The sequence below is a fragment of the Pseudomonas sp. R37(2017) genome (genome assembly GCF_002113375.1).
GTDB lineage: Bacteria > Pseudomonadota > Gammaproteobacteria > Pseudomonadales > Pseudomonadaceae > Aquipseudomonas.
In genome coordinates this window covers 397230-510295 of the sequence record NZ_NEHO01000002.1, presented here as the reverse complement: position 1 = coordinate 510295, position 113066 = coordinate 397230, and the positions used below count along the sequence as shown (strand labels likewise).

Below are 113066 nucleotides of genomic sequence, written 5' to 3'. Positions count from 1 at the left end.
TCGTACTCGGAAAAATAACCGGCTCGCGGGAAGTGCTTCACGCTGTAGATCCAGTCGCCGGACTGCTTTATTACCTTGCCCTTGCTATCAATCGACGCAGTTAAAACAGAGTCAGTGGCATTGACGGCGTTAACCGCAAACAGGAAAAACGGTAAAGCGAGAGCACTGAGTTTTTTTCGAGAATTCATAAACAAACCCCTCTTCCATGAGAATTGAATCAATGGCAATCCGGCCAAAGATCAATTCATTTAGCGTAATGAAAGGCTCGCTGTCAAAGACACACATAACAAACGGAAGAGTACCTCCTGTTTCAGTAATCATTCCTACATCCATAAAAAAACCCGTCTCTCGACGGGTTTTTCATATGACCAGAACGCTGAAGACTTAGTTGACCTTGGCGTTCAACTCACCCTTCAGATAACGCTGATACATCCCTTCCAGGGAGATCGGCTTGATCTTCGAAGCGTTGCCGGCAGTACCGAAGGCTTCGTAGCGAGCGATACATACGTCGCGCATGGCCGTCACGGTCGCGCCGAAGAATTTGCGTGGGTCGAACTCGCTCGGGTTGGTGGCCATCAGGCGACGCATTGCGCCAGTGGATGCCAGGCGCAGGTCGGTGTCGATGTTGACCTTGCGCACGCCGTGCTTGATGCCTTCGACGATTTCTTCAACCGGTACGCCGTAGGTTTCCTTGATGTCGCCGCCGTACTGGTTGATGATCGCCAGCCACTCTTGCGGAACCGAAGACGAACCGTGCATCACCAGGTGAGTGTTCGGAATGCGCTTGTGGATTTCCTTGATGCGGTCGATCGCCAGCACGTCGCCGGTTGGTGGCTTGGTGAACTTGTAGGCGCCGTGGCTGGTGCCGATGGCGATGGCCAGGGCATCGACCTGAGTGCGTTTTACGAAGTCAGCGGCTTCTTCCGGGTCGGTCAGCATCTGGCTGTGATCCAGAACGCCTTCGGCGCCGATGCCGTCTTCTTCACCGGCCATGCCGGTTTCCAGTGAACCCAGGCAGCCCAGCTCGCCTTCTACCGAAACGCCGCAGGCGTGGGCCATGGCCACTGTCTGCTGGGTGACGCGCACGTTGTAGTCGTAGTCGGTCGGGGTCTTGCCGTCTTCGCCCAGGGAACCGTCCATCATCACCGAGCTGAAACCCAGCTGGATGGAGCGCTGGCAGACGTCAGGGCTGGTGCCGTGGTCCTGGTGCATGCACACCGGGATGTGCGGGAATTCTTCGATGGCGGCCAGGATCAGGTGACGCAGGAACGGTGCACCGGCGTATTTGCGAGCACCGGCCGAAGCCTGGACGATCACCGGGGAGTCAGTCTTGTCAGCGGCTTCCATGATGGCGCGCATCTGCTCAAGGTTGTTGACGTTGAAAGCTGGAACGCCGTAGCCGAACTCGGCTGCGTGGTCCAGCATCTGGCGCATGCTGATAAGTGCCATTGTGTGTATCTCTCCCGGTTGAGGGTCGTTAATCGTGCCAGCCTGCCGTAGCTGCGGCGGCTATTCAAGTTATTGCAGATCGGGGGTTGAGCCCGGGCTGCGGATTCGGTGTTGCTTCGGGTGGCTACCGTCCTGTAGGAGCGAGCATGCTCGCGATGGTGGCCCAGACACCGCGGGCATTCAGGCATCCCGCGTTTTCGTTAACGACCATCGCGAGCATGCTCGCTCCTACAGGTGACAACCACGCCCAATCAAATCATTGGTGGCGACCCAGTAAACCAGGCCTTCCTCACCTTTTATGTGAAACGCCAGCATGTCATTGCTGTACAGCGAACCCGATGCACCCGGTTCCTGCTTCAGACGGTAGACCTGATCGGCACCACCCAGGCGCACGTCGACTTCCTTGCGACTGTCGTCGGTGTAGCGCCACAGCACCTTGGCCTGGCTGTCGCAGGTCCAGGTGGTCCAGTTATCCACAGGTGCGGACGACTGGAACAGGTCCAACTGAGCACAACCCGCCAACAGCGCCAGCGCCGTCACGGCGATAAAACCTTTCATCCGTGTCCCTCGGCCGACGGCCCACGCCGCCAGCCCTGAGTAAAGAGTCAGACCCTTCAAGGGCAACCATGTTCCTTGGCGGGTGTTCGGGTCTCGTATTTGTCCAGGCCCTCAGGCCCGGAACGCTTGTTGAGTACCGGGTTGGTCTCGGCCTGCCAGTCAGCCTGGTAGCAGCCTTTTTCCGACTCGGACGGCGCAGGTTCCGGTATGGCCTTCGGGTTACTCCCGCACGCCAGCAGCGAACCCGCGACGATCAACAGCGCTAACGCCTTGACCATTTCAACACTCCCTTGCCTGGTCAAACGGGCGACCCTCAGGCCTTGGCCCGGCTTTCCAGGACTTCAACAGCCGGCAGCACCTTGCCTTCGACGAATTCGAGGAACGCGCCACCACCGGTAGAAATGTAGGAGATCTGCTCGGCCACGCCATACTTGTCGATGGCGGCCAAGGTGTCGCCACCACCGGCAATGGAGAACGCCGCGCTATCGGCGATGGCCTGGGCCAGCACTTTGGTGCCATTACCGAACTGATCGAATTCGAACACGCCGACCGGACCGTTCCACAGGATGGTCTTGGACGACTTCAGCAGCTCGGCGAATTTCTCCGCGGTTTGTGGACCGATATCCAGAATCATATCGTCGGCCGCAACGTCAGCGATCAGCTTGACGGTCGCCGCGGCGCTTTCAGCGAACTCCTTGGCAACCACGACGTCCACCGGCAGCGGTACGCTGACTTTGGCGGCGATGGCGCGAGCAGTGTCAAGCAGGTCCGGCTCGTACAGCGACTTGCCGACCGGGTGACCGGCAGCGGCCAGGAAGGTGTTGGCAATGCCGCCACCGACGATCAACTGGTCGCAGATCTGGCTCAGGCTGTTCAGTACGTCGAGTTTGGTCGACACCTTGGAGCCGGCGACAATGGCAGCCATTGGCTTGGCCGGAGCGCCCAGGGCCTTGCCCAGAGCATCCAGCTCAGCGGCCAGCAGCGGGCCGGCGGCCGCGACTTTGGCGAACTTGGCCACGCCATGGGTAGAACCCTCGGCACGGTGAGCGGTGCCGAAAGCGTCCATCACGAAAACGTCGCACAGGGCGGCGTATTGCCGGGCCAATTCGTCGGCGTTCTTTTTCTCGCCTTTGTTGAAGCGCACGTTTTCGAACAGCACGATGTCGCCGGCCTTGACGTCGACGCCGCCCAGGTAGTCGGCCACCAGCGGCACTTCACGGCCCAGGGCGCGGCTCAGGTAGTCGGCGACTGGCTTGAGGCTGTTCTCGGCCGAGAACTCACCTTCGGTCGGACGGCCAAGGTGCGAGCAGACCATCACGGCCGCGCCTTTTTCCAGGGCCAGCTTGATGGTCGGCAGCGAGGCCAGGATACGCGCATCGCTGGTGACAACACCGTCCTTGACTGGGACGTTGAGGTCTTCGCGGATCAATACGCGCTTACCTTGCAGATCGAGGTCGGACATCTTCAACACGGTCATGGGTCGCATTTCCTGAGTAGCTGATCTTAGAGAGCAGGTTTTTTTGAAGTCGCTGTTTGCAGATAGTGTTCCGCAACGTCCAGCATTCGGTTGGCAAAACCCCATTCGTTGTCGAACCAGGCCAGGATGTTCACCAGCCGTGGGCCGGAAACGCGGGTCTGGCTTGCATCGACGATCGCCGAATGTGGGTCATGGTTGAAATCACAGCTTGCGTGAGGCAACTCGGTGTAGGCCAGCAAGCCTTTGAGCGGGCCGCTGGTGGCGGCTTCGCGCAGGATCCGGTTGACCTCGGTGGCGTCGGTCGCGGTGGAGGTCTGCATCGTGATATCGAGGCAGGACACGTTAACCGTCGGCACCCGCACGGCTTTGGCCTGAATTCGTCCGGCAAGTTCCGGCAACAGGCGTTCGATACCACGCGCCAGACCGGTGGACACCGGAATCACCGACTGGAACGCCGAACGGGTGCGGCGCAGATCTTCATGGTGATAGGCATCGATGACCGGCTGATCGTTCATCGCGGAGTGAATGGTGGTGATCGACACGTAATCCAGGCCAATCGCCTGATTCAGCAGGCGCAGCAGCGGCACGCCGCAGTTGGTGGTGCAGGATGCGTTGGACACCAGCAGTTCGTCGCCGGTCAGGCAATCCTGGTTCACACCGTAGACGATGGTGGCGTCGACATCGGTCTCGCTGGCCATCGGCTGGGAAAACAGCACGCGCGGGGCACCGGCGTCGAGGAAACGCTGGCCGTCTTCGCGAGTGTGGTAAGCGCCGGAGCACTCCAGCACCAGATCGACGCCCAGGGACGCCCAATCGATGCCTTCGGGGGTGGCACTGCGCAGGACCTTCACGCAGTCGCCATTGATATGCAGACAATCGCCGTCGACTTTCACTTCGCCGGGAAAACGCCCGTGGGTGGAGTCGAAGCGTGTCAGGTATTCGATGCTGGCCATGTCGGCCAGATCGTTGATCGCGACAATCTCGAACCCGGCCTTTTCGCCTCGCTCGAACAACGCACGCAAGACGCAACGACCAATCCGGCCGTAGCCGTTGAGTGCAACTTTGTAGGGACGCGGTTGAGGCATGGGGTTCTCGACTCTCGTTAACAACACAATCCCCCTGTAGGAGCGAGCAGGCTCGCGATGGTCGTTAACGATAACGCTGGCTGTCTGATGCCCAGCGGTGTTCTGTCGTCCATCGCGAGCATGCTCGCTCCTACAGAGGATCGCGGCGCGCCGCTTCGTGCTTAGTCTTCCAGCAGTTCTTCAGCCTGACCCAGGATGTTTTCCAGGGTGAAGCCGAACGCTTCGAACAAGGCCGACGCAGGCGCCGACTCGCCGTAGGTGGTCATGCCGATCACGCGGCCTTCCAGGCCCACGTACTTGTACCAGAAGTCGGCATGGGCAGCTTCGATGGCGATACGGGCACCGACCTGCAACGGCAGGACCGATTGCTTGTAGCCGGCGTCCTGGGCATCGAAGACGCTGGTGCACGGCATGGAAACCACACGCACCTTGCGGCCCTGCTCGGTCAGCTTGTCGAAGGCCTGAACGGCCAGACCGACTTCCGAACCGGTAGCGATCAGGATCAGTTCCGGCTCGCCCGCGCAGTCTTTGAGCACATAACCACCGCGGCTGATGTCGGCGATCTGGCCGGCGTCGCGGGTTTGGTGCTGCAGGTTCTGACGGGAGAAGATCAGGGCCGAAGGACCGTCCTTGCGTTCCAGTGCGTACTTCCAGCTCACGGCCGATTCAACGGCATCGGCTGGACGCCAGGTGTCGAGGTTCGGCGTGCTGCGCAGCGCGGTCAATTGCTCGATCGGCTGGTGCGTCGGGCCGTCTTCGCCCAGACCGATGGAGTCGTGGGTGTAGACGTGGATCACACGCTGCTTCATCAGGGCCGACATGCGTACCGCGTTGCGCGCGTATTCCATGAACATCAGGAAGGTCGCGCCGTAAGGTACCAGGCCGCCGTGCAGGGCGACGCCGTTCATGATGGCGGTCATGCCGAACTCGCGCACGCCGTAGTACATGTAGTTGCCGCTGGCATCTTCGGCAGTGACGCCCTTGCAACCTTTCCACAGGGTCAGGTTGGAACCGGCCAGGTCAGCCGAACCGCCGAGGAACTCAGGCAGCAGCGGGCCAAAGGCATTCAGCGCATTCTGGCTGGCTTTACGGCTGGCGATGGTTTCGCCCTTGGCGGCCACTTCGGCGATATAGGCATCGGCTTTTTCGCTGAAGTCAGCCGGCAACTCGCCGCTCAGGCGACGGATCAGTTCGTTGGCTTCAGTCGGGAACGCGGCGGAGTAAGCGGCGAAACGCTGGTCCCACTCCGCCTCGACCGCAGCACCGGCTTCCTTGGCGTCCCACTCGGCGTAGATATCGGCCGGGATTTCGAACGGGCCGTGGTTCCACTTCAGTGCAGCGCGAGTCAGGGCGATTTCCGCGTCACCCAACGGGGCACCGTGGCAATCTTCCTTGCCTTGCTTGTTCGGCGAACCAAAGCCGATGGTGGTCTTGCAGCAGATCAGGGTCGGCTGCGCGCTCTTGCGGGCAGTCTCGATGGCAGTCTTGATCTCTTCCGGGTCGTGACCGTCGACATTGCGGATCACTTGCCAGTTGTAGGACTCGAAACGCTTCGGCGTGTCATCGGTGAACCAGCCTTCGACTTCGCCGTCGATGGAGATGCCGTTGTCATCGTAGAAGGCGATCAGCTTGCCCAGGCCCAGGGTACCGGCCAGGGAAGCGACTTCGTGGGAAATGCCTTCCATCATGCAGCCATCACCCAGGAACACATAGGTGTGGTGATCGACAATGTTGTGGCCGGGACGGTTGAACTGCGCCGCCATGACTTTTTCCGCCAGGGCAAAGCCCACGGCGTTGGCCAGGCCCTGGCCCAACGGACCGGTGGTGGTTTCCACGCCCGGGGTGTAGCCGAATTCCGGGTGGCCCGGGGTGCGGCTGTGCAGTTGACGGAACTGCTTCAGGTCATCGATCGACAGGTCATAGCCGGTCAGGTGCAGCAGCGAGTAGATCAGCATCGAGCCGTGGCCGTTGGACAGCACGAAGCGGTCGCGGTCGGCGAACGATGGATTGCTCGGGTTGTGCTTGAGGTAGTCGCGCCAAAGTACCTCGGCGATATCCGCCATACCCATTGGGGCACCGGGATGGCCGCTGTTGGCTTTTTGCACGGCATCCATGCTGAGGGCACGAATGGCGTTGGCACGCTCACGACGGCTAGGCATCGCTGTTCTCCTGGGGACTTGAATAAAACGAAACGGAAAAAAGGCGAGCATTTTCCCTCACCCGGACGCCTCGGGGCAATGACAGATAGTCATCTGGAGACGTTTTTCCAATTGATAACGGCGGTTTCGCCTGGTGAAACCTTTCCGCCATCCGTTTGTTGACTGAAGCTAACGCCGAGAAGTGCCATCTATCGAGCAATATCAAAACTTTTTGATATTGCTCTTGCGATGCCTTCGACCCGTGACTAGACTGCCGGCCTTATGAATTTACGCGTGCCTTCCATTCAACATGACGATTGCGATGAGCTGGCGGCCTTGTGCAAGGCTGGCGGCGACCCCTTGCGGTTGAATGTTTTGCGCGCACTGGCCAACGATTCCTTCGGCGTGCTGGAACTGGCGCAGATCTTCGGCATCGGCCAGTCAGGCATGAGCCATCACCTCAAGGTGCTGGCCCAGGCCGGCCTGGTGGCAACGCGTCGCGAAGGCAACGCGATCTTCTATCGCCGTGCCCTGCCCCACACCGAACTGTTGGGCGGCAAACTGCACGCGGCCCTGCTCGAAGAAGTGGACAACCTGACGCTGCCGGCTGACGTACAGTCGCGCATCGCCCAGGTCCACGGGCAACGCGCGGCGGCCAGCCAGGACTTTTTCTCACGGGTGGCGGAGAAGTTTCGCGCCCAGCAAGACTTGATCGCCGGCCTGCCGCAGTACCGCGAAAGCGTGGTGGCCCTGCTCGACAAGTTGAGTTTCGACAAAGACGCCACGGCCATTGAAGTCGGCCCCGGCGATGGCGCATTCCTGCCGGAGCTGGCGCGCCGCTTCTTGCAAGTCACGGCACTGGATAACAGTTGCGCGATGCTCGAACTGGCGCGCCAGGTCTGCGAACGCGACCAGCTGACTAACGTTAGCCTGCAACTGGCCGATGCATTGAACGGCGTCAGCCTCAAGGCCGATTGCGTGGTGCTGAACATGGTACTGCACCATTTTGCTGCGCCGGCCGATGCGCTCAAGCACATGGCCAACTTGCTGCAACCAGGCGGTAGCCTGTTGGTGACAGAGTTATGCAGCCACAACCAGAGTTGGGCCAAGGAGGCCTGCGGTGATCTCTGGCTGGGGTTTGAACAGGACGATCTGGCCCGTTGGGCCACCGCTGCGGGACTCGTTCCCGGGGAAAGCCTCTATGTAGGCTTACGTAATGGTTTCCAGATCCAGGTCCGCCATTTTCAGCGGCCGGCTGGCGACACTCACCATCGGTAATTTCAGGAAAAAATCGAGATGAGCGAATACTCCCTTTTCACCTCCGAGTCCGTGTCTGAAGGGCATCCGGACAAAATCGCCGACCAGATTTCTGATGCGGTGCTGGACGCCATCATTGCTGAAGACAAGTTCGCCCGTGTGGCGTGCGAGACTCTGGTGAAAACGGGCGTGGCCATCATCGCCGGCGAAGTCACCACTTCGGCCTGGGTAGACCTGGAGCAGATCGTTCGTGACGTGATCACCAACATCGGCTACACCAGCTCCGACGTCGGTTTCGACGGCGCCACCTGCGGCGTGATGAACATCATCGGCAAGCAGTCCCCTGACATCAACCAGGGTGTCGACCGTGCCAAGCCTGAAGATCAGGGCGCCGGCGACCAGGGCCTGATGTTCGGCTACGCCAGCAATGAAACCGACGTGCTGATGCCTGCACCTATCACCTTCTCGCACCAGCTTGTACAAAGGCAAGCCGAAGCCCGCAAATCCGGCCTGCTGCCTTGGCTGCGTCCGGACGCCAAGTCGCAAGTGACCTGCCGCTACGAAAACGGCAAGGTTGTCGGGATCGACGCGGTTGTCCTGTCGACCCAGCACAACCCGGAAGTGTCGTACAACGACCTGCGCGAAGGCGTGATGGAGTTGATCGTCAAGCACGTGCTGCCTGCCGAACTGCTGAGCAAAGACACCCAGTTCCACATCAACCCGACCGGCCAGTTCATCATTGGCGGCCCGGTGGGTGACTGCGGCCTGACCGGTCGCAAGATCATCGTCGACAGCTACGGCGGCATGGCTCGTCACGGCGGTGGCGCGTTCTCCGGCAAGGATCCATCGAAGGTTGACCGTTCGGCGGCCTACGCCGGTCGTTACGTGGCCAAGAACATCGTTGCCGCCGGCCTGGCCGAACGCTGCGAGATTCAGGTGTCCTACGCCATCGGCGTTGCCCAGCCAACCTCGATCTCGTTGAACACCTTCGGCACTGGCAAGATCAGCGATGACAAGATCATCAAGCTGGTCCGCGAAGTGTTCGACCTGCGCCCATACGCGATCACCACCATGCTCGACCTGTTGCACCCGATGTATCAGGAAACCGCTGCGTACGGCCACTTCGGTCGCACCCCGGCAACCAAGACCGTTGGCGACGACACCTTCACCACCTTCACCTGGGAAAAAACCGACCGCGCCGACGCCCTGCGCTCTGCTGCCGGCCTGTAAGACATCCCTGCAACACCCGAAGCCCCGCATGGCTCGCGCCTTGCGGGGCTTTTTGTTGTCTTGCGCTTGAGACCGCGTGGCCGCCTTCGCGAGCAGGCTCGCTCCCACAGTTGATCTTTGATGTGACAAATACCCATGGGCAAACACAAATCCCTGTGGGAGCGAGCCTGCTCGCGAAGAGGCTCGCCCAGTCACCAGAAACACTCGGTAAAGCGCCCGCCCGCCATGCCAACCGATACTGACCTAGCCTTCAAGCACCTCACCGAGCAAGGACGCTCAAGATGCTTGCCAACCTGCGCCTGTTTTTCGCCTTTCTACTGACGTTTGCCTGCCTGACCGCCAATGCCGCCAAGTGCCCCGACTGGCCCCCGGAACGCGCCCTGAATGAAGTCGGCAAACTACAACGGCAAATCGACCTCTGGGACGACAGCTACCATCGCCAGGGACACTCGCTGGTCGCCGATGAACTCTATGACCAGTCCCGTGCGCGACTCACCCAATGGCGTCACTGCTTCAACCTGAGCCCGCCCGCAGACCCCTTGCGCACTGCACGCGGAACGCTACCCCACCCCATCCCCCACACTGGCCTGGACAAACTGCACGATCGCCCCGCCGTGGAAAAATGGCTGCGTGATCGGGTGGAAGTCTGGGCCCAACCTAAGATCGATGGCGTGGCAGTGACCCTGGTTTACCGCAACGGCCTGTTGGCCCAGGCAATCAGCCGAGGCGACGGCAAGAGCGGTCAGGACTGGACGATTCCTGCGCGACAGATTCCGGCCATCCCGCAACGACTCTCGCAGGCCCGGGACTTGATCGTGCAAGGCGAACTGTATTGGCGCCTGCCAGGACATATGCAGGCCCGGGCTGGCAGCCTCAATGCTCGCGCTTCGGTGGCAGGCCTGATGGCGCGCAAGGTCTTGAGCGCCGAACAGGCCGCCGGTATCGACCTGTTTGTCTGGGACTGGCCCCAAGGGCCGGCGAGCGTGCCCGAGCGTGCCGCGGCACTGACTACCCTGGGCTTCCCGAGCACCACGACCTACAGTCAGCCAATCGCCTCAGTTACCGATGCCGAGCGCTGGCGCGACCACTGGTATCGCTCCCCCCTGCCCTTTGCCAGCGACGGCATCGTCCTGCGCCAGAACCAGCGCCCGGTCGCTGAGCGCTGGCAGGCCAGGTCTCCCTACTGGGCGATCGCCTGGAAGTACCCCTTCGCCCAGACACTGGCCGAAGTCCGCAAGGTTCACTTCAAAATCGGCCGGACCGGGCGGATCACTCCGGTACTTGAACTGATCCCGGTGCAACTCGATGACCGACAGGTAAAACGCGTCAGCGTCAGCTCGTTGCAACGCTGGCAGGCACTGGACATTCGTCCGGGCGATCATGTCGCCATCAGCCTGGCCGGGCTGACCATTCCCAGGCTCGATAGCGTTGTACTGCGCAGCAGCGAGCGCGTCGAATTGACCCCGCCGCAGGCAGCGGACTTTCATTCATTGAGTTGCTGGCAACCGACTCCGGGCTGTGAGAGCCAGTTTCTCGCGCGCCTGGCCTGGCTCGGCAGCAAACAGGGCCTGGCACTGCCCAGCGTAGGCCCGGGCACTTGGGAAAAACTTCTTGCAACAGGTCGCCTGAACGGCTTGCTCGATTGGTTGACACTCGATACCCAAGAGCTTGCTACCATTGACGGTTTCGGTGAGCGTAGCGCGGCTCGTCTTGCGGACAGCTTCAACCAGGCCCGGCAACGTCCGTTCGTACTCTGGCTGAAAGCCTTGGGAATGCCGCCGACAGGTCAGGCGCAGCTCGGCGATTCATGGCAGGCGCTGGCGCAGCGAGACATCGAACAATGGCAGATCGAGGCCGGTATCGGGCCAGGGCGCGCGGGGCAACTGATCGCCTTTTTCCGCGATCCGCAAGTCATGGCCTTGAGTGAAACGTTACGTGATGCGGGGATTGACGGCTTTTAGCGATCGGCCTTGCACCCAACGGGAACCCCAGGAGGACCGCCGGGCTCCAACAAGCCGTTGCCACACCGTCCGCTTGCCTTCTTACATGGAGCTTTTATGAAATTTCTTTCACCGCTCGCCCTGTTGACCCTTTGCAGCGTGCTGGCCACCCCGTTGATGGCGGACGAGGAAGCTCCGGGGCTGACCGGTTGCGCCGCCAAGAAGCAAGGCATCGTCAACCAGATCGAACTGGCCAAGGTCCACGGCAACGCCGACCAGCAGGCCGGCCTGGAAAAAGCCCTGGGCGAAGTCGAAGCGAACTGCACCGATGCCTCGCTGAAGAAGGAACGGGAAAACAAGGTGCTCGATGCCAGGCACGAAGTCAGCAAGCGTCAGGCCGACCTCGACAAGGCCATGAGCAAAGGCGACTCCGAGAAGATCAACAAGCGCAAAGACAAACTCGCCGATGCCCGCAAGGAATTGCAGGACGCGCTGGATGAGCTGGACAAATAGAAAAGGTAATGGACAAAGATCCCTGGCGTTGCCGAAGCAGTCTTCGCGAGCAGGCTCGCTCCCACAGGGTCATGTGCCCACCTGTGGGAGCGAGCCTGCTCGCGAAGGCGCCATTCCGGGCACCGCTGGGTCAATGATCCCGAAACGCCTTATGACATGCACTGCAAGCATCTTCGACCTTCTGCACCGCCGGCCCCAGGTTGCTGGCCTTGTAGGGTTGAACCTGGCTGGCGATCACCAATTCACCGGTGGCGGATTCAAGATCACGGGCCATGGCCTGGAAACGTGCCTGCTGCTCCCACACATCGCTCTTGGCGCTGGTGTGATCTTCCTCGCGGACCTGCGGAAAATGTTGCCACGGCTCACGGGACAGCGCATCGAGCTTCAGCGAGCCCTCGGCGAACTTCGGGCCATCGAACGGAATGCGCCCACGCAGCATGCCGCCCAGGTCTTCACCGGTCTTGAGCATCTGCTTGAAAATGGCCTTGCGCTGGCCGAGCGGCGAGTTGGGGTCGACTCCGCCACAAGCGGACAACGTCAGGCAGGCCAGCAATACAACAGAAAGTCTTTTAAGAGTCATGGTGGCTTCAGGTCACGGGAAACGGCGGCCAGTATCCTCGCGTCATCGACAAAGACCAATAGCCCTATTATCAATATGGGTTGCATGAGCGCATGGAGCACTCAGGCAACCGACAAAGGAATCACTCCATGAACAGCCGTTTCAAGGCATGGCGTCACAGCCTGGCCTGGACCCTGCCGATGGTTGCCCTGCTCGCGGGCTGCACCGGTGGCGACAATCAACAACCGAAAACCCATGCCCTGGCTACCTACTCCAGCGCCACATGGGAAGCGCTGCCAGCAGTGTCCGACACTGATCTGGTCGCCGGTTTCGGTTCGTGGCGCAGCGCCTGCACCCGACTCAAGGCCGACCCGGTCTGGGGCGGCACCTGTGCAGCGGCGACCAACGTGCCGCAGACTGCCAGCGACATTCGTGGCTTCCTCAAGCAGAACCTCGATGTCTATGGCCTGCGCGCCGCCAACGACAACCCCAATGGCTTGATCACCGGCTACTACGAGCCGGTCTATCCCGGGAGCCTGACCCAGACCAGCGCTGCCAATGTCCCGGTCTATGGCGTTCCCGAGGACATGATCATCGTCGCCCTCGACAGCATCTACCCGGAACTCAAGGGCAAACGCCTGCGCGGTCGACTTGAAGGTCGCGTGCTCAAGCCGTACGACGATGCGGCAACCATCGAAAGCAAAGGGGTCAAGGCACCGGTCGTGGCCTGGCTCACCGATCCAATGAACCTGCAGTTCCTGCAAATCCAGGGTTCGGGTCGCATCCAACTCGACAATGGCCGCCAGCTGCGCATTGCTTACGCCGACCAGAACGGCCATCCGTATCGGCCGATCGGTCGCTGGCTGGTGGAACAGGGCGAGCTGAAAAAAGAAGACGTGACCATGGGCGCCATCAGTACCTGGGCCAAGGCCAATCCGTCGCGGATTCCCGAACTGCTCGGCAGCAACCCCAGCTATGTGTTCTTCACCCGCAACCCGGACAGCAACGAAGGCCCGCGCGGCTCGCTGAACGTACCGTTGACCGCTGGTTACAGTGCGGCGGTGGATCGCAAGGTGATCCCGCTGGGCAGCCTGTTGTGGCTGTCCACGACCAGGCCGGACGGTACCGCGCTGGTTCGACCGGTGGCGGCTCAAGACACCGGCGGTGCAATTGCCGGCGAGGTGCGGGCAGACCTGTTCTGGGGTACCGGAGATGCGGCCGGGCAACTGGCCGGGGACATGAAACAGCAGGGCCAGATCTGGATGCTCTGGCCCAAAGGTGCGACGTTGCCGCAAGTACCGCAGGTGGCGGATGCCGAGAAGACCAAGCCTTGAAACCAATGTTGACCGTTGGATAGCTATCGCGAGCAAGTCGAATCGTTGCTCCCACAGGGATTGTGCAAAACCTGTGGGAGCGACGATTCGACCTGCTCCGGGCGGCGTTCCGACGAAGAGGCCAGCGAAAACCCCGGTGATCTGTCAGGCCGACACCACAAAGAAACTCACAATCAGCCCCATCCCCACGAACCACATCAACGAGCGAAGCACCGCCAGGTCCGTCAGATAGAAAATGATGTAAAGCAAACGGCTGGTAATGAACAACACCGACAACACATTGATGGTCACCAATTCGGCGTTGCCCGCCAGGTGCGCTACGATCACCGCGGCCGCAAAGGCCGGCGTCACCTCAAAACTGTTCAGCTGCGCCGCGTTCGCGCGCTTGCCCAAACCTTCCAGGGAATCGAGAAACCCTCGCGGATCATGATTGTCTTTCAGTCGGTACCCGCCACTGATCTTCGCAACGCCCGTGCACAGGTACGGCAGGAAGATCGCAATCAAAATGCACCACAGAGCAACCGTCATTACGCAGTCCCTTTTTCAAGTTAAAGAAAATCGAATCCATCAACGGCGATCAAAGCTTCATCACCAAAATGCCAATCAGCACCAGCCCACAGGCCAGGAGGCGCGGCCCGCCAAAAGGTTCTTTGAGGTAACGCATGCCAAACAGTACCACCAGAATTACGCTGATCTCGCGCAACGCTGCCGCTTCTGCAATCGAGCCCAATTGCATCGCCCACAGCACCAGAGCGTAGCTGAACAACACACAAAACCCGACCGCCAGGCCCAACCGCCACTGCTCGCGCCAGAACAGCATGAACGCGGGTCGCTTGCGTACCCATGCCAACAACGGAAACGGCCAGGCACTGAGCAGGGTGACCCAGACCAGGTAATCCAGAGGATGGGACCAGCGCCGCAATGCCTGCCCGTCGATGTAGGTGTAGCAACCGATGCACAGGCCGATCAATGCCACCACCGGCAGCATCGACCATGGCAAACGCGCACCGCCGCCGCCCTGCCAGAGCAGGCACAGCATGCCGAACGGAATCAGCAGGATGCCGAAAATCTGTTGATGGGTCAGCACTTCCCCGGCAAAGATCAGTGTCAGCGCCAGCACCACCAAGGGTGACAGCCCGCGCATCAAGGGATAGACCAACCCGAGGTCGCCGACCCGATAGGCCTGGATCAGTAAATAGCGATAGAGCAACTCGAACGCCGCCGATGCGAGGATCCACGGCCAGATTTCCAGTGGCGGCACACTCAAGAATGGCAACATCAGCGCGACAAACAGCAACGCCACACTGTCCATGCAGGCCACCACCAACAGACGCTCCGCACTGAACTTGATCAGGGTATTCCACGCCGCGTGCAACAGCGCCGCCACCAACACCAACGCCGTCGCAAGCACGGCACACTCCTTTGGTTGTCTACACGATTCCCGTAGGAGCGAGCATGCTCGCGATGGTGGCCCAGACAACACGGGCATTCAGGCACCCCGCGTTATCGTTAACGACCATCGCGAGCATGCTCGCTCCTACAGGTCTTGCTTCATTCGACGCCGGCGTCATCCTTGAACTGATCCTTGACGTACTTGATCTCGGTCCGGCCATGAGGCGCCGGCAAGCCGTCTTCGCCGAGGTTGACGAACACCATTTTTTCAACGGTGAGGATGCTCTTGCGGGTGATTTTGTTGCGCACTTCGCACGTCAGTGTGATCGAGGTGCGGCCAAACTCGGTAGCCGTGATACCCAGTTCGATGATGTCGCCCTGGCGCGAGGCGCTGACGAAATTGATTTCGGAAATGTACTTGGTGACCACGCGCTGATTGCCCAACTGGACGATGGCGTAGATCGCCGCCTCTTCGTCGATCCAGCGCAGCAGGCTGCCACCGAACAACGTGCCGTTAGGGTTGAGGTCTTCGGGTTTTACCCATTTGCGGGTGTGGAAATTCATAGGGGGCTCCGGTGAATTTAGGCGCTGTTGGAGTGAGGTTTGCCCCCAGCTTCAAGGTTCGAGCTGCAAGCTGCAAGTAAAAAGCCGATCTGCGCTTGCTTGCCGCTTGTAGCTTGTCACTTGCCACTAGCCGGATAAAGAAAGCTATAATCGCCCCCGATTTAGAACGGCTCCTACCGTTTTCCCGCCACCTGTCCGAGGGGCGCTGCAGCAGGCTGGACCTGTCAGGCTCGGATGGGGCGTTGCCTGGCCTTGAGCCAGACACTAAACGCACAACGGCGCCCATTCGCATACATTACGAATGGAGGCTCTTCATGAGCGCTGTTATCACGCCTGCAGATTTTAACGATTACAAAGTCGCCGACATGTCCCTGGCTGCCTGGGGCCGTCGCGAAACCATCATCGCCGAATCCGAAATGCCAGCCCTGATGGGCCTGCGTCGCAAGTACTCCGAAGAGCAACCGCTCAAGGGCGCGAAGATCCTCGGCTGCATCCACATGACCATTCAGACTGCCGTGCTGATCGAAACCCTGGTTGCCCTGGGTGCCGAAGTGCGCTGGTCGTCCTGCAACATTTTCTCGACTCAGGACCAGGCCGCCGCTTCCATCGCCGCCGCCGGCATCCCGGTTTTCGCCTGGAAAGGCGAGACCGAACAAGAGTACGAGTGGTGCCTGGAGCAAACCATCCTCAAGGATGGCGCGCCTTGGGACGCCAACATGATCCTCGACGACGGCGGCGACCTGACCGAGCTGCTGCACAAGAAGTACCCACAGGTTCTGGATCGCGTCCACGGCGTGACCGAAGAAACCACCACCGGCGTGCACCGCCTGCTGGACATGCTGGCCAAGGGCGAGCTGAAAATCCCGGCCATCAACGTCAATGACTCGGTGACCAAGAGCAAGAACGACAACAAGTACGGCTGCCGTCACAGCCTGAACGATGCGATCAAGCGCGGCACCGACCACCTGCTGTCCGGCAAGCAAGCGCTGGTGATCGGCTACGGTGACGTGGGCAAGGGTTCCGCTCAGTCCCTGCGTCAGGAAGGCATGATCGTCAAGGTCTCCGAAGTCGACCCGATCTGCGCCATGCAAGCCTGCATGGACGGTTTCGAAGTGGTTTCGCCGTTCATCGGCGGTATCAACAACGGTACTGAAGCAAGCATCGACAAAGCACTGCTGGGCAAGATCGACCTGATCGTGACCACCACCGGCAACGTCAATGTTTGCGATGCGAACATGCTCAAAGCCCTGAAGAAGCGTGCTGTTGTCTGCAACATCGGCCACTTCGACAACGAAATCGACACCGCTTACATGCGCAAGAACTGGGCGTGGGAAGAAGTGAAGCCACAGGTTCACAAGATCCACCGTACCGGCGCTGGCGATTTCGACCCTCAGAACGACGACTACCTGATCCTGCTGGCCGAAGGCCGCCTGGTTAACCTGGGCAACGCAACCGGCCACCCGAGCCGCATCATGGACGGTTCGTTCGCCAACCAGGTTCTGGCGCAAATCTTCCTGTTCGGCCAGAAGTACGCCGACCTGTCGCCAGCCCAGAAAGCCGAGCGCCTGACCGTTGAAGTACTGCCGAAGAAACTCGACGAAGAAGTGGCCCTGGAAATGGTCCGTGGTTTCGGCGGCGTTGTGACTCAACTGACCAAGACCCAGGCCGACTACATCGGCGTGACCGTCGAAGGTCCGTTCAAGCCGCACGCTTACCGCTACTGATCGGCCAGCTGCTCTCCCTGTAGGAGCGAGCAAGCTCGCGATGGAAGAACAGGCGACACGGGCAATCAGACAGCCCGCGTCATCGTTGACCTCCATCGCGAGCATGCTCGCTCCTACAGGGGAGCGACATCCGCCTTACGCGCTTCCAAGGGTATTCCCATGTCCCAAGATCGTCGCTACAGCTTCGAGTTCTTCCCTACGAAGACCGATGCTGGGCATGAAAAGCTGCTCGCCACTGCTCGCCAGCTGGCCACCTACAACCCCGACTTCTTCTCCTGCACCTACGGCGCCGGCGGTTCGACCCGTGACCGCACGCTCAACACCGTGTTGCAGCTCGAAAGCGAAGTCAAAATCCCTGCTGCTCCGCACCTGTCCTGCGTGGGTGACAGCAAGGACGACTTGCGCGGCCTGCTGGCCCAGTACAAGGCCGCCGGCATCAAGCGCATTGTCGCCTTGCGCGGTGACCTGCCTTCGGGCATGGGCATGGCCAGTGGCGAATTGCGCCACGCCAATGACCTGGTGGAATTCATTCGTGAAGAAACCGGCGATCATTTCCACATCGAAGTCGCCGCTTACCCGGAAATGCATCCGCAAGCGCGCAACTTCGAATACGATGTCGCCAACTTCGTGCGCAAGGCCAATGCCGGCGCCGACAGTGCGATCACCCAGTATTTCTTCAACGCCGACTGCTATTTCTACTTCGTGGAACGCGTACGGGCGCTGGGCGTGAACATCCCGATCGTGCCGGGCATCATGCCGATCACCAACTACAGCAAACTGGCGCGCTTCTCCGATGCCTGCGGCGCGGAAATCCCACGCTGGATCCGCAAGCAACTGGAAGCCTACGGCGACGACACCCAGAGCATTCAGCGCTTTGGCGAACAGGTCATCACCGAAATGTGCGAACAACTGCTGCAGGGCGGTGCTCCAGGGCTGCACTTCTACACACTGAACCAGGCTGAAGCGAGCCTGGCGGTGTGGAATAACCTGAAGTTGCCGCGCTGAAGCAGCTACAAGCTTCAAGCTTCAAGCTTCAAGCTTCAAGCTGAAAGCTGCCAGGCCAAAAAAAGATCGCATCCTTCGACAGCTCCTGCGGGAGCTTTCCCGGGCTGCGATCTTTTTGCTTTCAATGCACTGTTAATGTGCGGCAATCCACGGACTTAGAGCATCTGCGGTCAGTTTCTGGCTCTTTCCGGTTTCTCGTCGTAATCTCAGCCCATGCCTTTGATCACGCAGTTAATCGCCTTGCTTGTCTTCGCTTGCCTGAGCTTCGCCGCCCGGGGCGAGAAGTTGCGCATTGTCACAGAACCGTGGGCGCCTTATGTGTACGAAGACAACGGCAAATCACTGGGCCTGGACTACGAAACCACCGCCATTGTCTTCAAGCGCCTGGGCATTGACGTGGAGTGGCAGTTCCTGCCTTGGAAACGCTGCCTGTCGATGCTCGAGTCGGGCCAGGCCGACGGTGCACTGGACATTTTTCACAGCGACGAGCGTGATGCGACCCTGCTCTACCCCAGCGAACCCCTGTCTGAAGTCCAGTTCGTGATGTTCTACGCCAATGAACGGCCCCATCCGTTTCGCACCCTCGAAGACTTGCGCGGCCTGACCATCGGCACCTCGCCGGGTTACCTGTACAGCAAGGACTTCAGTGATTCGACGCTGTTCGCCCGGGAGCCAGCCCCCACCCATGAAGCGAACTTCGGCAAACTGGTCCGCGGGCGCATTGACCTGCTGATCACCGACCGCCGGGTCGGCCAGCATTTGCTCGATGAACTGGGCATCCGCGACAAGATCACTGAAAACCCCACGGTCATCAGCCAGCAAAGCCAGTTTCTCGCGGTGCGGCGCAATGCAGGCATGGATCTGCTGGTGCAGCGTTTCGGCGCCGAACTCAAACGTTTCAAGCGCGAACCTGCCTATGCTGAACTGAGTGCTCGCTATGGCGCGGAACCGAGCGTCAGCATGAAGGCTGAAAAGACCACGGCCGCCACGGAAAAAACCGTTGAGCAGCAGGAAAGCGGCGCGCAGTGATTGCTCTGTTATACTCCGGCCTTCCCGCCAGGCTCACGCCCGAACGCTCGGAATCGCTAAAGGCATCTCAACCCCGTTACTGCGCAGCTTTCAGCCCGCGCGAACGCTTGCAGACGAGCCTTCGAGACCCAGCAGGACCGGACGGGATAGCGTCCTCTTGAACGCCATTCGCGCCAGGCAAGACTCCCAATGGGCCAAGCCCTAACTAAAACAGGATTTCTCATGTCCTTTGCTTCCCTCGGTCTCTCCGAGGCTTTGGTCCGCGCCATCGAGGCGGCGGGCTATACCGAGCCTACTCCGGTGCAACAGCGGGCCATTCCCGCCGTGTTGCAAGGTCGCGACCTGATGGTTGCGGCGCAGACAGGTACTGGTAAAACCGGCGGTTTCGCCCTTCCGATCCTGGAGCGGTTGTTCCCCAATGGTCACCCGGACAAGTCCCAGCGTCACGGCCCGCGCCAGCCGCGCGTACTGGTCCTGACCCCGACTCGCGAACTCGCCGCGCAAGTGCATGACAGCTTCAAGGTCTATGCCCGCGACCTGAAGTTCGTCAGCGCCTGCATCTTTGGCGGTGTCGGCATGAACCCGCAGGTCCAGGCCATGGCCCGAGGCGTAGACGTGCTGGTGGCCTGCCCCGGTCGCCTGCTCGACCTGGCCGGCCAAGGCAGCGTCGATCTGTCCCACGTGGAAATCCTCGTACTGGACGAAGCCGACCGCATGCTCGACATGGGCTTCGTCCATGACGTGAAGAAAGTGCTGGCGCGACTGCCGGCCAAACGCCAGAACCTGTTGTTCTCGGCGACCTTCTCCAAGGACATCACCGACCTCGCCGGCAAGCTGCTGCACAACCCGGAACGCATCGAAGTCACGCCGCCGAACACCACGGTCGAGCGCATCGAACAGCGCGTATTCCGTCTGCCCGCCAGCCACAAGCGTGCCTTGCTGGCCCACCTGATCACGGCCGGCGCCTGGGAACAAGTGCTGGTGTTCACCCGCACCAAGCATGGCGCCAACCGCCTGGCCGAGTACCTGGACAAACACGGCCTGAGCGCCGTCGCGATCCACGGCAACAAGAGCCAGAACGCCCGCACCAAAGCCCTGGCCGACTTCAAGGCCGGTACCGTGCGCATCCTCGTGGCCACCGATATCGCCGCCCGCGGCCTGGACATCGACCAGTTGCCCCACGTGGTCAACTTCGAACTGCCGAACGTCGATGAAGACTACGTGCACCGTATCGGCCGTACTGGCCGTGCCGGTCGTACGGGCGAGGCGATCTCGCTGGTGGCCCCGGATGAAGAAAAGCTGCTGAAAAGCATCGAACGCATGACCAAGCAGAAAATCGCCGACGGCGACCTGATGGGCTTCGATGCCAGCGCCGTGGAAGCCGAGAAACCTGAAGCGCGCGAACGTCCGGACATGCGCAACCCGCGCAATGCCCGTGGCCCGCGCGGCGAGGGTGCGAACGGCAGCGGTGGCGGCCGCAAGGACAAAGGCAAAGACAAGGGCAAGGAAAAACCGGCAGGTGAACGCGGCGAACGTCCTGCCCGCCAGCAGAAACCACGCGAAGGTACTCCGGCTCGCGAACAGCGTCCGTCGCAGCCTCCTCGTGCCGCCGCTGACCGCGCCCCGGACGAGTTCCTGGACGACGATATCGATAACTTCGGTAACCGCGTCGACTACGTGCCGCTGCAGAAACCGGCGCAAGGCCGTGGTCGCCGTCCAGGTGCCCCGGCTCAAGGCAACGTTGCCGGTTCCGGCGCGCCACGCTCCGGCAAGCCACAAGGTCGCCAGAACGGTCCGCGCAACAGCGATGGCACCAACACTGGCAATCCGGGCAAGCGCAATGGCTCTCGCAGCGGTGCACCACGTGACGGCCAGGGCCGTCGCGACGACTCGCGCAATCGCCGCCCGGCCCGTGATGACCAGTCGCGCTCCGAGCCGGCCGTGCAGAACCCGCGCAGCCCGGCACCGAAGATCATGCACAAGGAGTCGAAGGCTGATCGCTTCCCGACACCTGAGCAACTGGATCAATTGCCAAGCCGTCCTCGCGGCGAAAAACCAGCGCTTCTGACTCGCAATCGCTGAGTTATCGCCGAAATGAAAAATGCCCCGGCTCGAAAGAGCCGGGGCATTTTTCATGCACCACCATGTCCCTGTAGGAGCGGGTGCCCGCTTGCGGCATGCTCGCTCCTACAGGGTTCAGGCGCAAAAATTACTTCGCTTTGACACCTTCAAACGAAACGTACATGTCGACCGCGTCGGACTGTGGGCCCAGGTCCATCATCTTGCCGAAATCAGAGCGCTTGAGGCTGAAAGTACCCTCGAAGCCGGCACGGTAGCCGCCCCATGGATCCTTGCCTTCACCCAGGAAAGTGGCCTTGACCACGATTGGCTTGGTTACGCCCAGAATGGTCAGGTCACCGGCTACGTCAGCGGTGTCCTTGCCAGCAGCGTTCTTGCCGGTTGGCTTGACGCTGGTGGACACGAAGGTCGCCTTGGTGCCGTTCAGGAAGTCTTTGCTGGAGATGTGCTTGTCACGTTCAGCGTTGTTGGTGAAGACGCTGGCAGTGTTCACGTTGAACTCGATCTTGCTGTCTTCAGGCTTGGCAGCGTCGAAGCTGAACTTGCCGTCGATGTCCTTGAAAGTACCGGTGATGAAGCTGTAGCCCAGGTGGCTGATCTTGAAGTCGACGAAGGCGTGCTGGCCTTGTTTGTCGACGGTGTAGTCAGCCGCCATCACATTGGCAGACAGGACAGCAGAACCGATTGCCAGAGCGGCGAGAGTCTTTTTCAACATGCTTTGTTTTCCTTGGGAGTCGAGGTTGAATTTCAGGCTTTGCGACCCAGCATTCGCTTGAGGGTCGCATCACGGTCGATAAAGTGGTGCTTCAATGCTGCCAACGCATGGAGGCCGGAAAAAATGACCAGCGCCCACGCCAGGTAGAGGTGAATGACACCGGCGTTATCTGCCTGGTCCGGTAGTCCGGAAATCAGGGCAGGCACTTCAAACCAGTCAAACACCGGAATCCCGGCACCTTCTGCGGTGGAAATCAGGTAACCGGCAATCATCACGGCGAACAGGCAGAGATACAGGAAGGCATGGCCGAACATGGCGCCCAGACGCGTCATGCGGCTGTAGCTGGCCAGCGTTGGCGGCGGCGGGCTGATGAAGCGCCACAACACGCGCAAGACCATGACCCCCAACAGGATCAAACCGATGCTTTTGTGCAGATCCGGCCCGGACTTGCGCCATGGATCGTAATAACCGAGGTCGACCATCCACAGCCCCAGGGCGAACAGACCGAACACGGCCAGTGCCACGCCCCAGTGCATGAAGATGCTGACCCAGCCGTAGCGGGAGGTAGAGTTACGTAGCTGCATTGCCTGGTTCCCTGTAAGTGCTGGCCCAAGACTATCGAGTTATCTATCGAATTAAAGCGGAAAATTTTGCTTTGAAATATCGAAAAATACGATAAAGAGTCTGAAGCCGCCGGGTTAAGGAAAGATTAAAAACGAAATTGTGAGAAAAAGTGAATACAAACCTGCGAACACCTGTATCAAAAGGTTTATTCGATGGCTACCACCGATTTTTCTCCAGGCAAAGCGCGGCTTTGGGACCGCGCTTTACGTCTGAACGTCACTTAGCCTTGGTCTCAGTGCTAGCCACCATCGGGGTCGCTGGTAGCTCAGTCGAATCAGTTTTTCGCCTGAGCGGCGACCGGGTGCCATCATGGTTCGGGCTAATACGCATTTTTAGCTATGCAATACATATGTATCGCCATTTCCATATCTGGACTTGATTCAATGGGATCTCAACAACTCATTAGACAAGGAATAAAAATGGCTATTAAATACACACCCTTTCAAGCAAGTGGCTCGCCAGTGCTGCCACCCAATCAAACGATGTCGCCGGGACAGTATTTGATGTCGCAGAACGGTCGTTTTCGATTGGTATTGCAAGTTGATGGAAATCTGGTCATTACGGATAACGGCGCTATAGTCTGGAATGCGGATGGGAGCCAGCCTTATAGCCGAACCACGTATCCGAAAAAAATGCGCGAGCCGCTGAAATTTGTGATCAGCAATAACGGTTTTCTATACGATCCATTCAGAGGGCGGATATGGGTTGCTGAAAGTACTCATACCACTGATAAATCGCTTTGGTACAACACTAGTTTGATTATTCAAGATGATGGAAATCTGGTCATCTTCGATATGCGGACAGGAGACTCACGCTGGGCGCGCTTCGGATTTGCTCCCGGTCGTTTTCCCAAAAGAAAGCCGCTCAATGTAATAGTCCAAGGTATTCCAATTTTTATATGGGAATGGTAAGCGACACCTATATTAAGCCTCGGGTACCAAGCAGCTCCTGATTATTGGAAACAACTAATTAACCGAGCATTCAGGTTTATCAGGATCCATTCGGCATTTGTGAGCCAGTTCAGCGTCGATTTTGGGAAGCATAGGTATCTTTAGAGGATCTCTATGTTCACCAATAACACAGCCAGAAAGTGTTATAAAAATAATAACCACCGATAAAGATTTCATATGCTCCTCCAAATTTTTCAAGAGCATAAATTCCTGACTCCTGCACAATCGATCACTCGCTTCTGATTGTTTTGTGGGAAGTATCTGACACATCAATTAAACGTGTAGGACCGAAATTTTATTGGCAAAAAAAAGCGCGACCTTCGGGCCGCGCTTTTTTTACGTCTGAGCGTTACTGAGCCTTGGTCTCAGCAGTCGCCACCGGTTTGGCTGCCGGCTTCTTCGCCGACTCGGCTTTCTTCACGGGTGCCTTGGCCGGGGCTTTTTTCGCCTCTGTCTTGGCTGCCGGTTTGGCTGGAGCTTTCTTGGCTGGCTCGGCTTTTACCGGGGTTGCCGGCTTCGGTGCTTCGACCGGAGCCGGTGCAACGACCGGGGCTGGGGCCGGTGCTGGCGCGGGAGCAGGCGCTACCGGTTCAGGTGCCTTGACCGGCTCTGGCTTCTTCTCGTCATCCGAGCCGCCAAACAGGTTGCTGAAGAAATTGCCTTTCTTCGCCACCACCGCACCAGCGCCCGCCGCTGCAGCGGCCGGAACCAACTTCGCCGGATCGAAGGACTTGCCCGCCGCCAGGTCTTCAACCTGGCTGGCGGCACGCTGACCGCTGCGCAGCGCGCCTTCCAGGGTGCCTGGGTAGAGGGTGTCGGTGTGTTCGCCAGCGAAGGCTACGCGCTGAATCGGGCGCTCCCACAGGCGCCAGAACTTGCTGATCTGGCCCGGCCCAAAGGCCAGGTAAGCGCCGCCCATCGACGGGTCGACGCTGTAGCGACGGATTTCATAACCGGTGAACGAGCCACGGGCCTGTGGGTAGAACGTGTGCAGGCGGATCAGCACCTGATCGACCATCTGCTTGTCGCCGAACGCCTGCATCACCCGCGCATTGTCGCCGGACAGGTTGATCACCACGTTGGCGCCGCCCTTCAGGGCAGGCTCGATCCACAACATGCCCAGGCCGGTGTTGCTGTAGATTTCGCCGGACATGCGCGCCTTGCTTTCCCACACCGGCGTCTTGAACTTGAGCATGATCTGGTCGCGCCAACCGTAATTGGTGCCCTTGATCGCCGCCAGGTGCTGGGCGTCCAGCGCCGGGGTCATCTGGATCTTGTTCAACGCGCGCAGTGGCACGGCCAGCACGGCGTAGTCAGCCTTGTAACTGACGTTGTCGACCTTGACGGTCACACCATCCGTGTCCTGAATGATCGCCGAGACCGGGGAGTTGGTCTTGATGGTTTTCAGCTGTTTGACCAGGGCCTGGGCCAGCACCGGGCTGCCACCGACCAGACGCGAAGCGCGCAGGTCACGATCGGAGACGCCACGGTAGACGCGGCTTTGCTGCGCGAAGTACAGCAGCGACAAGCGCGATGGTTCGTCGTAGCGGGTACGGATCTGCTGGTTGATCAACTGGCGCGCGGTGGCCGGCAGGTTCTGCTTGTCGAGCCAGCTCGACACGTTGATCTGATCCAGCGCGTGCAGCGTGTTGTTGGCAGCCGGGTTCTGTGGGTCGTCGATCGAGCGCGCCAGGTCGTCCACGGCCTTGTCGAAGCGCTTGAGCGCCTCGGCGGTGGCCGGCTGTTTGCTCGCCAGGTCGGTGGCGGAGAAATACTCGCCATCGATCAGGTAGCCTGGGGTCCGCACGAATTCAGGGGCTGGCGTGGTGCTCAGCTTGAAGTTCGATACGTACTTGTTCAGCACCGGTTGGACCTTGTCATTGCCGATCCACTCGCTGCTCGCCATGCCGGAACGGCCGCCCAGGCTCGACTTGGCTTCCAGCAGCGTGACCTGCCAGCCTTTGTTCTGCAGCTCGTACGCGGCAGTCAGGCCCGACAGGCCGCCGCCGATCACGATCGCGGTTTTATCCTTGGCCAGCGCAGACACGCTGAACAGCCCCAACATCACCAGCGCACAGGCGCGCAGCCAACCGACAGACATTCAGCGAACTCCGGAATTAAACGAGGAAAGCAGCAGTATTTGCGAGCCAGACGGCTCAAGAACCGCGAAGGATACGTCAGCCTTCAAGCACCTGCCAGCAACGTCTATCAGTGCGTACAAAGTAGCTCATTCGACACAATGGGTTGTCCCCGTGGCACGCATTGCATAGGCTTGCGCGATTGTTTGTCCGCGCTGGTCACGGACCGCCTCCAGGAGAGTGAAAATGGGCCTGAATAATCAGTGGATGCAACGCGATCTCGCCGTGTTGTGGCATCCCTGCACCCAGATGAAAGATCACGAGCAACTGCCGCTGATCCCGATCAAGCGCGGGGAAGGCGTGTGGCTGGAAGACTTCGAAGGCAAACGCTACCTCGATGCGGTCAGCTCCTGGTGGGTGAACGTGTTCGGGCACGCCAACCCGCGGATCAACCAGCGCATCAAGGACCAGGTCGACCAGCTCGAACATGTGATCCTTGCCGGTTTCAGTCATCAACCGGTGATCGAATTGTCCGAGCGCCTGGTGAAGTTGACCCCGGAAGGTCTGACACGGTGCTTCTACGCCGATAACGGTTCGTCCTGCATCGAAGTCGCGCTGAAAATGAGCTTTCACTACTGGCTCAACCGCGGTCAGCCGAACAAGAAGCGCTTCGTCACCCTGACCAACAGCTACCACGGCGAAACCATGGCGGCGATGTCGGTGGGCGACGTACCGCTGTTCACCGAGACCTACAAGGCGCTGCTGATGGACACCCTCAAGGTGCCGAGCCCGGATTGCTACCTGCGCCCCGAAGGCATGAGCTGGGAGGAGCACTCGCGCAACATGTTCGCGGCCATGGAACAGACGCTGGCCGAGCACCACGACACAGTCGCGGCGGTGATCGTCGAGCCGCTGATCCAGGGCGCCGGTGGCATGCGCATGTATCACCCGGTGTACCTCAAGCTGCTGCGCGAAGCCTGCGACCGCTACGGCGTGCACCTGATCCACGACGAAATCGCCGTCGGCTTCGGCCGCACCGGGACGATGTTCGCCTGCGAACAGGCCGGCATCCGCCCGGACTTCCTGTGCCTGTCCAAAGCATTGACCGGCGGCTATCTGCCGCTGGCAGCGTGCATGACCACCGACGAAATCTACAACGCCTTCTACGACGACTACCCGACCCTGCGCGCCTTCCTGCACTCCCACAGCTACACCGGCAACCCGCTGGCGTGCGCGGCGGCCCTGGCGACCCTGGACATCTTCGAAGAAGACAAGGTCATCGAGAACAACAAGGTCCTGGCGCAGCGCATGGCTTCGTCCACTGCGCATCTGGTCGATCACCCGAATGTCTCGGAAGTGCGCCAGACCGGCATGGTGCTGGCCATCGAGATGGTCAAGGACAAGGCCAGCAAGGAAGCGTACCCGTGGCAGGAACGTCGCGGCCTGAAGGTGTTCCAGCACGCCCTGGAGCGTGGTGCCTTACTGCGGCCACTGGGTAGCGTGGTGTATTTCCTGCCGCCGTATGTGATCACCCCGGAGCAGATCGACTTCCTCGCCGAAGTGGCCAGCGAAGGGATCGACATTGCGACCCGTGACAGCGTCAGCGTGACGGTGCCGAAGGATTTCCATCCGGGGTTCCGTGATCCGGGTTGATTGATTTCACCTAAGCTTCAGCGCTGACCGGACTACCGTCATCGTCGGATCGCCGCCCGGGGCAAGCCCGCTCCCACAGGATTGCGCTGTACCTGTGGGAGCGGGCTTGCCCGCGATGGGGCCGCCAGATATTCACACATTCTACTGAGACCCAGCATGAGACTGTCCCGCTTCTTCATCGACGCCCCCCTGAGCACTGGCGAGCATGAGCTACCCGAAGCCCAGGCCCATTACATCAGCCGTGTGCTGCGCATGGCCGAGGGTGATGCGTTGCAACTGTTCGACGGCTCGGGCCAGGAGTTTCGCGCCAGACTGGTCGAAGTCGGCAAAAAAAACGTGGTCGTGCAGATCGATGAAAGCTTCGCCGGGCAGATCGAGTCGCCGCTGCAAATTCATCTCGGCCAGGGCCTGTCCCGGGGTGAGCGCATGGACTGGGCGATTCAGAAAGCCACGGAACTGGGTGCCACCGAAATCACCCCGATCTTCACCGAGCGCTGTGAAGTCCGGCTCAAAGACGAACGCGCCGACAAACGCCTGCTGCACTGGCGCCAGGTAGCGATCAGCGCTTGCGAACAGTGCGGCCGCTCGCGAGTACCGGTGATTCATCCGCCACTGTTGCTGGCCGACTGGTTGAAGCAAACAGAAGCCGAGTTGAAGCTCGTGCTGCACCCGGTAGCCGAACCGTTGGTGAGCCATGCCAAGCCCGCAAGCCTGGCATTCCTGATCGGTCCGGAGGGTGGTTTGTCCGATGCCGAAGTCGATCAGGCCAAGGCCAGCGACTTCCACGCCGCCCGCCTCGGCCCACGGGTGCTGCGCACCGAAACCGCGCCTGTCGTTGCCCTGGCTGTGGCCCAGCAGTTGTGGGGCGACTTCTAAGACCCCATCGCGAGCAGGCTCGCTCCCACAGTAGATCTCCAGTGATCACAAAATCTGTGAGCACCACAGATCCAATGTGGGAGCGAGCCTGCTCGCGAATGGCCTCGACACGGTCTGGATGACTACTGCACCGGATCACTCACCGGCTTGGCAATGATCGCCTTGAGTTCGCTGGTCATCGGGAACTCAAGGTTCAAACCCTTCGGCGGGATCGGCTGCTCGAACCAGCGCGTGTAAATGCCATTGATCTCGCCCGAGCTGTACAGATCCGCCAACGCGCCGTTGACCAGCGCCAGGAACTGCGGATCGTCCTTGCGCACCATGCAGCTGTAGATCTCCCGCGATTGCTCCTCCCCGACCACCACCCACTTGTGCGGATCGCGGGCCTTGGCGCGCTCGCCATAGAGCAGCGCGTCATCCATGTAGAACGCCGCCGCGCGGCCCGACTGCAGCATCTGGAACGCTTCGCCGTGGTCCTTGGCACTGATCACGAACATGTCGATCTTGTGATCGACGTTGTAGCTTTTCAGGAAGCGCTCGTTGGTGGTGCCGGCAGTCGTCACCACGTTCTTGCCGCGCAGGTCGGCGAAGCTCTTGATCCCGCTGTCCTTCGCGGTCAGCAACTGGCCTTTGACGTAGATGAAGCCATAGGAGAACGCCACCTGCTTCTGCCGTTCGGCGGTCACGCCGGTGGAGCCACATTCCAGGTCCACGGTGCCGTTCTGCACCAGTGGAATTCGGGTCTGCGAGGTCACCAGGTTGTACTTCACCTGCAAGTCTGGCAGCGCCAGTTGCTGCCGGATGCGCTCGACAATCTTGCCCGCCAGATCCACCGAATAGCCCATCGGCTGACCGGTGTGATCCCCCACGTAAGAGAACGGCACCGACGCATCGCGATAACCCAGGGTGATGCTGTTGGTGCTGGCGATCTTGCTCAGGGTGCCGGTCAGCGGCGCTTCATTGGCCTGAACCTGACTGCCGAGCAACAGGCCTAGCGTACAAGCGAGCAACGTGATTTTTTGCATTGTTATTCTCCGTTGTGGGTGTTGGTTCATCAGACGCGCGCAGCGATGACGGCGATTTCCACCAGTACCTGCGGGCGGGCCAGTTGGGCCTGCACGGTGGTTCGAGTCGGCGCTTGATTCGGGGACAGCCAGGCGGACCAGACCTCGTTCATCGCGGCAAAATCCGTGGTGATGTCCTTGAGATAAATGGTCGCGCTCAGCAGATGGTCCTTGTCGCTGCCGGCCTCGGCCAGCAAGGCGTCGATTTTCGCCAGCACTTCACGAGTCTGACCACTGACGTCGATGGCCTCGCCCGGCACTTGGCCGGAGAGAAACACCAGATCGCCGAACGTCACGATGCCGGACAGACGCGGGTTGCTGTGGAGACGTTGAATGGTCATGCAGTGTCCTCTTCAGAAACGGAAATTCAGGCAGCCCGGTGATTGAAACCGCGCAGGTCGATGGAAGGCCGGCGCTCGCCGATCAGCTCACTGAGCAAGCGCCCGCTGCCGCAAGCCAGGGTAAAGCCCAGAGCACCATGGCCGAGATTCAGCCACAGGTTGCGATACACCGTAGCGCCCAATAACGGCACGCCACTCGGTGTGGCCGGGCGCATGCCGGCCCACTCGACGGCTTCGTCATAGGCACCGGCATTTGGAAAGGTGTCACGGGCCTGACGCTTGATCAGGGCCAGTCGCTGGGGGTCGATCGCGGGGTCAAAGCCGACAATGTCGACCATCGCCGCAATGCGCAATTGCTCGCCGATGCGGGCATAAACGATCTTGCGGTCGTAGTCGGTGATGCTCACGTCAGGCGCCCGGTGTTCGGAGCGGATCGGTACGGTCAGGCTGTAGCCCTTGAGCGGGTACAACGGCCATTGCAGACCGGGCAGCGCCAGCGCCGGGCTGCGATGGCCGGCGGCGATCACCAGTTGCTCCACCGTCAGCACCTCATCGCCCAGCTCGATGGCGTTGACCGCGCCATTGGCATGACGAATCCCGGTCACTGCTTGCCCCAATCGAAACTCGCAACGATCGGATGCTTTCAATCGCGCGGCCAGTTGCTGGCAAAAACCGTGGCAGTCGCCGACTTCTTCGTCCGGGGTATGAATCGCCCCGACAAAAGGGGCATCCGCCAATGCCGGTTCCAGCTGTGCGCACTCGGCAGGCGACAACACTTGCTGTTGCTGCGGGTCGGCCAGACCTTTGCGGGCATGGTCAAAGCTGCCAGCGTTGCGGAAGGTCACCAGCTTGCCGTTGCGCCGCCAGTGGAATCCGGCGATTCCATCTTCTTCTCGCCAAGTCTTCAGGGTGCTCTGACTCAACAGCGCCAGGCGCAACAGGTGCGCGGCATTTTCCCGGTTGACCGAGCGGCGGCAGGCGTTGAGGAACGATGCCATCCAGCGCCACTGCGCCGGATCCAAACGCGGTCGCAGTTTCAATGGGGAATCACCACGCAGCATCCAGCCGATGGCTTGCATCGGCACGCCGGCATCGGCCAGCGGCGCCACGTAGCGATAGGACAACTGGCCGCCGTTGGCGAAGCTGGTTTCAACACCCAGCGAATCCCGGGCTTCGACCACCGTCACCTCGAAGCCGTCGCGCACCAGCGCATAGGCCGTTGCCAGGCCAATCACACCGCCGCCGATGATGCACACGCGCTGAGTCATGTTCGTCCTTAAAACCGTTGTGTAGACAAGGCCGAGGTTAGAGCCAGGTGACAGGCACTGAACAATGCATAAAGATGCCTAACCCATAGACAAAGGTTATGGACTTGCCATGCGACTGCGACACATCGAGATTTTCCAGGCGATCCGCCAGACGGGTTCGATCAGCGCGGCCGCGCAATTGCTGCACGTGTCGCAACCGGCAGTGAGCAAAGTTCTGCAACACGCCGAGCAGCAACTGGGGTTCCCGTTGTTCCTGCGGGTTCGCGGTAAATTGCAGGCTACGCCCGAAGCACTGGAGCTTGAGCGCGAAGTCGACAAGGTCACCGAAAGCCTGCAAGGCGTCAGGCGCCTGGCCCAAAGTCTACGCCGCGAGCCCGGGCATAGCGTGCGGATCGGTGCGATCCCTGCACTGGCCCTGTCGCTGCTGCCGCCGGCCATCAGCGAATGGACGCAACGTTACCCGGACATCGCCTGCGAACTGTCCAGCGCCCACAGCCGTGAGCTGATGCAGAACCTGTTGATGCGTGAAGTGGATGTCGCACTGACGCTGCAACTTCCGGATCATCCCGGACTGAAAGCACGACCTCTGGCGCGCGGGATACTGGTCGCGCTGGCACCGGCCGGGTATTGGGCCGCCGAAACACTGGGCCAACCGTTGCCGTTGATCGAGCTGGCCGGTGCGCCGCTGATCGGACTGTCCAGCGCCGACCCACTGGCAGCCAGGCTCGACAGCTACCTTGAGGCCGTCGAGCCGCCACCCCGCGTGCGCATTGCCGTGCAGACTTATTCGTTGGCGCGGGCGATGGTCGAGTCCGGCGCGGGACTGGCGGTGATCGATCCGTTTACCGCACTCGGCGCCTCCCCTGCCGCCACCGCGACCCGACCTCTGGCGCCGACACTTCCGATCACCCTGTATGCCGTCACCCGCGCCGACGAACCGCCGCCCCACACGTTGAACGACCTGTTGCAGGTGTTCAGTCGGCGGGCCCAGGAACAACTCGATCGCCTGATCCCTGAACCAGTCTGATGTGGGATAGCGGCGAGTCGGGTCTACAAGACATAAAACAGAATCGCCACAAAGTGCAGCAGGCTTCCGGCGATCACGAACAAATGCCAGATGCCGTGCGCATGGCGCAGACGATTGTCCAAGGCAAAAAAGATGATGCCCGCGGTGTACAGGATCCCTCCCGACGCCAGCCACGCCAACCCGGCGGCGCCCAGTGCCGCGAGCAGCGGCTTGATCGCCACCAGCACGATCCAGCCCATCACCGCGTAAATCACGATCGACAGAATCCGCGCTTCCGAACGCGGCTTGATCTCTTGCAGGATGCCGATCAGCGCCAGCCCCCAGACAATCCCGAACAACGTCCAGCCCCACGGTCCGCGCAGGGTCACCAGGCAGAACGGCGTGTAGCTGCCGGCGATCAACAGATAGATCGAAAAGTGATCGACCTTCTGCATGATCGCTTTCTTGCGCCCACGCACGCTGTGGTACACGGTCGATACGCTGTAAAGCACCAGCAAGGTAAAGGCGTAGATCGCCATGCTGACGATCTTCCACGGGCTGCCGTCGAGACAGGCCAGCACAATCAACCACATCCCGCCGACAAACGCCGCCACGGCCCCGACCAGATGCGTCCAGGCGTTCAGTCTTTCCCCGTGATACATGCGTTGCTCACCTCGAATTTCACTGCCACAGAGCGCAAGGCTCGGACCTTGAGCGTAAAAGCGCAATGTTTCTGTACGACGAGCCCGGCGTAATTGGGCACAATCGGATCATTCAAAAAAGAGTCCGCCCCATGCTGATCGATGAAGAGTTGACCCTGAAAAAACTCGAGGTGTTCCTGGCTTTCATGCGCACCGGCAACCTGGCACGGGCCGCTGCCGAGTTGCAAACCAGCAACGTCAGCGTGCATCGGGCGATCCATTCCCTGGAAAGCGCCCTGCGCTGCCCGCTGTTCAAGCACGAAGGCCGCAGCCTGACGCCGCTGGAAAGCGCGTACGTGCTGGAAGAGCGGGCGCAGAAGCTGATTCAGGATGTCGTCGAAAGCGTGCGCCTGACCCGCGAAGCCGCCGGGTTTTCCGCCGAGCGCTTCAAACTGGGCTCGCTGTATTCGCTGACGGTGAAGACCGTGCCGCAGCTGATCATGGGTCTGAAGATCCGCCGCAGCGAACTCAACATCGACCTGATTCTGGGCTCCAATATCGACCTGCTCTACAAGCTCAAGAACATGGAAGTCGATGCGATCCTGGTGTCGCTGGATGACAGCGTCAATGACCCGGATTGCGAACAGATCCCGCTGTTTTCCGACGATATCTTCCTCGCCACCCCCGCCGACTCCAGGTTTGCCCAGCGAACCGAAGTCGACCTGGCCGAAGTCCGCGACGAAACCTTCATCACCCTGACCCAGGGCTTCGCCACCCATCAGGATGGCAAGCGGGTATTCGAGCAGGCAGGGTTCGAGCCGAAGGTGGCGATGCAGGTCAACGACATTTTCACCCTGCTGAGCATGGTCAGTTCGGGCGTGGGCTATGCGTTGCTGCCAGGACGGATTGCGGCGGTGTACGAGAACCGGGTGAAGCTGATCCCGTTGCAGGAAAAGTACCGCTTGCAGCAGCACATTGGCGTGGTGTTCCTGAAGGCCAAGGAGCGTGATCCGAATCTGCTGGCGTTGCTGGCGGAGTGTCGGATGTATGCCAATCGGCAAGTCTGAAACCGTGGCGCGCCCTTCGCGAGCAGGCTCGCTCCCACAGGGGAATGCATTCCATTGTGGGAGCGAGCCTGCTCGCGAAGGCGTCGGAACATTCAATGACGATGTTGCGGATTAGCCAACAATCCCGCGAACGATAAAGAACAACAACGAAGGCCCGAGCAAGCAGCCAAGCCCGGTGTGGAAGGTCGCGGTCAACGCGCCATAAGGCACCAGGCGCCGGTCCGTCGCCGCCAAACCGGCGGTCACGCCACTGACCGTCCCGGCCAGTCCGCCGAACACCATCGCCGAGCGCGGGTTGTCCAGGCCCATCCAGCGCGCCGCCATCGGCGTGCCGACCATCACCAGAATCGCCTTGATCAGGCCAGTGGCAATCGACAGCGCAACCACATCGGAACTGGCGCCAATCGCGGCGCCGGTCACTGGGCCGACGATGTAAGTCACCGCACCTGCACCAATGGTGGTCATGCTCACCGCATCGCGATAACCGAATGCCCAGGCCATGCACGCACCGACAATGAACGGCAGCACCGTGCCCAACAGCAGCGCGATCACGCCGATCAGACCGGCCTTTCTCGCTTCCGTGGCCTGCACTTCGAATGCCGTGGCAACGATGGCGAAGTCCCGCAGCATGGCGCCGCCCATCAGACCGATGCCGGAAAACAGCGTCAGGTCCGCCAGGCCTTTTTGCCCGCCGGTCATCGTACCGCCGACCCAGGCCAGCACCAGGCCGATGACGATGGCGATGGCCGAACCGTGAATGCGTCCGAAGGTCAGGCGTTTGGAGAGAATGACCGACACCCACATGATGATGCCGACGAAAGCGAATGCTGTGACCAGGCTGTTGGTTGCCAGGCCTTTCTCGATGATTTCCCACATATCAGCGACCTCCTGCCGAAGCGCCAACCGGTGTTACATCCGCCGGCTCAGCGGGCAAGGGTTCGCCTTTGTGGGTCCGGCTGATCAGGGCAATGGTGCAACCGCAGACCACCACCGAACCGATCGCCGCCAGCACCGCCACCGGGCCGCCGTGCAAGGCCGTGACCACGTTCTGCTGTGCCGCCATCGCCACCACCACCGGGATGTACATGGCGCCCCAGAAGCCGACACCCATCTCGCAGTCCTTGGTCATGCCGCCACGGTTGTGCATCCACAACCGTGCGCAGATCAGCAGGATCATCGCGATCCCGACACCACCGACGTTTGACTTCACCCCCAGCAACACACCGAGCATGTCACCCATGATCACCCCTGCCAACGTACAGATCGCCAACAGCGCCACACCGTAAATAATCATTGTTGTAGTCCTCAAAGTGCATTTCGAATGTTGTTTTTGTTGTTCGAAGCCTGAGTTCAGGAGTGGCGGCTGCCCTCCTCTCGCATCAGCGCCTGCAAGGTATCGAGCCGCGCACCGTCGAAGGCAATCACGGTGCCCTGCTCGAACACCCGGCGCGCCAGCCCGGTGAGCACCGCGCCGGGCGGCAGTTCGATCTGCAGGCGTACGCCGCGCTCGTAGGCGCTTTGTACCGTGCCGCGCCAATCGACGATGCGGCACATGTTGAAGGCCAGGTCGTCACGCAAGGCTTCAGGCTTGATCATCGGACGCGCGCGACTGCCACTGAGGTAACCGATCGCCGGTGTTTGCATCGGCACACTGGCGAAAGCTTCGGCCAGGCGTTGTGCGGGCGCCTCAAGCAATGGGCAATGGGACGGCACGCTCACGGCCAGACGCTTGGCCAGGCCAGCCCCGCGCCCTTTCGCCAACTGCGCCACCGCGCTCATCGCCGCATCGCTACCGGCAATCACCACCTGGTTATCGGCGTTGATATTGGCCAGATAAACCGGCGTTTGCGCGCTGTGCACCTGGGCCAGAAGCCCCTCCACCGTGGCCAGGTCCAGACCGATGATCGCCGTCATGCCATAGCCTTGTGGATAAGCCTGCTGCATCAGTTCACCGCGCAGGCTGACCAGATGCAACGCATCGCTGAAACTCAGGGCACCGGCCACCACCGCTGCCGGGTAGGCGCCGATCGACAAGCCGGCCACGTAGTCTGGCGTCATGTCCAACTGGCGTGAAGCAGCGACACCGGCGATCAGCAGGCAAAGCTGCACAGCCCTGGTTGACTGCAACGCTTCGGCAGAATCCAGCTGCGTCACATCCTCCCCCAGCAGGTCGCTTGCCTCGTTCAACATTTCCCGAGGCAAACGCGCCAGCATGCCGGGTTGTTGCGCGCCCTGACCGGGAAACACCAGCAAGCTGCTCACGCTGCTTGCTCCTGTGGATTCCACGGATCAGTGACCAGGCTGGCCTGGGTGGCACTTTTCAACAGGACCCGCGACGAAGTGCCGGCCCATTCGCGCAAGGCTACGGCGCCCGAAGGTGTCTGCAACTGCAGGTCCACACGGCACACGGACGTGTCGAGAACGGCCACCAGCGCCTGCGCGTCGACACGACTCAACGGACATGACGTACGCAGAATCAGATCGAGGTCGCTGCCCTCGTGCAAAGCGGCAAATCCACTGGCCAACTCGAACCCGGCGCTGCCGCTGACACCCCAGACCCAACCACTGTCATCGAGGTGCCCGCGAAGTTGCGCCAAGGCTCGCAGCGCCGGGAAATCACGCCTGCCTTGCACATGACAGAGTTCCTCCGGCCGCACCCGCCGTGTGATGGCGGCGACTTCCATCAGCGTCGCAAATCGCTGTTCACGCAACGGCCCGCGCACGCCCACCGCCACCTGCCCCGCCGCGCTCAAGGCGCGTCGGACCACCACCGGCTGACCGGCACCGATCGACTCGATCACCCACGCAGGCGCATCCGCAGGCAATTGCTGCGGGGTCATCCCCCACAGCAGGTCGTGAGCCAGAAGCGCCTTCACCACTGCGCTCTCAGCAATTGGCGCACCTTGCTCGATGCCGCACGGTTACTCGCACCGAGGCGACCGCTCAGATCACGGCCACCGGCGGCCACGTCGCCAATCGCCTGATGCAGGCAATCGGTCACCCGTGCCAGATCCGCCGCAGTCGGCTGCTCGATCTGCTCCACCGACAAGGTTTCCCACAGCAGTCCGAGGCTGGCATAGCTGTCGATGTCGTACGCCATGGGCGGCACGCTGGCAGCCAGGGCTTCGAGTTCCTCGACGCTGCGCAAGGTCACCCGCGCCGCCGACGCCTTGCCCATGGCGTGCACCATCACGCCCGGATCGCGCAGGGCGATCAAGCGGTTGGCCTGATAGCCGTGGGCCAGAAACGCGCCCGACATCGCCTTGCCCACCAGCAAACCGATCACCGCATGACCCGCCAGACGGGCACGGGCATAACTGTCCGCCGCCGCGGCCAGCGCCTGATGAATGCCCAGGGCCTCTTCGCGTCGACCGTAAGCCTGGCTAGGCACGTCGACGATGGCGATCAAGGCGCGCTTGTGTGCCTTGTTCTGATCAGCGGCGATGACGTCATCCACGGCCTTGGCCAGGCCCCAGCCTTCGAGCAGACCCACTTCGCCGCTGCGTGCGCGGACGAAGCGGTTTGCCGGGTCGGCCACCACCGCGATGAAACGCACAGGCTGATCGCCCAGCACGGCGTCCGCGACCTTCAGCGAAGCCGGCAATCCCTCGACCGCTTTCGCCCCGGCGCTCAAGGCGTCGAACCAGTTCAAGCCACGCAGGGAATACGAACTCATGGGCATTCTCCTTGGTACAGATCGCGAACCACTGACGGTTCGATTTGCGGTTCGGCGTCCAGGCGCGCCAGGCGTTGCAGGAACAACTCGGCCTGACGACTGCGCGGTTGCGCCGGCAAACCTTGCTGGAGCAACTCACCCACCTGTTGGCGGATCTGCGCCACGTCGTCGGCAACATAGCGATCCACCAGGCCACTGGCGAAGCGCTGCTCGCCACCGGTCAGGCTCCAGATGAAGGGCCGGTCGCGGGAGTCGTACTCTTCAAGCCCCGCTTCCTGCTCGATCACCTGCGGACCGTTCAGGCCGAGTCGCGCTTCCTGTGTGACCAACAGGTAGCTGCACAAGCCGGCGGCAATCGACATGCCACCAAAGCACCCGACACTGCCCGCCACCACACCGACCACGGGCTGGTACTGCTGCAAGTCGACAATGGCTGCGTGTATGTCCGCAATCGCCGCCAGGCCGAGGTTGGCTTCCTGCAAGCGCACGCCGCCGGTTTCCAGCAGCAGCACCGCGCGGGTGGCAATGCCGTTGCGATTGTCTTCGGCGGCCAGTTCCAGTGCGCCGGCAATCTTGGCCCCACCGACTTCACCGAGGCTGCCGCCCTGGAACGCACCTTCGATGGCCGCAATCACCACCGGCAAACCATCGAGGTTGCCCTTGGCGATCACTACACCGTCATCGGCTTGCGGCACTACGCCCTGGCGCGACAGCCACGGCGACATGATGCGCTGGAACGGATCGAGCAATTCGCGGAAGGTGCCGACGTCGAGCAAGGCTTTCGCCCGCTGCCGCGCACCGAGTTCGACAAAGCTGTGCTTGTTCAGCAGGGATGCGCTGTCAGTCATGGCCGATCTCCTCGAAACCCTGTTCCAGGCGTAGGCGCACCACGCCCGGTGTCGCACCGAAGTCGTGGATTTCGATGGCCATCGCCGGTGGCGTCTGGCCGTCGAACATCCGTGCGAACAGATGCTGCCAGCGCTGTTCGCTGCCATTGACCGAGGTCTGCACGTTGATCGTCAGCTTGCCGGCCTGACCCGGCTCGATCAGCACTTCCAGGTCGCCAGAGCCGACACAACCCACCAGGGTGCGGCCGCGTGACGGCTGCCCGGCGGGGAATTCAAAGGATAAGGTTTCCATCAAAGCACTTCCCTACTTGAATGGCTGAGGATGAAGCCATCGTCCGACTCGACACGGTCGATGAACAGGCAGGCGGCGAGCAGGTCCGCGGCACCACCAGGCGAGGCATTCAACGCGATGAGTTGTTGGTCCAGCTCATGCAGGCGGCGACGTCCGGCGAGGCTGGCGCTGCCACCCGCTTCGAGCACCGCCAGGGCGCCCGTTTGCATGGTGTTCAAGCCTTCTTCCCCCGCGCGATAGAGCACGCAGGTGTCGGCAAGATTCGTCATGATCGCCAGCAGCGCATCGAGCCGAGCGTTCTGCTCGCCATGTCCGGCGCTGCGGCTGCGTTTGAGTTGCGGCAACGCGCGTTGCATAACCGCCGGGAAGCCCAACTGTGCTTCTTCACGGGCACCGCGAACGCCGTAGCGTTGGGCGACTTGCGCACCGTGACTGAGCGGGCGCGGTGCAAAACGGTCGTCGAGCAAGGCCAACCGCGCAGCCCGTAACGCCACGCTGTTTGCACTGCAGGATTGCGGCTCCAGCGCTACGGCTGTGACCAACAGGCCCAAGGCCCAGATCGCCCCACGATGGGTGTTTACGCCACCGGTGGTGTCGAGCATCGCCTGCTCGCCTTCGCGACCGATGCGGCCTACGGCTTCGCGCAGGGGCAAGCCGACTTCGCCGAACTCGGTGGCGGCTTCCGCCATTTCCTTGAACGCCGGCCACAAGGACAACGCCGAAGCGTGCATCAGCCCCAGGTGCAGATCGGTGTGGGCGCCATTACCGCGACGATCGACCAGTGCCGGTTTCGGCGACAAGTCAGCCTCGTCGATCAGCACGTCCACCGCCAGGTCCGCCAGCCGTTCGGCCAGGCTCAGTTGTTTCGGTTGCAGGTCAAGTGCGTGCATTACCAGCTCCTGAACTTGGCGGGCGGGTTGTAGAGGCCACCGGACCACTCCACCAGATCGGCCACGCTTTTCGCCGCGAGCAGTTCGCGGGTGGCGTCGGTGCGGCGGATGCCGAGGTCTTCGGGCAAGGCGATCAGGCCTTCGCGGCGCATGCGCGCGGTGTCCTTGGGGTTGTGACGCAAACCGATGGCGGTCACCCCGGCGACGGCGGCGATCATCGCCTGGCGCTCTTCCAGCGAGCGCGCCTTGTACAGGTAGGCGATGCCTTCTTCGGTCAACAAGTGGGTGACGTCGTCGCCGTAGATCATGATTGGCGCCAACGGCATGCCGCTTTTCTTCGCCACATCCACCGCGTCGAGGGTTTCGACGAAGGTCGGTTTGCCGCCCTCCTGGAACGTCTCGACCATCTGCACCACGAGCTTCTTGCCGCGTTCGAGCATCGGTTCGGCCACGTCGGTGTTGCGCATGTCGAGCCAGGCCGGCGTGCCGTGGCGACGACCGCGCGGGTCATGGCCCATGTTCGGCGCGCCACCGAAACCGGCCAGGCGCCCACGGGTCACGGTGGACGAATGGCCGTCGCCATCGACTTGCAACGTCGCGCCGATGAACAGGTCCACGGCGTATTGCCCGGCCAGTTGGCTGAACATCCGGTTGGATCGCAGAGAACCGTCGCGCCCGGTGAAGAACACATCCGGCCGCGCCGCAATGTAGTTCTCCATGCCCAACTCGGTGCCGAAGCAATGCACGCTTTCGACCCAGCCACTTTCAATCGCCGGGATCAGGGTCGGGTGCGGGTTCAGCGTCCAATTGCGGCAGATCTTGCCTTTGAGGCCGAGGGACTCGCCGTAGGTCGGCAGGATCAGTTCGATGGCAGCGGTGTTGAAGCCGATACCGTGGTTGAGCGACTGCACATTGTGTTTTTCGTAGATCCCGCGAATCGCCATCATCGCCATCAGCACGTGCACGGGCTTGATGTGCCGAGGATCGCGAGTGAACAGCGGTTCGATGTAGAACGGCTTGTCGGCCACCACCACGAAGTCGACCCAGGACGCCGGGATGTCGACGCGCGGCAGGTCGCTGACGTCGTCCACCAACTGGTTGACCTGGACGATGACGATGCCGTCGCTGAAGGCCGCCGGTTCGATCAGTGCCGGGGTGTCTTCGGTGCTCGGTCCGGTGTAGATGTTGCCGGCGCGGTCGGCCATGAACCCGGCCGAGAGCACGACGTTGGGAATCAGGTCCACCACCAGCCGTGCATAGAGTTCGATGTAGGTGTGGATCGCACCGATTTCCAGCAGGCCATCTTCGAGCAACTGGCTGATACGCAGGCTTTGGGTGCCGGCAAAAGAGAAGTCGAGCTTGCGGGCGATGCCGCGTTCGAACAGGTCCAGGTGCTCGGCGCGACCGACACTGGGCATGATCATGTGCAGGTCATGCAGCTTCGCGGGGTTGGCCTTGGCCAGGGAACGCGAAAGAAAATCCGCCTGCTTCTGGTTGTTGCCTTCGAGCACCACGCGGTCGCCGGGCAGGATCAATGCCTCCAGCGCCGCGACGATGTTGTCGGTGGGCAACACCACACCGTCGGCAAGACCTCGCACCAGCTCGAGACGCCGCTGCTTTTCGCTGCGCCGCCGCGTCCATCGCGAGTCGGGGGATATTGTTGTTGTCATGACCACTCCACGGGTTCGCTGTCGTGGGGGACACCTTAGGAGTGTTGGGTGGGTGCATCAATCAAGCGGAGTGGTGGATCATTACGCTCAGGGTAATGGTTGTCTGGACTGGCGCCTTCGCGAGCAGGCTCGCTCCCACAATGGGCCCGTGTCGCACACAAGCCCTCTGTGGGAGCGAGCCTGCTCGCGAAGACACCAGTGCAGTCACAGCAAAACCAGAGTCAGTCGATCAATCCGGCATCCACCAACAACGCCTCCAGCGCCAGCAAATCCGGCACCTTGGCCACCTGCTCCCCCACCTGCACCGCCGCCCGCTCCAGCGCACACAACGGCACATCCACATAACTCAACTGGCTGTCGAGCTTGCAGGAGCGCGGAATGCCCTGTACCAGCAGCGCAATGAATTTCAGCTCGGGACGCCCGCCCAGGGTATTGAGGATGACAATCCGCGCACGTTCGCCGATGACGATTTTCTGCCCGCAGGCCGACTCGAAACTCAGCAACGGAATCTGTCGATCGCGCCACGTCACCAGGCCCAGATACCACGGCGGCGTATCGAGGTCGAAAGTCCCCGGTGGCTGGTAATCGATCAGCTCGGCAACGGCGACGTTGGGCAGGATCAGATGGCGGTCGGCCAACGGCAACAGCAGGCCGGTGAGGTTGCTGGTGCGGTGCTCAAGCATGGGTCTTGCTCCACAAGGCGATGCTTTCGAGCAGCACCGATTCCTGGTACGGCTTGCCAAGGTAGTCGTTGACGCCAATGGCCATGGCCCGATCGCGGTGTTTCTGTCCGGTACGTGAAGTGATCATGATGATCGGCAGGTTGCGCAGGCGTTCGTCGTTGCGCACCCGGGTCGCGACTTCGAAGCCGTCCATGCGTGGCATCTCGATGTCCAGCAACATCAGGTCGGGCATGTGCTCTTCCAGCAGCAGCATGGCGTCGACCCCGTCCTTGGCGGTCAGCACGGTCATGCCATGGCGTTCGAGCAAACGGCTGGTGACCTTGCGCACGGTGACCGAGTCGTCGACCACCATCACCAGCAGCGGCCGATGCGATTCGACCTCGACTTCTTGCCCCGCCGGACGTTGGGGTACACGGACCTGCATGGCGCGGATCGGCGCCAGCAAATCCAGAATCAGCACCACTCGGCCATCACCGAGAATTGTCGCCCCGGATACCCCTTTCACCGCCGCGAATTGCGGCCCCAGACTCTTGACCACGATCTCGCGGGTGCCGGCCATGGCATCCACCTGCACTGCGATGTGCCTTTCATTGCACTGCACCAGCAGCACCGGCAACGGCATGCTCTGGCCCAACAGTTTCGGGCGCGGGCTGGTTTTCAGCAGCTCACCCAGATAGCACAGTTCGTAACGTTGCCCGGCGTATTCGTAGGTTGGTGAATCGAAACGGAAATACCCTTCGAGCTCGATGGGCAGGACGCGCACGATGCCTTCGATGGTATTGAGCGGAATCGCGTACAGGTCTTCACCGCACTGCACCATCAGCGCCCGGTTGACCGATACCGTGAACGGCAGGCGAATGCGAAAATGCACGCCCTGTCCGGGCACCGAGTCGATGCTCATGGTGCCGCCCAGTTGCCGCACCTCTTCGTGCACCACGTCCATTCCGACCCCACGCCCGGAGATCTGGGTGATTTTCTCGGCGGTGGAAAACCCCGGCTGCAGGATGAACTGCAATACGTCGTGATCACTGATGACGCTGTCCGGGGCGAGCAGGCCGCGCTTGATCGCCTTGCGCCGCACGGCGTCCAGCGGCACACCGGCACCGTCGTCGCGGATGTCGAAAATGATGTCGCCACCTTCGCGCAGCAGATCGAGGGTGACCTTGCCCTTGGCCGGTTTCCCCGCCGCCAGTCGCGCTTCGACGGACTCAAGGCCGTGGTCGACGGCGTTGCGCAGCATGTGCTCCAGCGGCGCGGCCATGCGCTCAAGGACATTGCGATCCATCTCGCCTTCGGCGTTATCAACGATAAAGTCCACGTCCTTGCCCAGTTCGTCGGCCACTTGCCGGACGATGCGCTGCAAACGCGGGAGCATGCGTTCGAACGGCACCATGCGCGTGCGCATCAGGCCTTCCTGCAATTCAGTGTTGATGCGGCCCTGCTGTTGCAGCAGGTTTTCCGCATCCTGATTGCGTCGTTCGAGTGTTTCCTTGAGGTCGAGCAAGTCAGAGGCCGATTCGAACAGCGCCCGAGACAACTGCTGCAACTGCGAGTGGCGGTCCATTTCCAGCGGATCGAATTCTTCGTAACCCAGGCGTTCGGCATCGACTTGCTGACGGCTGAGGATCCGCCCCTGGGTTTCCGTGTCGAGGCGGCGCAACTGGTCGCGCATGCGCTCGATGGTGGTTTCCATCTCATTCAGGGCGATGTGCGCATCGTTGACCTGCTGTTCGATCCGGCCACGGAAGATCGAGGTTTCGCCGGCCAGATTGACCAGATCGTCGAGCAGTTCCGCCGAGACCTTGACCATGTCCGCCCCGGCATCGGACGGCGGCGCCAGCGGCTCGGCCTTGGGCGTGGCCGGCATCACAACCGGCATGGGCGCGCCAGGCACGGTCGGGTGGCTGAAGTTCTTGATCGCATCGATCAACCGGTCGGCCGGCGGCATCGGCTCACCCGCTCGGGCCGCATCGAGCATCTGCGCCAGGCGGTCATGGCTGCGCTGCAACAGCGCAAACAACGGTTCCGTCGGTTGCAGCGCGCCAGTGGACAGGCCTTCGTAGAGGAACTCCAACTCATGGGCCAGATCGCCAATCGCGGTGATTTCCACCATGCGCGCGCCGCCCTTGAGGGTATGCAGGTCGCGCAGCAGGGTTTCCACTTCCTGACGATTCGAAGGCTGGGCCTGCCAACGCTCCAGCGCCGCTCCGGAGCTTTCGATGATATCGAAACCTTCCTCGAGGAAGATCTCCAGCAATTCCGGGTCGTGTCCCGCCGAGTCGTTATCGGTAGCTTGCCGGGCCGCCTCGGCGACACCTGCATGACCTTGACGGTAGGCACGAATGGCTTCGATCAGCTCTAGAGAGTCGTCCAGTGGCTGGTTGAGCTGCAACTGTTCGAGATGCAGCGTCAGTCGCTCATGGCTCTGTCGCAACAGCAGCGCCAGCGAATCGCTGAAGGCGTAGCGACGGTCCAGCAGGCCTTGGTAAAGGCTTTCCAGTTCTTGGGCCAGGTCGCCAACCGGCCCGACCTCGGCCATGCGCGCGCCGCCCTTGAGGGTGTGCAAATCCCGTTGCAGGGAGGACAGCGGCGCGGCGTTGTCCGAATCGCGCAACCAGCGCTGCAAGGCTTGACCGGCGCTTTCGAGGATATCCACCGCTTCTTCAAGGAAGATCGCCACGATTTCCCCATCCGGCTCGCGCCCCTCTCCTGTAGGAGCGAGCACGCTCGCGATGGGCTCACCGGCGCCGCGTTCATCCAATGACAACGCGTCATCGTTAACGTCCATCGCGAGCTTGCTCGCTCCTACAGGGGCAGGGGGTAGCGTGCGCTCAAGCTCTGCGGTGGCGTTGCCCAGCTCGCGGATGCTCAGGCTGCGGCTGCCATCGCTGCGGATCAGGCCCATGGCCGACGGGTCGAGGCTCTCGTCGAGCAGCTCGCGCAAGGCCCTGATCCGTTGCGGCTGCGGGCTGACTTCCTGACCCGCGGCCAGTTCGTCGAGCATGTTGATCAGCGCTTCGTGGGCGCCCTGTGCCTCATGGAAAAACCGCTCGCTGACGGCGAGGCTGCTTTCTTCCACGGCGCCGTAGAGATCGAGCAACGCTTCGCACAACTCATCCACCGGATGCAGGTCGGCCAGATGGGCGCCTTCGCCGAGGGTGGTCAATTCGTCCAGCAGCGCGCTGAGTTCCTGACGTTCGCCGGGGTGTTGCTGCCAACGCTGCAACAGGCTTTCGGCATCCAGCAGGATGTCCATGCCCTGGGCGAGGAAGTTGTTGATCAGCTGCGGATCGCGCTTGATCCGCAGCCCGGTGTTCGGTGTGCTCGGGAGGTTTTCCAGGCGTTCGGCCAGCAGTGCCCTGGCTCGCTCGGTCAAACCCCGGGCGCCGGGAATTTCCGCCAGCGGATCTGTCTTGAGCTGGCGCAAGCCCAGGCGGAACAGTCCTTCCGCTTCCAGCAGCAATTCGACTTCATCCAGATCCAGCGCGATCAGGTGCGCCTTGTATTCCCGGGCCAGTTGATCCAGCGGTGCGGCCAGCTCGGCAATCGGCAAGACACCCGCCATGGAGGCACTGCCCTTGAGGGTATGCAAGGCACGCTGCAATTCGTCGCTGGCCTGCAGCGGCACATGTTCGGCGGCCTGATCGAGGAAACGATTGAGACTGCTCAAATGGGCTTCGGCTTCTTTGCGGAAGATCTCCAGCAACAGCGGGTCGAGGGCCGCGACATCTTGCGTATCTTCATCGGACACCGGCTCACTGCCCTTGGCCAGGGCATGGGCACGGGCGGCCAATTGATCGACATCGTTGCGCTGACGCTGGGCATTGGCAGCGTATTCGGCCACCAGTTCCGGCAGCAGATGCAGCACATCGCCGATCAGTTGCTGCACCGTAGCGCCTGGCTCCACGCTGTTTTCCAGTACGCGGTTGAGCAGGTTTTCCACGGCCCAGGCCAGCTCGCCCAGCACCAGCGCGCGCACCATGCGGCCACTGCCCTTGAGGGTATGAAAGGCGCGGCGCAGCTCGCTCAGGGCCGAGTGGTTGTCAGGGTTGAGCGACCAGCGCGGCAAGTACTCGCGCAGGATCTCCAGGACTTCGTCGGTTTCTTCGAGGAACACCTCGCGCAACTCCTCGTCCACCGGCGCTTCGCCTGGGGGTGGTGGCAGCAGGCTGCCCGGAGTATTCAGCGCGGGCGGGTTCAGGCTCGAAACCGGGCTGGCGAGCACATCGGCCAGGGTCTGGACGATCTGCGGATCATCCAGCTCCTGCATCATCTGCATGACCTGCGCGTCGCTCGGGTTGAGCACCTCATCCAGCACCGGCACATGCTGCTCGCTGGGGAAAAAACCGAGGTTCACCAGGCTTTGTTCCGCGACATCGAGCAGGTTTTCGCCCTGCGCCTGCGGGTCATCGCCGAGGCGCTCGAGGTAGTACTCGATGCTGGTGATCACGTCGGCCAGGCTGTCCAACTCCTGCCAGCCGGGTTGACCCGGCTCGAGCAACAGGTGCTCGCGAATAAAGTGATTACAGGTTTCGACCAGGCTGGCCGCGCGACTCAACGGAATCATCGCCAGCGCACCGCGCACCTGGGTCAGCAAGGCCGGCAGCGCCTGCAAATGCTGGCGGTCCCAATCGGCGTCGATGTAGTCGACGATCATGTCCTTGGCCTGCTGCAAACAAATGCGCGCCTCCTTGATCACGATCTGATGGATCTGCGTCAGATCGGTGGTTGGCAGGCGATTGTCGTCCTGGCTCTCCGGCTCCACGGTCCCGACCATGCCGGCCAGCGTCGCTTCGACGTACAACAGGGCCCCGGCAACGTCCATGAGGATCGCATCGTTGGGTTCGCGCTGGCCCTGAACAAGGCTGAGCACCACCGCCAATTGGTCGATGATCACCTTGCGCGGCTGACCGAAGCCCAGGACCGCCAGGGTGTCGGCGATTTGCCGCAGCGGCGCCAGCAGGCTGTCGAGGTCGGAGGTGTGCTGGCGGTCACTGCGCACGAACAGGTCCAGGCGCTCCTTGACCCGCACCAGTTCTTCGCACAGCGCGGCCAGCACCGAGCGCATGGCGTCACGGTCGGGACCGGCCAGCCGCGCACGTTCTTCATCGACCATCGCGCTGTCGGGCAGCGCGTCGTCCAGTGAGTAGCGTTCTTTCATGGTCAGCATCTGCCCGGTGGGATGTTCGGCCTTGGCAATGTAGAAGAGCAAACTCTTGAGCAGCTCAGGCGGGGCCGGTTGATTGATGCCGTGCATGCCTTGTTCGAGCAGGCGCTTGAGTTCCTTGTCGGCATCCTTGAACAGGCTGCGCAAGGCCGGGCTGTTGGCAATCGCGCCGCCCTGCATGCCTTCGACCAGCGCCGATGCCACCTGCCATAACGGGCTCAGGGGAGCGTTGCCGCACAATGCTTCGAGGCGGGCGAAGACCTTGGTCAGGTAATCGAGGTTGGTGTCGTCGTCCTGTTCACGCAGGAATCCGACCAGCGCCATTTGCAGCATCTGCCGTAACTTGCGCAGTACATTGGGCAATTCGGCCGGTTCCAGCTGCGCCAGCGTTTGTGCGTCCAATGCTGGCAACTCGGGCAATTGCGGGCTGAACAGACTGGTCTCCGACAGCAGGCTTTCACCACGGGCGCTGCGCAGATCGTTGAGCAGGGGCAACACCACCAGTGGCAAGTCACGGCGCGCGCCTTGCACCCGATCGAGGTAGATCGGCAACTGCCCGAGGGCCTGCATCAACAGGTGCAACGCCTCGTCGCGATGGCTGACACGATTGCCCTGCAAGGCCATGGCCAGTTGTTCCATTTCTTCGGCGAGCAACGCCGCACCGTAGAACTCGACCATCTGCAAGCTGCCGTGGACCTGATGGATGCACGCCAGGCAATCATCCAGCGCATGCGTCGCCTGCGGGTCATCGAGCAAGGTTTCGATCGCGTGATGAGCCTGTTTCAGCGTTTCGGCAATCTCGCCCTTGACCCACTCGAGGGCCACATAGTCGTGCCGATCACCCATAACCACTCCAGTCACAATAGTTCTACCTGCGGGCGGTTCACGCCTTGTCTACAGCTTGCGCCTTGGCCGCCGGCAAGGTGAAGCCGGACACCGAGCGACGCAACTGGCTGGCCATTTTCGCCAGGTTGCCGATGCTGTCGGCCGTGGCGGTGGAGCCTGACGAGGTCTGCGAAGTGATCTGTTGGATCACGTTCATCGTCAGGGAAATCTGGCCGGCCGACGACGTCTGCTGTTGCGCCGCATTGGAAATGCTCTGGATCAACGCCGCGAGCGTCTTGGACACGCCTTCGATTTCCTCCAGGGCCACACCGGCATCCTGCGCCAGACGGGCGCCGCGCACCACTTCGGTCGTCGTCTGCTCCATGGAGATGACCGCTTCGTTGGTATCGGCCTGGATCGCCCGCACCAGGGTTTCGATCTGCCGGGTGGCGGCGGACGAACGCTCGGCCAGGCGCTGCACTTCATCGGCGACCACGGCGAAACCGCGCCCGGCGTCACCGGCCATGGACGCCTGGATGGCCGCGTTGAGGGCAAGGATGTTGGTCTGGTCGGCAATATCATCGATCAGGCTGACAATGTCGCCGATTTCCTGTGAGGACTCGCCCAGGCGCTTGATGCGCTTGGCGGTGTCCTGAATCTGCTCGCGAATGTTGTCCATGCCGTGGATGGTGTTGTGCACCACCTCGTTGCCCTTGTTGGCGATTTCCACCGAACGCTCGGCAACCGCCGACGACTCAGCCGCGTTGGCCGATACCTGGTCGATGGACTCGGCCATGTCGTTGATCGCCATGGACGCCTCGGAAATCTGTTGGGCCTGATGTTCCGAAGCCTGGGCCAGGTGCATGGCGGTGGCCTGGGTTTCCTGCACGGCGGCGGCAACCTGGCCGGCGGTGAGGTTGATGGTCGCGACCAGGTCGCGCAACTGGTCGACGGAGTAATTGATCGAGTCGGCGATGGTGCCGGTAAAGTCTTCGGTCACCGAGGCGGTCACCGTGAGGTCGCCGTCGGCCAGGTCTTCGATCTCGTCGAGCAAGCGCATGATCGCGTTCTGGTTACGCTCGTTTTTCTCGGCGGTTTCGCGCAACTGACGATTCGTCTCACGCACCATTACCAGGCCGATCAGGATGATCGAAGCCAACGCCAGCAAGCCCAGCACATAACCGCCAATGGTATCTGTGGTGCGCCCGCCCACCATGTTTTCAAAACCGCTGGCCAGGTGAGAGGCTTCGTCGAGCAGGGTTTGCGACAGGCTGAAAATGTTCGAGGCCGATTCACGGACCTTGAACAGCTCCGGCGAGGTTTCGAGGATCTCGTCCACCGAGCCCGAGACGAATTCGAACAGTTCGGCAATCTCCGCCAGTCGCGCACGGGCGTCGCGGTCTTCGACCTGACTGACCTTGAGCGCCGGGTCGCCCTGCAGCATGCCGTTGAGCACCTTGCCGAACTGCGTGGCGTCGCGTCCGAACACATCGGCGGCCTGCTGTGAATTTTCGTCGCCGGCCAATACCGTATTGACCGCGCCGAGGATTCGCTCGGCCAGCAGCGATTGGCGCTGGGCCATCGCCACTTGGGCAGCCGGGGCGCCTCTTTGCAGGAGAATCTCGACGACTTTCTCGTATTCGACCTGCAACTGCGGCACGGTTTCGGCCAGGGTGGCGGCAACCTGATGCAGCGACAGTACGGTTTGCTCGCTGGAAAGGATCGCATCGGTGTTTTTCAGCAGGCGCTCCCAGTCCTGCTGCACCGCACGCATCTCAGGACGCACGGTGGTGGGGGCCGGCGGCAGGCCGGTGGCCGGGTCGCCCTTTTTCAGATAGCCCCAACGCCGGGCAAAGTCGTTGCGCGCATCGCTGAGCAACTTGAACGCGGCAGCCTTGCCGGCGGCGGCTTCGGTGGCGTTCTTGGCGATGCGCTGGGACAGCACGCGCAGCTCGCCGGCGTGGCCGATGTACTGTTTGTCGTAGGTAGCCTGGGTGTTGAGGTACGCGAAATTGGCGAACAGCAGCATGATGAAGATGATCAGCGCGATGAACAGCACGATAATCTGCGACCGGCTGCGCGACCCTTCCATTGGCTTGCCTGCTTTTGCTTTTATCATCGGTCCTCGCCTGTTTACCCATTTCCGGGTTCGCCCGGGACTCTGTGGGAGCGAGCCCGCTCGCGAAAGCGGTAGATCAGCCAATATCAATGTTGAACGGACTGCCGCCTTCGCGAGCAGGCTCGCTCCCACAAGGTGCTCTGTTGTTCCGGTTACACCGCGACGTTCATGAACCCCTGGGACTGCGTCAACGCAAACAGGCTGAACACCTGCCAACTCTGCTCGCGCTGAAACCGGCCTTTGACGAACGTCGCCATCGGTCCCTTCGACTCGTCTGCCGGCACCGGCTCCAGGCTGTCCTGGGCAAAGTGCTGGAGGCCGAAGACTTCATCGACCAGCAGCCCGGCAAACACCTCTTCGTGCTCCACTACCAACACTCGCCGCTGTCGGCGCACCGCCGAAAGCTCATGTCCGAAAAAGCCGCACAAATCCATGATCGGCAGCAATCGCCCACGCAAGTTGGCAACGCCCTTGACCCAGGGCTTGACCCCCGGCAACTGAGTGGAGCGAGGTTCGTGCAAGACTTCACTGACTTCGCTCATGGGCGCGACGTACCAGTGCTCGCCCAGGCGAAAACCGATGCCGCTCCAACTGTCCCGTCGGGGCGGCTGGGACGGCAAGTCCGCCGCCAGCAAACGACAGCGCCGGTCGATTTGCAGCAGCAGTTCGAATGCCGTCAGCGACTCGTTCATGAGCTGACGATCAACCGGCCAGCACGTTGTTCAGGGTTTTGACCAGGGTGTCTTCGTCGACCGGTTTGGTCAGGTAATCCCTGGCGCCCTGGCGCGTGCCCCAGACTTTGTCGGTGTCCTGATCCTTGGTGGTGATGATGATCACCGGGATGTGCCCGGTTTCCGGGTCCTTGGTCAGTTGGCGGGTTGCCTGGAAGCCGTTGAGACCGGGCATGACGATGTCCATCAGGACCGCATCGGGCTTTTCCTGGCGGGCCAGGGCCACGCCGTCGGCACCGTTTTCGGCTTTCAACACTTCATGACCGTGCTTTTCCAGCATACCGGTCAGTTTGTACATTTCGGTCGGCGAATCATCGACGATCAGAATACGTGCCATGGTCTTCCCCATTCTTGTCGACGCCGGGCCCGATGGCCGAGCGTCACTGTGCGTGTCCTACTGCGGCAAAACGGCGGCGAAACCAGGAACGTGGGCCTGGATCGCATCAAGCAATTCTTCCCTGCTGAACGGCTTGGTCAGAAACTGGTCAGAGCCGACGATGCGCCCCTTGGCCTTGTCGAACAGCCCGTCCTTGGATGACAGCATAATCACCGGCGTGGACTTGAACGCGCTGTTGTTCTTGATCAGGGCGCAGGTCTGGTAGCCATCCAGGCGCGGCATCATGATGTCGACAAAGATGATGCCGGGGTGATTGTCGGCAATCTTGGCCAGGGCATCAAAACCGTCGATGGCGGTGATGACCTCACAACCCACGTTCTTGAGCAGCGTTTCGGCGGTGCGACGAATCGTCTTCGAATCATCGATCACCATGACCTTCAAGGCGTTGGGGTGCTGTTCCATAAAATGCTCTACCGTCGCCTTTGTGAAACAATTTGTCCGTTTGCCGGTTAACGTGGCTCGAAACCCTTGATGTTCAAGGGCCGGCACGACATGGCAGCCTTTTTAGCACAGTCTCCGGAACCAATCTATCGGCCGACCCGCAAGGTGGTTTTTCCTTGACCGGGAACACACTCAGCGCCACTCTGACGCCACTTTTATACGGTCCTTTGGACTGATCTCCTGTAGGAGCGAGCCTGCTCGCGATGGTCGCCAACGATGACGCGTGTCCGCAGGCTGAATGCGGAGTTCTGAAGTCCATCGCGAGCAGGCTCGCTCCCACAGGGATCGGCATAGGCCTCACCCACTTCAGAGGAAAACCCAATGAGCGTTCGCGTCGGGATTGTCATGGACCCTATCGCCAGCATTTCCTATAAAAAGGATAGCTCGCTGGCCATGCTGCTGGCCGCGCAGAAGCGTGGCTGGGAGCTGTTCTACATGGAGCAGCGCGACCTGTATCAGGGCGAGGGCCAGGCCCGGGCGCGGATGCGACCGCTGCAAGTGTTCGCCAACCCGGAAAAATGGTTCGAACTGGGCGCCGAAAGCGATGCGTTGCTGAGCGATCTCGACGTGATCCTGATGCGCAAGGATCCGCCGTTCGACATGGAGTTCGTCTACTCCACCTACCTGCTGGAACAGGCCGAGCGCGCCGGCGTGCTGGTGGTCAACAAGCCGCAAAGCCTGCGCGACTGCAACGAAAAGCTGTTCGCCACGCTGTTCCCGCAGTGCACGCCGCCGACCATCGTCAGCCGCCGTCCGGACGTACTGCGCGAGTTCGCCGACCACCATGGCGATGTAATTCTCAAGCCGCTGGACGGCATGGGCGGTTCCTCGATTTTCCGCCACACCGCCGGCCACCCGAACCTTTCGGTGATTCTTGAAACCCTGACCTTGCATGGCCAGCAGCAAATCATGATCCAGGGCTACTTGCCGGCCATCGTCGATGGCGACAAGCGCATCCTGATGATCGATGGCGAGCCTGTGGATTACTGCCTGGCACGGATTCCGGCCCAGGGCGAGACCCGTGGCAACCTCGCCGCCGGTGGTCGTGGCGAAGCCCGTCCGCTGACCGACAAGGACCGCTGGATCGCCGCGCAAGTCGGCCCGGCCCTGCGTGAAAAAGGCCTGTTGTTCGTTGGCCTGGACGTGATCGGCGAGCACCTGACCGAGATCAACGTCACCAGCCCGACCTGCATTCGCGAGATTGATAACGCGTTTGGCACCGATATTGGCGGCATGCTGATGGATGCCATAGAGAAGCAGCTGCAAGCTGCAAGCCTCAAGCGGCAAGCTTGAAGCGTGCGGAATACAGCTTGTCGCTTGAAGCTTAGAGCTTGAAGCTAAAAACCAACATTGCGTTATCATGCCGGGCTCGTAAAAACGCGATGTTGGTTTTTTTGCCATGACCCTCCCGTCCGATCTGCCTGCCGAACTCGCCCAGCGTGGCGTGCGCCCGGCCGATCGCCTCGGTTTTACCCTGTTCCTGGCAGCGTTGATCCACCTGGCCTTGCTGCTGGGCGTCGGGTTTGCAGTGGTCGAGCCCAGGCAGATCAGCAAAACCCTGGAAATCACCCTCGCCACCTTCAAGAGCGAAAAGAAGCCCGAGAAAGCCGATTTCCTGGCCCAGGAGAATCAGCAAGGCAGTGGCACCCTGGATAAAAAGGCGATTCCCAAGACCACCGAAGTCGCGCCATTCCAGGACAACAAGGTACAGAAAGTCACACCTCCGCCGGCTGCCAAACCTGAAGTCCAGGAAGCCCCGCCCAAGGCTGCCGTGACCACCGTGGCGCCGAAGCCGAAGAAAGCTCCGGCCAAGACAGAGGAACCCAAGGCCGAGGTCAAGCCCCAGGTCCAGGCACCGACGTTCGACAGCGAGCAACTGTCCAGCGACATCGCCAGCCTCGAAGCGGAACTGGCCGCCGAACAGCAGCTGTATGCCAAACGCCCGCGCATTCACCGCTTGAGCGCGGCCTCGACCATGCGCGACAAGGGCGCCTGGTACAAAGACGAATGGCGCAAGAAAGTCGAGCGCATCGGCAACCTCAACTACCCCGACGAAGCGCGGCGCAAACAGATCTACGGCAACTTGCGCTTGATGGTATCGATCAACCGCGACGGTTCGCTGTATGAAGTGTTGGTGCTGGAGTCGTCCGGCCAGCCGCTGCTGGACCAGGCGGCGCAACGGATCGTCCGGCTGGCGGCGCCGTTTGCACCCTTTACCGGCGATCTGTCGGATGTTGACCGGCTGGAGATCATCCGGACCTGGAAATTTGCCCGCGGGGACAGACTTTCAAGTAACTGACCGCCACAAATCCCCTGTGGGAGCGGTGTCGACCACCAAATTGCGCCATCCCCAGCTTGTCAGTTCGTCCCCCGAACGCCACACTAGCGCACATGAAAAACGTCAGCCCCAGCTACCTCAAGCATCAATTCCTGATCGCCATGCCACACATGGCCGACCCGAACTTTGCGCACACCTTGACCTACATCGTCGAGCACACGGCCAATGGGGCCATGGGACTGGTGGTCAACCGTCCGCAAGAGCTGAATCTGGCCGATATCCTTGAGCAATTGCGCCCGGATATCGAACCGCCAGCGCTCTGCCAGCACGTGCCGATCTTTATCGGCGGTCCGGTGCAGACCGATCGCGGCTTCGTCCTGCACCCCAAAGGGCTGAGCTTCCAGGCAACCGTTGATCTGGAAGACGACTTATCCCTGTCGACCACCCAGGACATACTGTTCGCCATCGCTGACGGCGTCGGTCCGGAAAAAAGCCTGATCGCCCTCGGCTATGCCGGTTGGGAAGCCGGGCAACTGGAAGCCGAACTGGCGCAGAACGCCTGGCTGACCTGCCCGTTTGACGCAGACATCCTGTTCAACACCAGCAGCGAACATCGCCTGGAAGCGGCCGCCAAGCACCTGGGCATCAACCTCAGCCTGCTGACCAGCCAGGCGGGGCACGCCTGATGGCCCTGCGGCTGATTCTCGGATTCGACTACGGCACCAAACAGATCGGCGTTGCGGTCGGCCAGGTAGTGACCGGCCAGGCCCGCGAGCTGTGCACCCTGAAAGCGCAGAACGGCATCCCCGACTGGAACCAGCTCGAAGCCCTCATCAAGGAGTGGAAACCCGATGCCGTGGTGGTCGGCCTGCCGTTGAACATGGATGGCACGCCCAGCGACATGTGCGCCCGAGCGGAAAAGTTCGCGCGGCGCCTGAACGGCCGCTTCAACCTGCCCTTTTATACCCACGATGAACGCCTGACCACCTTCGAGGCCAAGGGCGAACGCCTGGCTCGTGGCGGCCAGAAAGGCAGTTACCGCGACAACCCGGTCGACGCCATCGCCGCCGCCCTGCTACTGCAAGGCTGGCTGGACGAAAACACCGCACTGTTTGAATCCTGAAGAGCCGCTGCGCGTCTCTCTTAGCTACAACCCGAGCCACTCCCGCACAAGCCGGCTCGGGCCAAAGAAGGAGCAACCATGAGCCTGCCCAATCCCGCCGAACTGATCAGCCAGATGGCCAAGCGCCTGAAGGCTCACCTGGAACACCGCGGCATCAGCGACCCGCGCTTCATCGGCATCCGTACCGGCGGCGTCTGGGTGGCCCAGGCCCTGCTCAAGGAGCTGGGCAGCGATGAGCCCCTCGGCACCCTGGACGTATCCTTCTACCGCGACGATTTCAGCCAGAACGGCCTGCACCCACAGGTTCGCCCCTCGGCGCTGCCGTTCGAGATCGAAGGCCAGCACCTGGTGCTGATCGACGACGTGCTGATGAGCGGCCGAACCATCCGCGCCGCCATGAACGAACTGTTCGACTACGGTCGCCCGGCCAGCGTGACGCTGGTGTGCATGCTGGACCTGGACGCCGGCGAACTGCCGATCCGTCCGAACGTGGTTGGCGCGACCCTGTCGCTGGCCGCCCACGAACGGGTGAAGCTGTCCGGTCCGGAACTCGCACTCGAACTGCAAGACCTCGCCCTTTAATTCGCCCTATTGAGAGTCCCCCTTGCGATGACGCCTCTAGAAACCAAGCGCCCGCTGCAGCTCAATGATCAGGGCCAGCTGCGCCACTTCCTCTCGCTCGACGGTTTGCGCCGCGAGCTGCTGACGGAAATCCTCGACACCGCCGACTCCTTCCTCGAAGTCGGCGCCCGGGCCGTGAAAAAAGTCCCGTTGCTGCGCGGCAAGACCGTGTGCAACGTGTTCTTCGAGAACTCGACCCGCACCCGCACCACCTTCGAACTGGCGGCCCAGCGGCTCTCGGCGGACGTGATCACCCTGAACGTGTCGACATCGTCGGCAAGCAAAGGCGAAACCCTGCTCGACACCCTGCGCAACCTCGAAGCCATGGCCGCCGACATGTTCGTCGTGCGTCACGGTGACTCCGGTGCCGCGCACTTCATCGCCGAGCATGTCTGCCCGCAGGTAGCGATCATCAACGGCGGCGATGGTCGGCACGCGCACCCGACCCAGGGCATGCTCGACATGCTGACCATCCGTCGGCACAAGGGCGGTTTCGAAAACCTTTCGGTGGCCATCGTCGGCGACATCCTGCATTCGCGGGTCGCGCGCTCGAACATGCTGGCCCTGAAAACCCTCGGCTGCCCGGACATCCGCGTCATCGCGCCGAAAACCCTGTTGCCGATCGGCATCGAGCAATACGGCGTGAAGGTCTACACCGACATGACCGAAGGCCTGAAAGACGTCGACGTGGTCATCATGCTGCGCCTGCAGCGTGAACGCATGACCGGCGGCCTGCTGCCGAGCGAAGGCGAGTTCTACCGCCTGTTCGGCCTGACCACCGCGCGCCTGGCCGGCGCCAAGCCCGATGCCATCGTGATGCACCCGGGGCCGATCAACCGCGGCGTGGAAATCGAGTCGGCGGTGGCTGACGGTCCGCACTCGGTGATTCTCAACCAGGTGACCTACGGGATCGCCATTCGTATGGCGGTACTGTCCATGGCCATGAGCGGGCAGACCGCGCAACGCCAATTCGAGCAGGAGAACGCCCAGTGAAGCTCAGCATTCTCGGCGCCCGCGTGATCGATCCAGCCAGTGGCCTGGATCAAGTAACCGATATCCACATTGAAGCCTGCAAAGTCGTCGCCCTTGGCGCGGCGCCAGCCGGCTTTGTCGCCGTCGACACGATCGACGCCAAAGGCCTGGTGGCCGCTCCCGGCTTGGTCGACCTCAACGTTGCCTTGCGCGAGCCGGGCTACAGCCGCAAAGGCTCGATTGTCAGCGAAACCCGCGCAGCGGCGGCTGGCGGCGTGACCAGCCTGTGCTGCCCGCCAAAAACCAAACCGGTGCTGGACACCTCGGCGGTAGCCGAACTGATCCTCGACCGCGCCCGAGAGGCCGGCAACACCAAAGTCTTCCCGATCGGCGCCCTGAGCAAAGGCCTGGACGGTGAACAGCTTGCCGAGCTCGTGGCACTGCGCGATGCCGGTTGCGTGGCCTTCGGCAATGGCCTGGAGAGCTTCCGCAACAACCGCACCCTGTGCCGTGCACTGGACTACGCAGCGACCTTCGACCTGACGGTGATTTTCAATTCCCAGGATCACGACCTGGCCGAGGGCGGCCTGGCTCACGAAGGTCCGACCGCCAGCTTCCTTGGCTTGCCGGGCATTCCGGAAAGTGCCGAGACCGTCGCCCTGGCCCGGGATCTGCTGCTGGTTGAACAGACCGGCGTACGCGCACACTTCAGCCAGCTCACCAGCGCCCGCGGCGTGGAGCTGATCGCCCAGGCCCAGGCGCGGGGCCTGAAGGTCACCGCGGATGTCGCCCTGTACCAGTTGATCCTGACCGATGAAGCCCTGATCGACTTCAGCAGCCTGTATCACGTCCAGCCGCCGCTACGCACCCGCGCCGACCGCGAAGGCCTGCGCGCAGCGGTAAAATCGGGGGTAATCTCGGCGATCTCCAGCCACCACCAACCCCATGAGCGTGATGCCAAGCTGGCACCGTTCGGCGCGACCGAGCCAGGCATCAGCAGCGTTGAACTGCTGTTGCCGCTGGCGATGACCCTGGTCGAGGATGGCCTGCTGGACCTGCCGACGTTGCTGAAACGCCTGAGCGCCGGACCGGCCGAGGCCTTGCGCCTGCCGGCAGGCAGACTGGCGGTGGGTGGTGCGGCGGATATCGTGCTGTTCGACCCGGCGGCCTCGACAGTCGCCGGTGAAACCTGGTTGTCCAAGGGCGAAAACTGCCCATTCATCGGCCACAGCCTGCCGGGTGTAGTGCGTTATACCCTGGTGGATGGGCGGATCAGCCACCAGGCTTAAGACCGCGTCGCCTGCATTCGCGAGCAGGCTCGCTCCCACAGTGGATTTGTGGCTACACGCCAACCCTGTGGGAGCGAGCCTGCTCGCGAAGGCGCACTAGAAGGCGCCTCTGTTCTGCGCATTACGCACGGAAACCTGGTCATTCAACGTCCAGAAGTCATACAGCACCCCCAGAAAGAACAGCCCTCCCGTCAGCAGGTACAGCAGCCCGCTGATCCATTTCCCCTGATACATCCGGTGTACGCCAAACACCCCGAGAAACGTCAGCAGGATCCACGCCACGTTGTATTCGATGGGACCGGCGGTAAACCGCAGGTCGGCCTCGCGATCCATCGCCGGGATCAGGAACAGGTCGATCAGCCAGCCGATCCCCAGCAAGCCAAAGGTGAAGAACCAGATCGTCCCGGTCACCGGCTTGCCGTAATAGAAGCGGTGAGCACCGGTAAAACCGAAAATCCATAGCAGGTAACCGATCACCTTGCTGTGGGTGTCTTGTTGCGGAACAGTCTGTTGATAGGGGTTCATGAATGACCTCGATTCACGCAATAGATAAATATTCTTCATTTCTTTGTGACTTTTTTACAGGCAGCCGACGTATGGCAAGTGCTACCTTGGCACCCGTCAAAGCCTTGTAACACCGGACTTCTGTCCGACAATTACGCCATTTTGCCGCTTTTTTGCCACCATTGCCCCCCAGGTTGAATCGACCAACGGCCTCGGAAGCGGCAAAAAAGCTGTTATAAAGTTGCGCGCTAACCTATTCAGAGCCTTGCCTATGCGTTCATTTTTCAAGACATGGCTAACCATTTGCCTTTTGATGCCACTGGCCGCCCACGCCACCAATCGTGAGCAACGTCTTCCTAACGTTAATGGTTACACCCCAAAATCCCATGCTTCTGCTCCTTCGAGCAAAGACAACAAATCCGCTAAACATGCTCCAACCCTGGCCGGCAACAAAAGCGGCCTGGTTCCACCGATGGGCACCAAGGAAAGCAGTGACGTGCTCAGCCGTGCCGTGAACGTCCTTGGCACACCCTATCGCTGGGGTGGCAGCAGCCCAAGCAAAGGCTTCGATTGCAGCGGCCTGGTGAAATACGCGTTCAACGACGCCACGTTCGACCTGCCACGCACCTCCAACGCCATGGCCAGCGGTCATGGGGAGAAAGTCGATCGCGACGACCTGAAGCCGGGCGACCTGATTTTCTTCAACATCAAGAGCCGTCGGGTCAATCACGTTGCCATCTACCTGGGCAACGACCGTTTCATCCACGCGCCACGTCGCGGCAAGTCGGTGAGCATCGACACGTTGAAGAAACCTTACTGGGAAAACCACTACGTGGTTGCCAAGCGGGTTCTGCCGAAAGAACCGAATCAGTTGCGGGTTGTTCAGCGCTGAGTTTAGCGCCCAGAACCTGCGTTGTGCTTGATGACCCCATCGCGAGCAGGCTCGCTCCTACAGGATTGATGCAGTCCATGTGGGAGCGAGCCTGCTCGCGATGAGGCCCTTGAAAGCACCGCAAACCCTTCTCAAAAACCATCCGGCGACCGCGCCATCTCCCGTGCATGATCACGACTGATCAACCCCCTGGCCGCCAGGTCCTTCAAGCTCATATCCAGCGTCTGCATTCCCAGCGCCCCTCCCGACTGAATCGCCGAATACATCTGCGCCACCTTGTCCTCGCGGATCAGGTTCCGGATCGCCGACGTCCCCAGCATGATCTCGCGGGCTGCGATGCGCCCGCCACCGACCTTCTTCACCAGAGTCTGGGATACCACCGCCAGCAGCGACTCGGAGAGCATCGAGCGCACCATCGACTTCTCGCCCCCCGGAAACACATCGACAATGCGGTCGATGGTTTTCGCCGCCGACGTGGTGTGCAGCGTGCCGAATACCAGATGGCCGGTTTCGGCGGCGGTCAACGCCAGGCGAATGGTCTCCAGATCGCGCATCTCCCCTACCAGGATCACGTCCGGGTCCTCCCGCAGTGCCGAACGCAAAGCGCTGGCGAAGCTACGGCTATCGCGATGGACTTCGCGCTGGTTGATCAGGCACTTGCGCGGCTCGTGGACGAACTCGATAGGATCCTCGATGGTGAGGATGTGGTGATGGCGATGGGTGTTCAGGTAATCGATCATCGCCGCCAGCGTAGTGGACTTGCCAGAACCGGTGGGACCGGTCACCAGCACCAGGCCACGGGGCGCATCGGTCATTTTGCGAAACACATCCCCCATGCCCAGTTCGTCCATGCTCTGCACTTTCGACGGAATGGTGCGAAACACGGCGCCCGCGCCACGGTTCTGATTGAATGCATTGACCCGAAACCGCGCCACACCGGGCACGTCAAAGGAAAAGTCGGTTTCCAGATGCTTCTCGAAGTCCAGTCGCTGGGCGTCATTCATGATGGCGTAGACCAGCGTCTGCACCTGCGCATGATCGAGAGCCGGAAGATTGATGCGCCGCACATCGCCATCCACCCGAATCATCGGCGGCAGGCCGGCGGACAAGTGCAGGTCGGATGCACCCTGTCGAGCGCTGAATGCCAGCAGTTCGGTGATATCCATTGCGCCTCTCAATTCCAGTAGAATGCCGCGAACCTTCAGACCGCTGGCGCCTCTTGATGTCCACCATAGCAGACAACATTCTCGAAGTTAGTTCGCGCATTCATGCCGCAACGCTCGCCGCCAATCGCAGCGAAAACAGCGTCCATCTGCTGGCCGTGAGCAAGACCAAACCCGCGCAAGACCTGCGTGAAGCCTACGCCGCCGGACTGCGCGACTTTGGCGAGAACTACCTGCAGGAAGCGCTGGGCAAACAACTGGAACTGGCCGACCTGCCCTTGATCTGGCACTTCATCGGCCCCATTCAATCGAACAAGACTCGCGCTATCGCCGAGCACTTCGAGTGGGTGCATTCCGTGGATCGCCTGAAAATCGCACAACGCCTGTCCGAACAACGCCCCGCCGACTTGCCGCCCCTGAACATTTGCATTCAGGTCAATGTCAGCGGTGAAGCCAGCAAATCCGGCTGTACTCCAGCCGATCTGCCTGCCCTGGCCAATGCCATCAACGCTCTGCCGCGCTTGAAGTTGCGCGGGCTGATGGCCATCCCTGAGCCGACTGAAGATCGCGCCGCCCAGGATGCCGCGTTCGCTGCCGTACAGAGCCTGCAAGCGAGCCTGAATCTGCCACTCGACACACTTTCCATGGGCATGAGCCACGACCTGGAGTCGGCCATTGCCCAGGGTGCCACTTGGGTCCGTATTGGTACGGCCCTGTTCGGCGCTCGCAGTTACGATCGGCCATAACCCATGGCTGACCCTCTTCTTTATAAGGACCTGACATGAGCAAGACGCGTATTGCCTTTATCGGTGCCGGCAACATGGCCGCCAGCCTGATCGGCGGCCTGCGGGCCAAGGGTCTGGAAGCGGCGCAGATCCGCGCCAGCGATCCGGGTGAAGAAACCCGCGCCCGCGTGACTGCCGAACACGGCATCGAAACCTTCGCCGACAACGCCCAGGCCATCGACGGCGCCGACGTCGTCGTCCTCGCGGTCAAGCCACAGGCGATGAAAGCCGTGTGCGAGGCCCTGCGCCCAAGCCTCAAGCCCGATCAACTGGTGGTTTCGATTGCCGCGGGCATCACCTGCGCCAGCATGAACAACTGGCTCGGCGCCCAGCCGATCGTGCGCTGCATGCCCAATACGCCGGCGCTGCTGCGTCAGGGCGTGAGCGGTTTGTTCGCCACCGCCCAAGTGACCGCCGAACAGCGTCAGCAGGCCCAGGAGCTGCTGTCCGCGGTCGGTATCGCCCTGTGGCTGAGCGAGGAGCAGCAACTGGATGCCGTCACCGCCGTTTCTGGCTCGGGCCCGGCGTATTTCTTCCTGCTGATCGAGGCCATGACCGCCGCCGGCGTGAAACTTGGCCTGCCGGCGGACATCGCCGCGCAATTGACGCTGCAAACCGCACTGGGCGCCGCCCACATGGCTGTTTCCAGCGACGTCGACGCGGCCGAGTTGCGCCGCCGTGTCACCTCGCCTGCGGGCACCACGGAAGCTGCAATCAAGTCGTTCCAGGCCAATGGTTTTGAAGCCCTGGTCGAAAAAGCACTCGGCGCTGCCGCGCATCGCTCGGCCGAGATGGCCGAACAACTGGGCCAATAAGGAGCTTTTCATGATTGGATTGAACACCGCAGCGGTCTACGTGCTGCAAACCCTCGGCAGTCTGTACCTGCTGATCGTGTTGATGCGCTTCGTACTGCAACTGGTGCGGGCGAACTTCTACAACCCGATCTGCCAGTTCGCCGTGAAAGCCACCCAGCCGCTGCTCAAGCCGCTGCGCCGGATCATCCCGAGCGTGTTCGGCCTGGACATGTCCTCGCTGGTGCTGGCGATCCTGGTGCAACTGGCACTGATGGCCCTGACCCTGTTGCTGACCTACGGCACCACTGGCAATCCGCTGCAACTGCTGATCTGGTCGATCATCGGTGTGACCGCGCTGTTCCTGAATATTTTCTTCTTTGCCCTGATCATCAGCGTGATCCTGTCCTGGGTCGCCCCGGGCAGCCACAACCCGGGCGCCGAACTGGTGAACGACATCTGCGAGCCGGCCCTGGCACCGTTCCGCAAGTTCCTGCCAAACCTTGGCGGACTGGATCTGTCGCCGATCTTCGCATTCCTGGCGATCAAACTGATCGACATGCTGGTGATCAACAACCTCGCCGCCATGACCATGATGCCGCAAATCCTCCGCGTGCTGATCTGACCCGGTGAGCTGGTTTCGCTGGGACGGTGACGACCTGATTCTGGAGTGCCACCTGCAACCGGCGGCCCGTAGCGATGATTTCTGCGGGCTGCACGGTGATCGCCTGAAGATCCGCCTGACCGCGCCGCCGGTCGAAGGCAAGGCCAACGCGCATCTGATGGCGTTTCTGGCCAAGGCCTTTGGCGTGTCCAAGAGCCAGGTCAGTCTGATCAGTGGCGAGTTGAATCGGCAGAAGCGGGTGCGGATCTGCTCGCCGAAGAAGTTGCCGGATTTGCCTGGATTGGCACGACAGAACTGATATACCGAGGCGCTGCCTTCGCGAGCAAGCCCGCTCCCACAGGGGAACGCATTCCAAGGTGGGAGCGAGCCTGCTCGCGAATGGCATACCTCGGTCTTGAGCGAACAAATCAGCTCGGGCCTTTGCTTGCCGCTAACCCCAGCGGTCTTTAGACTTACGCCTCATTTCAATGAGAGCAGGGTCGATGCCAGCTGCCTTCCCCCCCGATTCTGTTGGTCTGGTGACGCCGCAAGTGGCGCACTTCAGCGAGCCGCTGGCCTTGGCCTGTGGTCGTTCGCTTGCCGCCTATGACCTGATTTACGAAACCTACGGCACGCTGAACGCTGCGGCGAGCAACGCCGTACTGATCTGCCACGCCTTGTCTGGTCACCACCACGCCGCCGGCTACCACAGCGTCGACGACCGCAAACCCGGTTGGTGGGACAGCTGCATCGGCCCCGGCAAGCCAATCGACACCCGCAAGTTCTTCGTGGTCAGCCTGAACAATCTCGGCGGCTGCAACGGTTCCACCGGGCCGAGCAGCATCAACCCGGAGACTGGCAAACCGTTCGGCGCCGACTTCCCGGTCCTGACCGTCGAAGACTGGGTGCACAGCCAGGCGCGCCTGGCTGATCGCCTCGGCATCGCCCAGTTCGCGGCCGTGATCGGCGGCAGCCTTGGCGGCATGCAGGCGATGCAATGGAGCATCACCTACCCTGACCGCATCCGGCATTGCCTGGCCATCGCCTCGGCGCCCAAGTTGTCGGCGCAGAACATCGCCTTCAACGAAGTGGCACGCCAGGCGATCCTCACCGACCCCGAGTTCCACGGCGGATCGTTCCAGGAACACAACGTGATCCCCAAGCGCGGCCTGATGCTGGCGCGGATGGTCGGGCACATCACCTACCTGTCCGACGACTCCATGGGCGAGAAATTCGGCCGCGGCCTCAAGAGCGAAAAGCTCAACTACGACTTCCACAGCGTCGAGTTCCAGGTGGAAAGCTACCTGCGCTATCAGGGCGAAGAGTTTTCCGGGCGCTTTGATGCCAACACCTACCTGTTGATGACCAAAGCGCTCGACTACTTCGATCCGGCGGCGAACTTCGACGATAACCTGGCGAAAACCTTTGAAGGTGCCAAAGCCAGTTTCTGCGTGATGTCGTTCACCACCGACTGGCGCTTCTCCCCTGCCCGCTCGCGGGAGCTGGTGGATGCACTGATGGCCGCGCGCAAGGACGTCTGCTACCTCGAGATCGACGCACCGCAAGGCCACGACGCCTTCCTGATTCCGATCCCGCGCTACCTGCAGGCATTCGGCAACTACATGAACCGCATTACGCTGTGAGAAAGCCATGAGAGCTGATCTGGAAATCATCCAGGAATGGATCCCCGCCGGCAGCCGCGTGCTCGACCTCGGGTGCGGCGATGGCGAACTGCTGACCTGGCTGCGCGATAACAAGCAAGTCACCGGTTATGGCCTGGAAAACGACGCCGACAACATCGCCGAGTGCGTGGCCAAGGGCATCAACGTCATCGAACAGGACCTGGACAAGGGCCTGGGCAATTTTGCCAGCAACAGTTTTGACATCGTGGTCATGACCCAGGCGCTGCAAGCGGTGCACTACCCGGACAAGATCCTCGACGAAATGCTGCGGGTCGGCCGTCAGTGCATCATCACCTTTCCCAACTTCGGTCACTGGCGCTGCCGCTGGTACCTGGCGAGCAAGGGCCGCATGCCGGTTTCCGAGTTCCTGCCGTATACCTGGTACAACACGCCGAACATTCACTTCTGCACCTTCGCGGACTTTGAAGCCTTGTGTCGCGAACGTGAAGCGAAGGTCATTGATCGGCTTGCCGTGGATCAACAGCATCGGCACGGGTGGGCCAGCAAGCTATGGCCTAATCTGTTAGGTGAGATCGGCATCTACCGGGTCAGCAGCCCGGGACTTTCCGACCACAAAGTCGCAGTCTGATCCACCCTATTTCAAGGAGAACGATCATGGGTCGTCTAGCGTTGCTTCTACTCACTGCCTGCCTGAGCGTCACCGCCATGGCTGCCGACGCCATCAAGAGCGAACGCAAGGAAACCTTCGGCGACGTGACGGTGCACTACAACACCTTCAACTCCACCTACCTGCTACCGGACGTCGCCAAGGCAGCCCAACTGACACGCAGCAAGGATCAGGGCGTGATCAACATTACGGTGATCAAGGCCGGCACGCCGATGATGGCCGAAGTCAGCGGCACCGTTAAGGACCTGACCAGCCAAAGCTACACACTGAACTTCAAACAAGTCACCGAGCAAGGCGCGATCTACTACATCGCCCAATACCCGGTACCACAGCAGGAAGTCCGCACCTTCGACATCAAGGTGCAGACCGGTGACAAAATCAACACCATCAATTTCAACCAAGAGCTCTTCCCCGGCCAATGATCAACTTCACGCAACTCGTATTGGCCAGCCATAACGCCGGCAAACTCAAGGAACTCCAGGCCATGCTCGGCGAGTCGGTGCATCTGCGCTCGATCGGCGAGTTCAGCAGCGTCGAGCCTGAAGAAACCGGCCTGTCGTTCGTCGAGAACGCCATCCTCAAGGCCCGCAATGCCGCACGCATTTCCGGCCTGCCGGCGCTGGCCGACGACTCCGGTCTGGCCGTGGACTTCCTTGGCGGCGCGCCAGGCATCTACTCGGCGCGTTATGCCGACGGCAAGGGCGATGCAGCGAACAACGCCAAGCTGCTCGACGTGTTGAAAGACGTGCCTGAAGCCGAACGTGGCGCGCAATTCGTGTGCGTGCTGGCACTGGTGCGTCACGCTGACGATCCGCTACCGATTCTCTGCGAAGGCTTGTGGCATGGGCGCATCCTGACCCAGGCCAGCGGCGAACACGGCTTTGGCTACGACCCGTTGTTCTGGGTACCGGAGCGCGATTGCTCCAGCGCCGAATTGAGCCCGGCCGACAAGAACCAGATCAGCCATCGCGCCCGTGCAATGGATCTGCTGCGCCAGCGCCTGGGCTTGAAATGACCCGTGAATCATCCGCGTCGCCACTGATCATCGGTGGCGACGCACATTCACCTCGGGCCGCCCTGCCTGTGCTGCCGCCGCTGGCGCTGTACATCCACATCCCGTGGTGCGTACGCAAATGCCCTTATTGCGACTTCAACTCCCACACCGCCAGCCCTGTGCTGCCGGAAGAAGAATACGTCGACGCATTGCTGGCCGATCTCGATCAGGATCTGCACGCCGTCCATGGTCGTGAGCTGAGTTCGATTTTCTTCGGTGGCGGCACACCGAGCCTGTTCAGCGCTGATTCGCTGGGTCGCTTGCTCAAAGGCGTCGAACAACGCATCCCGTTTGCCAGCGACATCGAAATCACCCTGGAAGCCAATCCGGGGACATTCGAGCAAGACAAGTTCGTGGCGTACCGGAAACTGGGCATCAATCGCCTGTCGATCGGTATCCAGAGTTTCCAGCAGGAAAAGCTCCAGGCCCTGGGCCGGATTCACAACGGCGACGAAGCCGTACGTGCCGCCGGCATGGCGCGGCAGGCCGGGTTCGATAATTTCAACCTGGACTTGATGCATGGTTTGCCGAATCAGTCCCTGAACGATGCCCTGGCCGACCTGCGCACAGCCATTGCCCTGAAACCGACACACCTGTCGTGGTATCAACTGACCCTGGAACCGAACACGGTGTTCTGGAACCAGCCGCCGACACTGCCCGAAGACGATACGCTGTGGGACATCCAGGAAGCCGGGCAAGCGCTGCTGGCCGAACACGGTTACGCACAGTACGAAGTCTCGGCCTATGCGCTGCCTGGTCGAGCGGCGCGCCACAATCTCAATTACTGGAGTTTTGGCGACTTCATCGGCATCGGCGCCGGCGCCCATGGCAAGCTCAGCCACCCCGACGGGCGCATCATTCGCACCTGGAAGACCCGCCTGCCGAAGGACTACCTGAACCCGGCAAAAAACTTCCTGGCCGGCGAGAAAGCACTGGGCAACGATGAAATGCCGTTCGAGTTCCTGATGAACGCGCTGCGCCTGACTGAAGGCGTCGAATCGCGGCTGTACCCGGAACGTACCGGCATGACCCTGGAAAGCCTTGCCGAAGGCCGCCGTGAAGCCGAACAAAGCGGCCTGTTGCAGGTCGAACCGTCACGCCTGGTAGCCACCGAGCGCGGACAACTCTTCCTCAACGACTTGCTGCAGAAATTTCTGACATAAGGAAATCGAATGGATTTGGTACTCGATCTGCTTGCCACCGTGTCTCGCTGGAGCCGCAGCAACCTCTCGGAAATTGCCCTGGCCCTGGTGGGCTGCCTGCTGGTGCTGTTTGGTGCGGATTTCAAAGGCTGGGTCGAGCAGCGCCTGGGCAGCATCGCCGGTGCCCTGCGCGTACCGCTGATGTCCTTGCTGTGCATGATCGGCAGCGGCGCGGCACTGATCTATGCCACGCCATGGGTCGTGCGCGGCTTGAGCCAGTTCAACAACTACAGCCTTGCACCGGTGTTGTTGGTGGTGCTGGTGTTGATCGGCGTAGTGGCTGACCGCCGCTGATCCCGGCCACACCCTAAAACAACTGTAGGAGCGAGCAGGCTCGCGAAGAGGGAGTGTCAGTCGGCATTAATGTTGACTGACATTCCGCCATCGCGAGCATGCTCGCTCCTACAGTTTTTACAATGTGTTGCTCAGGATTGCTTCTCGAACTTCAGATCCCACACCCCATGCCCAAGACGCTCGCCACGGCGTTCGAACTTGGTGATCGGGCGCTCGGCCGGGCGTGGTACGCACTTGCCGTCTTCGGCAAGGTTGCGATAACCCGGCGCAACGTTCATCACTTCCAGCATGTATTCGGCATACGGCTCCCAGTCGGTGGCCATGTGCAGAATGCCACCGACTTTCAACTTGCTGCGCACCAGCTCAGCGAAAGACGCCTGAACGATGCGACGCTTGTGGTGACGACTCTTGTGCCACGGATCCGGGAAGAAAAGCATCAGGCGATCGAGGCTGTTATCGGCCACGCAGCGGTTGAGCACTTCGATGGCATCGCAATCGTAGACCCGCAGGTTGGTCAAACCCTGGGTCAGCACGCCATTGAGCAGCGCACCGACACCCGGACGGTGCACCTCGACGCCGATGAAATCCTGATCCGGCGCGGCCGCTGCCATTTCCAGCAGCGAATGGCCCATGCCGAAACCGATTTCCAGCGAGCGCGGTGCCGAGCGACCGAACACCTGGTCGAAATCCACCGGAGCGTCGGCCAAGGGCAGCACAAATAGCGGTGCGCCTTGTTCCAGGCCACGCTGCTGGCCTTCGGTCATGCGCCCGGCGCGCATCACGAAACTCTTGATGCGGCGGTGTTGGCGCTCGTCGCCTTCTTCCGTCTGGATTGGCGTGTCGTTCGATTCAGTCATCAATGGCTCTTACTTGATCAGACCATCCAGCGGCGAAGAGGCGCTGGCATAGAGTTTTTTCGGCATACGGCCCGCGAGGTAAGCCAGGCGGCCCGCGACGATCGCATGTTTCATGGCTTCAGCCATCATGACCGGCTGCTGGGCGTGGGCGATGGCCGAGTTCATCAGCACTGCATCACACCCCAGCTCCATGGCGATGGTGGCATCGGAAGCGGTACCGACACCGGCATCCACCAGCACCGGGATTTTGGCTTCTTCGAGGATGATTTGCAGGTTGTACGGGTTGCAAATCCCCAGGCCCGAACCAATCAGACCGGCCAGCGGCATCACCGCGATGCAGCCGATTTCCGCCAGTTGCCGGGCGACGATCGGGTCGTCACTGGTGTAGACCATCACGTCGAAACCTTCCTTGACCAGCGTTTCGGCAGACTTGAGGGTTTCGATCACGTTGGGAAACAGGGTTTTCTGGTCAGCCAGAACTTCCAGCTTCACCAGGTTGTGGCCGTCGAGCAGCTCACGAGCCAGGCGGCAGGTGCGCACGGCTTCGGCTGCGTCGTAGCAACCCGCGGTGTTCGGCAGGAAGGTGTAGCGATCCGGCGACAGCACTTCGAGCAGGTTCGGCTCGCCCTCGATCTGGCCAAGGTTGGTGCGGCGCACGGCGAAAGTGACGATCTCGGCACCCGAGGCTTCGATGGCCAGGCGGGTTTCTTCCATGTCACGGTACTTGCCGGTACCGACCAGCAAACGCGACTGGTAAGTACGACCGGCCAGGACGAAAGGCTTGTCGCTGCGAACGATGCTCATGGGAAATCCTCTGTAGGGGTGAGGTACTTGCAGAATGCTGTGGTCACTCGGCCGAGGCTGTCAGCCGCCGCCGATGGCGTGCACCACTTCGACGCTGTCGCCGTCGTTCAGCGTGGTGTCTGCATGCTGGCTGCGCGGGACGATATCCAAGTTGAGTTCGACTGCCACCCGGCGTCCGGCCAAGTCCAGACGGGTGATCAGGGCCGCAACGGTTTCACCGTCGGGCAGTTCAAAGGATTCGCCGTTCAACTGAATGCGCATGCCGGATGCCGCCATCATTTTTAGGGGCAGGCATTCTAGCCCGATCATGACCTAAAGGTCAGCAACAAGCGTCAAGCGGTCAGCTGCAAGCGCCAGGCGGCGACTCCAAGGCAGAGCCAGCCCACCAGGAACGCAAGACCACCAAATGGCGTGACGATGCCAAGCTTGCTGACGCCGGTCAGCGTGAGCACATACAGACTGCCGGAAAACAACAGGATACCGATGACAAACGATGCGCCAGCCCAGGTCACGAGACGACCGGGAATTTGCGCGGCCAGTAACGCGACACCCAGCAACGCCAGAGTGTGCACCAGTTGATAGGTGACGCCGGTATGGAAGATCGCCAGGTACTCGGCGCTCAGACGGTTTTTCAGGCCGTGGGCGGCAAATGCCCCAAGGCCGACACCGGTGAAGCCGAAAAAAGCGGCCAGCATCAGAAAGCCACGCAGCATGCGGAACTCCAGTCAGTTTCGATCCAAAGGGTCTGTATAATGGCCCGCTCAACGGGTTCGGCCAAGCCATCTCTATGCTGCGTATCTATTTCCGTCATTTCTCCAAGGCCGTGCTCTGGTTCATGGCTGGCAGCGTATTGCTGGTGCTGATCTTTCGCGTGGTGCCGCCACCGGGGACGGCGCTGATGGTCGAGCGCAAGATCGAATCCTGGTTCGATGGCGAACCCATTGACCTGCAACGGTCCTGGAAACCCTGGGACGAGATCTCGGACGACCTGAAAGTCGCGGTGATTGCCGGGGAAGATCAGAAATTCCCGGAGCACTGGGGCTTCGATATCGGCGCGATTCAGGCGGCATTTGCCCATAACGAGCGCGGCGGCTCGATCCGTGGCGCCAGCACCCTGAGCCAACAGGTCTCGAAAAACCTGTTCCTGTGGTCCGGCCGCAGCTGGCTGCGCAAAGGCCTGGAGGCCTGGTTTACCGCGCTGATTGAGGTGCTCTGGCCCAAGGAGCGGATTCTTGAGGTGTACCTCAACAGCGTCGAGTGGGATGACGGCGTGTTTGGCGCCGAAGCGGCGGCCCGGCATCATTTTGGTGTGAGCGCCAAGAACCTCAGTCGCCAGCAATCGAGCCTGTTGGCCGCCGTACTACCCAACCCGCGGGTCTGGAGCGCCAGCCATCCGACTTCCTACGTTTCGCGTCGGGCGGGGTGGATTCGGCAACAGATGAGTCAGTTGGGCGGGGACAGCTATCTGGTCGAGCTTAACGAATCGCGCAGGGCGCCTTGGTCGCAATAGCCAACCTCGTTTTTGAAGAACACCAAAAAACACTGTGGGAGCGAGCCTGCTCGCGATGACGGCCTGACAGTCAACTCAGATGTTGAATATTCGGGCCTCATCGCGAGCAGGCTCGCTCCCACAGGATGCCTGCTCGCCAGTTATGCGGCGATCGACAACTTGAGCTTGTTCATCGCGCTCTTCTCGAGCTGGCGAATACGCTCTGCCGACACGTTGTACTTCTGCGCCAGGTCGTGCAGCGTGGCTTTTTCTTCCGCCAGCCAGCGCTGGTAGAGGATGTCACGACTGCGATCGTCCAGCACTTCCAGCGCTTCGTGCAGGTTGTGGTTGGAGTTGTCGCTCCAGTCGGCGTCTTCCAGTTGACGGGCCGGGTCGTACCGATGGTCTTCCAGATAGTTGGCCGGCGACTGGAAAGCACTGTCGTCGTCCGCTTCGGCAGCCGGGTCGAAGGCCATGTCATGGCCGGTCAGGCGGCTTTCCATCTCGCGCACTTCCCGCGGCTCCACACCCAGGCTTTCCGCCACACGGTGGACTTCCTCGTTGTTCAGCCAGGCCAGGCGTTTCTTCTGGCTGCGCAGGTTGAAGAACAACTTGCGCTGGGCCTTGGTGGTCGCGACTTTCACAATGCGCCAGTTGCGCAGGATGAACTCGTGGATTTCCGCCTTGATCCAGTGCACGGCAAAGGACACCAGGCGCACGCCCATTTCCGGGTTGAAACGTTTCACGGCCTTCATCAAGCCGACGTTGCCTTCCTGGATCAGGTCAGCCTGGGCCAGGCCGTAGCCGGAATAGCTACGGGCGATATGTACGACAAAACGCAGGTGGGCGAGCACCATCTGCCGAGCCGCCCCCAGATCCTGCTCATAATAGAGACTCTCGGCCAGTTCACGCTCCTGCTCCGGCGACAGCAATGGAATGCTGTTGACGGTGTGCACATAGGCCTCCAGGTTCGCACCCGGGACCAGCGCATATGCAGGTTGCAAAGAATTGGTCATACGAAAAAACCTCCGACTTACAAACTCGTGCAGTTCAGCACTGCGAAAATTGACCGGAAACCGAAAGACAAGTTCCCTAAAACCCAAAAACGCTGAAAGGTCAATACGAGCAAAATGATACTACTTAGGCGCAAGCTCCCTCAGGTGGCGTGCGACTGCAATCCATGCACCGATATACCCCAACAGCACCGCGCCAAGCAAGAGAGACAGACCGTCGGCAACTGGCACTCCGGCCAGCGCAAAATCACTGCCGTACAAACCGGCCAGCCCTACCACCGCGTCGTTCAGCCAATCAAGACCAAACGCAAGCACGCCCCAGGACAGAATCCCCGCACCGAAGCCATAAAGCGCACCCATATATAGAAAGGGCCTGCGCACATAGCTGTCAGTGCCGCCGACCAGTTTAATCACTTCTATCTCTGTGCGGCGGTTTTCAATATGAAGACGAATGGTATTGCCTATCACCAAAAGTAATGCAGAAACCAGAAGCACGGTCAGACCGAAGACAAAGCGGTCACCCAGCTTGAGAATGGCTGCCAGACGCTCGACCCAGACTAGATCAAGTTGCGCCTGCTGTACCTTGGGCAGCTCGGATAGTTTTTGTCTTAATGCTTCAAGAGCTGGCTTGTCGACTTCGGTCGGCGTCACCAGGACCACGCCCGGCAGCGGGTTCTCCGGCAATTCCTTGAGCGCCTCGCCCAGACCGGACTGTTGCTGGAACTCCTCCAGCGCCTGCTCGCGACCAACATATTCGGCATCGGCGACGCCAGGCATGCCCTTGATCTGATCGCGCAGCGATTCACCTTCGGCCGGCTTGGCCTCAAGATCCAGATACAGGGAAATCTGCGCCGCACGCTGCCAGGAACCGCCCAATCGCTCGACATTACTTAGCAAAAGTGACAGGCCCATGGGCAAACTCAGGGCCACCGCCATCACCATGCAGGTGAAAAAACTGCCGATGGGCTGCTTGCCCAGGCGGCGCAGGCTGTCGATCATGCTGGCGCGATGGCTTTCGATCCAGGCGCGGAACAACGTGGCAAAGTCCGGCCCGTCGTCATCGTCGTGCTTTTTCTTTTGCGGCTGCGGATCGGCGGCCTTCGGGGCCACGCGCTCGGAAACCTTGGGACTACGTGTTGCACTCATACGGTCGCCTCCCCGTCACCGATCAATCGACCGCGTTGCAATGTCAGCATGCGATGGCGCATGCGGGCGATCAGGGCCAGGTCGTGACTGGCGATCAGCACGCTGGTACCCAGGCGATTGATGTCTTCGAACACCCCCATGATCTCGGCGGCCAGACGCGGGTCGAGGTTACCGGTGGGTTCATCCGCCAGCAGCAAGGCCGGGCGATGGACGATGGCGCGGGCGATGCCGACACGCTGTTGCTGACCGGTGGAAAGGTCGCCCGGGTACAGATCGGCTTTATCCGACAGCGCCACACGCTCCAGTGCCGAGTCCACGCGCTTGGCGATCTCGGCCTTGGACAACCCCAGGATCTGCAGAGGCAACGCGACGTTGTTGAACACCGTGCGATCGAACAGCAACTGGTGATTCTGGAACACCACACCGATCTGCCGACGCAGGAAAGGAATCTGTGCGTTGCTGATGGTGCTCAGGTCTTGCCCGGCGAGCAGCAACTTGCCGCTGGTGGGGCGCTCCATGGCCAGCAGCAGCCGCAACAGGGTACTTTTGCCGGCGCCGGAATGGCCGGTGACAAACAGAAACTCGCCACGACGGACTCGAAAGCTCAGCTCATGCAAGCCGACGTGACCGTTCGGGTAGCGCTTACCGACCTGCTCGAAACGAATCATGAACGCTCCCGCTCGGCAAACAATGCCTGGACAAAGGGTTCTGCTTCAAAGGTACGTAAATCGTCGATGCCTTCGCCTACGCCGATATAGCGGATCGGCAGGCCAAATTGCTTGGCCAGGGCGAAAATCACCCCGCCTTTCGCGGTGCCGTCGAGCTTGGTCAGCGCCAGGCCCGTCAGCTCGACGGTCTGATTGAATTGCTTGGCCTGGTTGATGGCGTTCTGGCCGGTGCCGGCGTCCAGCACCAACAGCACTTCGTGAGGAGCCTCGACGTCGAGCTTGCCGATCACGCGGCGAACCTTTTTCAGCTCTTCCATCAGGTTGTCTTTGGTGTGCAGGCGACCGGCGGTGTCGGCGATCAGCACGTCGATGCCACGGGCCTTGGCGGCCTGCACGGCATCGAAGATCACCGACGCCGAGTCGGCGCCTGTGTGCTGCGCGATCACCGGAATCTTGTTGCGCTCGCCCCAGACCTGCAACTGCTCCACCGCCGCCGCGCGGAAGGTGTCGCCGGCGGCGAGCATGACTTTCTTGCCCTCCAGCTGCAGCTTCTTCGCCAGCTTGCCGATGGTGGTGGTCTTGCCGGCGCCGTTGACGCCGACCACCAGAATCACGAACGGCTTGTTCTGCGACGTGATTTTCAGCGGCTGCTCGACAGGCTTGAGCATGGCGGCCAATTCGGCCTGCAGGGATTTGTACAGGGCATCGGAGTCGGCCAGCTCTTTGCGCGCGACCTTCTGCGTCAAACGCTGAATGATCACCGAAGTGGCTTCGACACCAACGTCGGCGGTCAGTAGACGGGTTTCGAGGTCTTCAAGCAGTTCGTCATCGATGGCCTTCCTGCCCAGGAACAGGCTGGCCATGCCTTCGCCGATACTGGCGCTGGTCTTGGACAGGCCCTGCTTGAGGCGGGCGAAGAAACCGGCTTTGGTTTCCTCGGTGCGTACCGGCTCGACCGGAGTTTCGACGGGAGCAGGCACGGAAGCAGGTGCAGCAACAATCGGGGCTACCGGCGCTACAACGGGCGGGACCACTGGTTCGGTAACAACCGGTGCAGGCTCAGCCACAACGACTGGCGCCACCACCGGCTCGACCACTGGCGCATGAACAGGGGCCGGAATCGGCGGGGTCACGTGAGGGGCCAGGTCATTCTCGACCAATGCCACCGGTTCTTCCGCCACCGGCAGGGTCAGCCATGGCGCGGCAGCGGTGGCCCGCGGCTGGTCGATGGTTTCGCTGACCGGCTCGGCAATCGGCAAGACCACCGGCGCGGGCGGTTCTTCTATTACCGGAGCCGCGACAGGTGCCGGCTCAGGAATGGCTTGTGGCTGTTCGACGACGGGTTCCTGCGGCTTTTTGCGCAGCCATCCGAACAGGCTTTTTTTCTCGCCAGCCGCAGCTGGGGTCTTCTTGTCGTCGTTGGAACCAAACATGGGGGACGGCTATCTCACGGTAGCGACGCGCCAATGGCGCCCCGGCAAATAAATATTCGATGCAGAACAGACTGCGATTGACCCAGCTTGTTCACGCGCAACATTTTGTCGAGGAGCCAACGGCGCCTCAAAGGTCGACTAATACGAAGGACTGGAACGGCATCGTCGGCGAAAACGCAGAGTTTAGCTGACAAACTCAAAGTTTCCGCCGGTAACCCAGGCAACCCGCAGGCCAGTCAAAGGCCTGATAGGCGTGGCCGCCAGTAAAACGGATCAGTATCCTAGCACCCTCTCGCCCGCTGACGCTAAGAACAAGCGGGCAGCCCCAAAGGTTTGAAAACGAATGAATGCTCTTGCCCGCCGCGCCGCAGGCCTGCTGCTCAGCATGGTTTGCCTGCCCCTTTACGTTCTTGCCGCCGACCCGCAACCCACCCATGAATTCACCCTCGACAATGGTCTGAAGGTTATCGTGCGTGAAGACCACCGTGCACCCGTGGTGGTTTCCCAGGTCTGGTACAAGGTCGGCTCCAGCTACGAGACGCCGGGCAATACCGGTCTGTCCCACGCCCTGGAACACATGATGTTCAAGGGCAGCGAGAAGGTAGGCCCCGGCGAAGCCTCGCTGATCCTGCGCGATCTTGGCGCTGAAGAGAATGCATTCACCAGCGACGACTTCACCGCCTATTACCAGGTGCTGGCCAGGGATCGCCTGGGCGTAGCCTTCGAACTGGAAGCCGACCGCATGGCCAGCTTGCGCCTGCCACCCGATGAGTTCGCCAGGGAAATCGAAGTCATCAAGGAAGAACGTCGCCTGCGCACCGACGACAAGCCGATGTCCAAGGCCTACGAGCGTTTCAAGGCCATGGCCTACCCGGCCAGCGGCTACCACACGCCGACCATCGGCTGGATGGCCGACCTTGAGCGGATGAAAGTCGAAGAGCTGCGTCACTGGTACCAGACCTGGTACGTGCCCAACAACGCCACGCTGGTGGTGGTTGGCGATGTCACCCCGGACGAAGTCAAAACCCTGGCCCAACGCTATTTCGGCCCGATCGCCAGGCGTGATGTACCAGCCGCGAAAAAACCGCTGGAACTGGCCGAGCCGGGCGAGCGTCAGATCACCCTGCATGTGCAGACCCAATTGCCCAGCCTGATGCTGGCCTTCAACGTGCCGAGCATTGCCACCGCCGACGACAAGCGTCTGGTCAATGCCCTGCGGCTGATCTCGGCGCTGCTCGACGGTGGCTACAGCGGACGCATCCCGACACAACTGGAGCGTGGAGAAGAACTGGTGTCCGGCGGCTCATCGAGTTACGACGCCTACACCCGAGGCGACAGTCTTTTCACCCTGTCGGCATCGCCAAACTCGCAGAAACACAAGACCATCGCCCAGGCGCAAGCCGGCTTGTGGAAGCTGCTCGACCAGTTGAAAACCACGGCACCTACCGCCGAGGAACTGCAACGGGTGCGCGCGCAAGTCATCGCCGGCCTGGTCTTCGAGCGCGACTCGATCACCAGCCAGGCCACTGCCATCGGCCAACTGGAAACCGTCGGCCTGTCATGGAAACTGATGGACACAGAACTGGCCGACCTGGAAAGCGTTACCCCCGAAGACATCCAGAAAGCCGCCAGGCTGTATTTCACCCGCGAACGTCTCAGCGTCGCCCATGTACTGCCCCTGGAGACGACTCATGAGTGAGCGTAAACCCTCCCGCCTGGCCCTGGTCGGCCTGGTCGCCGTTACCGTTATCGGTGGCGCCGCGTTCTATTTGTCGCGTTCTGGCGAAACCAATGCCAGTGAAGCCCTGGACAAGGCCCGGGCCAGCCAGAAGCTGCAATCGCTGGCCGAGCTCAACGGCAAGGCCCCGAACCACCGCAAGCTGGACGTGCAAACCTGGAACACCGCCGAAGGCACCAAGGTGCTGTTTGTCGAAGCCCATGAACTGCCGATGTTCGACATGCGCCTGATCTTCGCCGCCGGCAGCAGCCAGGACGGCACTGCACCGGGCCTGGCGCTGCTGACCAACGCCATGCTCAACGAAGGTGTGGCCGGCAAGGACGTCGGTGCCATTGCCCAGGGCTTCGAAGGCCTGGGCGCCGATTTCGGCAACGGTGCCTACAAGGACATGGCAATCGCTTCGCTGCGCAGCCTCAGTGCCAGGGACCAGCGCGAGCCGGCCCTGAAACTTTTTGCCGAAGTCGTCGGCAAGCCGACGTTCCCTGCCGACTCGCTGGCCCGCATCAAGAACCAGATGCTCGCCGGTTTCGAATACCAGAAACAGAACCCCGGCAAACTGGCGAGCCTGGAACTGATGAACCGCTTGTATGGCGATCATCCGTACGCGCATTCCAGCGATGGCACGGCGAAAAGCGTACCGGCGATCACCGCGGCACAACTGCGTACGTTCCACGAGAAAGCCTACGCGGCCGGCAACGCGGTGATCGCACTGGTCGGGGATCTGTCCCGCGCAGAAGCAGAAGCCATTGCCGCGCAGGTTTCCAGCGCCCTGCCCAAAGGCCCGGCCCTGCCGAAGATCGCGCAACCCGTCGAACCCAAGGCCAGCGTCGGCCATATCGAGTTCCCGTCCAAGCAGACCACCCTGATGCTCACGCAACTGGGTATAGACCGCGATGACCCGGACTACGCGGCATTGTCCATGGGAAACCAGATTCTCGGTGGCGGCGGCTTCGGCACCCGGTTGATGAGCGAAGTCCGCGAGAAACGCGGCCTGACTTACGGCGTATATTCGGGTTTCACTCCGATGCAGGTGCGCGGCCCATTCATGATCAACCTGCAAACTCGCGCCGAGATGAGCGAAGGCACCCTGAAACTGGTGCAGGATGTACTGGCCGACTACCTTAAAACCGGCCCGACCGAAAAAGAACTCGACGATGCCAAGCGCGAACTGGCCGGCAGCTTCCCGCTGTCCACCGCAAGCAACGCCGATATTGTCGGCCAACTGGGCGCCATCGGTTTCTATAACCTGCCGTTGAGTCACCTGGAGGACTTCATGCAGCAGTCCGGGGACTTGACCGTCGAGCAGGTCAAAGCTGCCATGAACAAACACCTGAGCGCGGATAAAATGGTCATCGTCAGCGCTGGCCCGACCGTGCCGCAAAAGCCGTTACCGGCCCCAACCGATAAACCTTCCGAGCAACCGCTCGGGGTTCCGGAGCATTAATGGCTACTCATTCGAAAAAACCTGTCCGCAACGTCCATAACGGCGTGAACCAGCTGCGCATCATCGGCGGCGAATGGCGCAGCCGGAAGCTGAGCTTTCCTGACGCCCCGGGTCTGCGCCCGACGCCGGACCGCGTGCGTGAAACCCTGTTCAACTGGCTCGCACCTTACGTGCCGGGCGCCAAGGTGCTCGACCCATTCACTGGCAGCGGTGCGCTATTCCTCGAAGCCCTGTCCCGTGGCGCGGCCATGGGCCAGGCGCTGGATGCCAGCAGCCTTGCGGTATCCAGCCTGAAGGAGCACCTGGGTACGCTGCGTTGCACCAACGGTCATGTCCAGACCGCCGACGCCCTGCGCTACCTGGAAACCCAGACAGCGACAGCCTACGACCTGGTGTTCCTCGACCCACCGTTCAACCAGAATCTGCTGCCCACCGTTTGCACACTGCTCGAAGAGCGTCAGTGGCTGGCCGAAGATGCCTGGGTGTATACAGAAAGCGAAAGCGCACCCTCGACCCTTGGCCTGCCGCAGAACTGGCGCCTGCACCGGGAGCAAAAATCCGGGCGCGTGTATTACTCGTTGTGGCAACGTATGGCAGAGATCGCCGGTTAATCGACCGGCCTGAAAAAGGTGCGTACCCGCTACGCACCGCTGCATCGAGAATCATCGTGCCCCATCCACCAGAACACTTCACCCCCGCCCTGGGCCTCGGCAACCCGCACTTGCAAACCTTGTGGGGACCGTTGTGGCGCAAGACCACGCACCTCGAGCGCGAGCGTGAACGCCTTTGGCTCGAAGATGGCGACTTCCTCGATCTCGACTGGCACGGTCCGCACAGCGCCGACGCGCCTTTGGTGCTGGTGCTGCACGGGCTCACCGGCTCCTCGAATTCACCTTATGTCGCCGGAATGCAAAAGGCCCTGGGCGAGCGCGGCTGGGCCAGCGTCGCACTTAACTGGCGCGGCTGCTCAGGCGAACCCAACCTGTTGCCCCGCAGCTACCATTCCGGCGCCAGCGAAGACCTCGCCGAAACCATCAGGCACCTGCGGGCCAAACGCCCTCTCGCACCGCTGTATGCCGTCGGCTACTCGCTGGGCGGCAATGTGCTGCTCAAGCATTTGGGCGAAACCGGCAGCGACAGCGACTTGACGGGAGCCGTGGCGGTGTCGGTACCCTTTCGCCTGGACCAGTGCGCCGACCGCATCGGCCAGGGGTTTTCCAGGGTTTACCAGGCGCACTTCATGCGCGAGATGGTCGCCTACATCAAGAACAAACAGCGACAGTTCCTGCACGATGGACGCGAGGATGGCCTGACAGCCCTGGCGGCTCTCGGATCACTGGAAAACATGCGTACGTTCTGGGATTTCGACGGACGCGTCACCGCACCGCTGCACGGTTTCGCCGATGCCGAGGATTACTATCGCCGAGCTTCCAGTCGCTATTTCCTTGGCGAAATTCGTACGCCGACCTTGATGATTCAGGCCGCCGACGACCCCTTCGTGTTTCCCCACAGCCTGCCGCACGTCGATGAGCTGTCCGCTTGCACGCAATTCGAATTGCAAGCCAAGGGTGGGCATGTCGGCTTCGTTGACGGCACGCTCAGGCAACCGGGTTACTACCTGGAGCGACGCATCCCCGAGTGGCTGGCCACCGCAGGGCGTGCCTGAGTCATGGACGCTGATCAAGGCGAGTCGATCCACTTCTGGCAAACCCCGCCACTGGCCGGGGTGGAGTTACTGTCCGCACGCTACATCGACCATCGTTTCGCCCCGCATGTGCATGACGGCTATGTGATCGGCATGATCATGGCCGGCGCCCAGCGTTATCGCTATCGCGGCGCCGAACACCTGGCAGGCAGCGGAACCCTGGTGCTGATCAACCCCGATGAGCTGCACACCGGCCACAAAGGCACCGAGGATGGCTGGCTATACCGGGCGTTTTATCCCGACAGCGGACAGATCACCTCGCTGCTGGCTGAACTCGAACTGCCGACCCACCACTTGCCGGCCTTCGGTGCCACGCTGTACCGCGATCAGGATCTGGTGAACGGCTTCTGCCAACTCCACCGCTTGCTGGAAAGCCCGGCCACCGCATTGCAGCAACAAACGGTCTGGCGCGAACTGGTGTTGTCGCTGTTGCAGCGTCATGCGGCGGTGCCCGATGCCGATAAACCCGGCAAGGAGCACCGGGCCGTGAGCCTGGCCAAGGAATTGCTGCACGCGCAACTGGCGGCACCGCCCTCACTGGAGGAGCTGGCGGCCGCGGTCAACCTCTCGCCCTTCCATTTCGCCCGGGTGTTCCGCCGGGCCACGGGCATGCCGCCGCACACCTGGTTGATGCAACAGCGCATCGCCCGGGCGCGGGCGTTGCTGCAAAGCGGTTGTCTGCCGCTGGAGGTCGCAATGCAGCTGGGATTTGCCGACCAGAGCCACCTCAGTCGGCAGTTCAAGCAGGTGTATGGGGTTGGGCCGGGGGCGTATCGCAGTGCCCGGCAGTTTCCCGGACCTTGATGAAGAGGGTGTTCAATGTGGGAGCGAGCCTGCTCGCGAATGCGGTGGTTCAGCCACCCTCTTGTTTGACTGTCACACCGCCTTCGCGAGCAGGCTCGCTCCCACAGGGTTTCGTGGTGATTATTCGCCCGTGGCGACGCCCCGCGCAGGTTCGTTGATCCATTCGCTCCACGAACCGGCATACAACGAACCCAACGGATAACCGGCCAGACACAACGCAAACAGGTTGTGGCACGCCGTCACGCCGGAACCGCAGTACGCCACCAGATCGTTCGGCGAACGATCGCCCAGTTTCGCGGCAAAACGCTGCTTGAGCTGATCGGCCGGCAGAAAACGACCGCCACCACCCAGGTTGTCGGTAAACGCCGCACATTGGGCGCCGGGAATGTGTCCGGCGACTGGGTCGATCGGCTCCACTTCACCCTTGAAACGCGGCAGTGCGCGGGCGTCGAGCAGGGTCAGTTCTGGCCGGGACAGGCGCTTTTGCAATTGCTCGGCGCTGATCAACAACGCCGTGTCAGGACTTCCGGTGAAGGCGCCACGGGTGATCGCCGGCGCATCCAGGCTCAGCGGCAAACCGTCCGCATGCCAGGCCTTGAGACCGCCATCGAGGATGAATACACCGTCGCGCTTGCCCAGCCAGGCCAGCAACCACCAGGCCCGCGCGGCAAAGGCACCCGGGCCGTCGTCATACAGCACCACTTCGCTATCGGCGTTGATGCCCCAGGCTTGCAAGCGCTCGATCAGTCGCCCCGGCTCGGGTAACGGATGGCGCCCGGTCACGCCCTTGACCACGGCGCCACTCAGGTCACGCTCGAGGTCGGCATAACTCGAACCGGCAATGTGCCCTTCGGCATAGCTGCGCTGACCGTAATCCGGGTCTTCGAGGGCAAAACGACAATCCAGAATCACCAGCCCCGGCTGGTCCTTTTTCAGGTCCAGCGCTTGCGGGCTGATCAGTTGCGCAATCGGCATAACGGGCTCCCGTGATTAAGTCGGTCTTGATCCTACTGTACTTCTTCCAGTGCCTGGGCCATGGGCACGTAAAACTCTTCGAACAAGGCATTGACCGCATCGCGGGACTGATCCGTGACGAACCCGGTTTCCAGCACCAGAACCTGATAAACCCCGCGTTTAATGGCCTGTTCGCTCAAGTGGCTGGAATTCTCCCGGGTGGTGCACAGGAAGCGCACCCAGGACGTGAGGATGATCCAGGCATTGAGGGTCAGGGATTCGATCTGCACCTTGTCCATCTTCAAAATGCCGGCGGCGACAAAGCCTTCGTAGATCGCCGCCCCCTGGATCAGACACCGCTGGGAAAAGCGTCGATAGCGATCGGCCAGGTCCGGATCGCTGTCGAGCAAGTGTTCGAGATCGCGATGCAAAAACCGATAGCGCCACATCGCCGACAGCAGCTCCTTGAGGTAGTAGCGCTTGTCTTCCACCGTGGCGGCACGGCCCTGGGGCGGGCGCAGGAAGCTGTCCACCAGGCTTTCGTACTCGCTGAACAACACGGCGATGATCGCCTGCTTGTTAGGGAAGTGGTAGTACAGGTTGCCCGGGGAAATTTCCATATGGGCAGCAATGTGGTTGGTGCTGATACTGCGCTCGCCCTGTTGATTGAACAGCTCCAGGCTGTTCTGCACGATGCGCTCGTTGGTTTTGATCCGTGGGGCCATGGCTTGAGCTTTAATTCAGAGTGCGTTGACGGGCATCTTAGATCTATCCGCGAGCGGATAAAACAAGGCCGTTCCAGGATGTCATTTGACTTTCTAGAGCATAGACTCTAAAAAGTGCTTCATTACAATAAATCCGGAGCCGACCATGACTGCTGAAATTTCCTACCTGCAGAACCTACAGCGGCCGCTGGAAGAGCTTCAGGCGCTGTTCGACGCCCAGCGTGCCGCGTACACCGCCAACCCGATGCCACCCGCCGCACAGCGTCAGCAATGGCTCAAGGCGCTGAAGGATTTATTGAACAATGAACGCCAGGCCCTGATCGATGCGATCAGTCAGGACTTCAGCCATCGCAGCGCCGATGAAACCCTGCTCGCCGAACTGATGCCCAGCCTGCACGGCATCCATTACGCCAGCAAACACCTCGCGGGCTGGATGCGAGCCTCGCGTCGCAAGGTTGGCGCCGCTTTCCAGCCCGCCTCTGCCAAAGTCGTTTACCAACCGCTGGGCGTCGTCGGGGTCATCGTGCCGTGGAACTACCCACTCTACCTGGCCATCGGCCCGCTGGTCGGTGCGCTGTCGGCGGGCAATCGAGTGATGCTCAAGCTCAGTGAATCGACACCCGCAACCGGCCTGCTGATGAAGCAACTGCTGGCGCGCATCTTCCCCGAAGACCTGGTTTGCGTGGTTCTGGGCGAGGCTGATATGGGCGTGGCCTTCTCGCGACTGCCGTTCGATCACCTGCTGTTCACCGGCGCCACCAGCATCGGCAAACACGTCATGCGCGCCGCCGCGGAGAATTTGACGCCGGTGACCCTGGAACTGGGCGGCAAGTCCCCGGCCATCGTTTCCCGGGATGTACCGCTCAAGGACGCCGCCGAGCGCATTGCCTTCGGCAAGACCCTGAACGCCGGCCAGACCTGCGTGGCCCCGGACTATGTGCTGGTGCCGGAGGATCGCGTCGGTGGTTTCGTCGAAGCCTATCGCACGGCCGTCCGCGGATTCTATCCGACACTCGCCGACAACCCGGACTACACCGCGATCATCAATGAGCGCCAACTGGCGCGCCTCAACGGCTACGTCAGCGACGCCACCAGCAAGGGTGCGCTGTTGATGCCGCTGTTCGACCAGGGTCAGGGCCGCCGCATGAGCCACAGCCTGCTGCTCAATGTCACTGACGACATGACAGTGATGCAGGACGAGATCTTCGGGCCATTGCTGCCGATCGTGCCGTACAAGGATCTGGACCAGGCATTCGCCTACATCAACCAGCGCCCGCGCCCACTGGCGCTGTACTACTTCGGCTATGACAAGCGCGAACAACAGCGCGTGCTGCACGAGACCCATTCCGGTGGCGTATGCCTGAATGACACCCTCCTGCACGTCGCCCAGGACGACATGCCGTTCGGCGGTATCGGTGCCTCGGGCATGGGCCATTACCATGGCCATGAAGGCTTCCTGACCTTCAGCAAGGCCAAGGGCGTGCTGATTAAACAGCGGTTCAACGCGGCGAAACTGATCTACCCGCCGTACGGCAAATCCATCCAGAAGCTGATCCAGAAGCTGTTCATCCGCTAACGATCATCACCGTCGGGTAATAACAATAATGATCCCCAGCCTGTCCGATTCACCCGCGCTGTCACGGCGCGGGCTGCTTAAATTCAGCCTCGGCGCCACCGCCTTCCTTGCCACCGCCGGATTGGGCGCCAGCCTCAGCGGCTGTTCACCGAGTACGCCGTCCAGTGGTTTCGTCACCCTGCGCAGCGGCGATCTGCTGTTTTTACGGGCGTTGATTCCGGTCATGCTCGAAGGTGCGGCGCCCTCCGAACGGATGCCCGAAGCGGTCGAAGGCACACTTGAAAGCCTGGACTACAGCCTCGCCCACCTGTCGCCGGAAATGCTCAAGCTGACCCGGCAACTGTTCGATGTGCTGGGCATGACCGTGACTCGCGGACCGTTGACCGGAATCTGGGGCAGCTGGGAAAACGCCAGTGCCGACGATATTCGACATTTTCTCGATCGATGGGAAAACAGCTCGTTGAGCCTGCTGCGCATGGGTCACAGTTCATTGCTGCAACTGGTGATGATGGCCTGGTACAGCCGCAAGGAATCGTGGGCGCATTGCGGGTATCCCGGGCCGCCAACAGTCTGAAATCGAGTCGCCCCTATCGCGAGCAGGCTCGCTCCCACACTTGACCCTATACCTCAATAATAAAAAGAGAACCCGAAGATGCCCGTACCTGATCCATTTCGCGAAGGCATGGCCCGAGGCTGGAAAACCTGGAACGGCTCGCAACTGACCCGGGACCTGACGCTCGAAGCGGACGTGGCGATCATCGGCAGCGGTGCCGGTGGCGGCACCACCGCCGAAATCCTCAGCGCGGCCGGCTATAAGGTGCTGCTGATCGAGGAAGGCCCGCTCAAGACCAGCAGCGACTTCAAGATGCTCGAAGACCAGGCCTACACCAGCCTTTATCAGGAAGGCATCGGCCGCATGAGCAAGGACGGCGCGATCACCATCCTCCAGGGCCGGGCGGTCGGCGGCACCACGCTGATCAACTGGACCTCCAGCTTCCGCACCCCGGAGCCGACCCTGGAACACTGGGCCAAAGAGCACAACGTCAAGGGTCACAGCCCGGCGGAAATGGCGCCCTGGTTCGAGAAAATGGAACAGCGCCTGGGTGTCGCACCGTGGATGGTGCCGCCCAACGCCAACAATGACGTGATCCGCAAGGGCTGCGAAGCTCTGGATTACTCATGGCACGTCATCCCGCGCAACGTACGCGGCTGCTGGAACCTCGGCTACTGCGGCATGGGCTGCCCGACCAACGCCAAGCAATCGATGATGGTCACCACCATTCCGGCGACTCTGGAAAAAGGCGGCGAACTGCTTTACCTGGCTCGCGCCGAAAAACTTACCATCAGCGGCGACAAGGTCATCGGCCTGCACTGTTCGGCGATGGATGAACGCTGCGTCGCACCGACCGGGCGCTCCATCACGGTCAAGGCGAGACATTTCGTACTGGCCGGAGGCGGGATCAACAGCCCGGCGTTGCTGATGCGCTCGGGGGCACCCGACCCACACAAGCGCCTTGGAAAGCGTACGTTCCTGCACCCGGTGAACATGTCCGCCGCGTTGTTCGACGAAGTGGTCAACCCCTTCTACGGCGCACCGCAATCGATCTATTCCGACCATTTCCAATGGCAGGACGGCACCACGGGCAAGATGTCCTTCAAACTGGAAGTCCCGCCCCTGCACCCGGCGCTGGCCACGACATTGCTGGGTGGTTTCGGCGAGGAAAACTCACAGCACATGGCCAATCTTGCGCATACCCACGCCATGCTGGCTTTGCTGCGCGATGGTTTTCACCCGGACAGCCCCGGTGGCAGCGTCGAATTGCGCAGCGATGACACGCCCGTGCTGGATTACCAGCTGTCACCGTACGCCTGGGATGGATTGCGCCGGGCATTCCATACCATGGCCGAGATCCAGTTTGCCGGTGGCGCCAAGGCTGTCATGCCGATGCACGCCGACGCCCGCTACGTGAAAACCCTCGCCGAAGCGCGCACACTGATCGACAGCCTGAGCCTGGAGCTGTATCGCACACGCCTGGGCAGTGCCCATGTGATGGGCGGTTGCGCCATGGGTGAAGACCCGACGAACGCGGTAACCGACAGCCTCGGCCGACATCATCAACTGGGCAATCTGTCGATCCACGACGGTTCGCTGTTCCCCACCAGCATTGGCGCCAACCCACAGTTGTCGGTCTACGGACTGACGGCACAACTGGCGACATCCCTGGCCGAACGTTTAAAAAACCCATGAAAATGGCGATTATTCCCATCGTCTATAGTGCTTTCTTACCCCACAGGCGACTTGGCCGACCGGGAAGGCTGCGATACCATCCGACTCCCCAACGGATTCCCGCCAGGACGACGCGATGAACCGAGTGTTGTACCCAGGTACCTTCGACCCTATTACCAAGGGCCATGGCGATCTGGTCGAACGCGCCTCGCGCCTGTTCGATCACGTGATCATCGCCGTCGCCGCAAGCCCCAAGAAAAACCCGCTGTTTCCTCTGGAACAACGGGTAGAACTGGCGCGCGAGGTCACTAAACATCTGCCGAACGTTGAAGTCGTCGGCTTCTCGACACTGCTGGCGCACTTCGCCAAAGAGCAGAATGCCAACGTATTCCTGCGTGGTTTGCGCGCGGTGTCGGACTTCGAATACGAATTCCAGCTGGCCAACATGAACCGCCAACTGGCGCCGGACGTGGAAAGCCTGTTCCTGACCCCGTCCGAGCGTTACTCGTTCATTTCCTCGACGCTGGTCCGTGAAATCGCGGCCCTGGGCGGCGACATCACCAAGTTCGTGCACCCTGCGGTGGCGGACGCACTGAAAGAACGCTTCAAGAAGTAAACACCGCTCAAGCGGCGCCCGCGTGCAACGCAGGCGCCAATGCGGCACAATTGTGCGCATTGGTTTATTGCGCCCGGGCTTGCCGCCCCGGCTGGAGTTAGCATGTCCCTGATCATCACCGACGATTGCATCAACTGCGACGTCTGCGAACCCGAGTGCCCGAACGCCGCCATTTCCCAAGGCGAAGAGATCTACGTGATCGACCCGAACCTGTGCACCCAGTGCGTCGGCCACTACGACGAACCGCAGTGCCAGCAGGTCTGCCCGGTGGATTGCATTCCACTGGACGAAGCCCATCCGGAGACTCAAGAGGAGTTGATGGAGAAGTACCGGAAAATTACCGGCAAGGCCTGAGGCTTCTGGCGCCTGTCAGGCCGCCATCGCGAGCAGGCTCGCTCCCACACTGGATCTGCGTCGTACACAAACCCCCTGTGGGAGCGAGCCTGCTCGCGAAGGCGTCATCAGCCTAACTGAATTTCAGCTCTGGCAGCGCGGGCAAAAAACGCTGGCGCGCTGCCCGAGTTTCACTTCCCGCAGCCCCGTGCCACAGACTTTGCAGTGTTCACCGCCACGGCCATACACGAACAGTTCCTGCTGGAAGTAGCCAGGCTGACCGTCACCACCGATAAAGTCCCGCAGCGTGGTACCGCCGCGCTCGATGGCAGCCGCCAGGATGCGTTTGATCTCGATGGCCAGCTTCAAGTAACGCGCCCGGGAAATGCTCCCGGCTTCGCGGCGCGGGTCGATCCCGGCGGCGAACAACGCTTCAGTCGCGTAGATGTTGCCCACGCCCACCACCACCGCGTTATCCATGATGAACGGCTTGACCGCCATCGAGCGACCACGGGACTGCTGGAACAGACGCTCGCCGTCGAACAGATCGGTCAGCGGCTCCGGCCCCAGATGGATGAGCAACTCGTGATTGAGCGGATCGAGACTCCAGAGCATTGCACCAAAGCGCCGCGGGTCGGTGTAGCGCAGCGCCAGGCCCGATTCCAGCTCGATGTCCACATGCTCATGCTTGGCCGCCGGCAGCCCGGCTTCCACCAGGCGCAAATTGCCTGACATGCCCAAGTGGCTGATCAAGGTGCCGACTTCGGCATTGATCAGCAGGTACTTGGCCCGCCGCTCCACCAGTACGATGCGCTGCCCGGACAAGCGCACATCGAGGTCTTCGGGAACAGGCCAACGCAAGCGACGATCGCGCACGATCACCCGGCTGACACGCTGGCCTTCCAGGTACGGCGCGATGCCGCGACGGGTGGTTTCGACTTCTGGCAATTCAGGCATGGTGCTCTCTAGAAAGAAGAAAGCCCGGTACTCAGCGATGAGTACCGAGGTCGCGAATCGTCTGCTTGAGGTTCTCGAAGTCGTAGTCCGAGAGGCCGACATAATCGAGCACCAGCGGTGCGACGCTGTTCCACTCGTGATCTTCGGTCTGGTTGCCCAGCACCCGGTACGACGCGCAAATGTGCTCGGCCATCTTCAGGATCGCCAGCAGGTTCTTCAACGAACTGTTGCGCGAAGACTCATCGCTGAATATCGCCAATGCATTGTGGTGATTGGCGATCGCCGCGCTCACGTGCTCCGGCAGGCGCCAGGACTTGGCCGTGTAATACCCGACCACCGAGTGATTGGTATTGAACACCTGATTCTCGGTGTCTACCACCCGGCATTCGGCACTGGCGTTGGCATAGGCCTGCTCCAGAACACCCATGTAGTCGGGGAAACGCTGGAGCATCAAGGGCACGCCGCAGTCGTGGAACAGACCCAGGGCATACGCTTCGTCGCCATTTTCAATGCCGATGCGCTTGGCCAGGGTCAGGCAGGTCATGGCCACATCCTGAGCGGTGTCCCAGAAACGGTTCAGGGTGACGATGGTGTCGTCGTTCATCTCGCCCTTGATCGACTGTGCGTTGATCAGGTTGATGACCGAGCGGCTGCCCAGCAGATTTACCGCGCGCTGAATCGAGGCAATCTTGTTGCTCAGCCCGTAATACGGCGAATTGACGATCTTGAGCAGCGAACCGGAAAGCCCCGGGTCCTGGGAAATCAGCTTGGCGATGACTTCCAGATCCGGGTCGGGCATGTACTGCTCCATCTGCAAATCCACCATGATTTGCGGCTGGGCCGGTACGCTGATGCCCTGCAGGGCTTGTTGGATCTGTTCGGAGGTCAGCTCTTGGGACATTTGTGCACACTCTGGGTCAGACGGCGATTCTAACCTTTATAAAGTTGGATCCGACATACCAAATAGCAAGACAACCCTCGCCACATGTCCACTTGCAGGCCAACCCGGGGGCTCAACACGCTATACTCCCGCTCTTTTTTCCGGAGCGACGACATGTCCCTGCCTAGCCTGCGCCTCAAAGCCAACGCCGACCGTCGTCTGCGCAACGGTCACTTGTGGGTCTACAGCAACGAAATCGATGTAGCCGCTACGCCTTTGCACGGTTTCAAGGCCGGCGACCAGGCGATCCTTGAAGCCGCCGGCGGGAAGCCGCTGGGCATTGTCGCCATGAGCCCGAACAACCTGATCTGCGCCCGCGTGCTATCGCGCGACATCAAGTTGCCGCTGGACAAGTCGCTGCTGGTGCATCGCCTGAACGTGGCCCTGTCCATTCGCGAACGCTTGTTCGACAAGCCGTTCTATCGCCTGGTCTACGGCGATTCCGACCTGCTGCCGGGCCTGGTGGTCGACCGTTTCGGCGACATCCTGGTGGTCCAGATCGCTTCGGCAACCATGGAAGCCCACAAGGACGACGTGATCGCGGCGCTGACCCAGGTGCTCAAGCCGAGCGGCATCCTGTTCAAGAACGACTCCGCTGCCCGTGACGCCGAAGGCCTCACCCGCTACGTCGAAACCGTATTCGGCCTGGTGCCGGAGTGGGTCGCTCTCGAAGAGAACGGCGTGAAATTCGAAGCACCGGTCATCCAGGGCCAGAAAACCGGCTGGTTCTACGACCACCGCATGAACCGCGCCCGCCTGGCCCCTTACGCCAAAGGCAAACGCGTACTGGACCTGTACAGCTACATCGGCGGCTGGGGCGTGCAGGCTGCCGCGTTCGGCGCCAGCGAAGTGTTCTGCGTCGACGCATCCGGCTTCGCCCTCGACGGCGTCGAGCGCAACGCGGCCCTGAACGGTTTTGCCGACAAAATGACCTGCATCGAAGGCGACGTCTTCGAAGCCCTCAAAGAACTCAAAGCCAGCGAAGAACGTTTCGACGTGATCGTGGCCGACCCGCCAGCCTTCATCAAACGCAAGAAAGACATGAAGAACGGCGAAGGCGCCTACCGCCGCCTGAACGAACAAGCCATGCGTCTGCTCACCAAGGACGGCATCCTGGTCAGCGCCTCCTGCTCGATGCACCTGCCGGAAGACGACCTGCAGAACATCCTGCTGACCAGCGCCCGCCACCTGGACCGCAACATCCAGATGCTCGAACGTGGTGGACAAGGGCCGGATCACCCGGTGCATCCGGCAATTGCGGAAACCCGCTACATCAAGAGCATTACCTGCCGGTTGCTGCCAAACAGCTAAAGCCTGCCCTCTGTAGGAGCGAGCACGCTCGCGATGGTCGCCAACGATAACGCTGGCGGCCTGATACCCCGCGTTGTTCTCGGGTTCATCGCGAGCGTGCTCGCTCCTACAGGGGCGGTGGGGGTACACATTCTGATGCGCTTTTGCCGCGCTGGCTCTGTTCGAGGCGTCTAACGTTTTCTCTTCCAATCACAGAAGAGGACAACGGAATGTCCAGCACGTCACAGGGTCATCGGTTACGCACCGGCCGGCATTCGGAACATGGCCGAATTTATCTGCTTACCGCTGTCACTCATCAACGAGAACCGGTCTTCAAGGATTGGCGTGTGGGTCGCCTTCTCGTGCATGAGCTCAGAAAGGCTCAGGAAACGGGCAAAGCCACATCCATCGCCTGGGTGGTCATGCCGGACCACTTTCATTGGTTGGTTGAGTTGCATAACGGTGATTTGCCGAAACTGATGCAGGCCACCAAAGCGCGAAGTGCTCGGGCAATCAATCTGACGCGGGGGCAGCCGGACAGGCTGTGGCAGAAAGGCTATTTCGACAGGGCGCTGCGCTGGGAGGAAGATCTGAAAACCGCCGCTCGATACGTCATCGCCAACCCGTTGCGTGCAGGGCTCGTCGACCGTATCGGCGACTACCCGTTGTGGGATGCCATCTGGATCTGACACCCGCCCCTCCTGTGTAGGAGCGAGCAAGCTCGCGATGGACGACAGGGCACCGCTGGGTGTCAGGTTGCCCGCGTTATCGTTGACGACCATCGCGAGCATGCTCGCTCCTACAGGTTCAGGTTCAGGTCCGGATCAAGATTCAGATTCAGGTTCATTGCCTGGGCCGCACGTCTCGTGAATGCGCCCAACCATTCCCTCCAGCCGCCAGCCGTGTAGAATCGCGAACATTCATCGCCAGTCATCCCCGGCGGGTTTATGAGCTCAAGCTGAAGCGCGCGGCGATCCCGCAAAGTTATCGGCAACTTCCGGACACACGGCCATTTCCGAGTGTTCAAGACGTCAATAGAAGCTCACTTCCCTTTTGATACCTGATTAGCCGCCCGGAGTGCTTCATGCCTGATTACCGCTCGAAAACATCCACCCACGGCCGCAACATGGCCGGTGCCCGCGCACTGTGGCGCGCCACGGGGATGAAAGATGACGACTTCAAGAAGCCGATCATCGCCATTGCCAACTCCTTCACCCAGTTCGTACCGGGCCACGTGCACCTCAAGGACCTGGGCCAACTGGTCGCCCGCGAAATCGAACGCGCTGGCGGCGTGGCCAAGGAATTCAACACCATCGCTGTCGATGACGGCATCGCCATGGGCCACGACGGCATGCTCTATTCGCTGCCGAGCCGCGAGATCATCGCCGACTCCGTCGAGTACATGGTCAACGCCCACTGCGCCGACGCCATCGTTTGCATCTCCAACTGCGACAAGATCACCCCCGGCATGCTGATGGCCGCCCTGCGCCTGAATATCCCGGTGATCTTCGTCTCCGGCGGCCCGATGGAAGCCGGCAAGACCAAACTGGCCAGCCATGGTCTCGACCTGGTCGATGCCATGGTGATCGCCGCCGACTCCAGCGCTTCTGACGAGAAGGTCGCCGAGTACGAGCGCAGCGCGTGCCCAACCTGCGGTTCGTGCTCCGGCATGTTCACCGCCAACTCGATGAACTGCCTGACCGAAGCCCTGGGCCTGGCCCTGCCGGGCAACGGTTCGACCCTGGCCACCCACAGCGACCGCGAGCAGTTGTTCCTGCAGGCTGGCCGCACCATCGTCGAGCTGTGCAAGCGTTACTACGGCGAGAACGACGAGTCGGTGTTGCCACGCAACATCGCCAACTTCCAGGCGTTTGAAAACGCCATGATGCTCGACATCGCCATGGGCGGTTCGACCAACACCATCCTGCACCTGCTGGCCGCCGCCCAGGAAGCCGAGATCGATTTCGACCTGCGCGACATCGACCGCCTCTCCCGCAGCGTTCCGCAACTGTGCAAGGTCGCGCCGAACATCCAGAAGTACCACATGGAAGACGTGCACCGTGCCGGCGGGATTTTCAGCATCCTCGGTTCGCTGGCCCGTGGCGGCCTGCTGCACACTCAACTGCCGACCGTGCACAGCCGCAGCATGGAAGAAGCCATCGCCAAGTGGGACATCACCCAGACCAACGACGAAGCGGTGCACCACTTCTTCAAGGCCGGTCCTGCGGGCATCCCGACGCAAACCGCGTTCAGCCAGTCGACCCGCTGGGACACCCTCGACGACGACCGTGAGAACGGCTGCATCCGCAGTGTAGAGCACGCCTATTCGAAAGAAGGTGGCCTGGCCGTGCTGTACGGCAACATCGCCCTGGACGGCTGCGTGGTGAAAACCGCCGGCGTCGACGAGTCGATCCACGTGTTCGAAGGCAACGCGAAGATCTTCGAAAGCCAGGACAGCGCCGTACGCGGCATCCTCGCCGATGAAGTGAAGGAAGGCGATATCGTCATCATTCGCTACGAAGGCCCGAAAGGCGGCCCGGGCATGCAGGAAATGCTCTACCCGACGTCGTACCTGAAATCCAAAGGCCTGGGCAAAGCCTGCGCCCTGCTCACTGACGGCCGTTTCTCCGGCGGTACGTCCGGTCTGTCCATCGGCCACGCTTCGCCTGAAGCGGCTGCCGGCGGCGCGATCGGCCTGGTGCAGGACGGCGACAAGGTGCTGATCGACATTCCGAACCGCTCGATCAACCTGTTGGTCAGCGACGAAGAACTGGCTGCACGCCGGGTCGAGCAGGACAAGAAAGGCTGGAAACCGGTGGAAGTGCGCCCACGTAAAGTGACCACCGCACTGAAAGCCTACGCCCTGCTGGCCACCAGTGCCGACAAGGGTGCTGTGCGTAACAAGGCGATGCTCGACGGGCTGTAAGGCTTAACCGTCGAACATGAAAATGCCCCGCCAAGTGCGGGGCATTTTCATTTCTGCCGGTCACCGTTCACCTGTAGGAGCGAGCATGCTCGCGATGGTGGACCAGACACCGCGGGGTATCAGGTTGCCCGCGTTATCGTTGACGACCATCGCGAGCGTGCTCGCTCCTACAGGGGGCAGCGCTGCAGCTTTACTGGATCTCTTCCGGCTTGACGATCACCCAGTTCTTGTCGGCCGTCACCGTCAACCCTTCCTTGGCCTGGGCCGCTGCGTTCTTGGCCATCATGCCCTGGATCTGGGTCATGTACTTGTCCTTGCGGTTGACCCACAGGTGGATGCCGCCCTTGGCCACGTCAACACCGTGGAACAGCATGTAGCCGTCGCTGCTCGGGGTGTCGCCGCCAACCAGCACCGGTTTTTTCCACTCATCGATGTAGGTCAGGATTGCTGCGTGCTTACCGGCCATCCAGGTCGCCGGGGTCCACAGGTACGGGGTCAGTTCCAGGCCGAGGTTGGCCTTCTCGTCATACTTGCCCGCAGTGACCTGCTTGCGCGCGGTGGTCAGTTCGCCAGTCTTCGGGTCCTTGAGCAACAGCGACACGCCGATCACGTTCTGTGGTTTGACGTTGTAGCCGTACTTCGGATCGGACGCGACCATGCGCACCAGTTCTTCGGAGGCGGCGGTCATTACATAGACCTCGATGCCGTTCTCCATCAGTTTGTTGTACAGCTCTTGCTGGCCGGTGAAGATCTTCGGCGGGTTGACGTCGAGTTTCTTGACCACGTCACCTTCGTAGTAAGTCGCCGGTACCGGTTTGCCGGACGCCATCATTTCGTCGACGTAGCCCTTGAGTTCCTTGAGCGTAAAGCCGGAGAACACCTGGGCGACCCATGGGTAGCAGACCATGTCGTCGACTTCGCAGAGGCGGTAGTAGTAGCTGAACAGGCTTTCCTTGTGATCGGCGGTGTCCTTGAACGGCATCAGCTTCAGGGAGGGATCGAGCTTGTCGCGGGTGATCAGGCCTTTGTTCTCCATGAACGGCAGCAACGACTCTTCGAGGTCGTAGCGGTAACTGGTGTTGTCCATGTCGAACACCGCGTAGTTACCCTTGTTGGCGTTGGCCGCGATCATCGCGTCCAGCGCCTTGGCCTGATCCGCCGGCCAGTGTTTCAGATCCGTTGCGAGTACCTGCCCGGCGAGGCCCAGGCAAACGGCTAAAGCCAAAAACTTCGGTGCGAACTTCATTGGCATATCTCCCTGAATGAAAGATATCGACGCTAACAAATAAGTGTGACAGTCCTCGTCTGTCAGCGACCGCCCGCGTCCCTTTCGCGCCAGTTGCATTTCTGACAGCGACATCCGCTTATTCCAAAAACGACTTGAACCCTGCGTTTTTGATATTAATTCATTAGTTTTCAAGCTGTTAGGCTTGCCGGTTCGCAGCTGCCCCGGAAGGCAGTTGGCACATGTCCAATGGGAGTTCCAATGAATCTGCCGCTGATTCTCAATCTGCTGGTGTTCCTCGCCCTGCTTCTGGGCCTGGCACAAACCCGCCACACCACGTGGAGCCTGGCGAAAAAAGTCCTGCTCGCACTGGTGCTGGGCGTGGCGTTCGGCGTGGCCTTGCACACTGTCTACGGCGCCGGTAACCCGGTACTGAAAGCCTCGATCGGCTGGTTCGACCTGGTGGGCAACGGTTATGTGCAATTGCTGCAAATGATCGTGATCCCGCTGGTGTTCGCCTCGATCCTCAGCGCCGTGGCCCGCCTGCACAACGCTTCGTCGCTGGGCAAGATCAGCTTCCTGACCATCGGCACGCTGCTGTTCACCACGGCCATCGCGGCGCTGATCGGCATTGGCCTGACCAACCTGTTCGGCCTGACCGCCGAAGGCTTGGTGGCCGGCAGCCAGGAAATGGCACGCCTGCAAACCATCCAGACCGATTACGCCGGCAAGGTCGCCGACCTGAATGTGCCGCAGCTGCTGCTGTCGTTCATTCCGCAAAACCCGTTCGCCGATCTGGCGCGGGCCAAGCCGACGTCGATCATCAGCGTGGTGATTTTCGCAGCGTTCCTCGGTGTCGCGGCGCTGCAACTGCTCAAGGATGATGCCGAGAAAGGTCAGAAAGTGATCAACGCCATCGACACCCTGCAAGCCTGGGTGATGCGCCTGGTGCGCCTGGTGATGAAGCTGACCCCATACGGTGTGCTGGCGCTGATGACCAAAGTGGTCGCCGGCTCCAACCTGCAGGACATCATCAAGCTCGGCAGTTTTGTCGTGGTGTCTTACATTGGCCTTGGCTTGATGTTTGTCGTTCATGGCGTGCTGGTATCGGCTGCCGGGATCAATCCCCTGCGCTTCTTCCGCAAGATCTGGCCGGTGCTGACGTTTGCCTTCACCAGCCGCTCCAGTGCAGCGACGATTCCATTGAGCATCGAAGCGCAAACCAGTCGTCTGGGCATTCCGCAGTCCATCGCCAGTTTTGCCGCTTCGTTCGGTGCGACCATCGGCCAGAATGGCTGTGCCGGTCTGTACCCGGCGATGCTGGCGGTGATGGTGGCGCCGACCGTGGGCATCGATCCGCTGGACCCATTGTGGATCGCGACGCTGGTGGCGATTGTGACGCTGAGCTCGGCCGGTGTGGCCGGCGTGGGTGGCGGTGCGACGTTTGCCGCATTGATCGTGCTGCCGGCGATGGGTTTGCCGGTGTCATTGGTGGCACTGCTGATTTCGGTCGAGCCACTGATTGATATGGGGCGGACGGCGTTGAACGTCAGTGGCTCGATGACGGCCGGGGCGATTACCAGCCAGATGATGCAGCAGACGGATAAGGCGTTGCTGGAAGCGGATGAGCATTCGGCGTTGGCGCACGTCTGATAGACCGCTATCGCGAGCGTGCTCGCTCCTACACTGGGATCGACATCCCCCTGTAGGAGCGAGCACGCTCGCGATGCTTTTAAGCCTTTTCCCAGACTTCGAAGCTGTACGCCGGCTTGTCATCCAGAGCCGGGTTTTCCACATTGGAGACCAGCTTCCACTCCTTCGAGTCAAACTCCGGAAACCACGCATCCCCTTCCGGGCTCAGCGCCACGCGGGTCAGGTACAAGCGATCTGCCTGGGCCAGTCCTTGGGCATACAACTGCGCCCCGCCAATCAGCATCAGCTCATCGACGCCCTGTTCCTTCGCCCATTCCTCGGCGCGAACGACGGCGGCTTCCAGCGACGGGTAAACCTCGGCGCCTTCGAGCAGCAGATCCGCCTGACGGCTGACCACGATGTTCAAGCGGCCCGGCAGCGGACGGCCGAGGGAATCCCAGGTCTTGCGACCCATGATGATCGGCTTGCCGAGGGTGGTGGCCTTGAAATATTTGAAGTCCCCCGGCAGGTGCCAGGGCATGCTGTTGTCGACACCGATCACGCGGTTTTCACCGAGGGCCGCGATCAGGCTGAGGGGGAGTGATTTAGTCATGCCGGCGAGGATACCAGAGCCTCGCTTTCGCCGATAAGCGCCACAGCGGTTATGCTCACAGCTCAATGAAGCGACGGGATGCCGCGTGACTGAACTCAATACCCTCTGGCTGACAGAAACCATCCGCTTGCGCGAAGAACACGCAGGCCCCCTGGAAGACCTAGAGGCCAACCGACTGGCCCGCAGCGCCGGCGGCGATTTGCCGTCGCGCATTCAACGTCGGGCCCTGTGGCTGGCTGAACGCGATGGCCTGGCAACGGCCCTTAATCACTGGCTGCAAGGCGCACGCCTGGCGCTGTTCGTTATGGCGGTGCTGGCCGTGATCAGCGGCGCCGGCCTGGCCTTTGCCGCACTGGGCGACGGCCTGCACCCGGTTAACGTGTTCTGGGCCTTGGGCAGCCTGCTTGGGCTCAATCTGATCTTGCTGCTGAGCTGGGCCCTGGGGCTGGTGTTTGCCGGCGAACACGGCGCCAGTCTCGGACGCTTGTGGATATGGCTCAGTGAAAAACTCGCCCGGGACGCCAAAGCCGCACAACTGGCACCGGCCCTGCTTCTGTTGTTGCAACGGCAGAAACTCAATCGCTGGGCCATCGGTGTGCTGGTCAACAGCCTGTGGTGGCTGGCGATGCTCAGTGCCTTGGTGATTCTGCTGACACTGATGGCGACCCGACGCTACGGCTTCGTCTGGGAAACCACGATCCTCAGCGCCGACACCTTTATCGCCGTCACCCAGGCCCTTGGCACGCTACCGGCCCTGCTCGGCTTCAACGTGCCGACCGAGGAGATGATCCGCGCCAGCGGTGATGCCGCGCTGAACATCGAAAGCGCCCGACAGGCCTGGGCTGCATGGCTGGTGGGGGTGCTGCTGGTCTACGGCGTATTGCCGCGCCTGCTGCTCGCATTGTTTTGCCTGTGGCGCTGGAAGGCGGGGAAAACGACCCTGGGCCTGGACTTGAACCTGCCCGGTTACGCACAACTTCGCGAACGCTTGATGCCTACCAGCGAACGCCTCGGCGTCAGCGACGCGGCACCGGCGCAACTTCATCGGGTAGAAAGCGGCGTCAGTGAACAGCAAAGCGACGGCGCGCTGTTGGTCGCCATCGAACTGGACGATCAACGCCCCTGGCCACCGGCATTGCCGAAAAACGTGAGCAACGCCGGCATCCTCGACAGTCGCGAATCGCGACACAAACTGCTCGAACAACTGAGCCGCTTTCCCCCGGCACGCCTGGCTGTCGCCTGCGATCCACGGCGCTCGCCGGATCGCGGCAGCCTGGCCTTGATCGCCGAACTGGCCCGTAGCGCCAGCGCCACCCGCGTGTGGTTGTTGCAGGCACCGCCCGGTCAAGCGCTGGACGCCGAGCGCCTGGGCGACTGGCACGTGGCGCTGCAACAGCTTGAGTTGCCCTTTGCCGATTGCGCACCGATGAACTGGCTGGAGACGGGTCATGACTGACACTTGGATACGGCCTCTGAAACTCGCCGTGGTCGGTCACACCAATGTCGGCAAGACCTCTTTGCTGCGTACCCTGACTCGCGACGTCGGCTTCGGTGAGGTGTCCCATCGCCCCAGCACTACACGACATGTCGAGGGCGCACGGTTGTCGGTGGACGGTGAGCCGCTGCTCGACCTTTATGACACCCCCGGCCTGGAAGACGCCATTGCCCTGCTCGATTATCTCGAACGCCTGGAGCGCCCCGGCGAACGCCTCGACGGCCCGGCACGCCTGGCGCGCTTCCTCGACGGCAGCGAGGCCCGGCAACGCTTCGAACAGGAGGCCAAGGTGCTGCGCCAGTTGCTGGCCTCCGATGCCGGTCTCTATGTGATCGACGCCCGTGAGCCGGTGCTGGCCAAGTATCGCGACGAGCTGGAGGTGTTGGCCGGTTGCGGCAAGCCCTTGCTGCCGGTGCTGAATTTCGTCAGCAGCGCCAACCACCGCGAGCCGGCATGGCGTGAAGCGCTGGCGCGGCTGGGCCTGCATGCCCTGGTGCGTTTCGATAGCGTCGCGCCGCCAGAGGATGGCGAACGCCGACTCTATGAAAGTCTCGCCCTGCTTCTGGAAACCGCGCGGCCGCAACTGGAACGCCTGATCGCCGATCAGCAGGCCCAGCGCTTGGCTCGCCAACAAAGCGCTGAGCGATTGATTGCCGAATTGCTGATCGATTGCGCGGCCTGCCGGCGCAGTGTGGTCAGTGAAGCCGAACAGGAACAACAGGCGATCAGCGAATTGCGCAAAGCCGTGCGCCAGCGTGAACAGCGCTGTGTCGAATCCCTGCTCAAGCTCTACGCCTTCCGCCCACAGGACGCCGCGGCCAGCGATTTACCGCTGCTCGACGGCCGTTGGGGCGATGACCTGTTCAACCCGGAAACCCTCAAGCAACTGGGCGTTCGCGTCGGTGGCGGTATCGCTGCAGGCGCGGCTGCCGGGGCCGGGGTCGATTTGCTGGTGGGCGGGATTACCCTCGGCGCCGCCGCACTGGCCGGCGCCATCGCTGGCGGCGCCCTGCAAACCGCGCGCAGTTATGGCGGCCGCTTGCTGGGCAAGATCAAGGGCCAGCGCGAGCTGACGGTGGATGACAACGTGCTGCGCCTGTTGGCGCTGCGCCAGCGGCAATTGCTGCAAGCGCTGAACACCCGCGGGCATGCGGCGATGGACAGCATTCAGGTGGCCACGCCCCAGGACAAGAGCTGGCGCGAAGGCAAACTGCCCGAAGCGCTGAACAAGGCACGGGCGCATCCGCAGTGGTCATCGCTCAATCCGCATCCAAAGTTGAATCAGGCGGAGCGGCAGGAGCAGATAGAGGTGTTGGCCGCAGAGTTGTAGTGGCCTTCGCGACCTTTTCGCGAGCAGGCTCGCTCCCACATTAGGAATGCGGTCTCCTGTGGGAGCGAGCCTGCTCGCGAAGGCAGCGACTCGGTATCACAGGCTTTATGCAGCCAGCAACCGCACCGCCTTGTCCTTCAACACCGCCAGATCGATCACCGGCACGTGCATCTCTTTCGCCAGCTCATCCCACTGGCGCATGCGCAGGCTCACGGAACACAGTGGGTCCTGTTCGAACGCCTCAGCCTCTTCAGCCGTCATCACCCCGCCTTGATATTCCAGGGTGCGGCGACTGGCTTCACTCAAGCGCTCGTAGTACCCAGGCTCCTTGAGCGTCAGATAACGCTTGGCCTGAACGTGGTACTCGACCAAGCGCGCCATGCGTTCGCTGAACCCCGCACGGCGCAGGTAGTCGGCACCGAGCCGCTCATGGCTGACCACGCCGAAACCGCCCATGTTCTCCGAGCCCTCGGTGCAAATGTGCCCAATGTCGTGAAAGAACGCCGCGAGCACCACTTCATCGTCGAAGCCTTCGGCCATGGCCAATTGCGCCGCCTGGGACATGTGCTCGATCTGTGACACCGGCTCGCCGATATAGTCGCTATCGCCAAAGCGCTCGTACAAGCCGAACACCTCGGCAATCACTTGCTCTTCACGCAGCATCAGATTTCCTCCAATACAGTGGCAATATTGCGTTCCGCCATCGCCGGCCCGACGCTCATGCCGACACCGGTGTGCATCAACGCTACGCCCAGGCCTTCTGCCGGACGCAGGAACGAGAACGGTCCCGGCCCCCGAGAACCATAGACACCCTGCCAGCGTTCGACCACTTGCACCTGGCAGCCCAGGGTCTGCTCGGCCAGTTCGATCATCCAGTCGTCGACCTGCTCGGCATTGAAGGGCGACGGATCTCTGCCGTAATGGTGCGAATCGCCAATGATCAACTCGCCGTAAGGCGTCGGGCTGATCAACAGGTGGATACCATTTTCATGCAGGTGTGGCGCATGCCGCAAAATCTCGGCCTGCACCGCTGCTGCTTCCGGCAAGTCAGCGAAGGCACCGTAGTGCACGCAACTCAATCCGGTGAGCAATGCATGTTGCAGGTTCAGATTGACCTGCGGTCGGGCGCGAAGCATTTGAAGACGGCAGATTTGCGGGTCGAGTTCGGCGATCTGCTCGGCCAGCAAGGTCTGATAATCATGGCCGGAACAGACGATGATCTGCTCGGCACTGAAACTGCCGGCGGTGCTGTAAAGGCGGCCCGGCTCGATATCGCGAACCAGGGTGGAGAAGTGAAACTTGACGCCCAGGTCGCGGCGCAGGAAGTCGATCAGCGCCGGAATCGCTTCGCGCGAATACAGTTGCTGGTCGTCCATGCCATGCAGCGCCGCGCGGTGGTGGCGGAACTGACCGCCGTACAAATCGCGTAACGCGGCGCCGCGCAGCAGGTCGACACGGTAGCCGTGTTCAACCGCACGACCCTCGCAGAAGGCTTCCAGCAACTGTTCTTCGGCCTCGGTGCGGGCGAACAGGTACGAGCCGTTGCGCTTGAGTTGCAGGCCGGCGAGCTGCGCCCAATCGCCCCAGATTCCGCGACTGGCCTGGGCCAGTTCCAACATCGGTCCCGGCGGCTGACCGGTGACCAGTGCCTGGCCGAAGTTGCGCACCGAAGCGCCGACAGGCGTTTCGCTGCGCTCGAAAACCGTGACCTTGAGACCGCGTTTGGCGGCGGCATAGGCGTGGGACAAACCCAGGATGCCGGCGCCGACGATCAGCATGTCGTTGTGTTGTGTCATGGGGTCTTGTCCTGAATTTGAAACCGCTTTCGCGAGCAAGCCCGCTCCCACATTGGAATGCGTACTCCTGTGGGAGCGGGCTTGCTCGCGAAGAGGCCCTTTCAGCCGATAAAAATCTTACTTGGCTACTACTTTCTCGGACTTGCCGTCATAGCGCTTGCGCCATTCGGTCAGGATCTCGTCGCGATTCTTCGAGGCCCAGGCGAAGTCGTTCTTGATCAGGCGCTGCTCGTAGTCTGCCGGCAATTCGGTCTGTGGCTTGGCGATGCCAGGCTGGGCGAGTACGGCGAAGTTTTCTTTGTAGAGTTCCATCGCCTCGGGGCTGGCGGAGAAGTCAGCCAGTTTCTTCGCCGCGTCCTCGTGGGCAGTGCCCTTGATCACGGCAGTCGCTTCGATCTCCCAGCCCAGGCCTTCCTTCGGCAGGATGATGTCCAGCGGCGCGCCCTGGCGCTTCAGCTGAACGGCCGGGTACTCGAAGGAAATGCCGATCGGGAATTCGCCGGCCGCCGCCAGCTTGCAAGGCTTGGAACCGGAGTGAACGTACTGGCCGATGTTCTGGTGCAGGCCGTCCATGTACGCCCAGCCCTGCTTCTCGCCGAAGGTTTGCAACCAGGCGCTGACGTCGAGGAAGCCGGTGCCGGACGAGGCCGGGTTCGGCATGACGATCTTGCCTTTGTACTCAGGCTTGGTCAGGTCCTGCCAGCTCACGGGTTTGGTCAGGCCCTGCTTCTCGGCTTCGACGGTGTTGAAGCAAATGGTCGCGGCCCAGACGTCCATGCCGACCCAGGCTGGCGGGTTGGCGGCGTCGCGGTAGTTGCCGCCGATCTTGCCCAGGTCCTTCGGTGCGTAGCTTTGCAGCATGCCTTGCTGATCGAGGATCGCCAGGCTGGAAGCCGCCAGGCCCCACACGGCGTCGGCCTGCGGGCGTTCTTTTTCAGCCAGCAGTTTGGCGGTGATGATGCCGGTGGAATCGCGCACCCACTTGATTTCGACGTCCGGGTTGGCCTTCTCGAAAGCCTCTTTGTAGGTCTTCAGTTGTTCGGCTTCGAGGGCGGTGTACACCGTCAACTCGGTTTTCGCCGCAAAGGCGTTCAGGCTGAAAGCGGTGAGGACAGCAGCGGCCAGGGCCATAGGCTTGAACATGATCTTTTCCTGTTTTTTGAGTTGAGGGGTTGTGCAGATTCAGTGACCGGGCGTGGTCTGCCGCCAGGCCTGGGAGCGGCGCAGCAAACCGCGCGAGGCCCAGGCCAGCAGCAGGGACACACCCGCCGAGGTGAACAGAATCAGGGTCGACATTGCCGCCGCGCCGCCGACGTTGCCGGCGTCGTCCATATTCAGCACCGCCACCGCCGCGAGGATGGTGTCGGGGCTGTAGAGGAAAATCGCCGCCGAGACAGTGGTCATCGCCGAGACGAACAGGTAGCGCACGATGTCCAGCAAGGCCGGCAGGCAGATCGGCACGGTGACGCGCAGGTAGTGGCGGTACAGCGGCGCCTTGAGCGACAGCGCGGCGGCTTCGAACTCGGCGTCGAGTTGACGCAGCGCAGTGGTGGCGGTCATTTGCGCGGTGGTCAAATAGTGCGCAATGGTGCAGACGATCAGCAGGGTCATGGTGCCGTAGAGCACGTGCAGCGGGTTGCCGGTGAGGTTGAAGAAGAAGACGTAACCCAACCCCAACACCAGACCCGGCACCGCCATCGGGACGAAACTGAGCATGCGCAAGGTCAGGTTCAAGCCGCGCTGGCCTTTGGTTTTTTCCATCAGGTAGGCGCCGGTGAAGATCAGCAGGCTGCCGATCAATGCCGTGCCCAAGGCCATCTTCAGGCTGTTGCCGTAGGCCAGCCAGCCACCGCCAGCGGTTTCGTTGAACTGATAATGGTTGAGCGACAACGACAGGTTGTACGGCCAGAACTTCACCAGGGACGAGAACACCGCCATGCCGAACACCAGCAGCAACGCCGCGCTGATCAGCAGCACGATGGCCAGGTAGCAACCATCGCGCAGTTTCGATGGCGCGGGTTTGAACACCTGGGCGCGGCCGCTCATGGCGTCACCATGACGTCGACGCAACCAGGCATCGACACCGAAGCTGAACAGCGCGGGCAGCAGCAACACCATGCCGATCAACGCCCCGCGACCGAATTGCTGCTGACCCACCACCGCCTTGTAGGCTTCAAGCGCCAACACCTGATAGTCGCCACCGACCACCACGGGCACACCAAAATCGGTGATGGTCAGGGTGAACACCAGGCAGAAGGCAGCGAATACCGCCTGACGGGTCGCCGGCCAGGTGATGCTGCGAAAGGCTTTCGCCGGACTGGCGCCCATGCTGGAGGCGGCATCGAACAGTCGCGCATCGGCCAGGGACAAGGCTGACAGCAGAATCATCAGGGCGTGCGGGAAGGTGTAGATGACCTCGCCGAGCACAATGCCCCAGAAGCCGTAGATGTTGTCCGAGAGCAGGCCGCGCAACATGCCCTGGTTACCGAACAGGTAGACCAGTGCGATGCCGGGCAACATCGATGGCGCCATCAATGGCAGCAACGAGATGCCACGCCAGATGCCTTTGCCCGCAATCATGGTGCGTTGCAGCGCGTAGGCAAACAGGTAGGCCAGCGGTACGACAATGGCCGCAACGCTGAGGGAAACCTTCAAGCTGTTACCCAGCAACCAGTGAAAGTTTTCGCTGGTCACCAATTCCTTCGCTGCGAGCCAGCCCCCGCCCTGCCCGGCCTCGGCGCTGAAACCACGCCAGAAAATCGCCAGCAACGGCATCAACACGGCGACGCCGAGCAACACCAGCAGCAGGACCTTGCCACCGACCACGAACAACCGGTCACCGATCTCGGCACGGGCTATCTGCCGAACCTGCTTATGCGGCAGCGGCAACGCGATGTTCGCGCTCATCAGGCAAACACCTGCAGGCTGCGCGGCGGCAAGGCGACCATGATCTGCTGGGCGCCAAGGCGCGGCATGGCTTCCGGTGCCAGTTCCGCCAACAGTGCATGGCCCGGCAAATGATCGAGTTCGAAGCTCATGCGGCAGCGGTTGCCGAGGAAGGTGATTTCACGAACCTTCGCCGGGAACAGGTTTTCCTCATGCACCAGCGGGTTGACGTTGATCGCCTCCGGACGACAGAACAAACGGCCCGAGGCGGTCTTGGCGCCGCCATCGGCCAGACGCAGGTTCATCCCGCCGACCTGGGCGTGGCTGTCACTGCTGCGCTGGAACGGCAACCAGTTGCCCTGGCCGACGAACTCCGCCACGAACGGCGTGGCCGGACGGTTGTAGATGTCCTGGGGCGTGGCGTATTGCTCGACCTTGCCGTTGTTCATCACGGCGATGCGGTCGGCCATCAGCATGGCTTCGTCCTGATTGTGGGTAACCATCAGGGTGGTGATGCCGAGGCTGCGTTGCAGTTGACGCAGTTCGGTGCACAGATGCTCGCGCACCCGGGCATCCAGGGCCGACATCGGCTCGTCGAGCAGCAATAGCGAAGGCGCCGGGGCCAGGGCGCGGGCCAGGGCGACACGTTGCTGCTGGCCGCCGGACAACTGGCCCGGGTATTTTTTCTCGCTGCCGCTCAAGCCGACCAGTTCCAGCATCTGACCGACTCGTTGGCGAACCTGATCACGCCCATTGCCGGCGAGACCGTAGGCAATGTTCGCTTCGACGGTGAGATTGGGAAACAACGCGTAGGACTGGAACAGAATGCCGTAGTCCCGCGCCTGGGGTGCCAGGTGGGAAACATTGCGGTCGCCCAGGTACAACTCGCCGCTGTCCTGCTGCTCCAGACCGGCGATGCAGCGCAGCAAGGTGGTTTTGCCACAGCCAGAAGGGCCCAGCAGACACACCAGTTCACCGGCCGCGACATCGAGGGAAACGTTATCCAGCGCCGTGAAGGCGCCAAAACGTTTCTGGACGCCGCGCACCTTCATCGGTGTGCCGGGGTTGGTCAGGGCAGTTGTGATCGAGTTGTTCATGGACGGACCTCATCGAGCAGATGGGGCCATCCTAGAGCTGTAATGAGTCCGTCATGTGGCAGTAAGGCAAAAACCGCCGATAGTGGTATTCGGGATTTTTGGGTATTCCTGTGCTGGCTGGTCTACCGCCATCGCGAGCATGCTCGCTCCTACAGGGGGAATGCGATCAACCGTAGGAGCGAGCACGCTCGCGATGAGGCCGGGACAGACAAAGAAGATCTCAGACCGGCGCCATTTCCTGCGCCAACCCGAGAAACGCCGCCGGCAGCCGCGCGTTTTTACGCTCCTTGAGGCAGTACAGGTATTCGGGAATCTGCGGCGCATTCTCGATGGTCAGCACCCGCAATTGCGGATCGTGGGGCACTTCCTGGCGGGCAATGATGCTGATGCCGATGTTGCGCAGCACCGCTTCGCGGATCGATTCGCGGCTGCCGATCTCCAGCAGCGGCCCGAAACCCACTCCAGCGCTGGCCAGCAACTCTTCGGTCAAGCGTCGGGTCGTCGAACCCGGTTCGCGCATCAACAGGGTATGTCCGGCCAAGGCGCCGAGCGGCACGTGATCATGAACCGCCAACGGATGATTGCGATGCACCGCCAGCACCAGCGGATCGCTGCCGAGTACCCGGCGAATCAGCCGTGAGTCATCGAGCAGTTGTGACGATGCGGCGACATCTACCCGGTAATCTTCCAGCGCTTCGAGCACTTGCTGGGAGTTGCCGATTTCCATCGAGACCTCAACCTGCGGCAGGCGCTCGCGGAAGGTTTTCACCAGGTCGAGAATGTAATACGGCGCCGTGGCGGCAATACGCAATGTGCCCTGGACCTGGCCGCAGTTGCGCAGGAAAAACTCGATATCGGCTTCCTGCTGCATCAGCACCTTGACCATCGGCAGCAGGCGCGCGCCCTCCTCGCTGACGCTCAGACGCCGGCCGCCACGGTAGAACAGTTCGACCGAATACTGACTTTCGAGGTTGCGGATCTGCGTCGTCACCGTCGGCTGGCTCAGGCCGAGCTTTTTGGCAGCCTGGGTAATACTGCCCAGGCGGGCCACCATGTAAAACGCCTTCAGCTCGGCACTCAGCACAACCGTCCCTCATCCTTTATTTGCGCAGCAGGCGCAAACCGTTGAACACCACCAGTAGGCTCACGCCCATATCGGCGAACACTGCCATCCACATGGTAGCGACCCCGGCGAAGGTTACCCCAAGAAAGATCGCCTTGATCACCAACGCCAGGGCGATGTTCTGCTTGAGGATGCTGGATGTCTGCCGCGACAGGCGAATGAATGCCGGGATCTTGCGAAGATCGTCGTCCATCAGGGCGACATCGGCGGTCTCGATGGCTGTATCGGTGCCGGCGGCGGCCATGGCGAAACCGATCTCGGAGCGCGCCAGTGCCGGGGCATCGTTGATACCGTCACCGACCATGCCGACCCGGCGCCCCTGGGCATAAAGAGACTCGATGGCCTGCAATTTGTCACCCGGCAACAGGTCGCCCCTGGCCTCATCGATGCCGACCTGCCCGGCAATGGCTTGCGCGGTGTGGACGTTATCGCCGGTCAGCATCAAGGTTTTGATGCCCAGGTCATGCAATTGCCGGATGGCCTCGCGACTGGACTCTTTTACCGTATCGGCGACGGCGAACAGCGCCAACGGGCCGGACGAATCCAGCAGCAGCACCACCGACTTGCCCTGTTTTTCCAGGGCGAACAGTTTCTCTTCCAGCGCTGGCGAACACAGCCCCAGATCCTCCACCAGGCGATGGTTGCCCAAATGATAGAGCTGGCCGTCGATCTCACCGCGCACACCGCGCCCGCCCAACGCTTCGAAGTTATCCACAATCAGCGGTGCGATTGGCTTATCCACAGCCGCTTTGGCGATGGCCAGGGAAACCGGGTGATCCGAGCGCCCGGCCAGTGCGGCGGCAATGGCGGGTGCCGACTCGTCGACGGTCGGGTCCAGCGACAGGTAATCGGTCTGCACCGGCTTGCCGTGGGTGATGGTGCCGGTCTTGTCCAGGGCCAGGGCGTCGAGCTTGTAACCGCCCTCCAGATAGACGCCGCCCTTGACCAGGATGCCTTTGCGCGCTGCCGCCGCGAGGCCGCTGACGATGGTCACGGGCGTGGAAATCACCAGCGCACACGGGCAAGCCACCACCAGCAGCACCAGTGCCCGGTAGATCCAGTCAAACCACAACGCGCCCATGAACAATGGCGGGATTACCGCCACGGCCAAGGCCAGGACGAACACCGCCGGGGTGTAGATTTTCGAGAAGCTGTCGACAAAACGCTGGGTTGGAGCCCGCGCGCCCTGGGCCTGCTCGACGGCGTGGATGATGCGCGCCAGGGTCGAGTTATCCGCCGCCGCAGTGACCGCGTATTCCAGTGAACCGGCCTGATTGATGGTGCCGGCGAATACTTTGTCGCCGACGGTTTTTTCCACCGGCAGGCTTTCACCGGTGATTGGCGCCTGATCGATGGTCGAGCGACCGGACAGTACCTCGCCGTCCAGGCCGATGCGCTCACCGGGACGGATCCGTACCCGCGCGCCAAGCCCAATGGTTTTGACATCCTGCTCGAGCCAGCTCCCGTCAGCCTGCAACACCGTTGCCGTGTCCGGGGTCATCTGCATCAGGCCGCCGATGGCATTGCGCGCGCGGTCCAGGGACCGGGCTTCGATCAACTCGGCGACGGTGAACAGGAACATCACCATGGCCGCTTCGGGCCACTGGCCGATCAGCACTGCGCCGGTCACGGCAATGCTCATCAGCGCATTGATGTTCAGGTTGCGGTTTTTAAGGGCGATCCAGCCTTTTTTGTAAGTGCCCAGACCGCCGCTGAGGATCGAGACCAGTGCGATAACTGCCACCACCCAATTCGGCGCGAAACCGGTGAAGTGGATGACTTCTGCCAGCAATGCACCGACACCGGACAGCGCCAAGGGCCACCACGGCTTTTTCCGGGGCGCCGGTTTCGGCGTTTCACCCCCCTGATCCAGCGGCTCGGCATCCATGCCCAAGGCCTTTATGGCCTCGATGATCGGCTCGATACCAGGCAAATCGTGGGTCACGATCAGCACACGATTAATCAGATTGAACTCCAGCTGCTGCACGCCGGTCATCTTGCTAAGAGTGGTCTGAATTAGCGTCTGCTCGGTCGGGCAGTCCATCGCCTCAATGCGAAAGCTGCTCAGCCTGGCCCCGGCCGTCGGTGCTTCGCTCAGCATTACTATCGCTGGCGCCGTCGTACGGGACGAACAGCAGGAATCACCGTGACCGCCGTGGTCATGTTTTTGCACGGGCTTGAGCTTGTGGCTGTGCTCGTGTTCAGCCCCGGGTTTGTGGGAGTGCAGGGAATCGCTCATTGGTTGCGTCCATTAGAGTGCCTGTTGCCAAGTAAAGACCCTGTAGCCACTATAGGGTCAAGCACCCATTTTGGAGAGTTGGAGATTGCCGTCATGAAGATTGGAGAATTGGCGAAGCTCACGGACTGTGCCGTGGAAACGATCCGCTACTACGAGCGCGAGAGCCTTCTGCCGGAACCAGCCCGCAGTGACGGCAATTATCGCGTCTACACCCAGACCCACGCCGAGCGCCTGACCTTCATCCGCAACTGCCGCACCCTCGACATGACCCTCGAGGAAATCCGCAGTCTGCTGGCATTTCGCGACAGCCCACGGGACCAGTGCGAAAGCGTCAACGCGCTGATCGATGAGCACATCCACCATGTAAAGGCACGGATCGACGGCTTGCTGGCGTTGCAGGCACAACTGCTCGTCCTGCGCCAACGCTGTGGCGAAGGGCCAGATGTCGATCAATGCGGGATCTTGCAGCGGCTGGAAGTGAGCGGCGGGGTTGTGGCGACGGAGGTCGAGCATTCTCATGTTGGCCGTAGTCACGGCCACTAGGCACACCACAAAATAAAATGTGGGAGCGGGCTTGCTCCCACATTGGTTTGCTTCAGACCGCCATCGGCGCCGTCATCGGCGCATGGTGCTCGTAGCCTTCCAGCGAGAAATCGCTCGGCTCGACCAGCTCCAGCCATTCAGGCTGGTACACACCGGTCTTGGCGAACTCCGGCACACGATCACTGATCACCAGCTTGGGCATCGGGAACGGCTCGCGCTTGAGCTGCTCGTTAAGCATGTCCAGGTGGTTTTCGTAGACGTGGGCATCACCGATGAAATAAGTGAACCAGCGCGGCGTGTAGCCCGTCAGACGACCGATCAGGCTCAGCAGCGCAGCGCCTTCGGTGAGGTTGAATGGCGTGCCAAGCCCCAGGTCGTTGGAGCGGATGTAGAGCGTCAAGGAAATCTCTCTGGTCTCGACATTCGGGTGGAACTGATACAGCAGGTGGCACGGCGGCAGGGCCATTTCATCGAGCTGGGCGCAGTTCCAGCCGTGGAACAGGATGCGACGGCTGCCCGGGTCCTTGATGATGGTGTCGACGCACTGGCGGACCTGGTCGATAGCCTTGTACAGCACCACGTAAGCCTGGCCATCCTCTTCACCTTCGGCGATCTGGCGATAGCCTTGCTTCAGGGTCTGCTCGATGGCAGCCGGATTGCTCAGCGGGATCTGCTTGTACGCCGGCCATTTGCGCCATTGCACGCCGTAGATCTCGCCGAGGTCATCTTCGCCCTGGCGGAACGGGTTGGCCAGCCACTGGGCGTTTTCGTTGGCGTTCTGGTCCCAGACCTTGCAGCCCAGGGCGCGGAACTCGGCCGCGTTGTTCACGCCACGCAGGAAACCGCACATTTCGCCAATGGCCGATTTGAAGGCCATCTTGCGCGTGGTGATCGCCGGAAAACCTTCCTGCAAGTCATAACGCAGCATCGCGCCGGGGAAACTGATGGTGTTCACGCCGGTACGGTTGGCCTGCTTGGTGCCGTTCTTGATGACGTGGGCGACCAGTTCGAGATATTGCTTCATGAATTACCTGTGTCCTTGAACCCGCAGCCATCGCCGCGGGGTTCGAATTTTATACGGCTGCCGCTGGAGCCGCCGGAGCGCGGTGATACGCCAGCCAGATCAGGAGCAGGCCGCCGAGGATCATCGGCACGCACAGCACCTGCCCCATGGTCAGCCAGTTCCAGGCCAGATAGCCCAGTTGCGCGTCCGGTACGCGGACGAACTCGACGATGAAACGGAAGATTCCGTAGAACAGCGCGAACATGCCGGAAACCGCCATGGTCGGCCGTGGCTTGCGCGAGAACAGCCAGAGGATCAGGAACAGCGCCACGCCTTCGAGGGCGAACTGGTACAGCTGCGACGGGTGGCGCGGCAACTGCGCCGGGTCGCTGAACGGCGGGAAGATCATCGCCCACGGCACGTCGGTCGGCTTGCCCCACAACTCGGCGTTGATGAAGTTGCCAATGCGCCCGGCACCCAGGCCAATCGGCACCATCGGTGCCACGAAATCCATCAGTTGGAAAAACGACTTGTTGTTCTTTTTACCGAACCACAACGCCGCCAACATCACACCGATGAAACCACCGTGGAACGACATGCCACCCTTCCACACTTCGAAAATCAGTGTCGGGTTGGCCAGATAAGCGCCCAGATCGTAGAACAGCACGTAACCCAGTCGTCCGCCGACAATCACCCCCATCGACATCCAGAACACCATGTCGGAGAGTTTCTCCTTGGTCCAGGTGGGGTCGAAACGGTTCAACCGGCGGGACGCCAGCAGCCAGGCGCCGCCGATGCCGATCAGGTACATCAGACCGTACCAGTGGATTTTCAGCGGACCGATGGCCAGGGCCACCGGGTCGATCTGCGGGTAAGGCAGCATTGCGACTCCTCGTTAGCGTTCAAATCTTAAAAATTCCCGGGCGACGCTGCCACCTCAGGATTAAGCCAGGATTGCGCTGCCCGTCAGAGCAGATGCTTCAGACTAGAAAGTTCAGGCCCACGCAGAACAGCAAAGCGGCAAACAGCCGTTTCAGCAACTTCGGCGACAACCTGTGGGCCAATCGCGCGCCAAGGCGGGCGAACACCATGCTGGTCAGGGCAATGCCCAGCAACGCCGGCAAATAAATGAAACCGAGACTATGGGCCGGGAGCAACGGTTCGTGCCAGCCCAGAATCATGAAACTTAATGCACTGGCCAGGGCAATGGGCAGACCGCAGGCCGATGAAGTGGCCACGGCTTGCTGCATCGGCACGCTGCGCCAGGTCAGGAACGGCACGGTCAACGAACCGCCGCCAATGCCGAAAATGGCCGACGCCCAGCCAATCACGCTACCGGCCGCGGTCAGACCGAGTTTACCCGGCACGGCTCGGCTGGCCTTGGGTTTGACGTCCAGCGCCAGCTGAGCGGCGATCACCAGGGCGAATACACCAATGAGTTTCTGCAGGTTGGGGCCGGAAATCGCTTCGGCCGTCAGCGCGCCAAACCCGGCACCGATCAGAATGCCGACGGTCATCCACATGAAGATCGGCCAGCGCACGGCGCCACGGCGGTGATGCTCGCGTACCGCGTTGACCGAGGTAAAGATGATCGTCGCCAGGGACGTCCCCACCGCCAGGTGCGTGAGAATCGACGGATCGAACCCTTGGGCCTTGAAGCTCAATACCAGCACCGGGACGATGATGATCCCGCCACCCACGCCAAACAGCCCGGCGAGCACACCTGCACAGGCGCCGAGCGCCAGATAGAGCAGAAATTCCATGGTCGTCGCGCCCGCATCCCCAAAACCGGAGCGGCATGGTAACGGATGCATGGCCAAAAGCTCCACTGTGCAAGGCGATGGATCGATGAGCGATGTCTGCGTAGAGTGAGCAAAAAACACACAAGGACTGCCTGATGTGCCTGATTGTTTTTGCCTGGCGCCCGGGCCATGCCAGACCGCTGGTCGTGGCGGCCAATCGCGATGAGTTCTATGCCCGCCCCAGCCTGCCTCTGGCACCCTGGCCCGAAGCACCGCACGTCCATGCGGGGCGCGACCTCGAGGCCGGGGGCACCTGGCTCGGCGTCGGTGCCAACGGACGTTTTGCGGCGCTGACCAACATCCGCGACCCCCATCGACCGCCAGGGCGCAAGTCTCGCGGGGAGCTGGTCGCACGCTTTCTCACCGGGGAAATGTCAATTGACGACTATTTAGCCGACGTTGTCGACCGTTCGCTGGAATATGGTGGCTTTAACCTGCTGGTCGGCAATACCCATGAGCTTTGGCACTTCAATCAACGGGAATCGAAAGCGGTTATGCTGGCCCCTGGACTCTACGGGCTATCCAATGCCGGGCTGGACACGCCGTGGCCGAAATTGCTCAAGGCCAAGGCGGCACTGAGCGAGGTGCTGGATGATCCGCGCCCCCAGGCGCTGCTGGCGCTGTTGAGCGATGCGCAGACCGCGCCGCTTGCCGAGCTGCCGGATACCGGAGTGGGGCTCGCCACGGAAACGCTGTTGTCGAGCGTGTTCATTGCCAGCCAGAGTTATGGGACGCGAGCGAGTACGGCGTTGATTGTGCAGGCGGACGGTTCACGGCATTTGGTCGAAAGGAGTTTCGGGCCGTTTGGTGGGCATCTTGGGGAGGTGGAGATCAGGCTTTAGTCTTGTGTTGCCTGGACTGGCCTCATCGCGAGCTTGCTCGCTCCTACAGGGATTTGCGTCGCCTGTAGGAGCGAGCAAGCTCGCGATGGCGCCATCAGCGTTTCAGAGCGTCTTGATCGCCGCCGGATTGATCATCCGCGCCAGCCCGAGGTTCTTCAGCGCCAGCTGCAACGAGCTGTGAATCACTTGCGGGTTGTCGATGGTCATCAGTTCCTCCAGCAATTCCCTGGCCTTGCTCAGGTTGATCTGACGCAGCATCCACTTCACTTTCGGCAAGTTGGTGGCGTTCATCGACAGGCTGTCGAAACCCATCGCCATCAACAGCACCGCCGCCGCCGGGTCACCGGCCATTTCGCCGCAGATGCTCACCGGCTTGCCTTCGGCATGAGCGTCGCGCACGACGGTTTGCAGGGCTTGCAGCACCGCCGGGTGCAGGTAGTCGTATAGATCGGCCACCCGCGGGTTGTTGCGATCCACGGCCAACAGGTACTGGGTCAGGTCGTTGGAGCCAACCGACAGGAAATCCACCTGCCGCGCCAGCTCTTTGGTCTGATACAC

At 61.4% G+C, this 113066-nt stretch carries 111 protein-coding genes and 1 riboswitch (2 of these 112 cut by a window edge); of the genes, 51 read left to right on the top strand and 60 right to left on the bottom strand.

What is annotated here, in order from left to right; genetic code table 11:
* The 7 genes from CAG47_RS05550 to tkt all read right to left on the bottom strand — a co-directional run.
* Positions 1 to 188, bottom strand: the 5' portion of a protein-coding gene (locus tag CAG47_RS05550) for a hypothetical protein (protein WP_143515808.1). The gene continues 214 nt to the left of window position 1, outside the view; the window shows 188 of its 402 coding nt (coding positions 1–188); the start codon lies at positions 186 to 188; its stop codon lies beyond the left edge, outside the window.
* A gap of 196 nt (positions 189 to 384) precedes the next feature.
* The gene (gene fba / locus CAG47_RS05545; RefSeq protein ID WP_007975467.1) at positions 385 to 1449 is read right to left on the bottom strand and encodes a class II fructose-bisphosphate aldolase; all 1065 of its coding nucleotides are present in this window, start codon (positions 1447 to 1449) and stop codon (positions 385 to 387) included.
* Positions 1450 to 1677: 228 nt separating this feature from the next.
* Positions 1678 to 2007 (bottom strand): MliC family protein, encoded by a 330-nt coding sequence (locus tag CAG47_RS05540; protein ID WP_085723920.1) that lies wholly within the window; start codon positions 2005 to 2007, stop codon positions 1678 to 1680.
* 56 nt (positions 2008 to 2063) lie between these two features.
* Positions 2064 to 2285 carry a hypothetical protein gene (locus CAG47_RS05535; RefSeq protein WP_085723919.1) on the bottom strand — a complete coding sequence of 74 codons (222 nt, stop codon included), beginning with the start codon at positions 2283 to 2285 and terminating at the stop codon, positions 2064 to 2066.
* 35 nt (positions 2286 to 2320) lie between these two features.
* Entirely contained in the window at positions 2321 to 3484 is a 1164-nt protein-coding gene (locus CAG47_RS05530; RefSeq protein ID WP_085723918.1) for a phosphoglycerate kinase, read from the bottom strand.
* Between the two features lie 26 nt (positions 3485 to 3510).
* Positions 3511 to 4569 carry an erythrose-4-phosphate dehydrogenase gene (gene epd, locus CAG47_RS05525; RefSeq protein ID WP_085723917.1) on the bottom strand — a complete coding sequence of 353 codons (1059 nt, stop codon included), beginning with the start codon at positions 4567 to 4569 and terminating at the stop codon, positions 3511 to 3513.
* A 161-nt stretch (positions 4570 to 4730) separates the two neighbouring features.
* Positions 4731 to 6728, bottom strand: coding sequence for a transketolase (gene tkt / locus CAG47_RS05520; RefSeq protein ID WP_085723916.1), 1998 nt, complete (start codon positions 6726 to 6728; stop codon positions 4731 to 4733).
* Between the two features lie 261 nt (positions 6729 to 6989).
* Between tkt and CAG47_RS05515 the strand changes: the two genes are divergently transcribed.
* The 4 genes from CAG47_RS05515 to CAG47_RS05500 all read left to right on the top strand — a co-directional run bounded on the left by CAG47_RS05515 (position 6990) and on the right by CAG47_RS05500 (position 11647).
* The gene (locus CAG47_RS05515; protein WP_085723915.1) at positions 6990 to 7985 is read left to right on the top strand and encodes a metalloregulator ArsR/SmtB family transcription factor; all 996 of its coding nucleotides are present in this window, start codon (positions 6990 to 6992) and stop codon (positions 7983 to 7985) included.
* A gap of 18 nt (positions 7986 to 8003) precedes the next feature.
* Positions 8004 to 9194: a methionine adenosyltransferase gene (gene metK / locus CAG47_RS05510; RefSeq protein ID WP_085723914.1), complete on the top strand. Its 1191-nt coding sequence runs from the start codon at positions 8004 to 8006 to the stop codon at positions 9192 to 9194.
* A gap of 281 nt (positions 9195 to 9475) precedes the next feature.
* A complete protein-coding gene (gene ligB, locus CAG47_RS05505) occupies positions 9476 to 11155 on the top strand; it encodes an NAD-dependent DNA ligase LigB (protein WP_085723913.1) in 1680 nt (559 codons plus the stop codon).
* Positions 11156 to 11251: 96 nt separating this feature from the next.
* Positions 11252 to 11647, top strand: coding sequence for a DUF1090 domain-containing protein (locus tag CAG47_RS05500; protein WP_085723912.1), 396 nt, complete (start codon positions 11252 to 11254; stop codon positions 11645 to 11647).
* 130 nt (positions 11648 to 11777) lie between these two features.
* On the opposite strand, the gene CAG47_RS05495 is transcribed toward CAG47_RS05500, so the two are convergent.
* Entirely contained in the window at positions 11778 to 12227 is a 450-nt protein-coding gene (locus CAG47_RS05495) for a cytochrome c (RefSeq protein ID WP_085723911.1), read from the bottom strand.
* A 128-nt stretch (positions 12228 to 12355) separates the two neighbouring features.
* On the opposite strand from CAG47_RS05495, the gene CAG47_RS05490 reads away from it, so the two are divergent.
* Complete coding sequence (locus CAG47_RS05490; protein WP_085723910.1) at positions 12356 to 13540, top strand: murein transglycosylase A; 1185 nt, start codon at positions 12356 to 12358, stop codon at positions 13538 to 13540.
* 144 nt (positions 13541 to 13684) lie between these two features.
* Here the strand turns inward: CAG47_RS05490 and CAG47_RS05485 are convergent, their stop codons facing one another.
* From CAG47_RS05485 to CAG47_RS05475, 3 genes are all read right to left on the bottom strand, one after another.
* The gene (locus tag CAG47_RS05485; protein WP_085723909.1) at positions 13685 to 14068 is read right to left on the bottom strand and encodes an MAPEG family protein; all 384 of its coding nucleotides are present in this window, start codon (positions 14066 to 14068) and stop codon (positions 13685 to 13687) included.
* Positions 14069 to 14117: 49 nt separating this feature from the next.
* Positions 14118 to 14951, bottom strand: coding sequence for an EamA family transporter (locus CAG47_RS05480; protein ID WP_085723908.1), 834 nt, complete (start codon positions 14949 to 14951; stop codon positions 14118 to 14120).
* Between the two features lie 140 nt (positions 14952 to 15091).
* Positions 15092 to 15496: an acyl-CoA thioesterase gene (locus CAG47_RS05475; protein ID WP_085723907.1), complete on the bottom strand. Its 405-nt coding sequence runs from the start codon at positions 15494 to 15496 to the stop codon at positions 15092 to 15094.
* 191 nt (positions 15497 to 15687) lie between these two features.
* Positions 15688 to 15787, top strand: a riboswitch (S-adenosyl-L-homocysteine riboswitch).
* Positions 15788 to 15810: 23 nt separating this feature from the next.
* Between CAG47_RS05475 and ahcY the strand changes: the two genes are divergently transcribed.
* The 4 genes from ahcY to CAG47_RS05455 all read left to right on the top strand — a co-directional run bounded on the left by ahcY (position 15811) and on the right by CAG47_RS05455 (position 21336).
* Positions 15811 to 17220 carry an adenosylhomocysteinase gene (gene ahcY / locus CAG47_RS05470; RefSeq protein ID WP_085723906.1) on the top strand — a complete coding sequence of 470 codons (1410 nt, stop codon included), beginning with the start codon at positions 15811 to 15813 and terminating at the stop codon, positions 17218 to 17220.
* Positions 17221 to 17379: 159 nt separating this feature from the next.
* Positions 17380 to 18225, top strand: a complete 846-nt coding sequence (gene metF / locus CAG47_RS05465; protein WP_085723905.1) for a methylenetetrahydrofolate reductase [NAD(P)H] — start codon at positions 17380 to 17382, stop codon at positions 18223 to 18225.
* A 213-nt stretch (positions 18226 to 18438) separates the two neighbouring features.
* Positions 18439 to 19254: an ABC transporter substrate-binding protein gene (locus tag CAG47_RS05460; protein ID WP_085723904.1), complete on the top strand. Its 816-nt coding sequence runs from the start codon at positions 18439 to 18441 to the stop codon at positions 19252 to 19254.
* A gap of 222 nt (positions 19255 to 19476) precedes the next feature.
* Positions 19477 to 21336: a DEAD/DEAH box helicase gene (locus CAG47_RS05455; RefSeq protein WP_085723903.1), complete on the top strand. Its 1860-nt coding sequence runs from the start codon at positions 19477 to 19479 to the stop codon at positions 21334 to 21336.
* Between the two features lie 127 nt (positions 21337 to 21463).
* Here CAG47_RS05455 and CAG47_RS05450 read toward each other — a convergent pair whose 3' ends face one another.
* Both CAG47_RS05450 and CAG47_RS05445 read right to left on the bottom strand, forming a co-directional pair.
* Positions 21464 to 22048, bottom strand: a complete 585-nt coding sequence (locus tag CAG47_RS05450) for a YceI family protein (RefSeq protein ID WP_085723902.1) — start codon at positions 22046 to 22048, stop codon at positions 21464 to 21466.
* A gap of 32 nt (positions 22049 to 22080) precedes the next feature.
* Entirely contained in the window at positions 22081 to 22632 is a 552-nt protein-coding gene (locus tag CAG47_RS05445) for a cytochrome b (protein ID WP_085723901.1), read from the bottom strand.
* Between the two features lie 459 nt (positions 22633 to 23091).
* On the opposite strand from CAG47_RS05445, the gene CAG47_RS05440 reads away from it, so the two are divergent.
* Positions 23092 to 23583: a hypothetical protein gene (locus tag CAG47_RS05440; RefSeq protein WP_085723900.1), complete on the top strand. Its 492-nt coding sequence runs from the start codon at positions 23092 to 23094 to the stop codon at positions 23581 to 23583.
* A 388-nt stretch (positions 23584 to 23971) separates the two neighbouring features.
* On the opposite strand, the gene CAG47_RS05435 is transcribed toward CAG47_RS05440, so the two are convergent.
* Positions 23972 to 25723 carry a flavin monoamine oxidase family protein gene (locus CAG47_RS05435; protein ID WP_085723899.1) on the bottom strand — a complete coding sequence of 584 codons (1752 nt, stop codon included), beginning with the start codon at positions 25721 to 25723 and terminating at the stop codon, positions 23972 to 23974.
* 223 nt (positions 25724 to 25946) lie between these two features.
* Here CAG47_RS05435 and CAG47_RS05430 point away from each other — a divergent pair, with 223 nt between their 5' ends.
* The gene (locus CAG47_RS05430) at positions 25947 to 27353 is read left to right on the top strand and encodes an adenosylmethionine--8-amino-7-oxononanoate transaminase (RefSeq protein WP_085723898.1); all 1407 of its coding nucleotides are present in this window, start codon (positions 25947 to 25949) and stop codon (positions 27351 to 27353) included.
* Between the two features lie 156 nt (positions 27354 to 27509).
* Entirely contained in the window at positions 27510 to 28229 is a 720-nt protein-coding gene (locus CAG47_RS05425) for a 16S rRNA (uracil(1498)-N(3))-methyltransferase (protein ID WP_085723897.1), read from the top strand.
* A gap of 122 nt (positions 28230 to 28351) precedes the next feature.
* Here the strand turns inward: CAG47_RS05425 and CAG47_RS05420 are convergent, their stop codons facing one another.
* Genes CAG47_RS05420 through CAG47_RS05410 form a run of 3 tightly spaced genes read right to left on the bottom strand, consistent with a single transcriptional unit; the run spans position 28352 to position 30902 of the window.
* Entirely contained in the window at positions 28352 to 29254 is a 903-nt protein-coding gene (locus tag CAG47_RS05420) for a transporter substrate-binding domain-containing protein (RefSeq protein ID WP_085723896.1), read from the bottom strand.
* A gap of 29 nt (positions 29255 to 29283) precedes the next feature.
* Positions 29284 to 29634: a RidA family protein gene (locus tag CAG47_RS05415; RefSeq protein WP_085723895.1), complete on the bottom strand. Its 351-nt coding sequence runs from the start codon at positions 29632 to 29634 to the stop codon at positions 29284 to 29286.
* 26 nt (positions 29635 to 29660) lie between these two features.
* Entirely contained in the window at positions 29661 to 30902 is a 1242-nt protein-coding gene (locus tag CAG47_RS05410; protein ID WP_085723894.1) for a D-amino acid dehydrogenase, read from the bottom strand.
* Between the two features lie 109 nt (positions 30903 to 31011).
* On the opposite strand from CAG47_RS05410, the gene CAG47_RS05405 reads away from it, so the two are divergent.
* Positions 31012 to 31929 carry a LysR family transcriptional regulator gene (locus tag CAG47_RS05405; RefSeq protein ID WP_085723893.1) on the top strand — a complete coding sequence of 306 codons (918 nt, stop codon included), beginning with the start codon at positions 31012 to 31014 and terminating at the stop codon, positions 31927 to 31929.
* 23 nt (positions 31930 to 31952) lie between these two features.
* Here CAG47_RS05405 and CAG47_RS05400 read toward each other — a convergent pair whose 3' ends face one another.
* Positions 31953 to 32570, bottom strand: coding sequence for a hemolysin III family protein (locus CAG47_RS05400; RefSeq protein ID WP_085723892.1), 618 nt, complete (start codon positions 32568 to 32570; stop codon positions 31953 to 31955).
* Positions 32571 to 32701: 131 nt separating this feature from the next.
* Here CAG47_RS05400 and CAG47_RS05395 point away from each other — a divergent pair, with 131 nt between their 5' ends.
* Positions 32702 to 33616, top strand: a complete 915-nt coding sequence (locus tag CAG47_RS05395) for a LysR substrate-binding domain-containing protein (RefSeq protein WP_085723891.1) — start codon at positions 32702 to 32704, stop codon at positions 33614 to 33616.
* 111 nt (positions 33617 to 33727) lie between these two features.
* Here the strand turns inward: CAG47_RS05395 and madM are convergent, their stop codons facing one another.
* The 15 genes from madM to pilG all read right to left on the bottom strand — a co-directional run bounded on the left by madM (position 33728) and on the right by pilG (position 51316).
* Positions 33728 to 34492, bottom strand: a complete 765-nt coding sequence (gene madM / locus CAG47_RS05390) for a malonate transporter subunit MadM (RefSeq protein ID WP_085723890.1) — start codon at positions 34490 to 34492, stop codon at positions 33728 to 33730.
* 1 nt (position 34493) lies between these two features.
* Positions 34494 to 34910 (bottom strand): malonate transporter subunit MadL, encoded by a 417-nt coding sequence (gene madL, locus CAG47_RS05385; RefSeq protein ID WP_085723889.1) that lies wholly within the window; start codon positions 34908 to 34910, stop codon positions 34494 to 34496.
* 56 nt (positions 34911 to 34966) lie between these two features.
* Positions 34967 to 35878 (bottom strand): malonate decarboxylase subunit epsilon, encoded by a 912-nt coding sequence (mdcH, locus tag CAG47_RS05380; protein ID WP_085723888.1) that lies wholly within the window; start codon positions 35876 to 35878, stop codon positions 34967 to 34969.
* The gene (locus tag CAG47_RS05375; protein WP_085723887.1) at positions 35875 to 36495 is read right to left on the bottom strand and encodes a malonate decarboxylase holo-ACP synthase; all 621 of its coding nucleotides are present in this window, start codon (positions 36493 to 36495) and stop codon (positions 35875 to 35877) included. The genes mdcH and CAG47_RS05375 overlap by 4 nt, the downstream gene beginning before the upstream one ends.
* Entirely contained in the window at positions 36489 to 37292 is an 804-nt protein-coding gene (mdcE, locus tag CAG47_RS05370) for a biotin-independent malonate decarboxylase subunit gamma (RefSeq protein WP_085723886.1), read from the bottom strand. Before mdcE ends, CAG47_RS05375 begins: the two co-directional genes overlap by 7 nt.
* Positions 37289 to 38140: a biotin-independent malonate decarboxylase subunit beta gene (locus tag CAG47_RS05365; protein WP_085723885.1), complete on the bottom strand. Its 852-nt coding sequence runs from the start codon at positions 38138 to 38140 to the stop codon at positions 37289 to 37291. Before CAG47_RS05365 ends, mdcE begins: the two co-directional genes overlap by 4 nt.
* Entirely contained in the window at positions 38133 to 38432 is a 300-nt protein-coding gene (locus CAG47_RS05360) for a malonate decarboxylase subunit delta (protein ID WP_085723884.1), read from the bottom strand. The genes CAG47_RS05365 and CAG47_RS05360 overlap by 8 nt, the downstream gene beginning before the upstream one ends.
* Positions 38432 to 39322, bottom strand: coding sequence for a triphosphoribosyl-dephospho-CoA synthase (locus CAG47_RS05355; protein ID WP_085723883.1), 891 nt, complete (start codon positions 39320 to 39322; stop codon positions 38432 to 38434). The genes CAG47_RS05360 and CAG47_RS05355 overlap by 1 nt, the downstream gene beginning before the upstream one ends.
* Positions 39322 to 40992, bottom strand: coding sequence for a malonate decarboxylase subunit alpha (gene mdcA, locus CAG47_RS05350; RefSeq protein ID WP_085723882.1), 1671 nt, complete (start codon positions 40990 to 40992; stop codon positions 39322 to 39324). The genes CAG47_RS05355 and mdcA overlap by 1 nt, the downstream gene beginning before the upstream one ends.
* A 221-nt stretch (positions 40993 to 41213) precedes the next feature.
* Positions 41214 to 41675 carry a chemotaxis protein CheW gene (locus CAG47_RS05345; RefSeq protein ID WP_085723881.1) on the bottom strand — a complete coding sequence of 154 codons (462 nt, stop codon included), beginning with the start codon at positions 41673 to 41675 and terminating at the stop codon, positions 41214 to 41216.
* Positions 41668 to 47688, bottom strand: coding sequence for an Hpt domain-containing protein (locus CAG47_RS05340; protein ID WP_085723880.1), 6021 nt, complete (start codon positions 47686 to 47688; stop codon positions 41668 to 41670). Before CAG47_RS05340 ends, CAG47_RS05345 begins: the two co-directional genes overlap by 8 nt.
* Positions 47689 to 47725: 37 nt before the next feature.
* A complete protein-coding gene (locus CAG47_RS05335) occupies positions 47726 to 49786 on the bottom strand; it encodes a methyl-accepting chemotaxis protein (RefSeq protein WP_085723879.1) in 2061 nt (686 codons plus the stop codon).
* Between the two features lie 152 nt (positions 49787 to 49938).
* Positions 49939 to 50478 carry a chemotaxis protein CheW gene (locus tag CAG47_RS05330; protein WP_085723878.1) on the bottom strand — a complete coding sequence of 180 codons (540 nt, stop codon included), beginning with the start codon at positions 50476 to 50478 and terminating at the stop codon, positions 49939 to 49941.
* Between the two features lie 10 nt (positions 50479 to 50488).
* Positions 50489 to 50854 carry a twitching motility response regulator PilH gene (gene pilH, locus CAG47_RS05325; RefSeq protein ID WP_085723877.1) on the bottom strand — a complete coding sequence of 122 codons (366 nt, stop codon included), beginning with the start codon at positions 50852 to 50854 and terminating at the stop codon, positions 50489 to 50491.
* A gap of 57 nt (positions 50855 to 50911) precedes the next feature.
* Positions 50912 to 51316: a twitching motility response regulator PilG gene (gene pilG / locus CAG47_RS05320; protein ID WP_085723876.1), complete on the bottom strand. Its 405-nt coding sequence runs from the start codon at positions 51314 to 51316 to the stop codon at positions 50912 to 50914.
* 360 nt (positions 51317 to 51676) lie between these two features.
* Between pilG and gshB the strand changes: the two genes are divergently transcribed.
* The 7 genes from gshB (at position 51677) to CAG47_RS05285 (ending at position 57638) form a co-directional block, all read left to right on the top strand.
* Positions 51677 to 52648, top strand: coding sequence for a glutathione synthase (gshB, locus tag CAG47_RS05315; protein WP_085723875.1), 972 nt, complete (start codon positions 51677 to 51679; stop codon positions 52646 to 52648).
* A 106-nt stretch (positions 52649 to 52754) separates the two neighbouring features.
* Complete coding sequence (locus tag CAG47_RS05310) at positions 52755 to 53654, top strand: energy transducer TonB (protein ID WP_085723874.1); 900 nt, start codon at positions 52755 to 52757, stop codon at positions 53652 to 53654.
* A 92-nt stretch (positions 53655 to 53746) separates the two neighbouring features.
* Positions 53747 to 54319, top strand: a complete 573-nt coding sequence (locus CAG47_RS05305; protein ID WP_085723873.1) for a YqgE/AlgH family protein — start codon at positions 53747 to 53749, stop codon at positions 54317 to 54319.
* Positions 54319 to 54756 carry a Holliday junction resolvase RuvX gene (gene ruvX, locus CAG47_RS05300; protein ID WP_085723872.1) on the top strand — a complete coding sequence of 146 codons (438 nt, stop codon included), beginning with the start codon at positions 54319 to 54321 and terminating at the stop codon, positions 54754 to 54756. The genes CAG47_RS05305 and ruvX overlap by 1 nt, the downstream gene beginning before the upstream one ends.
* Positions 54757 to 54834: 78 nt before the next feature.
* The gene (gene pyrR / locus CAG47_RS05295) at positions 54835 to 55338 is read left to right on the top strand and encodes a bifunctional pyr operon transcriptional regulator/uracil phosphoribosyltransferase PyrR (protein WP_085723871.1); all 504 of its coding nucleotides are present in this window, start codon (positions 54835 to 54837) and stop codon (positions 55336 to 55338) included.
* A 27-nt stretch (positions 55339 to 55365) separates the two neighbouring features.
* Complete coding sequence (locus tag CAG47_RS05290; RefSeq protein ID WP_007939362.1) at positions 55366 to 56370, top strand: aspartate carbamoyltransferase catalytic subunit; 1005 nt, start codon at positions 55366 to 55368, stop codon at positions 56368 to 56370.
* On the top strand, positions 56367 to 57638 hold the full coding sequence (locus tag CAG47_RS05285) for a dihydroorotase (RefSeq protein WP_085723870.1): 1272 nt from the start codon (positions 56367 to 56369) through the stop codon (positions 57636 to 57638). The genes CAG47_RS05290 and CAG47_RS05285 overlap by 4 nt, the downstream gene beginning before the upstream one ends.
* A gap of 96 nt (positions 57639 to 57734) precedes the next feature.
* On the opposite strand, the gene CAG47_RS05280 is transcribed toward CAG47_RS05285, so the two are convergent.
* Positions 57735 to 58163, bottom strand: coding sequence for an NINE protein (locus CAG47_RS05280; RefSeq protein ID WP_085723869.1), 429 nt, complete (start codon positions 58161 to 58163; stop codon positions 57735 to 57737).
* Positions 58164 to 58413: 250 nt separating this feature from the next.
* Between CAG47_RS05280 and CAG47_RS05275 the strand changes: the two genes are divergently transcribed.
* Entirely contained in the window at positions 58414 to 59034 is a 621-nt protein-coding gene (locus CAG47_RS05275; RefSeq protein WP_085723868.1) for a C40 family peptidase, read from the top strand.
* Between the two features lie 131 nt (positions 59035 to 59165).
* Here the strand turns inward: CAG47_RS05275 and CAG47_RS05270 are convergent, their stop codons facing one another.
* Positions 59166 to 60200, bottom strand: a complete 1035-nt coding sequence (locus tag CAG47_RS05270) for a type IV pilus twitching motility protein PilT (RefSeq protein WP_085723867.1) — start codon at positions 60198 to 60200, stop codon at positions 59166 to 59168.
* 56 nt (positions 60201 to 60256) lie between these two features.
* On the opposite strand from CAG47_RS05270, the gene CAG47_RS05265 reads away from it, so the two are divergent.
* The 10 genes from CAG47_RS05265 (at position 60257) to CAG47_RS05220 (ending at position 67237) form a co-directional block, all read left to right on the top strand.
* Complete coding sequence (locus CAG47_RS05265; RefSeq protein ID WP_085723866.1) at positions 60257 to 60943, top strand: YggS family pyridoxal phosphate-dependent enzyme; 687 nt, start codon at positions 60257 to 60259, stop codon at positions 60941 to 60943.
* Between the two features lie 35 nt (positions 60944 to 60978).
* Positions 60979 to 61797: a pyrroline-5-carboxylate reductase gene (proC, locus tag CAG47_RS05260; RefSeq protein WP_085723865.1), complete on the top strand. Its 819-nt coding sequence runs from the start codon at positions 60979 to 60981 to the stop codon at positions 61795 to 61797.
* 10 nt (positions 61798 to 61807) lie between these two features.
* Positions 61808 to 62398: a YggT family protein gene (locus CAG47_RS05255; protein ID WP_085723864.1), complete on the top strand. Its 591-nt coding sequence runs from the start codon at positions 61808 to 61810 to the stop codon at positions 62396 to 62398.
* Between the two features lie 4 nt (positions 62399 to 62402).
* Positions 62403 to 62696: a DUF167 domain-containing protein gene (locus CAG47_RS05250; RefSeq protein WP_085723863.1), complete on the top strand. Its 294-nt coding sequence runs from the start codon at positions 62403 to 62405 to the stop codon at positions 62694 to 62696.
* A gap of 184 nt (positions 62697 to 62880) precedes the next feature.
* Positions 62881 to 64020, top strand: a complete 1140-nt coding sequence (locus CAG47_RS05245) for a homoserine O-acetyltransferase (RefSeq protein WP_085723862.1) — start codon at positions 62881 to 62883, stop codon at positions 64018 to 64020.
* A gap of 7 nt (positions 64021 to 64027) precedes the next feature.
* Positions 64028 to 64648 carry a methionine biosynthesis protein MetW gene (gene metW / locus CAG47_RS05240; RefSeq protein ID WP_007987819.1) on the top strand — a complete coding sequence of 207 codons (621 nt, stop codon included), beginning with the start codon at positions 64028 to 64030 and terminating at the stop codon, positions 64646 to 64648.
* 26 nt (positions 64649 to 64674) lie between these two features.
* Positions 64675 to 65109, top strand: coding sequence for a DUF4426 domain-containing protein (locus CAG47_RS05235; RefSeq protein WP_085723861.1), 435 nt, complete (start codon positions 64675 to 64677; stop codon positions 65107 to 65109).
* Complete coding sequence (gene rdgB / locus CAG47_RS05230; RefSeq protein WP_007975395.1) at positions 65106 to 65702, top strand: RdgB/HAM1 family non-canonical purine NTP pyrophosphatase; 597 nt, start codon at positions 65106 to 65108, stop codon at positions 65700 to 65702. The genes CAG47_RS05235 and rdgB overlap by 4 nt, the downstream gene beginning before the upstream one ends.
* Positions 65699 to 66904 (top strand): radical SAM family heme chaperone HemW, encoded by a 1206-nt coding sequence (gene hemW / locus CAG47_RS05225; RefSeq protein ID WP_085723860.1) that lies wholly within the window; start codon positions 65699 to 65701, stop codon positions 66902 to 66904. Before rdgB ends, hemW begins: the two co-directional genes overlap by 4 nt.
* Before the next feature lie 9 nt (positions 66905 to 66913).
* Positions 66914 to 67237, top strand: a complete 324-nt coding sequence (locus CAG47_RS05220) for a DUF3392 domain-containing protein (RefSeq protein ID WP_007987827.1) — start codon at positions 66914 to 66916, stop codon at positions 67235 to 67237.
* 131 nt (positions 67238 to 67368) lie between these two features.
* On the opposite strand, the gene trmB is transcribed toward CAG47_RS05220, so the two are convergent.
* From trmB to CAG47_RS05200, 4 genes are all read right to left on the bottom strand, one after another.
* Positions 67369 to 68094, bottom strand: coding sequence for a tRNA (guanosine(46)-N7)-methyltransferase TrmB (gene trmB, locus CAG47_RS05215; protein WP_085716366.1), 726 nt, complete (start codon positions 68092 to 68094; stop codon positions 67369 to 67371).
* 9 nt (positions 68095 to 68103) lie between these two features.
* Positions 68104 to 68898, bottom strand: coding sequence for a thiazole synthase (locus CAG47_RS05210; RefSeq protein WP_085723859.1), 795 nt, complete (start codon positions 68896 to 68898; stop codon positions 68104 to 68106).
* A 60-nt stretch (positions 68899 to 68958) separates the two neighbouring features.
* Complete coding sequence (gene thiS / locus CAG47_RS05205; RefSeq protein ID WP_177408913.1) at positions 68959 to 69159, bottom strand: sulfur carrier protein ThiS; 201 nt, start codon at positions 69157 to 69159, stop codon at positions 68959 to 68961.
* A 71-nt stretch (positions 69160 to 69230) separates the two neighbouring features.
* Positions 69231 to 69611, bottom strand: a complete 381-nt coding sequence (locus CAG47_RS05200; protein WP_085723858.1) for a DUF423 domain-containing protein — start codon at positions 69609 to 69611, stop codon at positions 69231 to 69233.
* A 74-nt stretch (positions 69612 to 69685) separates the two neighbouring features.
* Between CAG47_RS05200 and mtgA the strand changes: the two genes are divergently transcribed.
* Positions 69686 to 70408: a monofunctional biosynthetic peptidoglycan transglycosylase gene (gene mtgA / locus CAG47_RS05195; RefSeq protein WP_085723857.1), complete on the top strand. Its 723-nt coding sequence runs from the start codon at positions 69686 to 69688 to the stop codon at positions 70406 to 70408.
* 140 nt (positions 70409 to 70548) lie between these two features.
* Here the strand turns inward: mtgA and rpoH are convergent, their stop codons facing one another.
* The 4 genes from rpoH to ftsY all read right to left on the bottom strand — a co-directional run bounded on the left by rpoH (position 70549) and on the right by ftsY (position 74647).
* On the bottom strand, positions 70549 to 71403 hold the full coding sequence (gene rpoH / locus CAG47_RS05190; protein ID WP_007975386.1) for an RNA polymerase sigma factor RpoH: 855 nt from the start codon (positions 71401 to 71403) through the stop codon (positions 70549 to 70551).
* Positions 71404 to 71523: 120 nt separating this feature from the next.
* On the bottom strand, positions 71524 to 72546 hold the full coding sequence (gene ftsX / locus CAG47_RS05185) for a permease-like cell division protein FtsX (protein ID WP_085723856.1): 1023 nt from the start codon (positions 72544 to 72546) through the stop codon (positions 71524 to 71526).
* Entirely contained in the window at positions 72543 to 73214 is a 672-nt protein-coding gene (gene ftsE / locus CAG47_RS05180; RefSeq protein ID WP_085723855.1) for a cell division ATP-binding protein FtsE, read from the bottom strand. The genes ftsX and ftsE overlap by 4 nt, the downstream gene beginning before the upstream one ends.
* A complete protein-coding gene (ftsY, locus tag CAG47_RS05175) occupies positions 73211 to 74647 on the bottom strand; it encodes a signal recognition particle-docking protein FtsY (protein ID WP_085723854.1) in 1437 nt (478 codons plus the stop codon). The genes ftsE and ftsY overlap by 4 nt, the downstream gene beginning before the upstream one ends.
* A 343-nt stretch (positions 74648 to 74990) precedes the next feature.
* Here ftsY and CAG47_RS05165 point away from each other — a divergent pair, with 343 nt between their 5' ends.
* From CAG47_RS05165 to CAG47_RS05145, 5 genes are read left to right on the top strand one after another with little or no spacing between them, the layout of a single operon-like run.
* Positions 74991 to 76346 (top strand): pitrilysin family protein, encoded by a 1356-nt coding sequence (locus CAG47_RS05165; RefSeq protein WP_085723853.1) that lies wholly within the window; start codon positions 74991 to 74993, stop codon positions 76344 to 76346.
* Positions 76339 to 77829 carry a pitrilysin family protein gene (locus CAG47_RS05160; RefSeq protein WP_085723852.1) on the top strand — a complete coding sequence of 497 codons (1491 nt, stop codon included), beginning with the start codon at positions 76339 to 76341 and terminating at the stop codon, positions 77827 to 77829. Before CAG47_RS05165 ends, CAG47_RS05160 begins: the two co-directional genes overlap by 8 nt.
* A complete protein-coding gene (gene rsmD / locus CAG47_RS05155; RefSeq protein WP_085723851.1) occupies positions 77829 to 78440 on the top strand; it encodes a 16S rRNA (guanine(966)-N(2))-methyltransferase RsmD in 612 nt (203 codons plus the stop codon). Before CAG47_RS05160 ends, rsmD begins: the two co-directional genes overlap by 1 nt.
* Before the next feature lie 56 nt (positions 78441 to 78496).
* On the top strand, positions 78497 to 79495 hold the full coding sequence (locus CAG47_RS05150; protein ID WP_085723850.1) for a hydrolase: 999 nt from the start codon (positions 78497 to 78499) through the stop codon (positions 79493 to 79495).
* Positions 79496 to 79498: 3 nt separating this feature from the next.
* Entirely contained in the window at positions 79499 to 80338 is an 840-nt protein-coding gene (locus CAG47_RS05145) for an AraC family transcriptional regulator (protein ID WP_085723849.1), read from the top strand.
* Positions 80339 to 80458: 120 nt separating this feature from the next.
* Here CAG47_RS05145 and CAG47_RS05140 read toward each other — a convergent pair whose 3' ends face one another.
* Positions 80459 to 81313 carry a sulfurtransferase gene (locus tag CAG47_RS05140; RefSeq protein ID WP_085723848.1) on the bottom strand — a complete coding sequence of 285 codons (855 nt, stop codon included), beginning with the start codon at positions 81311 to 81313 and terminating at the stop codon, positions 80459 to 80461.
* A gap of 32 nt (positions 81314 to 81345) precedes the next feature.
* Positions 81346 to 82017, bottom strand: a complete 672-nt coding sequence (locus CAG47_RS05135) for a TetR/AcrR family transcriptional regulator (RefSeq protein WP_085723847.1) — start codon at positions 82015 to 82017, stop codon at positions 81346 to 81348.
* 145 nt (positions 82018 to 82162) lie between these two features.
* On the opposite strand from CAG47_RS05135, the gene CAG47_RS05130 reads away from it, so the two are divergent.
* From CAG47_RS05130 to CAG47_RS05110, 5 genes are all read left to right on the top strand, one after another.
* A complete protein-coding gene (locus CAG47_RS05130) occupies positions 82163 to 83593 on the top strand; it encodes a coniferyl aldehyde dehydrogenase (RefSeq protein ID WP_085723846.1) in 1431 nt (476 codons plus the stop codon).
* A gap of 28 nt (positions 83594 to 83621) precedes the next feature.
* Positions 83622 to 84167 (top strand): twin-arginine translocation pathway signal protein, encoded by a 546-nt coding sequence (locus tag CAG47_RS05125; RefSeq protein ID WP_085723845.1) that lies wholly within the window; start codon positions 83622 to 83624, stop codon positions 84165 to 84167.
* A gap of 78 nt (positions 84168 to 84245) precedes the next feature.
* Positions 84246 to 85841, top strand: a complete 1596-nt coding sequence (locus CAG47_RS05120) for a GMC family oxidoreductase (RefSeq protein WP_085723844.1) — start codon at positions 84246 to 84248, stop codon at positions 85839 to 85841.
* 115 nt (positions 85842 to 85956) lie between these two features.
* Positions 85957 to 86436: a pantetheine-phosphate adenylyltransferase gene (gene coaD / locus CAG47_RS05115; protein ID WP_085723843.1), complete on the top strand. Its 480-nt coding sequence runs from the start codon at positions 85957 to 85959 to the stop codon at positions 86434 to 86436.
* 102 nt (positions 86437 to 86538) lie between these two features.
* Positions 86539 to 86790 (top strand): YfhL family 4Fe-4S dicluster ferredoxin, encoded by a 252-nt coding sequence (locus tag CAG47_RS05110; RefSeq protein WP_085723842.1) that lies wholly within the window; start codon positions 86539 to 86541, stop codon positions 86788 to 86790.
* Positions 86791 to 86913: 123 nt separating this feature from the next.
* Here CAG47_RS05110 and mutM read toward each other — a convergent pair whose 3' ends face one another.
* Complete coding sequence (mutM, locus tag CAG47_RS05105) at positions 86914 to 87726, bottom strand: bifunctional DNA-formamidopyrimidine glycosylase/DNA-(apurinic or apyrimidinic site) lyase (protein ID WP_085723841.1); 813 nt, start codon at positions 87724 to 87726, stop codon at positions 86914 to 86916.
* A 31-nt stretch (positions 87727 to 87757) separates the two neighbouring features.
* Entirely contained in the window at positions 87758 to 88627 is an 870-nt protein-coding gene (locus CAG47_RS05100; RefSeq protein ID WP_085723840.1) for an HDOD domain-containing protein, read from the bottom strand.
* Positions 88628 to 88780: 153 nt separating this feature from the next.
* Here CAG47_RS05100 and CAG47_RS05095 point away from each other — a divergent pair, with 153 nt between their 5' ends.
* From CAG47_RS05095 to ilvD, 3 genes are all read left to right on the top strand, one after another.
* Positions 88781 to 89977, top strand: coding sequence for a class I SAM-dependent rRNA methyltransferase (locus CAG47_RS05095; RefSeq protein WP_085723839.1), 1197 nt, complete (start codon positions 88781 to 88783; stop codon positions 89975 to 89977).
* A 209-nt stretch (positions 89978 to 90186) separates the two neighbouring features.
* A complete protein-coding gene (locus CAG47_RS05090) occupies positions 90187 to 90645 on the top strand; it encodes a transposase (protein ID WP_085723838.1) in 459 nt (152 codons plus the stop codon).
* A 395-nt stretch (positions 90646 to 91040) separates the two neighbouring features.
* Positions 91041 to 92882: a dihydroxy-acid dehydratase gene (gene ilvD / locus CAG47_RS05085; protein ID WP_085723837.1), complete on the top strand. Its 1842-nt coding sequence runs from the start codon at positions 91041 to 91043 to the stop codon at positions 92880 to 92882.
* Between the two features lie 190 nt (positions 92883 to 93072).
* Here the strand turns inward: ilvD and CAG47_RS05080 are convergent, their stop codons facing one another.
* Complete coding sequence (locus tag CAG47_RS05080; protein ID WP_085723836.1) at positions 93073 to 94128, bottom strand: phosphorylcholine phosphatase; 1056 nt, start codon at positions 94126 to 94128, stop codon at positions 93073 to 93075.
* 240 nt (positions 94129 to 94368) lie between these two features.
* On the opposite strand from CAG47_RS05080, the gene CAG47_RS05075 reads away from it, so the two are divergent.
* Positions 94369 to 95760 (top strand): L-cystine transporter, encoded by a 1392-nt coding sequence (locus tag CAG47_RS05075; RefSeq protein WP_085723835.1) that lies wholly within the window; start codon positions 94369 to 94371, stop codon positions 95758 to 95760.
* Positions 95761 to 95839: 79 nt separating this feature from the next.
* Here CAG47_RS05075 and CAG47_RS05070 read toward each other — a convergent pair whose 3' ends face one another.
* A complete protein-coding gene (locus tag CAG47_RS05070; protein WP_085723834.1) occupies positions 95840 to 96352 on the bottom strand; it encodes a dihydrofolate reductase in 513 nt (170 codons plus the stop codon).
* Between the two features lie 85 nt (positions 96353 to 96437).
* Between CAG47_RS05070 and CAG47_RS05065 the strand changes: the two genes are divergently transcribed.
* Together CAG47_RS05065 and CAG47_RS05060 are read left to right on the top strand one after the other, a co-directional pair.
* Complete coding sequence (locus tag CAG47_RS05065) at positions 96438 to 97808, top strand: DUF2868 domain-containing protein (RefSeq protein WP_085723833.1); 1371 nt, start codon at positions 96438 to 96440, stop codon at positions 97806 to 97808.
* Positions 97801 to 99177: a GTPase/DUF3482 domain-containing protein gene (locus CAG47_RS05060; protein ID WP_085723832.1), complete on the top strand. Its 1377-nt coding sequence runs from the start codon at positions 97801 to 97803 to the stop codon at positions 99175 to 99177. The genes CAG47_RS05065 and CAG47_RS05060 overlap by 8 nt, the downstream gene beginning before the upstream one ends.
* Before the next feature lie 105 nt (positions 99178 to 99282).
* Here CAG47_RS05060 and CAG47_RS05055 read toward each other — a convergent pair whose 3' ends face one another.
* The 7 genes from CAG47_RS05055 to CAG47_RS05025 form a co-directional block, all read right to left on the bottom strand.
* A complete protein-coding gene (locus tag CAG47_RS05055) occupies positions 99283 to 99840 on the bottom strand; it encodes a phosphonate degradation HD-domain oxygenase (RefSeq protein ID WP_085723831.1) in 558 nt (185 codons plus the stop codon).
* Positions 99840 to 100973 carry a TIGR03364 family FAD-dependent oxidoreductase gene (locus CAG47_RS05050; RefSeq protein WP_085723830.1) on the bottom strand — a complete coding sequence of 378 codons (1134 nt, stop codon included), beginning with the start codon at positions 100971 to 100973 and terminating at the stop codon, positions 99840 to 99842. Before CAG47_RS05050 ends, CAG47_RS05055 begins: the two co-directional genes overlap by 1 nt.
* Positions 100974 to 101090: 117 nt before the next feature.
* On the bottom strand, positions 101091 to 102116 hold the full coding sequence (locus CAG47_RS05045; RefSeq protein ID WP_085723829.1) for a putative 2-aminoethylphosphonate ABC transporter substrate-binding protein: 1026 nt from the start codon (positions 102114 to 102116) through the stop codon (positions 101091 to 101093).
* Positions 102117 to 102155: 39 nt separating this feature from the next.
* Positions 102156 to 103880, bottom strand: coding sequence for a putative 2-aminoethylphosphonate ABC transporter permease subunit (locus CAG47_RS05040; RefSeq protein WP_085723828.1), 1725 nt, complete (start codon positions 103878 to 103880; stop codon positions 102156 to 102158).
* Positions 103880 to 104956 carry a putative 2-aminoethylphosphonate ABC transporter ATP-binding protein gene (locus CAG47_RS05035; RefSeq protein WP_085723827.1) on the bottom strand — a complete coding sequence of 359 codons (1077 nt, stop codon included), beginning with the start codon at positions 104954 to 104956 and terminating at the stop codon, positions 103880 to 103882. The genes CAG47_RS05040 and CAG47_RS05035 overlap by 1 nt, the downstream gene beginning before the upstream one ends.
* A gap of 220 nt (positions 104957 to 105176) precedes the next feature.
* Positions 105177 to 106040: a LysR family transcriptional regulator gene (locus CAG47_RS05030; RefSeq protein WP_085723826.1), complete on the bottom strand. Its 864-nt coding sequence runs from the start codon at positions 106038 to 106040 to the stop codon at positions 105177 to 105179.
* Between the two features lie 16 nt (positions 106041 to 106056).
* Positions 106057 to 108318: a heavy metal translocating P-type ATPase gene (locus tag CAG47_RS05025; RefSeq protein ID WP_085723825.1), complete on the bottom strand. Its 2262-nt coding sequence runs from the start codon at positions 108316 to 108318 to the stop codon at positions 106057 to 106059.
* A gap of 93 nt (positions 108319 to 108411) precedes the next feature.
* Between CAG47_RS05025 and cadR the strand changes: the two genes are divergently transcribed.
* A complete protein-coding gene (gene cadR / locus CAG47_RS05020) occupies positions 108412 to 108861 on the top strand; it encodes a Cd(II)/Pb(II)-responsive transcriptional regulator (protein ID WP_085723824.1) in 450 nt (149 codons plus the stop codon).
* A 52-nt stretch (positions 108862 to 108913) separates the two neighbouring features.
* Here cadR and CAG47_RS05015 read toward each other — a convergent pair whose 3' ends face one another.
* The 3 genes from CAG47_RS05015 to CAG47_RS05005 all read right to left on the bottom strand — a co-directional run bounded on the left by CAG47_RS05015 (position 108914) and on the right by CAG47_RS05005 (position 111627).
* Entirely contained in the window at positions 108914 to 109885 is a 972-nt protein-coding gene (locus CAG47_RS05015) for a thymidylate synthase (protein WP_085723823.1), read from the bottom strand.
* 49 nt (positions 109886 to 109934) lie between these two features.
* Positions 109935 to 110747, bottom strand: coding sequence for a prolipoprotein diacylglyceryl transferase (lgt, locus tag CAG47_RS05010; protein WP_085723822.1), 813 nt, complete (start codon positions 110745 to 110747; stop codon positions 109935 to 109937).
* 97 nt (positions 110748 to 110844) lie between these two features.
* Positions 110845 to 111627, bottom strand: a complete 783-nt coding sequence (locus CAG47_RS05005) for a sulfite exporter TauE/SafE family protein (RefSeq protein ID WP_085723821.1) — start codon at positions 111625 to 111627, stop codon at positions 110845 to 110847.
* A gap of 134 nt (positions 111628 to 111761) precedes the next feature.
* Here CAG47_RS05005 and CAG47_RS05000 point away from each other — a divergent pair, with 134 nt between their 5' ends.
* A complete protein-coding gene (locus tag CAG47_RS05000) occupies positions 111762 to 112508 on the top strand; it encodes an NRDE family protein (protein ID WP_085723820.1) in 747 nt (248 codons plus the stop codon).
* Between the two features lie 102 nt (positions 112509 to 112610).
* Here CAG47_RS05000 and ptsP read toward each other — a convergent pair whose 3' ends face one another.
* Positions 112611 to 113066: the final stretch of a phosphoenolpyruvate--protein phosphotransferase gene (gene ptsP / locus CAG47_RS04995; RefSeq protein WP_085723819.1), read on the bottom strand. The gene runs 1824 nt beyond the window's last position; only the last 456 of its 2280 coding nucleotides appear in the window; its start codon lies off the right edge, out of view; the stop codon is at positions 112611 to 112613.

Coding starts and splice junctions, on each gene's coding strand:
- fba (WP_007975467.1), bottom strand. CDS start 1,449: ATGGCACTTATCAGCATGCGCCAGATGCTGGACCACGCAGCCGAGTTC.
- CAG47_RS05540 (WP_085723920.1), bottom strand. CDS start 2,007: ATGAAAGGTTTTATCGCCGTGACGGCGCTGGCGCTGTTGGCGGGTTGT.
- CAG47_RS05535 (WP_085723919.1), bottom strand. CDS start 2,285: ATGGTCAAGGCGTTAGCGCTGTTGATCGTCGCGGGTTCGCTGCTGGCG.
- CAG47_RS05530 (WP_085723918.1), bottom strand. CDS start 3,484: ATGACCGTGTTGAAGATGTCCGACCTCGATCTGCAAGGTAAGCGCGTA.
- epd (WP_085723917.1), bottom strand. CDS start 4,569: ATGCCTCAACCGCGTCCCTACAAAGTTGCACTCAACGGCTACGGCCGG.
- tkt (WP_085723916.1), bottom strand. CDS start 6,728: ATGCCTAGCCGTCGTGAGCGTGCCAACGCCATTCGTGCCCTCAGCATG.
- CAG47_RS05515 (WP_085723915.1), top strand. CDS start 6,990: ATGAATTTACGCGTGCCTTCCATTCAACATGACGATTGCGATGAGCTG.
- metK (WP_085723914.1), top strand. CDS start 8,004: ATGAGCGAATACTCCCTTTTCACCTCCGAGTCCGTGTCTGAAGGGCAT.
- ligB (WP_085723913.1), top strand. CDS start 9,476: ATGCTTGCCAACCTGCGCCTGTTTTTCGCCTTTCTACTGACGTTTGCC.
- CAG47_RS05500 (WP_085723912.1), top strand. CDS start 11,252: ATGAAATTTCTTTCACCGCTCGCCCTGTTGACCCTTTGCAGCGTGCTG.
- CAG47_RS05495 (WP_085723911.1), bottom strand. CDS start 12,227: ATGACTCTTAAAAGACTTTCTGTTGTATTGCTGGCCTGCCTGACGTTG.
- CAG47_RS05490 (WP_085723910.1), top strand. CDS start 12,356: ATGAACAGCCGTTTCAAGGCATGGCGTCACAGCCTGGCCTGGACCCTG.
- CAG47_RS05485 (WP_085723909.1), bottom strand. CDS start 14,068: ATGACGGTTGCTCTGTGGTGCATTTTGATTGCGATCTTCCTGCCGTAC.
- CAG47_RS05475 (WP_085723907.1), bottom strand. CDS start 15,496: ATGAATTTCCACACCCGCAAATGGGTAAAACCCGAAGACCTCAACCCT.
- ahcY (WP_085723906.1), top strand. CDS start 15,811: ATGAGCGCTGTTATCACGCCTGCAGATTTTAACGATTACAAAGTCGCC.
- metF (WP_085723905.1), top strand. CDS start 17,380: ATGTCCCAAGATCGTCGCTACAGCTTCGAGTTCTTCCCTACGAAGACC.
- CAG47_RS05460 (WP_085723904.1), top strand. CDS start 18,439: ATGCCTTTGATCACGCAGTTAATCGCCTTGCTTGTCTTCGCTTGCCTG.
- CAG47_RS05455 (WP_085723903.1), top strand. CDS start 19,477: ATGTCCTTTGCTTCCCTCGGTCTCTCCGAGGCTTTGGTCCGCGCCATC.
- CAG47_RS05450 (WP_085723902.1), bottom strand. CDS start 22,048: ATGTTGAAAAAGACTCTCGCCGCTCTGGCAATCGGTTCTGCTGTCCTG.
- CAG47_RS05445 (WP_085723901.1), bottom strand. CDS start 22,632: ATGCAGCTACGTAACTCTACCTCCCGCTACGGCTGGGTCAGCATCTTC.
- CAG47_RS05440 (WP_085723900.1), top strand. CDS start 23,092: ATGGCTATTAAATACACACCCTTTCAAGCAAGTGGCTCGCCAGTGCTG.
- CAG47_RS05435 (WP_085723899.1), bottom strand. CDS start 25,723: ATGTCTGTCGGTTGGCTGCGCGCCTGTGCGCTGGTGATGTTGGGGCTG.
- CAG47_RS05430 (WP_085723898.1), top strand. CDS start 25,947: ATGGGCCTGAATAATCAGTGGATGCAACGCGATCTCGCCGTGTTGTGG.
- CAG47_RS05425 (WP_085723897.1), top strand. CDS start 27,510: ATGAGACTGTCCCGCTTCTTCATCGACGCCCCCCTGAGCACTGGCGAG.
- CAG47_RS05420 (WP_085723896.1), bottom strand. CDS start 29,254: ATGCAAAAAATCACGTTGCTCGCTTGTACGCTAGGCCTGTTGCTCGGC.
- CAG47_RS05415 (WP_085723895.1), bottom strand. CDS start 29,634: ATGACCATTCAACGTCTCCACAGCAACCCGCGTCTGTCCGGCATCGTG.
- CAG47_RS05410 (WP_085723894.1), bottom strand. CDS start 30,902: ATGACTCAGCGCGTGTGCATCATCGGCGGCGGTGTGATTGGCCTGGCA.
- CAG47_RS05405 (WP_085723893.1), top strand. CDS start 31,012: ATGCGACTGCGACACATCGAGATTTTCCAGGCGATCCGCCAGACGGGT.
- CAG47_RS05400 (WP_085723892.1), bottom strand. CDS start 32,570: ATGTATCACGGGGAAAGACTGAACGCCTGGACGCATCTGGTCGGGGCC.
- CAG47_RS05395 (WP_085723891.1), top strand. CDS start 32,702: ATGCTGATCGATGAAGAGTTGACCCTGAAAAAACTCGAGGTGTTCCTG.
- madM (WP_085723890.1), bottom strand. CDS start 34,492: ATGTGGGAAATCATCGAGAAAGGCCTGGCAACCAACAGCCTGGTCACA.
- madL (WP_085723889.1), bottom strand. CDS start 34,910: ATGATTATTTACGGTGTGGCGCTGTTGGCGATCTGTACGTTGGCAGGG.
- mdcE (WP_085723886.1), bottom strand. CDS start 37,292: ATGAGTTCGTATTCCCTGCGTGGCTTGAACTGGTTCGACGCCTTGAGC.
- CAG47_RS05365 (WP_085723885.1), bottom strand. CDS start 38,140: ATGACTGACAGCGCATCCCTGCTGAACAAGCACAGCTTTGTCGAACTC.
- CAG47_RS05360 (WP_085723884.1), bottom strand. CDS start 38,432: ATGGAAACCTTATCCTTTGAATTCCCCGCCGGGCAGCCGTCACGCGGC.
- CAG47_RS05355 (WP_085723883.1), bottom strand. CDS start 39,322: ATGCACGCACTTGACCTGCAACCGAAACAACTGAGCCTGGCCGAACGG.
- mdcA (WP_085723882.1), bottom strand. CDS start 40,992: ATGACAACAACAATATCCCCCGACTCGCGATGGACGCGGCGGCGCAGC.
- CAG47_RS05345 (WP_085723881.1), bottom strand. CDS start 41,675: ATGCTTGAGCACCGCACCAGCAACCTCACCGGCCTGCTGTTGCCGTTG.
- CAG47_RS05340 (WP_085723880.1), bottom strand. CDS start 47,688: ATGGGTGATCGGCACGACTATGTGGCCCTCGAGTGGGTCAAGGGCGAG.
- CAG47_RS05335 (WP_085723879.1), bottom strand. CDS start 49,786: ATGATAAAAGCAAAAGCAGGCAAGCCAATGGAAGGGTCGCGCAGCCGG.
- CAG47_RS05330 (WP_085723878.1), bottom strand. CDS start 50,478: ATGAACGAGTCGCTGACGGCATTCGAACTGCTGCTGCAAATCGACCGG.
- pilH (WP_085723877.1), bottom strand. CDS start 50,854: ATGGCACGTATTCTGATCGTCGATGATTCGCCGACCGAAATGTACAAA.
- pilG (WP_085723876.1), bottom strand. CDS start 51,316: ATGGAACAGCACCCCAACGCCTTGAAGGTCATGGTGATCGATGATTCG.
- gshB (WP_085723875.1), top strand. CDS start 51,677: ATGAGCGTTCGCGTCGGGATTGTCATGGACCCTATCGCCAGCATTTCC.
- CAG47_RS05310 (WP_085723874.1), top strand. CDS start 52,755: ATGACCCTCCCGTCCGATCTGCCTGCCGAACTCGCCCAGCGTGGCGTG.
- CAG47_RS05305 (WP_085723873.1), top strand. CDS start 53,747: ATGAAAAACGTCAGCCCCAGCTACCTCAAGCATCAATTCCTGATCGCC.
- ruvX (WP_085723872.1), top strand. CDS start 54,319: ATGGCCCTGCGGCTGATTCTCGGATTCGACTACGGCACCAAACAGATC.
- pyrR (WP_085723871.1), top strand. CDS start 54,835: ATGAGCCTGCCCAATCCCGCCGAACTGATCAGCCAGATGGCCAAGCGC.
- CAG47_RS05290 (WP_007939362.1), top strand. CDS start 55,366: ATGACGCCTCTAGAAACCAAGCGCCCGCTGCAGCTCAATGATCAGGGC.
- CAG47_RS05280 (WP_085723869.1), bottom strand. CDS start 58,163: ATGAACCCCTATCAACAGACTGTTCCGCAACAAGACACCCACAGCAAG.
- CAG47_RS05275 (WP_085723868.1), top strand. CDS start 58,414: ATGCGTTCATTTTTCAAGACATGGCTAACCATTTGCCTTTTGATGCCA.
- CAG47_RS05270 (WP_085723867.1), bottom strand. CDS start 60,200: ATGGATATCACCGAACTGCTGGCATTCAGCGCTCGACAGGGTGCATCC.
- CAG47_RS05265 (WP_085723866.1), top strand. CDS start 60,257: ATGTCCACCATAGCAGACAACATTCTCGAAGTTAGTTCGCGCATTCAT.
- proC (WP_085723865.1), top strand. CDS start 60,979: ATGAGCAAGACGCGTATTGCCTTTATCGGTGCCGGCAACATGGCCGCC.
- CAG47_RS05255 (WP_085723864.1), top strand. CDS start 61,808: ATGATTGGATTGAACACCGCAGCGGTCTACGTGCTGCAAACCCTCGGC.
- CAG47_RS05245 (WP_085723862.1), top strand. CDS start 62,881: ATGCCAGCTGCCTTCCCCCCCGATTCTGTTGGTCTGGTGACGCCGCAA.
- metW (WP_007987819.1), top strand. CDS start 64,028: ATGAGAGCTGATCTGGAAATCATCCAGGAATGGATCCCCGCCGGCAGC.
- CAG47_RS05235 (WP_085723861.1), top strand. CDS start 64,675: ATGGGTCGTCTAGCGTTGCTTCTACTCACTGCCTGCCTGAGCGTCACC.
- rdgB (WP_007975395.1), top strand. CDS start 65,106: ATGATCAACTTCACGCAACTCGTATTGGCCAGCCATAACGCCGGCAAA.
- hemW (WP_085723860.1), top strand. CDS start 65,699: ATGACCCGTGAATCATCCGCGTCGCCACTGATCATCGGTGGCGACGCA.
- CAG47_RS05220 (WP_007987827.1), top strand. CDS start 66,914: ATGGATTTGGTACTCGATCTGCTTGCCACCGTGTCTCGCTGGAGCCGC.
- trmB (WP_085716366.1), bottom strand. CDS start 68,094: ATGACTGAATCGAACGACACGCCAATCCAGACGGAAGAAGGCGACGAG.
- CAG47_RS05210 (WP_085723859.1), bottom strand. CDS start 68,898: ATGAGCATCGTTCGCAGCGACAAGCCTTTCGTCCTGGCCGGTCGTACT.
- thiS (WP_177408913.1), bottom strand. CDS start 69,159: ATGCGCATTCAGTTGAACGGCGAATCCTTTGAACTGCCCGACGGTGAA.
- CAG47_RS05200 (WP_085723858.1), bottom strand. CDS start 69,611: ATGCTGCGTGGCTTTCTGATGCTGGCCGCTTTTTTCGGCTTCACCGGT.
- mtgA (WP_085723857.1), top strand. CDS start 69,686: ATGCTGCGTATCTATTTCCGTCATTTCTCCAAGGCCGTGCTCTGGTTC.
- rpoH (WP_007975386.1), bottom strand. CDS start 71,403: ATGACCAATTCTTTGCAACCTGCATATGCGCTGGTCCCGGGTGCGAAC.
- ftsX (WP_085723856.1), bottom strand. CDS start 72,546: ATGAGTGCAACACGTAGTCCCAAGGTTTCCGAGCGCGTGGCCCCGAAG.
- ftsE (WP_085723855.1), bottom strand. CDS start 73,214: ATGATTCGTTTCGAGCAGGTCGGTAAGCGCTACCCGAACGGTCACGTC.
- ftsY (WP_085723854.1), bottom strand. CDS start 74,647: ATGTTTGGTTCCAACGACGACAAGAAGACCCCAGCTGCGGCTGGCGAG.
- CAG47_RS05165 (WP_085723853.1), top strand. CDS start 74,991: ATGAATGCTCTTGCCCGCCGCGCCGCAGGCCTGCTGCTCAGCATGGTT.
- CAG47_RS05160 (WP_085723852.1), top strand. CDS start 76,339: ATGAGTGAGCGTAAACCCTCCCGCCTGGCCCTGGTCGGCCTGGTCGCC.
- rsmD (WP_085723851.1), top strand. CDS start 77,829: ATGGCTACTCATTCGAAAAAACCTGTCCGCAACGTCCATAACGGCGTG.
- CAG47_RS05145 (WP_085723849.1), top strand. CDS start 79,499: ATGGACGCTGATCAAGGCGAGTCGATCCACTTCTGGCAAACCCCGCCA.
- CAG47_RS05140 (WP_085723848.1), bottom strand. CDS start 81,313: ATGCCGATTGCGCAACTGATCAGCCCGCAAGCGCTGGACCTGAAAAAG.
- CAG47_RS05135 (WP_085723847.1), bottom strand. CDS start 82,017: ATGGCCCCACGGATCAAAACCAACGAGCGCATCGTGCAGAACAGCCTG.
- CAG47_RS05130 (WP_085723846.1), top strand. CDS start 82,163: ATGACTGCTGAAATTTCCTACCTGCAGAACCTACAGCGGCCGCTGGAA.
- CAG47_RS05125 (WP_085723845.1), top strand. CDS start 83,622: ATGATCCCCAGCCTGTCCGATTCACCCGCGCTGTCACGGCGCGGGCTG.
- CAG47_RS05120 (WP_085723844.1), top strand. CDS start 84,246: ATGCCCGTACCTGATCCATTTCGCGAAGGCATGGCCCGAGGCTGGAAA.
- coaD (WP_085723843.1), top strand. CDS start 85,957: ATGAACCGAGTGTTGTACCCAGGTACCTTCGACCCTATTACCAAGGGC.
- CAG47_RS05110 (WP_085723842.1), top strand. CDS start 86,539: ATGTCCCTGATCATCACCGACGATTGCATCAACTGCGACGTCTGCGAA.
- mutM (WP_085723841.1), bottom strand. CDS start 87,726: ATGCCTGAATTGCCAGAAGTCGAAACCACCCGTCGCGGCATCGCGCCG.
- CAG47_RS05100 (WP_085723840.1), bottom strand. CDS start 88,627: ATGTCCCAAGAGCTGACCTCCGAACAGATCCAACAAGCCCTGCAGGGC.
- CAG47_RS05095 (WP_085723839.1), top strand. CDS start 88,781: ATGTCCCTGCCTAGCCTGCGCCTCAAAGCCAACGCCGACCGTCGTCTG.
- CAG47_RS05090 (WP_085723838.1), top strand. CDS start 90,187: ATGTCCAGCACGTCACAGGGTCATCGGTTACGCACCGGCCGGCATTCG.
- ilvD (WP_085723837.1), top strand. CDS start 91,041: ATGCCTGATTACCGCTCGAAAACATCCACCCACGGCCGCAACATGGCC.
- CAG47_RS05080 (WP_085723836.1), bottom strand. CDS start 94,128: ATGAAGTTCGCACCGAAGTTTTTGGCTTTAGCCGTTTGCCTGGGCCTC.
- CAG47_RS05075 (WP_085723835.1), top strand. CDS start 94,369: ATGAATCTGCCGCTGATTCTCAATCTGCTGGTGTTCCTCGCCCTGCTT.
- CAG47_RS05070 (WP_085723834.1), bottom strand. CDS start 96,352: ATGACTAAATCACTCCCCCTCAGCCTGATCGCGGCCCTCGGTGAAAAC.
- CAG47_RS05060 (WP_085723832.1), top strand. CDS start 97,801: ATGACTGACACTTGGATACGGCCTCTGAAACTCGCCGTGGTCGGTCAC.
- CAG47_RS05055 (WP_085723831.1), bottom strand. CDS start 99,840: ATGCTGCGTGAAGAGCAAGTGATTGCCGAGGTGTTCGGCTTGTACGAG.
- CAG47_RS05050 (WP_085723830.1), bottom strand. CDS start 100,973: ATGACACAACACAACGACATGCTGATCGTCGGCGCCGGCATCCTGGGT.
- CAG47_RS05045 (WP_085723829.1), bottom strand. CDS start 102,116: ATGTTCAAGCCTATGGCCCTGGCCGCTGCTGTCCTCACCGCTTTCAGC.
- CAG47_RS05040 (WP_085723828.1), bottom strand. CDS start 103,880: ATGAGCGCGAACATCGCGTTGCCGCTGCCGCATAAGCAGGTTCGGCAG.
- CAG47_RS05035 (WP_085723827.1), bottom strand. CDS start 104,956: ATGAACAACTCGATCACAACTGCCCTGACCAACCCCGGCACACCGATG.
- CAG47_RS05025 (WP_085723825.1), bottom strand. CDS start 108,318: ATGAGCGATTCCCTGCACTCCCACAAACCCGGGGCTGAACACGAGCAC.
- cadR (WP_085723824.1), top strand. CDS start 108,412: ATGAAGATTGGAGAATTGGCGAAGCTCACGGACTGTGCCGTGGAAACG.
- CAG47_RS05015 (WP_085723823.1), bottom strand. CDS start 109,885: ATGAAGCAATATCTCGAACTGGTCGCCCACGTCATCAAGAACGGCACC.
- lgt (WP_085723822.1), bottom strand. CDS start 110,747: ATGCTGCCTTACCCGCAGATCGACCCGGTGGCCCTGGCCATCGGTCCG.
- CAG47_RS05005 (WP_085723821.1), bottom strand. CDS start 111,627: ATGGAATTTCTGCTCTATCTGGCGCTCGGCGCCTGTGCAGGTGTGCTC.
- CAG47_RS05000 (WP_085723820.1), top strand. CDS start 111,762: ATGTGCCTGATTGTTTTTGCCTGGCGCCCGGGCCATGCCAGACCGCTG.